Origin of the sequence: Cyclobacterium roseum, assembly GCF_010119225.1 — a bacterium.
Taxonomy (GTDB): Bacteria; Bacteroidota; Bacteroidia; order Cytophagales; family Cyclobacteriaceae; genus Cyclobacterium; species Cyclobacterium roseum.
This window is the reverse complement of sequence record NZ_WNKF01000019.1, coordinates 1-108,427: the sequence shown is the minus strand read 5'-3', so window position 1 is coordinate 108,427 and position 108,427 is coordinate 1. Positions and strand designations below refer to the sequence as shown.

Genomic DNA, 108,427 nt, shown 5'->3' with positions numbered 1-108,427 from the left:
GGGGGTTCGAATCCCTCAACTCCCACTACTTTGGCCCTTAATCAGGGCCTTTTTTGTTTATGCATTGCCATTTTTACATACTTTACTCCGAAATTAAAGACCGGTTTTATATTGGAGCTTCCTGTGACGATTTAGCCGAGCGCATTCGAAAACAGAACTCCAACCATAAAGGGTTTACCGGAACCGTTCCGGATTGAAAGCTGGTGTATACCGAGGAATTTGATACTAAAGAAGTGGCCTTCGCCAGGGAAACTCAAGTCAAAAAGTGGAAAAGCAGAATTAAAATACAGGAACTGATCCAAAAATCCGGCTAGTTGGTTCAGAGCATTCCGATTACCATCGGAAGGGTCGGGGGTTCGAATCCCTCAACTTACATTCTGAATCTATAAGTGAGGCTTTTTTGTTATGCTTTGTTACTTTTTCATCCTGTTTCCGTAAGTCAAAAAAAAGGCTGTTCAAATTTTAGAACAGCCTTTTTAATATTTATTGGATCAAAAATTATAAGTCCAAATCATAGTAGGACCGTTGACCATTGGGATATACGCCCAATATAGTTACTTCTTCTCCTTTGTAGTTTTTGAGTGCTTCCAGCACGTCTGCACCACTCATAATTTTGGTTCGGCCAATTTTGGTAATGATAAATCCTTCATTGACTCCGGCTTCCCGCCAGGTATCATTATCAATCACTGAAATAGATGCCCCTCCTTCCAGCTCAAGTCGTTCTTTAACATTAGCATTCAAATCTTCAAAAATCACTCCTTCAAACTCAGTTGTTTTGGGTAATTCTTTAATGACCACTTTCGTGTCACCAGATATATTTTTCAAGGTGGCCTTGGTAGTCATTTCCTCCCCATCTCTCAGAAAGGTTACTTCCACCTCGTCACCCGGACGTTTTCTGGCCACCCGTTCCTGCAGGGCAGAAGTAGTGTAGGTATCAAAACCATCTACGCCGATAATAATATCGCCCTTTTGCAACCCGGCTTCTTCACCCCCACTGCCTTCGTTGACTTCTCTTATATATACTCCTCTATTCACAGATACCTCTTCACCGATGAATTCCTCCAAATCGGCGCTAACATCCATGATGACTACTCCCAACAATCCTCTCTGTACCGTTCCAAACTCTAGCAAATCATCCATCACTTTCTTGGCAATCGCACTTGGAACTGCAAAGGAATAACCACTAAAACCACCCGTCCGGGAGGCAATGGCTGTATTGATGCCCACGATTTCGCCATTCAAATTCACCAAGGGTCCTCCAGAATTTCCTGGATTCACTGCTGCATCGGTTTGAATGAATGATTCTACCTGCAGGCCACTCTCGTCTCGGAGAATCCCAATATTTCTGGACTTGGCACTGATAATGCCGGCAGTAACCGTCGAATTAAGCTCATAAGGGTTTCCTACTGCCAACACCCATTGCCCAATCTTTGCCTGATCCGAGTCACCAAATGGAATAAAAGGCAAGTTATTTGCGTCGATCTTTAACAATGCCAAATCAGTCGTTGGATCCGTCCCAACCACTCTTGCGGTAAAACGCCTGTTGTCTTGGAGAGTGACATCTACTTTGGAAGCATTATCTATCACGTGGTTGTTGGTCACAATGTAACCATCTTTAGAGATGATGGCTCCAGACCCGGAACTTCTTCCTTGTCTCGGAGGCGCTTCTCCCCGGGGGGACCGAAACCCGAAGAATTCTTCCAGGGGATCCACTCCACTTTCTCTATTTCCCATGGTAACCGTACTTCGTACATGGACAACCGCCGGGGTTACCTGCTCTGCAGAAGCCACAAAGTTGATTCCTTCCGGAATCACAAATCGATCGTCTGCCAACCAATTAACTAAACTTGTGTCTTGTTTTTCTGTGAAATTGGTGGATGAGTCCTGGTTGTTTTGTAACAAACTGACCCCCAATATGGCTACCATACCACCAATCAGGGACGCCAGGATCATTCCTAGGAAAAACTGTTTTCTATTCATTGTATACCTTTCTTTTAAATTACCTCAATTATACACGTCTTTTCGTGCAATAAGTTGTTGCCAAAACAATGCCACTACACTAAAATCGAAGGATTTTAACAGCAATTAACAAACATTCTTCTCTTAGGCTTTTACTACCAATAAAACACAACTCGTTAAAGCCATTCAATCGCAACTCCCCTATAAACAAAAAACATATTAAATTAAATCTCCTGATCCGATATTTTTCTATTAAATTTAATTAAAATTCATCCGTTTCCTTTATGCTCAACCTTCAATTCATCAAATGAGCAGGCATACCTCGATCTTCACGACTACTTTAAAAAAAGTGGGTACGGTGTACTACAGTCTTTTTTATGGCCTCTTTTGTATAATAAGTTCGGTTTCCGCCTTTTCTCAAAGCGGTAGTCAGCTTCTTGATCTAGTCCCGCAAGTGAAAAATGACACTGTCAATCTGGCTGACTCACTGGCAAAAGAACCGTTGAGTATGGGGCAACGCATACAGCAGAACCAAAAATTCCTGAACATTTTGCAAGAAACTCAGGCAAGGCTGCGACAAGCTCAGGATACCTCCTTCCTTCAGGAAGAGCTTCCTGTCATAGAAATGGTGCTCAATCGGATTCGCGAACAATCTCTGACGGAGCAAAGCACGGTGAATTTACGGTTTTTAAATGAATTGGAAAACCTGATTATTGGGTATAACCAACAAGTAAACAAATGGCAAGAAGCCATCAATAAAAGATCTACCGACTTAATTGATGCGGAAGAAAAACTAAGCAGCATTAACCAAGTTCTACATGAAGATAAAGGCAAGGAAGAACCGCAACCTTTGCAGGGCTATTTACAGCAAAAGGAAGCACTAGAGAAAAGATTCCAAAACGTAGACAGCCTGTATCGGGTAAAGCGTTTTGCAGGGCTTCGGATTCAGACGCAACTTTCCGGAATAAAAATCCAATTGGACGAGCTGCTGGAGTCGGTGCGCTTGCGACAAGCAGAATTCAGGCGTGATCTTTTGAAAAGAGACAGTCCATACCTCTGGCAGGCTCATGCCACTACTTCTAAAAAACCATTTTCGGAGGTTATTCAGGAAACCTTGATTCTCAACCGGGTAATATTGAAACACTACCTGGAAACCAAGTATGGTTGGCTTATTTTTTTGATAGCTGCCTTTTTACTTATTTACTTCTGGATCCGAACGATGATTGAAAAAATCAGTCAAACCAAGGATTTTTCCAGCCTTATCCTACAACGCAGCAAATACCTGAGGTATTCACCCTTCTTGGGAACAGCCCTTATCCTTTTGACGGTTGGCCCGTACCTGTTTAGTTTCCCCCCATATTTATTGATCCTAAGCTTTTTGTTTGGAAGCGTTTTGGTGACTACTTTTCTTATTCGTATAGTCCTCGATCGCTCTTCCATGGTCCTGTGGTCGGTAATGGTGGGCTCCTTTTTGGTATTCGGGTCTAGTAATCTTATTACCCAATTGGCCCACCAGGAAAAATGGTACTTGCTGGGCTTCTCTATGGTGGGTATCGTTATGGGGATTCAGCTTTTGAAACTGATTAAAGAAAAACAGCATCTGTTTCCAATTAATTTACCCTACCTGATCTATTTTTTTCTTGCCATGCAACTCATGTCCATTGCGTTTCATATCGTAGGAAGATTCAGCCTGGGGAAAATTTTGGGGGTTGCTTCCACTCTCAGCACCATGCAGGGCATATCCCTTTATGTATTTGTCCTGGTGGTTATGGAAGGAATTTACCTGCAATCGGAATTAAGTAAGGAAAACCAAAAAGACTACGCCAATTTCCTTAACTACCAAGCCATTTACAGTCGCTTAAAGAAGATTTTCTCCTTTCTAGCCCTGCTGATGTGGCTTTATTTACTGTTGGTAAATATATCTCTTAACCAAACCCTGGGGGATCAGTTGATTACCTTCCTGCAGAAAGACAGAACATTTGGTAACACGAGTTTTACTTATGGGAGTATCTTAACCTTCTTTCTGTTGATTTGGGTATCTTCTGTGCTCGCAAAAAACATTGCCTATTTCGCATCCATTCGTGACAATCAAAACCTGGAGCAACGGGATAAACGCCTGGGGTCCTCCATATTGCTTATTCGGCTTGCCATTCTTACTATTGGTTTTTTCCTGGCAATAGCTGCTTCCGGTTTATCCCTGGATAAGCTAGCCATTGTATTGGGAGCTCTTAGTGTAGGAATAGGATTTGGGCTACAAACCATTGTCAACAACCTTGTCTCAGGAATCATCCTTGCCTTTGAGCGCCCCATCCAAGTAGGGGATGCCATTGAGGTGGGAAACCGGTCTGGAGTAGTGAAGGAGGTAGGAATACGGTCCAGTACCCTTCAGGCCTATGATGGTTCTGAAGTCATAATTCCAAACGGAGATCTCCTTTCACAGCATCTCGTAAATTGGACCTTATCCAACAAAAGCAAGCGTATAGAACTAATGATAGGAGTGGCCTATGGTACGGATCTAGAAAAGGTTCATAAAGTCATTGATAAAATTCTTGATCAAGACGGAATTCTTTCTTTCCCTAAATCAAATATTTTCGTCCATAATTTTGGCGACAGTGCTGTCGAATTCCGGATATTGTTTTGGGTGGCCAATTTTGATCAATGGCTACAGGTAAAAAATCAAGTTCTTCGTGAGATCTACCAGGCTTTTGCATCCGAAAAAATAGAAATCCCTTTTCCCCAGCGGGATTTGCATATTAAAACGGAACAGCTCCAAAAAAAGCCTCCCCATAATAAAAGGGAGGAGTAATGGATGAATAAAGCAGCTGCTATTTAGCCTCTCTTTTCAGCTCCTGCTTTTGTCTTTTTGAATTATCATTTTTTAACAATGGATTTAAAAGTGAACCCATCAGGTTGGCCGGTCCCTTTCGGAAAAAAAAGGCTGAAGACATAGCCAATAAGCACACAACTTAGAACGCCGATAGCGCCATACAAATAGCCGTTTACATCGGTATATCTGCTTATGGAAAAGGTAATCACCGCTCCGGAAATGGTACCGATAATCACCCCCGTGGCATTAGCTTTTTGGCTAAAAATGGCCAGCACAAAGACCCCGGCAAGGCTACCGCCTATCATTCCGAGCAGCTTTTGAAAAAGGTCAAAGATAAACCTATTGGGTCCCGGTTTTGAGCCTTTTATGGTAGTAGTAGGAAACAGGTTTAACATGTATGGTATCAGTCAATTAGTCAAATTTAAACAGGTTAGGTGTTTATTGACATTCTCGCGTTATTTGATTAATTCAAAAGCGATATTTCTAAAAGAAGCCTACTCATCATAGAGCCAATCCATGTCCACTTTGCTGACATTGGTTACAGATAGGCCGGTTCCAGCAGGACGGTTCCCGGCACAGTACCCCAGCAAAACATCCTCTCCAACAAAATCCATGGCAATATAACAATACCAACCGTCAGGGTCATCTTCCAGGGTTTTGGTCATTTCCCAGGTTTTTCCCTCGTCTTTTGAAATGGCCGCATTTAAAGGCGTTCTGAGCTTGGATATTTCCGGGTCATCGGATAAATTATTGTTCCATACGGCCAATAGGTCTCCGGTACTCGGAATTCTTTCAATAGTGGCCGGGGATACTGGAGACACTAAGGTACTTTTTTCTACCTCAGACCAGGTTTCGCCCCTATCCTGGGAATAAGAATAGCATTGTACCCCTGCATTGGAACGGATAAACATTAAAATGGATCCATCCTCCAACGCCACCAAGCCGGGCTCCTGAAGAACAATATCCTCTGGATTGGGCACTTCTTCACTGCTTTGCCAGGTTTGGCCATTATCATCCGAGTAATAGGAGAATATATCCCCTTTACCACTCCACTCCATGTCCGGACCAGCATGCCTGGCCACAGAAAGCATTAACCGGCCGTCCTCCAGTTGAATGACCCGGTCATTGTTCAACACAAAATAACCTTCCTTATCTGTAATACAGGGTATGGCCTCTGACCAGGTTTGGGTTTCATCCTTGGAAATCCGCATCATGGGGATACAGTCATCCGTATCATTTTTCCTTAAATAGAACATGGCAATATCCCCATTTTGTAAGCGAAGGAGGGAAACAGACATAACGTTCATTCCCCCTTCGTTAGGAAGGATCTCCACATCCTTATCTGTCCAGCTTTCCCCCTGATCGGAAGAGTACCTTCCAGCCAAATAGGCCGTGGCATGATCACTGGAAGACTCCCCATAGTAATGGGAGTAAACAAAAAGAATGCGGCCGTCATTTAGCTGAATAAAATCCCCTTCACTGTTTCGGGGATTATTATCTCCGGGATTGAGCACCAGATTTCGCTGAATACCATCATCCACTTTTTCAGTATTATTTTCCATAGCTGTCTGCTCTTTCACTTCCTTACTTCCACATCCATAGGCTACCAGAGCTGTGATAACCAGTATTCCGATGACTCCATTAAATTTGTCTTTTACCATATCCTTATCATTTAATCATAAAATTCCTTTAAGCTTATTTTTCGCAGTACCAGTGGTATTTTTTCTGTTAATCCCAATCTTTTTGTTTCCATGTAACCCGAGAAATACAAATTCAAGGTCTCTACGAAATTTCCGGCAACCAAACGCTGTTACGCTTTCAGAAAATGCTACACCCGATATTTAACTTAGTCCATAGCGGACAAATCATTGGGAAAACGGAAGTTAAGAATGCCGTCATACATCGGGATTTATTGAATGAGCTAAAAGAAGGGACTCCTTCGAGTTTCAGGGAAAAAATGAGCGTGCATTTAAAAGTATATTTCGATAACGTCGACGAATAAAATGTAAAAGAGAAGGCAATATGACATTACCTTCTCTCTTTATATGATTTGGTCTTCGGGAATTCTCCCTACAATGCCTCCACTCGCTGCCTGGAAACACCCAACCCTTCAATACCCAGCTCCACTTCATCGCCGGCTTTGAGGTATCTGGGTGGTTTTAAACCCATTCCCACTCCGGCGGGAGTTCCGGTACTGATAATGTCCCCCGGTAGCAGACTCATGTATTGGCTGATATAACTTACCAATTGAGGTACATTAAATACCAAATCAGAGGTGCTACTATCTTGCATCATTTCTCCGTTTACCTTCAGCCATAGCCGCAACTGATGAGGATCCTTGATTTCGTCCTTTGTGACCAGGTAAGGCCCTAATGGAGCAAAGGTATCACAACTCTTGCCTTTCACCCACTGCCCCCCATGCTGCAACTGAAACTCCCTTTCACTGACATCGTTGTGAAGCACGTACCCGAAAACATGGTCCATGGCTTCTTCTTCCGATACGTAACTTGCTTTTTTACCGATAACAATAGCCAATTCCACCTCCCAATCAGTAGCTTTCGAATTTTTTGGAATGACAATGGGATCGAAAGGACCCGACAGTGCCGAAGTGGCCTTCATAAATAATACCGGTTGCTTGGGCACTTCCATGCCACTTTCTTTGGCATGTAGGGAGTAGTTCAACCCAACGCACATGATTTTAGATGGATAGGGGACAGGCGAACCTAACCTTTCATCTGCACCTACCTCCGGACAAGAGTCGCTATTCGATGCCAACCATTTTTTAAAATCTTCCAAACGACTTGCCTCACCTAAAAAGGCCGCCGTCCAGTCGGCTCCATAGGCAGAACAATCTAGTATTTTCCCGGAGTCAGTGACAACACCTGGTTTTTCATTCCCTATTTTTCCAAAACGAATTAATCTCATGGGTTACTTCTATTTATAGTTGTTACATTTTTAATTTACAAAAACCACCATCTACCAGGTAATCTGCGCCTGTCAGAAAGGCTGCTTCATCCGAAGCCAGGAAAAAGGCCATGTTGGCCACCTCTTCCGGACTTCCCATCCTTCCCACCGGCTGCGTGGCTGCCAGCTGATCAAAAATTTCCTTTTCTTTTCCCGGATACGTTTTTGCCAGGTAATCGTCTACAAAGGGAGTATGAATCCGGGCAGGAGAAATGGCATTGCACCGAATGTTATCCTTTACGTAATCCCGAGCTATGGTCAGCGTCATATTAAGCACCGCCCCTTTCGTCATAGAATAGGCAAATCGATCGGGAATTCCCATGGTAGCCGAGACCGAGGCCATGTTGATAATAACGCCTCCTCCCTGGGATTTCATTCTTCCAATCACTGCTTTCGAACAGTGAAATACTCCTTTTATATTAACCGCATACAGTCGATCCAGGTCCGCCTCCTCCGTACTTTCCAGGTTGCCGATATGGGAGACCCCTGCATTGTTTACCAGCACATCAATGTTCCCTTCGATCCCATCCACCACTTCCTGAACTTCTTGTCGGACTGCGACATTCATTTTTCTAAATTCAACCCGAAAGCCTTCCTCCTTTAGCCTTGAGGTTACTATCTGACCATTTTCTTCATTAAAATCCAGTAGGTAAACCTTACCTCCGGCAGCAGCAAATTTTTTGACGATCGCTAGTCCAATACCACTGGCACCGCCAGTTACCAAAATATTCTTTCCCTTCATGTGTTTATAATTTTCTTTGATTGGTCACAACTTATCCCCTACCGAAGGTCGGGATAGCCTGTCCCGAAACTGATTTGGGATGATGTCGCACCTACCTACCGGCAGGCAGGTCCTTTATTAAATTCCCTCCGATTGGCATTCTCGTCAGGGTCGATTTCATTAAATTTACAACATTTAGAGTAAATCGATTCGGCTACTCATTAGCTGATTGCACCAAAAAACTCATTTTCCAAGCATGGGAAAAAGCCTTTTCAAATCTTCCTTTGAAGGTTGGGAGCCGTACTCACAAACTTCAAAGGCTTCTGCATATTGAACCTCCTCAGCCCTACCTGCTCCATACCATTTTTCGAGGCTTTTCCTTACGGCGGGGTTAATGCTGCCAAATCGTTTCCCTTTTAACCATTCCTTTCGTTCCTCTTTCCCTTCCGGAACTTCATCTGCATAGCCACCAATCCAGGGCAACCACTCGTAAAACTGAGATTCGTGAGCATCCATGCCGTTGATTTTTTTATCGATTACAGGAGTGATGTCCACAGCCACGTGTGGCTCAAAGGGATTGGGTTTTTGAAAATGGTCTTGAAAATACAGAAAGACTGGGTTTTTATTTAATGGCGGCGTATCCGGGGCCACATTAGGTACCCCAACCATGTAAGCAGCATCCTGCACCAGCACCCCGGTATATCGGTGATCGGGATGGTAATCGTTGGGACGGGGCGCAATGACCACGTCAGCGTTCCATTCGCGGATTTTCCGGATTATCTGAAGGCGGATTTCCAGCGTGGGCAACAATTCTCCATCGTGATTGTCAAGCACATCGTACTCCACCCCCATCCTTCTGGCTACTTCCTGGGTTTCGGCAATACGTCTTTTGGCCAGCATTCCTCCTCCCTCTTCCATGTGCCCCGCATCCCCGTTGGTCACCGAAACAAATTTCACCTTATGGCCCATGGCTACATATAAGGAGGCGGTTCCTCCACCTTTTATATCACAATCATCCGGATGCGCACCAATCATGATAATCCGTAAGGGGTCCTGCTGGGCCAGTACCGAATAAACGGAAATAAAACAAAATAAAACGGCAAAAACCTTGGCTTTCATATACTAAATTAAGGGTTGGTAAAAGATAAAGTTTGAAGATAGTCAATTCGCACAATTTTGCCAATCAGGGATTCCAAATTATCCATAAAATACCGATTGCCCGAAACTTATTCCTTATCTTTGCAAGCTAAATTTTGAACTGAAAAAGCCCCCAACCTATGCTTCAGGTAAATGAGATAAGAGAAAATTTCGAGCGTGCCTGCCAGGGTTTAGCAAAAAGAAACGTTCCAAATCCGGAAACCCTGCTTCGGCAGGTGCTGGATCTGGATGATAAAAGGAAGCAAACACAGGTAGAAAGAGACTCCCTACAGGCCGAATCCAATGCCCTGGCAAAACAAATCGGGCAATTGATGAAAAGTGGGAAAAAGGAGGAAGCCGAGGGCCTTAAAGAACAAACGGCTGCGAAAAAATCCCAAGTCAAAGCGTTAGAGGAGCAATACAGTAGCTGCGAAAACTCCCTGACGCAATTACTCTACTCCATACCCAATATACCGCACGAATCGGTGCCGGCAGGGAAATCTGCTGAAGACAATGAAGTCGTACTAGAAAACGGGCAAATCCCCGAATTAAACCCCGCACATAAATTCCCCCACTGGGACTTGATAAAAAAGTACGATATTGTTGATTTCGAACTGGGTGTTAAAATCACAGGAGCCGGGTTTCCGGTTTACAAAGGAAAAGGAGCTAAATTACAGCGGGCCCTTGTAAACTTTTTCCTAGATGAAGCGGAAAAAGCGGGGTACCATGAGGTCCAGCCCCCTATTATGATTAATGAGGAAAGCGGATACGCCACGGGGCAGTTGCCGGACAAGGAAGGCCAAATGTACCTGGCCGCCGAAGATGGACTCTACCTGATTCCCACCGCAGAGGTTCCAATCACCAATATGTATCGTAATGAGGTGCTGGCAGAAGCTGATCTACCGAAAAAAAATGCGGGATTTACCCCTTGTTTCAGAAGAGAAGCTGGTAATTGGGGCGCACATGTGCGAGGGCTTAACCGGCTTCACCAATTTGACAAAGTCGAGATCGTCCAAATAACGCATCCTGAACAATCTTACCCAACCCTGGAAGAAATGAGCCTTCACGTGCAGCAGCTTTTGCAAAAACTGGAGCTTCCCTACCGGGTTCTGCGGCTTTGCGGAGGAGATATGGGATTTACTTCTGCCCTGACCTACGACATGGAAGTTTTCTCCGCCGCCCAGGAACGGTGGCTGGAGGTAAGTTCGGTGAGTAACTTTGAAACTTATCAATCCAACCGGTTAAAACTACGTTTCAAAAATCACGACCGGAAAACCGTGTTGGCCCATACGCTTAATGGGAGTGCCCTGGCATTACCCCGGATAGTTGCTGCTTTACTCGAAAATAATCAGAGCGAAAAGGGAATAAAAATGCCTGAGGTCCTGGTTCCTTACCTGGGATTTGAGTGGATTTCCTAATTCAAAGTTTTAATATTCCTGCAAATTTAGGGCATCAAATCCCCAGCCGTTCTTTCCATTCCTGAACTTCACGGTGTCCCTGATCAATTTGGTCCTGCTCATCCCTACTCAGCGATGCGTTTGACCTTCTGCTTGTAATTTCGAGGTCCAAACCGGATTTATTCAGGTAGTAGCGGGACGATAACTGGTAATTGACTGTGATTCTGGACTCCATTTCGGTCAACTTATCCTGAAGCCAATCCACTTCCGCTTTTTTGGCAGGATCTTCGGCATGTTGACAAATCCAGGCAATTACTTCCGGGTAATAATTGCCGGCAATTGGGGATAACCCTGCTCCTCCTGCGCGCAGTGAGGCGACGGCGCTTCCCATATGGGCATTGTAAAGACCAAGGTCAGACCCCTCAGACAGGCGAAGCTTTTTACGGATATGTTCGATGTCTTCTGTGGTGTCTTTGTGGTAAACCAGCCGCCCGGTACCCAAAAGAAAATCCAGCACTTCCAGGGACAAAATCCGCTTGTAGGGGCTGGGACACTCGTAGGTCCCCAAAGCCAGGGAATTGGTTTGGTTCAGGTAAGCTTCCAGGTTGCGGATCATGGTTTTATCCGATTCCTCAGATGCTGCAAAATGAGAAGTAATCAAAATGACTGCATCCACTCCAGTATCCGCCAATTTTTTGGAAAACGTCGCCTTCTCGGAAGCATCTTTTCCAAAGGAACCCGTAGCGACCACCGGAAAGCGCCCGTTGACCCGATTGACTACCGTTTTCGTTACCTTCAGTCGTTCTTCGGGACTCAGGTCGTACATTTGGCTGCTGAGACAGTTGGCAAACAAACCCCTGGCACCGGCTGCCAGGTAATGATCTGTCAGGGATTCCAACCCTTTATAATCCACCGATTTGTCCTTATTGTAAGGTGTCAACATTACCGGTACAAAGGATTTTTCTCCCATTGATTCCTTCATTTTGTCCCAGGCTTGCAAACCATAAACGGGCATCATGCTGGCAGCCGTTCCCAATACCATTTTCTTCATGAAGTCTCTTCTTTGCTTCAGCTCGATCTCATTGGCTATTTTATTATCCATAAAAACAATAAAATTTGGTATGCTTATACAATTTCTCCAGATTTCGGTTATCTCACTAAATGAGAATCCCTATTATAGTTACCCGCCTTCCGTTGATTTAGGCTAATCCCCATACAAAATAACCCTATTATCGCTGACAATAATATCCCTCTGCCTATATTTGCCGCAGTATGTGGAAGGAAATCGTCCTATTAGTCAGAAAAGAAGCAGTCCTGGAGTGGCGACAAAAGTATGCCATCAACGGTATTCTTCTATATGTAATAAGTGCTGTTTTTATCACCTACCTCAGCATGGGTGCCGGTAAGGGGAATCTGGGAGTACCTGTATGGAATGCCCTTTACTGGATCATTATTTTGTTTTCTTCTGTAAATGCGGTGGCTAAAAGTTTTGTGCAAGAGCATCAGGGCAGGCAACTGTATTACTATATGATTGCCTCTCCGGAAGCGATCATCCTTTCCAAGACCATTTACAACACCCTGCTTACCCTAGTGTTGGCCTTACTGGGTTACCTGGTTTTTGGAGTGGTGTTTGGAAATCCGGTGGCTGACCAACCTCTTTTTCTGCTCAACTTATTTCTTGGAGCGCTGGGTTTTTCGGCTTCCCTGACCATGGTTTCGGCCATTGCTTCCAAAACCAGCAACAACGGCACCTTGATGGCTATTTTGAGTTTTCCCGTTTTGATCCCCATTCTGCTCATGGCCATCCAGGTTTCAAAAAATGCGATCGATGGTTTGGATAGGGAAATTAATGTCGAAAAAATAGTAACACTATTGGCCATTAATGCCATCGTAGCCGTCAGTTCCTATATTCTCTTCCCCTACCTTTGGCGGAGTTGAGACACCATTAGCCGCCGGTAATACCTGCTTTTTACCTGCTCTCGACCGGTGAGCAAATAAACCCGACAATTGTAAATAAATCACTTAGAAACACTTATTTTTGCCACTGAATTGACGGAAAGATTTCTACCTTTCTCCGGGCTTAATTTCCCAATCTGAAATTTCATTTCCGGCCGGAGAGGGGAGTTTAGTTGCTCCTGAGGAATTGGAAAGGAGTGATCTCTAAAAATAACTGTAAATGAAAACTTATTGGTGGAAAATCCTGGCCATTGTGCTGTTAGCCTATACGATAATTGCAGGTTTGTTAATCGATGTGCCCCGGTTGCCGATTTTAAATGAAACCATCCGAGCCTTGTTTTTCCACGTAACCATGTGGTTTGGCATGCTGTTAATGTTGATTGTTGCCGTATATTATGGGATTCTGCACCTTCGTTCAGGTGATTTAGTTCATGATGACATGTCCGTCGAATTCACCAACACGGCCATCCTTTTCGGCGTGGTGGGAATTAGCACCGGAATGATTTGGGCTAAATTTACCTGGGGAGATTACTGGACGAATGATCCCAAGCTCAATGCATCGGCAATAGGCTTGCTGATGTATTTTGCTTATCTGGTTTTACGAAACTCATTGACAGATGTGTATCAGCGGGCTAGAATAAGTGCCGTTTATAGTATTTTTGCTTTTGCAGCATTCATTCCCCTTATTTTTATCTTACCGAGGTTGACGGACAGCCTGCACCCCGGGAACGGCGGAAACCCGGGATTCAATGCATACGACATGGATAGCAATCTCCGTACGGTATTTTATCCTGCCATCATCGGCTGGACCCTTTTGGGCACCTGGATCAGTACGATCCGGGTCCGTTACAGGCGTTTGGAAAGAAAATTAGAAGACAAATTGATTAACCAATAACATGAAAAAATACATTTTCATTCTCCTTTTATTGATTAGTTTTACCGGCACAGCACAGGATAAAATTGACATTACGGCAGAAGATTATCAAAATTCCACCGTGCAAATGGCTGACGGCATGCGATCGGAAGGAAAAATCTACGTTTTAGTGACCATTATTGGAATTGTTTTGGGTGGTATTCTGGTTTATGTCATACAGACCGATCGTAGAATCAGCGGACTGGAGAAAAAATTTAACGATTAGATCATGAAAAGAGGACATATTATCGGCCTGGGAATCATTGGCGTGGCCATCATCATCATTATCACCTCTATTGGCGATGCGAGCACCTATGAAAGCTTTTCCACAGCCAAATCAATGGCTATCAATGGCAATACAGAAGCCATTCACGTGGTGGGTCAGTTGAAGAAAGATTCCGAAGGCGAAGTAGTAGGCATAGAAGTGGGACAAGATAAAACATCTTTCACATTCGTAATGGTGGACAATGACGGTATGGAGCAGCAGGTATATTACAATGAACCCGTTCCGGCAGATTTCATTCGATCTGAGCAGGTGGTGGTGATCGGTACATACAAAACCGAAGAAATGTTTGTTGCAGACAAGATCCTTATGAAATGCCCTTCCAAATATCAGGAGACTGATGTCAAGACTGCTTCATCCTGAAGCATCAGGAAGTAACACACTTTAAATTACAGTAAAATATGATGAATACCTTTATGGGTAATCTGGGCCATTTCATGGTAATTCTGGCTTTTGTCAGTGCATTGATTTCTGCCATTTCCTATTATTATTTTACCCGTGCCAGTGAACTGGAAAAACCTTCCTGGAGAAACTTTAGCCGGATCACGTTCTACATTCATGGGATTGCATCCGTTGCCATTGCATTTTCCTTGTTCGAAATTATCTACAACCATCGTTTTGAATATTTTTATGCCTATTCCCATTCCTCTATAGGCCTACCTGTTCATTACATGATATCCAGCTTCTGGGAAGGTCAGGAGGGAGCCTTCATCCTTTGGATTTTCTGGAATGTGGTATTAGGATTAGTGGTCATTCACACCAACCGGTTTTGGGAAGGCCCGGTGATGCTGGTATTTATGCTGGTGCAGGCATTTTTGGTTTCTATGATTTTAGGAGTAGTGATTGGCGACCTCAAAATCGGTAGTTCTCCTTTCATGTTGCTTCGGGATGTATCCGATGCCCCCATTTTCCAGATCAATCCCGAGTTTGTCCCCGAGGATGGTACCGGTTTGAATCCGCTCCTTCAAAATATTTGGATGGTCATTCATCCACCAACACTGTTTTTAGGCTATGCCTCCACACTCATCCCTTTTGCCTTTTTGATGGCAGGGCTTGGGTTAAAAAAGTATTCTGAATGGATTCGACCCGCTTTGCCCTGGGCCATCTTTTCTGCTATGATCCTTGGGATGGGTATCATTATGGGTGCCTATTGGGCATACGTGACGCTTAATTTTGGAGGCTATTGGAACTGGGATCCCGTGGAAAATGCGGTATATGTACCCTGGCTTATCATGGTAGCAGCGATCCATACCATGATTACCTTCAAAAAAAGCACCACCGCTTTGAAAACTTCCATGGTGTTGGTTATCGGCTCCTTTATATTGGTATTATACGCTACGTTTCTTGTAAGAAGTGGCGTATTGGGCGACTCATCGGTGCATTCTTTTACCGATCTCGGTCTCTCGGGACAGCTGTTGATTTACATGCTTTTCTTTCTGGTAGTAGCTGTTTTTCTGGCCGTCAGGGAATGGAAACATATTCCTACTTCCGAAAAAGAGGCCTCCGTTTATTCCAGAGAATTCTGGATATTTATTGGTGCCACTACCCTGGGTTTAATGGCCTTTCAGGTCATTATTCCAACCTCTATTCCAGTATACAATGCCTTGATCGAAAGTTTTGGAGGCCTTTCAAATTTGGCACCTCCTGCTGATCAAATTGGTTTTTACACCAAGTTTCAGGTCTGGTTTGCTGTGGCCCTGGCGTTACTGACTGGGATTGGGCAGTTTTTCTGGTGGAACAAGATGGATAAAAAGGATCTGAAAAATTCCCTGGTCACCCCTTACATCATCTCCATGGTGCTGGCTGCGTTGATCATCACCATCGGGAAGGTTTATGACATCACTTACATCGTGATCGTTCTGGCAGGTGCCTTTACCATCGTTGCCAATAGCACCATCCTTATCAAACTTATAAGAAAGAAGACCTTCAAGCTTTCAGGAGGTTCCCTGGCTCATATTGGATTGGGAATGATACTGATAGGAGTAATGTTTTCTTCCGGCTATTCCGACACCATCTCCATCAACATGTCCGGTTTGACGTATAAAAAAGACTGGGAGGATGATCTGAATAAAGAGAACGTACTACTTTGGATTAACAAGCCTTTGCAAATGAAAGAGTATGAGGTCATTTACAGGGGAAGGTATAAGAAAGTGACCGGGGTTCCCGGCTATGTGAAAGCCGATGCCCTGGAGGCTACAGGCGAAATAAACCAGGCAGTAGCACTGGAGGATATACAGTTCAATGACCAACTCTACCATTCCAAGGGGGATACGGTAAGCCTTGTTTTGCAGGAAAACTCTTACTTTAAAGTAGAGTATTTTCAGGATGACGAACTTAAGTTTACCCTTTACCCCATGTCGCAGCCCAATCCCACCATGGGATTGATTTCCTCTCCGGATTCGAAAAGATACCTGACCCGAGACCTTTATACACATGTCTCTGCCATAAATGATTACGAAGAACCCGAATGGAAAGAGGCGGAATCAGTGAATGCTGCCCCCGGTGATCAATTTTTCATAAACGATTTCGTTACCCAGTTTGAGGGTGCCGAAGTGGTCAATGAATTGGATGGGGTACCATTGGAGGAGGGAGATGTGGCCGTTAAAGCCAACCTTACCATATTGGATTACGATGTGGAGAAAAAGCTGGCACCTGTTTTTCTGATCCGTGGGAATCAGGTGGGCAAGATTGCAGACATTGACAATGATCTGGGAATTAAAGTAGAGGTTGAAAACATCGTACCGGAAGATAACAAGTTTGTCTTTAAAATAAGTACGTATCAAAAGGACTATGTGGTAATGAAAGCGGCTGTAAAGCCGATGATAAATGTCCTTTGGCTGGGTACCATCGTGATGCTAATTGGATTTAGCGTTGCCATTTTCAGGAGATTTGATGAGTTTCAGAAAATGAAGAAAAAAGGCCTTGAATAACGTGCCGCTACTCAGAATTTACTTAACCCCTGATGTGAATTAGGGGTTATTTTTTTACTTTTCAGGCATGAAGTTCACAATTGCAATTATTGGTACTGGAAATGTGGCCTATCACCTTTCTTCCGCACTGGAAAATGGCGGACACGTCATTTCAGAAATCTATGGGAGAGATTTAGCTGCTGCTGAAAAACTTTCATCCCGACTTTATGGCACGGAGGCATGCGATGTCTTGGATTTTACGGAAAGTTCAGCCAGGATCTATATACTCGCCGTGAGTGATCAAGCAGTAGCAGGCATTGCAGAGGCGATATTACTCCCTGAAAACAGTACCCTGCTGCATACAAGTGGCGTGCTGCCGCTGGATATTCTGGCCCAAAGTTCGGCTGATTTCACGGGTATTCTCTACCCACTTCAAAGCTTAACCAAAGGCCGGGAGATTGGGTTTGAGGAGGTGCCCTTTTTATTGGAAGCAGATGAATTCGAAACAATAAAAAAACTTAAAATCCTCTGCAAAAGCCTTTCTTCCCCCTATTATCTGGTTCCATCATCTGAGCGCCGTGCCATTCACGTGGCGGCTGTTTTTGCGTCCAATTTCACCAACCATATGCTATTGGTGGCCGAGGCATTGATGAGGCAGCAGGGACTGGATTTTGAGATGTTAAAACCGCTGATCATCGAGCAAATTAATAAATCCCTGCAGATGGGGGCCAAAGCTTCCCAAACAGGGCCTGCGGTGCGAGGGGATTTCGACACCCTGGAAAACCACCTCCGCTTTTTAGCAACCAACGAACAATGGGCAGAAATATACCAGATGGTATCCCAGGATATCCTTGATAATCAATAGGATGACCCATTGATTACCTCCCTTTTTGTAGTGCTGATGGTGGATTTTTTTTCCATGGAAATATTACCCTTATTGATACCATTGTCGTTATTTTGCATTATGAAAAACAAACAGGCTTCTCCGACTTTTACCTTCCGTGCGTTTGTGAAAATCATCCGTCCGGAGAACCTGCTCATGGTTGCTTTTGCGCAGTTAATGACTGCCTTTTTTCTGGTGGGCACTACTCGCTCCGGGGAATTTATTTTGTTGGATTACCATTTGTACCTGCTCATTACCTCCACGGTAATTCTCACGGCATCTGGGTATATGATCAATGACTATTACGACGTAAAAATAGACTACGTGAATCGACCCAAGGCGGTGATTATTGGAAAGGGAATGAAACGGCGGATGGTCATGATCCTGCACACGGCCATGAACCTGATTGGAATTGCTTTGGGCATGCTGGTCCACCCAAAAATTGGTGCCATAACCTTCCTGGCAGCCTTTCTACTTTGGCTCTACAGCAATTCACTCAAACGGTTGCCCTTTATTGGCAATCTCACCGTGGCCGCTCTAACCGGTTTGGCAATTTGGATTGTAGGCCTTTACTACCAAAAATCAGAGCTCTTGGTACTCACCTATGCCCTGTTTGCCTTTTTTATTAATTTAATCAGAGAAATACTGAAAGACATCGAAGACCGAAATGGGGATCGGAAGCACGGTTGCCGCACCCTACCCATCGTATTGGGTTTTAGAAAAACCAAGCAGGTGATCTTTTTCATCGCTTTCCTGTTTGTCAGTGCCATTCTCTTTGTCACATTTAAAATTAACGAACCCTTGTTATTTCTTTATTTCAGCGGATTGAGCGTGTTCTTCGGTCTGTTTATGGTGAAAATATACAAAGCCGACAGGAAAGTGCATTTCACCGAATTAAGTACGTTTTCCAAAATCCTGATGCTTACCGGGATTCTTAGCATGGGCTTTCTTTAATCTTTTCTATTAATTGCGTTATATTGAGGTATGAAAAACACGTTGATGCAGTTCCTGGCACTTTTGGTTTGTTCCCTGGTTGGAGCCTGCCAGTCTAATTCCACTACCGGAGAAAGTAGTGAAACTGACGGTAATTTACCTTATCCCAAAGAGATTATCGAATTTACTCCCCATCCCGGAAACCCTCTCTTCAGTGGTACCGGTGAAACTACCTGGGATCGCCGAATTAGGGAACGGGGTTTTATATTAAAAGAAGCTGACGGGTATCATCTGTGGTACACGGGATTTGAAGATTACGAGGAGAATACCATCCTGAAACTTGGCTACGCTCATTCCGAAGACGGTTTTCAATGGAACCGGCACGAAGGTAATCCCATTTTCAAGGAAAGCTGGGTGGAGGACATGATGGTGTGGAAACAGGACGGTAAGTACTATATGTTTGCCGAGGGGAAAAACGACATCGCGAAAATGCTGACATCTTCAGACAAAATACACTGGGAAAACCAGGGAAACCTGGATATTCGCCAGGTAGACGGATCCCCATTGAGTGAAGGCCCTTACGGCACCCCTACCGTATGGGTGGAAAACGGAACCTGGTACCTTTTTTACGAACGGAACGATCAGGGAATCTGGCTGGCCACTTCAGAGGATCTAACTACCTGGACCAATGTACAAGATGATCCTGTGATCCAAATGGGGCCTGAGTCCTACGATCAATATGGGGTAGCTGTAAATCAAGTAATTAAATACAAAGATCACTACTATGCCTATTACCACGGCACTTCCCTCGAAGACTGGAGTGACTGGACCATGAATGTAGCCGTCTCCAAAGACCTGGTTAAATGGACCAAATATCCTCAGAACCCCATCATGGGGGATAATAAGTCCAGCGGGATCCTGGTTCATGATGGTTCTCAATTTCGTTTTTACACCATGCATCCGGAAGTAGCCGTCCATTTTCCTGCTGAATAAATCCAGCTGGATTCCCTTGCGTATTAGAAATTCTTTTTTTCATATCATTTTATCACCTAACTAAATTTAGCAGATCTTGAAAAACCTTGCCATTCTCGCTTCAGGAAGCGGCACCAACGCCCAAAAAATCATGGAATACTTCCAGGCCTCTCAAAAAGGGAAAATTGTATTGGTCGCTTCCAATAAAAAAAATGCATGGGTACTGGAAAGAGCGAAAAAATTCAATGTTCCTACCCTAATTTTTTCGAAATCCGAGCTGGAAAATGGAGCAGTAGCTGCGGAGTTGGTTAAATATAAGGTTGACTTTGTGATACTTGCAGGGTTTTTGCTTCAAATCCCCGTGGACTTGATTCGGATGTTTCCGGACAAAATGGTCAACATACATCCTGCCTTACTTCCCAACTACGGGGGTAAAGGGATGTACGGTATGCGTGTTCACGAGGCTGTCAAAAATGCCGGAAATGAGGAAACCGGAATTACCATCCATTTGGTGAACGAAAATTATGATGAGGGAAAAATTATTTTTCAAGCGGCTGTTGCCATTGACAAAGAGGATAGTCCCGAACAGATCGCCGATAAAGTTCACGAACTGGAACACAAATACTATCCAAATGTGATCGAAAGCCTGATTTAATGCCCTGATTTTCCTACCTTTGCCTCCTTAAAAGAAATTTAAAATCAAAATCACCAACGATATTTCCGGTTTATTGGGATCCTGCAAATGCATCGACTACCAAAAACGGAAAACAAAAAAAATAACATACCTGATGGCTGAAAAAAAAATACAATCTGCGCTCATATCTGTTTATTATAAAGATAACCTTGAACCCATTATTGACCTTTTGAAGAAAAATGGTGTCAAGATTTACTCCACCGGAGGGACTCAAAAATTCATTCAGGATCAAGGTGCCGAAGTAATGCCCGTCGAAGAACTAACGGGATACCCCTCCATTTTTGGTGGCAGGGTTAAAACGCTTCATCCCAAAATTTTTGGAGGGATTTTGCACCGCAGAGCCAACGAAGATGATCTTGCGCAGGCTGAAGAATACGCTATTCCGGCCATTGACCTGGTCATTGTAGACCTTTACCCTTTTGAAGAAACCGTAGCCTCCGGAGCGTCTGAGGAAGCCATTATCGAAAAAATAGACATCGGAGGCATTGCATTGATACGGGCAGCAGCTAAAAACTTTCAAGATGTAACAATCATTGCCTCCCGTGATCAATATGGTGACCTGGAAGAAAAGCTAAGGACGCAGAACGGGTCGCTTTCAAGCAGTGATCGCAGGTATTTCGCTGCCCGGGCATTTAATGTTTCCTCCCACTATGACACCCAGATTTTTAATTACTTCAATCGGGAAGAAAGCATTCCTGCGCTGAAAATCAGTGAAGAAAAATCCAAGCAACTACGCTACGGGGAAAACCCACATCAAAGCGCTCATTTTTATGGGAATCTGGAAGATTTATTTGAGCAGTTAAATGGCAAGGAATTATCGTACAATAACCTGGTGGATGTGGATGCAGCGGTAGCTTTGATCGAAGAATTTCCGGGGGAAACTGCTTTTGCCATACTCAAGCATACCAATGCCTGCGGTGTGGCCCTCGGCCAAACAGTCAAAGAGGCGTACGAAAAGGCTTTTGCTGCAGACACCCTTTCCGCATTCGGTGGGGTTTTGATCACCAACCAACCCGTAGACCTGCCAGCGGCAGAAGCCATGCATGGTTTGTTTTTTGAAGTGCTGATTGCACCGGAATTTGACGAAGATGCCTTGAAGGTATTAAAGGGCAAAAAAAATCGTATTCTTTTAAAGCAGAAAATAAAACTGCAAGGAACCGATCAGGTAAAGACCTTATTAAATGGTTATGTGCAGCAGGACAAGGATTTGAAGACAGAAAGCAAAACCGAATTTCAACTGGCCACAAAAAAAGCTCCGACTGCCGATGAAATGGATGCCTTGGTGTTTTCTTTGAAAATTTGCAAACATACCAAATCCAATACCATTGTCTTGAGTAATAAAGACCAGCTATTTTCCAGCGGAGTAGGACAAACCAGCCGGGTGGATGCCTTGAAGCAGGCCATTGAAAAAGCCAGGGCTTTCGGGTTTGACCTGAAAGAAGCCGTGATGGCATCGGATGCCTTTTTCCCGTTCCCTGATTGCGTGGAGATAGCGGATCAAGCAGGTATTCGTGCGGTAGTGCAGCCCGGTGGGTCAATAAAAGACAAGGATAGTATTGCGTACTGTGATGCCCACGGCATGAGCATGGTCATGACAGGTATCAGGCACTTCAAACATTGATTTGGGGGTCTTCTCCGGTTAATTGCTTCTAATTAGGTAGAAATCGAAGAAAATTTCCGAAGCATGCGCACATGCTTACGGACTTTTTTTGGTTTTGCCGCTACTAAGAATAAATAGGGGAATGCATTAAGGAATAAATCCGAAATAAGATACTATTTTTGCAGGCACCCGTTCTTTTAAAGGACTGAAATATGCTACCTTTAAAGGAACAATAATCATTTAATTTAGAAAAGACCAAGATGGGATTATTTGACTTTTTTTCCAGTGACATTGCCATTGATTTGGGGACAGCCAATACACTTATTATTCATAAAGAAAAAATTGTGGTGGACGAACCGTCCATTATCGCCATAGACAAAACCAATAATAAGGTCTTGGCAGTGGGCAGAGAGGCCATGAACATGCATGAAAAAACGCATGAAAATATCAAAACCATTCGCCCGCTAAAAGACGGCGTAATTGCCGACTTTTATGCCGCCGAGCAGATGATCCGGGGACTAATTAAAATGATTCCCGGACATAACAAGGGTATGTTTCCCCAATCGCACCGAATGGTCATTTGCATTCCTTCCGGAATTACAGAGGTAGAGAAAAGAGCGGTACGGGATTCTGCCGAACATGCGGGGGGCAAGGAAGTCTACATGATTTACGAACCGATCGCTGCAGCCATAGGTATCGGAATAGATATAGAAAAGCCCATGGGATCCATGATCGTGGATATTGGAGGGGGAACCACCGAAATTGCCTTAATAGCATTGTCAGGAATTGTTGCTGACCAATCGATTCGGGTGGCAGGTGACACCTTCACCAAAGACATCTTGGATTACATGCGACGGCAGCATAACTTATTGATTGGAGAAAGGTCTGCGGAGAAGGTGAAAATTGCCATCGGTTCGGCATTGACGGAATTAGACGATGCGCCGGAAGATTATGAAATTCGTGGCAGGGACTTGATGACGGGAATCCCAAAGGTAATCAAGGTTTCTTATTCTGAAATAGCCTTTGCTTTGGATAAATCGGTTTCCAAAATTGAGGAAGCGGTACTTAAGGCACTGGAAATAGCCCCACCCGAACTATCCGCTGACATCTACGACAATGGCATTCACCTTACCGGTGGCGGCGCATTACTCAAAGGCCTGGACAGAAGGTTGCATCAAAAGACGAAATTGCCGATTCACATAGCCGAAGATCCGCTCAGAGCAGTGGTTAGAGGCACCGGAAATGCATTAAAAAACATCAATAATTTCAGAACAGTACTCATGACGTAAAAATAGAATGCAGCAAATATTTTTATTTTTATACAGACTAAGGGCACTCATTCTTTTTCTTGTCCTGGAGTTGTTGGCAGTAGGGATCGTTTTTACCCATAATTCACCTCAGGGAGCGGTTTTTTTTAACAGCAGCAATAAGCTGACCGGAAGTATACTGTCGGTTAAAACCAACTTTATGTCCTATTTTTCCTTGTATTCCGTAAATCGATCGCTAGCCGAAAAAAACGCTTCTCTACTCAATCGCCTGGATGAATTAACCCCGGTTAAGGATTCCACGGAATTAATAATGGATAGTACCCTGGCTAATTCTTTTGAATTCTGGTCGGCAAGGGTGATCAATAATTCCATTCATCAAAGTCAAAACTACCTGACTTTAAATAAGGGGTCCCTACATGGGATCAAAGAAGGAATGGGGGTTTTTAATGGGCAAGGAGTGATCGGCAGGGTGAAAGGTACCAGCAATCATTTTTCCTCGGTAATCTCGTTATTGCATACCGACCTGTTGATTTCCTCCAAGATTAAAGACACAGAAGTCATTGCGTCAACCAAATGGGATGGAAGAAAATCGGACGAAGCCAAACTATTGTATGTGCCACGCCATGTAGAAGTGGCTCCCGGCCAGGAGATCGTCACCTCGGGGTATAATGCTGTTTTTCCCGAAGGGATTTCCATCGGGAGGGTCAAAGAGGCCAATCCGGGAAGCGAAACCAACTACCTGGACATTACCATTAGCCTGAGTGCGGATTTCAGTACCTTGAATTTTGTCTACCTGGTAGAAAACGACCTTCGGGAGGAGTTGGATAGTTTGGAAACCGAACCTATGAACCCGCAACCATGAGCACAGGTAAGATTTTTAAATATAGCCTTAGTTTTATTTTATATTTTCTGGTTCAGATTTTCATCTTGAAGGATTTGGTATTGTTTGGATACGCCTTTTGTTTCCTCTACGCCTTTTTCATTTTAAGCCTTCCACACGAAATGCCTACGATTCCGTTGATGCTCATTGGATTTTGTATGGGGCTATTGATCGACTTATTCTACGATAGCCTAGGAATGCATGCGGCCAGTGCCGTTTTTTTAGGATTTATTCGGAACCCATGGATAAAGGTAAATACTCCGACGGGAGGATACGATGACAACGTCCCTCCTACCTTTTTGAACATGGGTATGGGATGGTTTATCTTTTACAGCCTGCCGCTTTTACTCTTACATCATCTATTATTTTTTTATATCGATAGTTTAGGAACAGAATTGTACATGCCAGTCGTTATAAGAGTACTAAGCAGCACGGCGTTTACTTTTATTGTCGGTGCCATCGTGCAGGCACTATTTTATAAAAAAGAAAGGGTAATTTAAATGTATACAGGCAGGTCGTTGGTAGTTGCGGTCACTATTGGGCTGATAGCGTTCGTACTTTTGGGGAAATTATTTTTGATTCAGGTCACCGATGACAGTTACCTGCGAAAGGCCGAACGAAATGCCATTCAACGGGTTGTGGATCATCCGTATCGGGGCTTGGTCTATGATCGAAACAATTCCCTTTTGGTTTTTAATGACCCGGTTTTTGACCTGATGGTCATTCCCAGGGAATTTCACCTGCAGGATACCGCCCGGTTTTGCGAGCTTTTCGGCATAGAAAAGCAGTCATTGGTTACCAATTTTAACGCCGCTAAAAATTATTCCTGGGTAAAACCCTCCCCTTTGATCAAGCAAATTTCAAATGAAGAGTTTGCACGGGTTCAAGATTTTCTAATTGATTATAAAGGGCTGTTTGTCATGACACGATCTGTGCGGGCCTATCCTCAATCTGCCGCATCCAATGCCCTGGGCTACATCGGAGAAATCAATGCTCCTCAGCTGGCGCGTGATAGTTCCGGGTATTACACCCAGGGGGACTACGTAGGCTTAAGTGGCATTGAATCTTATTACGAGCCGGACCTTCGGGGAAAAAAGGGGGCCAAATACAAATTGGTGAATGTCAGAGGGATCGATAAGGGTGCCTTTAAAAATGGGGATCTCGACACCCTATCCATCGCCGGGGAAAACCTCCAGGCAACGCTGGACCTGGAATTACAAGTATACGGAGAAAAACTCATGACCGGTAAGCGAGGTTCGGTAGTAGCCATTGAACCAAAATCGGGAGAAATCCTGACTATGATTTCTGCCCCGGTTTACGACCCCAATATTCTCACGGGAGCCAAGTTTGGAGAAAATTACCAAAAGCTAAATCTTGACCCTGAAAAACCGCTGTTTAACAGGCCTATCATGGCCATGTACCCTCCCGGGTCCATTTTCAAAATTGTACAATCCCTGATCGGATTGCAGGAAGGCATACTTACTCCCAACACCACCTTTGCCTGTAACCGATCTTTGGTGAATTGCCATAACCACCCGAGTCCGGTAAACCTTTTCGGTGCTATCCGCAACTCCTGCAACCCTTACTACCACCAGGCTTTTCGGCAAATTATCAATCGCGAAGTATCCCAAAATACCTATACGGACACACGGATAGGATTAGATAATTGGAGGGAGTCAGTCTTGAAATTTGGACTTGGGGATCGTCTGGGAATCGATTTGCATGGGGAAAAAGGTGGCTCTATTCCCTCCAGCCAGCTCTACGATCGGATATATGGTGAAAACCGCTGGAAATATTCCACCATCTATTCGCTTTCTATCGGACAAGGTGAGATGCTGGTCACTCCCCTTCAGATGGCAAATCTGGCCGCCATATTTGCCAATAAGGGATATTACTATACCCCTCATCTTATCAAAGCGATCAATGGTGACCCCTCCAGAATTCCGGATAGATTTAAAACAAAAAGATACACCGGCATCGATTCGGTGCACTTTGACATGGTTCAGGATGCCATGGCCGCCGCATTATCAGGAACTGCCGCAAGAGCCATCATGGATGACATCGCCATTGCCGGTAAAACGGGTACTGCCCAAAATCCCGCAGGAGAGGACCATTCCGTCTTCATCGCCTTCGCCCCCAAAGAAGACCCCCAAATTGCGATAGCCGTATACGTGGAAAATGCCGGATGGGGGGGACGGGCCGCGGCAAGTACCGCCAGCTTGCTTATAGAAAAATACCTGACCCGGGAAATTAACAGGCCCCTATTGGAGGAGTATGTGCTAGCCGGTGAATTCATTTATTAATTGAGACAGAAAGATACATATTTTCACAAAATAGACTGGATAACCATCGGTCTGTATTTCGCCCTGGTGTTGGTAGGTTGGCTGAATATCTACGCAGCAGTTTACGACGGGCAAAACAATACCTCTATTTTCGATTTTTCCATCAATTCAGGAAAACAATTAATTTGGATAGGGACTGCGGTGGTATTGATCACGTTGATAATGGTAGCAGATTACCGGCTATTTCAGAACTTAAGCCTGGTACTATACCTGGTCTTCATCGTCATTTTGTTTTTAACACCGTTCATAGGCAAGGAAATAAACGGTCAGCGGGCCTGGTTTGAACTGGGGATTTTTCGACTCCAACCCGCCGAATTCACAAAGTTTGCGACGGCATTGGCGCTTGCTAAACTTATGGAAAACCCGACCTTTGATCTTGGAAAATGGAGTCATCAGGCCAAGGCCATGGGCATCATTCTGCTTCCTGTTGCCTTAATCATGCTGCAACCCGATACCGGTACCGCGATGGTCTATAGCTCGTTTTTTATCATGCTGTACCGCGAGGGAATGCCTCAAAAATACTATGTTTTTTCGCTGGGCCTTATCGGCCTTTCCATTCTTACCCTAACGATCAACAATAACTGGTACCTTTTTGGAGGGTTGGCGGTGGTAGTAGTGCTAATGGTGCTGGCCAGTAAAAAATCCTGGAAAAACCTGCTCGGCATTTTCTTTCTAGGGGTTTTGATGGTGACCTACGCCTATAGTCTGGATCGGGTAGTGGAAAAATTACCGCCCCATCAGCAAAACCGAATCATGGTGCTCTTTGACCCGGATGTAGACCCCCTGGGAGTCGGCTGGAATGTTACCCAATCTAAAATCGCCATTGGTTCGGGAGGATTGTTAGGTAAAGGCTACCTGGAGGGCACCCAAACGAAATTCGATTTTGTACCCGAGCAACATACCGATTTCATTTTCTGTACACTCGGAGAAGAGTTTGGCTGGGTAGGGAGCCTGGTCATGATTTCCCTGTTCGTTGCCCTGCTACTCAGACTTGTATTCCTGGCCGAACGCCAGAAAACTCGCTTTTCCAGGATTTACGGGTACTGCGTGTTAAGCTTATTATTCTTCCATTTCTCCATCAACATAGCCATGACCATCGGCTTGTTTCCAGTGGTTGGTATTCCATTACCGTTTTTTAGTTATGGAGGTTCTTCGCTATGGTCCTTTACACTCCTTCTTTTTATATTCATTAAACTGGACTCTCACCGGATTCAAATATTGGGCAGAAGTTACTAAGTTCAAACCATTCCGCCCACTCCCAAAAGCAGGTAGATACCGGCTGCAAGGGCAGCACCCAGAATCGGTCCCGCTATCGGTACCCAACTGTAAGCCCAGTCGGAGCTTCCTTTCCCTTTAATGGGTAACAATTGATGCATAATCCTGGGCCCCAGGTCCCGGGCGGGGTTGATTGCATAGCCGGTAGTACCGCCCAGCGAGAGACCAATGACCCACACCAAAAATGCCACCGGCAGGGCACCCAATGAACCTAATCCAATAGGAGTACCTTTGCCATCCTGCAATACGGGACCGGTGGAATAAAGGATCACGATGATTAACACAGAAGTACCTACGATTTCCGATATCAGATTGGAGGGCAGATTGCGAATAGCCGGCACCGTACCAAAAGGCGCAAATTTCAATCCAGGATCTTCCGTGACATCAAAATGGTCTTTATATACCAGCCAGGCAATACCGGAACCAAACATGGCTCCGAGCACCTGCGCCAGTACGTATTTGGGTACCTGGTTCCACTCAAAATCGCCGGCTATTGCCAGGCCAATGCTTACTGCAGGATTTAAATGGGCCCCACTATAGGGGCCTGCCACCACTACTCCGATAAACACCCCCAGGGCCCAGGCGGTGGTGATGACAATCCATCCGGAATCAAATCCCTTGGTCTTATTTAACACTACGTTTGCCACCACTCCCGAGCCCATGGCTAGAAGAAGGGACGTTCCGACAAATTCAGCTGCAAATACGTTCATCGCTATCAGTTCGTTAACCAGTTAAGGGTTCTTCCTACCGCCTTGTGCCAGTATTCCAGGTTTTTATCCATGGAAGCCTTATCCTGTTGGGGGGTAAACGACTCGTCGGCCTTCCACAATGCGTTGATTTCGTCCATATCCTTCCAATATCCGACCGCCAAGCCGGCGAGATAGGCGGCTCCCAGGGCTGTGGTTTCAAGGATTTCAGGTCTTTTGATGGTACATTGGGTAAGGTCTGCCTGGAACTGCATCAAAAAATCATTGGCGGTAGCGCCGCCATCTACACGCATTTCTTTGGCATCTTCACCCGCATCTTTTTCCATCGCCTTTAACACATCGTACACCTGATAGGCTATGGCTTCCAATCCAGCCCGTACCATGTGCGCACGGGTGGTACCGCGGGTAATTCCAAAAAAGGAACCGCGCGCATCCTGGTCCCAGTAGGGAGCTCCCAATCCCGTAAGCGCAGGCACAAAGTAAACGCCTCCATTATCGGGAAGGCTCTTTGCCATTTTCTCGCTATCCTTTGCGTCGTTTAGAACAGATATACCATCTCTTAGCCACTGAATAGCCGCTCCACCAATAAACACACTGCCTTCCAGTGCGTACTGCACCTGGTCCCCCACCTGCCAGGCAACGGTCGTCAGCAATTGATTGTTGGATTTTACCGGTTTATCCCCGGTGTTCATTACCAAAAAACACCCCGTCCCATAAGTGGTTTTGGCCATGCCCGGTTCGGTGCATAATTGACCAAACAAAGCGGCCTGCTGATCACCGGCTATTCCGGCAATAGGAATCTTTGCCGACAATAGATCTCCGGAAGTGGTTCCGTACACTTCACTGCTGGACTTCACTTCAGGCAAAATGGCCTTTGGGATATCCAACAGCTCCAATAATTCATCATCCCAGGCTTTGTTGTGGATATTGAAAATCATGGTTCTGCTGGCATTGGTAATGTCCGTAATGTGTTCCTTCCCACCGGTCATTTTCCAAACCAGCCAGCTATCCACCGTACCAAAACAAATCGCTCCTTTTTTCGCTTTTTCCCGGGCCCCTTCCACATGGTCTAATATCCACTTGATTTTAGTTCCGGAAAAATAGGCATCAATGATCAATCCGGTTTTATCTCGTACCAAATCGGCATGGCCCTGTTCCTTTAGGGAATTGCAATACGCAGCCGTTCGCCTGTCTTGCCATACAATGGCATTAAAAATGGGCTCTCCGGTTTCCCTGTCCCATAAAATGGTGGTTTCTCGTTGGTTGGTAATACCGATACCGGCAATTTGATGCGCACTGATATTTGCCCGTGTGATGGCCTCCGTCGCTACCGATGCCTGAGAGGTCCATATCTCTCTGGGGTCATGCTCTACCCATCCCGATTGTGGAAATAGTTGCTCGAAATCCTTTTGCGCAGAGGCCACTACCTGCCCCTTTTTATTAAAAATGATGGCTCTGGAACTAGTCGTTCCCTGATCCATCGCCATCAAATACTGGTTATCCTGCTCCATTGGGTTTATTTATGAATTAAATATTTCTTGGCTAATCTATAAAAATCTTCGAGTTCTGACATGATCCAGGCCTCATCTTTTCCAAGCTCTGAAGCCATTAGTGCGGCTACTTTCGGTGCCATGTGCAATGCCGCCTTAGCATCCAACAACAAAATCCGACACCTTCTTGAAAGAAAATCTTCTACCTTTTGGGCCATTTCTTCGCGTACCGCCCAAATAACTTCCGCACCCGTATAAGGATAATCCTCGTGAATGGGTTTGGCCCAGTCAGGATTAGTATTCTGGAGATGTCGGATTTCTGCGGCTTCGGAGCCATATAGCTGGAGATGACCTTCCTCCAAGGTATCCGTATACCCATGCAAACGCTTATTGGCGGACTTGCTCTCTGCGACTTTCAATGAATGCACCTTGTAGTGGGCATCTACCGTGTCTTCTCCCATTTTCCGAAACGTAGTCCATTTACCTCCCGTAATGGTAATCAATTGGCTATCGGAAACGATCACTTTATGACTTCTGGAAATTTCCTTGGTCTTGGTACTGCCTTCCTTAGGTGCTGCCAGGGGCCGTAAACCGGCAAACACCGACAGCACATCGTCCCGGGTAGGGGCCTTTTCCAAATACTGTCCAGCCGTTTCCAAAATAAAAGCGATTTCGGAGGATAGTGGCTGAGGCTCCATTTTTGGCTTTTTTCGCAAGGTGTCCGTGGTGCCGACGACTAGCTTTCCCTGCCAAGGTACCGCAAAAAGAACCCTTCCGTCCGAGGTTTCCGGAATCATCAGCGCATTCGATGATCCTAAAAAAGAGCCGTCCAAAACCAAATGAACACCCTGGCTGGGCTGAATCATTTTTGGCGTTCCGGGCTGATCCAGCTGGAGTATTTTATCGGCAAAAACTCCCGTTGCATTGATCACAGTCCGAGCTTTTACCTGGTAATTTTTCTTTTCGATCACATCCCGGAAGGTCAACCCTTCGATTTTTCCGGTATCATCTTTACACAATTCGTTTACTTTGGCATAATTTACCATGCACCCTCCCATATCGTTGCAGGTGCGGGCTACCATCAAGGCTAGTCTGGCATCGTCAAACTGTCCGTCTTGGTAAACAATCCCCCCTCTCAGGCCCTTTTTGCGAATCCTGGGAAGTTTTTTTAACGTTTCTTCTTTTGATACAAAAGTAGACTTTCCCAATCGCAGGCTTCCAGCCATCCAGTCGTAAATTTTCAGGCCTATGGAATATTTCCAACGGTCGATGAACGTATATAAGGGAATCACAAACGATTGGTTAACGGTTAGATGAGGAGCATTTTTTAAAAGCCTTCCCCGTTCTTTCAAGGCTTCCAATACCAAGCCCAACTCACCTTGAGCCAAATACCTGACTCCTCCATGCACCAACTTAGTACTCCTACTGGAAGTCCCCTTGGCAAAATCCGATTTTTCCAATAACAAAACTTTTAGACCCCGGGACAAAGCATCCAATGCCACTCCTAAGCCCGAAGCTCCGCCTCCTATTATTACTAAATCCCATATTTCCGCTGCCTTAGCAGCGTTTTCTACCCTGGATAAATTATCTTTTCTTTTCATTACCTACCTTTTACCTTACTAAAGTAAGTCAAAAGGAAACAAAAAGAAACAAAAAGAAATATTTTTTTATATCTTTAATGTGAAATAGCTTCAATATGGTAATAGCGGAAAGACATAAGTACATCTTGGACAAGTTAGATCAGGTTGGATATGTGAGCGTAGCGGCCCTGAGCAAAGAAATGAATGTGACCATGGTAACGGTTCGGAAAGACCTGAAAATACTTGAGGACAAAGGGTTGCTATTCCGGTCTCATGGCAGTGCTACCCCGGTAGCACCTTATGTAAATGACAAACCTGTCTACGAAAAACAACTGGTACAAGTGGAGCAAAAGCGGGCCATTGCCAGAAAGGCAGCTGAACTGCTAAAAGAAAAAGATGCGATCATCATCGGATCGGGCACCACGGTACTCGCTTTTGCCCGTGCCCTTCCAAAAGACCTGCCCTTGACCGTACTTACGGGAGCTCTGAACGTCAGTATGACCTTATTAGACCATCCCCAGGTTGAAATTGTCCAGTTGGGCGGGGCAGTTCGAAAAAGCAGCAGCTCGGTGGTAGGTCATTTTGCCGCATCCATGATCAAGGATTTTGCCTGTAGCAAACTTTTCATCAGCGTTGACGGCATTGATTCTGAATTCGGCCTGACCACCTCCAACATGATGGAGGCCCACCTCAATCACATCATGATCGGATCGGTTCAAAAAACCATCGTTTTGGCAGACAGTAGTAAATTCGGAAAAAAGAGCTTTGGAAAGATCGCCAATATCGAGGACATTGATACCATCATTGTAGATCAGGACCTTCCCCTACACTACGTACAGGTGTTAGAAGATAAGGGCGTCGAAGTACTGATTGTCTAAGCCAAAATACTTTTATCAAGAAGGCTGTTCTCCGTTTATTTCCCCTTTAATAAACTGATCCAGTTTTCGTTGATATCCTTCCTTTTCACCTTGATAAATAGGAGTAAACCCTTTTTTTTCAGGGAAGGTTTCCATGTGTAACGTTTGAGTAGGAAAGGCGAAGCGCACTTCAAGTTTGTTAGCCAGGCGGATGGCAGCTAAAATTAAATCTTCCCTGGCCTTTAGCTCCTCGGGCCAACTTGGCACTTCAAAAAACACATAGAACATAATATCCAGGCTGTAGGCGGAAAGGTTGTTCAGATAAATATTATAAAAATCCTTTCTGGTTTTGGGATGATTCTGAACGATTTTTCGCAGCCCCTCCACAAATACTTCAACCAATTCCGGTGGCGTATCATAGGTTATCGTAATGGTGCTGTAAAATCGTCGGTAGTTACGAAGACCGTGATTATCAACCGTGGCATCTGCAATTTTGCCATTCGGAATATACATTAACGAATTTCTAAACGTCCGCACCCGGGTAGACCTAAACCCTACCTCCTCCACGGTGCCATCCACGTCACCGCTGGTGATCCAGTCTCCTACCTGAAATGGCTTGTCTACGAAAATCATAACCGATCCGAAAAAGTTCTTGATGGTATCCTGTGCTGCCAAGGCAAATGCCAGGCCTCCGATCGATAATCCGGTCAAAAATGGGACGATGTCAATTCGCAGGCCATACTTGAGTACAAACAGGGACCCAACCACAATGACAAATGCCTTCAGCGTCTTTCGTACCAATGGTACCAGCTGGTCATCCAATGTAGACCGGGTCTTCTCTGCCATCCGTTCCATGTAACCGGAAAAAACATCCACCAGCTTGTAAAAGATAACCGTCACAATAAACGGTTTTACCGCATTTAGTAAAATCGTCACCCAGGAAACGATCGAAATGGGTAGTTGGAGCACCCGAATAAAAATGGCAAGAAATAACACAATCAGGTAGATACTTACTATCCTTGCCACTGGCAACAGGTATTTCTTACCAAGCTTTCCGTAACCCGCCCTGACGAGCATAAAAAACAGTCCCCGGTCTACCAGAAAGGTAAACAGCTTATGGCTGATAAAGACCATTAGTAATAAAAAGAACAGGCCAAAGAGCTGCCAGAGATGAAGGCCAAAATAAACCTCACTGCCAAGCTTGGGTAATAAAGTCAGTAACTTATCGGTTCCATACGGATAGGTTTCCTTATGCAGCGATTTAATATTCTGAACGGTGACAGGTGAAAATAGCCAGCGATTTCCAACTTTTTCCAAATAAACAGCGGGTAGGATAATTTCGTCAAAAACGTAAATCTCCTTGCCATTTCGCACCGTATCCCGATAGTTAGGGGTATTGGGTACGTCGTTCATCTGTACGAAAACGCCATTTCCGTCAAAGACCTGTTTTAACATGACGGCCAGCGCTTCCGGATTTTGGCCTTCACTTCCTTCCATATTCAACGCCTCTGCGGAAATAGATGGATCAAAGTTTTGTTCATTCAGGTGATAAAAAAACGTGTAGGTAGTGTGATAGGGAGTGCCGAAATCATGGTTATCGGTGGTATCGGGCAGGTAGGAAATGTCGGCATCAAATACCTGCCCAAAGGAAGCAGAGGAACAAAAATAAAGCTGAGCACACAGGAAACTTAGAAGAAGTAAAAAACTTTTTTTCATAGTTGCAAAAGAAATACTTAGGGTTACAAAGGTACTATATATTCATTCATCTGGTTCATATAAACCGTCACAAGGGTATATTCGTTGCGGCTTCCGGAAAAGCGGATCCAAAGATCTCCACTTACATTAATCGGTTTCTGGTTTATAAGATCTCCCTGTTGATTATACAAATATGCAAATTCCTGCATCCTATCCAAAACCACAAAAATGGCGTTATCCGGACCAAAAGAAAAAAACCTGTAATCCAACCTATCGGAGAGGATGTCCATTTCAAAGAGTAATCTCTCCTGAGAATTCAGCACCCTAATTTTATTGTATTCCTTGATTACCCAGACAAAATTAGCCCCATTTTGATCGTTGACAAGCTCAAATTGGGTATCCCGGTCCGGTCGAAGCAGTTGATTTCGATACGTTAGTTCTCCTTTAAAATTGACTTTGACTACCTCTCCCGCATCGTTAATGGTTACCAATTTTACCTGCCCTTCTGAAATTCCTTCTTCTATCCCATAGGAAGTGGACAGGCTTTCTCCCAGTACGATTGGCCCACCCGTTTTCGATTCTCCCCTGCGATTGTACAAACCTAATCTGCCATTGGTATGCATGGACACCATAAAATCGCCCATGCCGGGAACTCTGTGGTGGGCTGGTGGAGCGGTCAACTCCCCTTGATTGGTTGTTTTGGGCTCCCATTCCGGTAATAACGCTCCCTTGCTTGAGTAAAGGAATAGGTTGCCCTCCTGATCGGACACAAAAAACCGATAATCCTTATTGTTGTCGTAGTCCAATACATTCAGGAAGTCGATATCCCTGCCCTCTTCAAAATGAATAGGAAAGCCAGGCAGCAGGTTTCCAAACCTGTCCAATGCATAAATCAAGTCTCGCGTGGCAAATACTAGCTGAAGCTTTCCATTTTTATAATAATCAATCTGAAAAACATCCGAAATAATTTCACCAGGCACTCGCTGAGAAAAAATGGTTTCCCCTTCGTTCGTAAGCAAATGAATGAAAAAGTTTTCGTCTTGAACCAAAAAATCGGTACTTCTATCATTATAATTCTGTAATCCGATAGGCCCAAAAATCAAGGGACTCTCGAAATCCGTACGCCTGCTTTCACTTAAAATAAGCCTTCTATCGCCACCCTTTTCTTCTAAATCTATTCCAAGGTTCGCCTCCATTCGTCCATCTTCAAAAATCGATATGTCCAGCCAGTCAAACGAACCAAAAACCCCGGAATACTTTTGAAATAAGACATTCCAGGAAGGATGGCTGCTACGGGTCAATATGGGGTAAAACCGATCATTGTTCAGAAAAAACTGGAAGGGAGCTGTACTTTCCCGCGCTTTCAGCATCTCATGATAGCGAATCGACTTTCCCCAGGTGTTGTCCTGATAGAGGTCTTCCAGTAAATTCCTCAGGGCCCGCAAACTATTGGAAAAAACCAGCTTGTCATCCACCACCGTAAGGTAACATTTCAAAAACCCGGTAAAATTACCGCCAAACACATGTGCTGGAAATTCTTCCATATCCAATAAAAACAGTTCTTTCCCCAGGTAGTAATCCAGGAATAATTTCGAGCTGTCGTTTTGAACCTGCGAAAGCGCAAATGATTTTAGATTATTAATGGCGCGATCCGGATTATCGGCCTGTACAATAAGCACTTGCTGGGAAAGCTCATCCAGAAGACCTTCCGAAACCAACGCCACTTTTCCAGTAATTGCCTGACGAAATTCCCGGATGACCTCATTATTCTCCAATGCTGCCTGCACGGTAGGTAAAGGCGAAAAATTATCATTGGAAATCAATTCAAAATCAGCCGGCTCGGATAATAAATAGCGTGAAACAGATACCGCCCGATTACTAATTAGCGAAGAAAAAAGCCGGGTATTACCTCCCTCTTCCTCCAAATCCACCTCGTACAAACGTCCTTTGGTGTATAACTCTCCCTTTAGAGAAATTGCTGCTCCGGAAATTTGGGGAACCAGATTTGCTGAAAAATCATTTCCAAGCAAATCGGAAGAAAACGTATCCGTACTTCCTGTAGTAAGGTCCTGAATAAAACCAGCCAATCCGTCACCAGAAACCCGCAACATACCACCTTCGGGTAGTGGGTTCTGAGGGTCAAATAAATGGGGATAGGTAGCCTTGAAATTGGCCACCCCCTCGGATTGAGCATAACGTATGGCATCTTCTACCAGAAAGGAGTGGTAGCTTCCGAGTAAAACATTATCAAAAGTGGCATAAGTAAAGCGATTATCGTCATCCCCCAGGCCGACCTCAGAAAGAGAAATGCCACTGTACGTTCTTTTTTTAACCGTCCCCCCCTGATTTTCAAATTGCTTCTCCAGATTTTTAGTAAAACGAATAAATTCCCGATTTTCGAAGGAAATCCCCACCAAAAACCCGTAAGCCTCTTTCCCAAGCGGATGTAAGGACAGCCTGAATCGCTGGTTTTTTAAGTATTGATGTAACTTTCCCTGCCTTCCGGAAACACTATCCAAAAAAATTAATTGGGATTCTAATTCCTCCAGTCCGGGCAATTGACTCAATTTTCCCCATATGGGCTTCTCCACCAGGGAATTCCAGAAGCCAACGGGATTTTCTGTTTCAAACAAAAATACAGCATTCGGCGATACCATTTCGATACCGTCCCATTGGTCTTCAAAATAGTCCGTTTTAAGGATCAAAAATACAGCGACCCCCAGGACCAGAATCACTACCACCACCAGCAGGTTTTTTAATTGGCTCACCACAGATAACGTTTATACAGAACCAAAACAACAAAAAAATCCCAACGGATGAAAGTTGGGATTTCGAAAACTGACAATGTTTATCAATTATTTTTCAGCTAATTTATCAAGGACGGACATGACTTCCTTGACATGCGTCCTGGAAACTTCCAGCAATGCTTTTTCTTCGTTATTCAGATCAAGTTCGATTACTTTTTCGACCCCATTTTTACCCAAAATCACCGGTACTCCCAGGTAACAATCGTCAATACCATATTCCCCGTCCAGTTTGATACAAACCGGGAATACCCTTTTCTGATTTTTAACGATAGATTCTACCATTTGGGCCGCTGCTGATCCAGGCGCATACCAGGCGGAAGTCCCCATCAATTTCACGAGCTCTCCGCCTCCAAATTTGGTGCGTTCAATGATGGCATCCAGTTTGTCTTTTGCAATGAGCTCGGTCACGGGAATACCCGCCACGGTAGTATACCTTGGAAGTGGAACCATGGTATCCCCATGTCCTCCCATCAAAATGGCTTGAATCTCTTTGGGAGAAATATCCAATTCCTCCGCTAAAAAGGCCCTGTACCTGGCAGTATCCAGTATTCCTGCCATTCCTATCACTTTTGTTTTGGGCTTTTTGGACGTTATGTGTGCCTGATAGGTCATGACATCCAGGGGATTGGAAACGATAATAATAACCGCTTCCGGTGAGTGCTTGATCACGTTTTCAGTAACCATTTTTACGATTCCCGCATTGGTCTCGATGAGATCGTCACGCGTCATTCCAGGTTTTCTCGGCAATCCAGAGGTAATGACAACTACATCGGACCCAGCCGTTTTGGAATAATCATTGGTACTTCCGATGGTTCTGCTGTCGTATGCGTTGATAGGAGCTTTTTGCCAGATATCCAACGCTTTTCCTTCTGCAACTCCCTCTTTGATATCCACTAAAACAATTTCCTCGGCAATCTCTCGGTAAGCTAGAACGTCTGCACAGGTTGCACCTACATTTCCAGCTCCAACTACGGTTACTTTTGTCATTATTTATAATCGGTTTAGATTGTGATTTTTCAAAATATGCGCTAAGATATTAAAGAATGCGCTTTTAATGAAGGAATATCCCGAATTATTCGAACATCTGCCCCAGGTTAAAGAACCCATAGGAATTTCGGTAAGAAGAGAATAATTGTTGATTGGTTTCGTTGTAAAAGTCAGCTAGCGCAGTCATCATCTTCGCTTCTATTTTTTGGTTATTTTTAAAAATTTCCAGGATGGCATAATTCGGTATCACCCATAAAATGGCCTCCTCGGTGCTTACGATGGCTGTGTAGATTCTTTTTGAGTCTGCCAGCATGGAATTTTCTCCAAAAGGTCTTCCTTCCTTTAGTTTGATGATGGTTTCAAAGTTGCCCCGAACGTCAATGTTTAGAGTAACCTCCCCTTTTTCCAGGATGTACAAAGCCTGACTCGGATCATTTCTGAAAAACACGACTTCATCCCTTTCGTATTTCCGTTGATGTATCGCCGGTAAAAAACGAGCTAATTCATCGAAACTGAGGTCTTGAAAAAACCTGGCTTTGCCTAAAAAATCGAATTGATTTAACTCAGAAGGACTGAATTTCTTTTTAAAAGGATTAAACATTATCATTTTTTTTTAAAATACACGACTTCTTTGGTGGCCTGAGTTATTTTAAACCGATCGTCTATTCGATGACCAATCACCCAAACAATCTCACCGGCAGAACAAAGTACCTTCACCCGGTCTTTCAAAATTAAGGGCACTTTTGTATCTATCAGAAAATCACTTACTTTTTTGAACTGCGCCATGCCCAGGGGTCTGAACTTATCTCCTTGCTCCCAGTTCCTTACCTGTAGGGGAAATTCCAGTAACTGCCTGTCTAATAGCGCATTATCGGTGGACCGGTCCAGCTGCCATCCTTCCCTAAGGTGGATAATTTCATAGCTTGTCTGATCATCGGTCCGGAATGATATCGCATGTGTCTCAACGGTCATGGATACCTCGCCGGACTGTTTTTTGCCTAAAATTAACCTTTCCCGGTCAATGTTTACCATCCAACTCCCGGAAAAAAAACATTTCCCGGAGACGGAATCGGCCATGGCTTGTACCATTTCCTTTACCTGCGCATACACAAATCCTTTTGACCGTAACCAGTAAAAGAGCAGGGAAGTCTTTCCCGGAACGCCCTCCAAACTTTTAAAATCCAGGTACTCATAGGATGAAACCTGAATTACGTGCTGCCTAAGCCATTGTTCAAAAAAATAAAAAAATGCTTTTCCGGTATCCTTGACCCTGTCAAAACTGTAATTCATGAGCTCCGGTCCTTTGGGATCAAATTTTTGCAGCAGCGGAAACAGTTCGTGCCGAATAAAATTTCTTTTGTAGATCGTTTTCAGGTTACTGCTGTCCTCTCTCCAGTGCAGCGATTTGTTTGTAAGATACGCTTGAATATCAGCTCTACTAAATGGTAAGAGGGGCCGAAGGACACAACCTCTCTTTTCGGACATACCATACAAGCCCTCTATTCCTGTCCCTCGCAATAAATTAAGCAGGATGGTTTCGAGCTGGTCATCGGCATGATGCGCCACCACCACCCCATCGGTCTGGTTATCCCGGTTCATTTGCTCAAACCAGCCGTACCTCAGTTCTCTCGCAGCCATTTGCAAGGATACGCCCTGGGCTTTCATGTAGGTCTCGGGCTCAAAAACCTTGACGTGAACCGCACAGTTCAGCTTTTGGGCCAGCTCACGGACAAAAACCTCGTCCGCATCGCTTTCTTTTCCTCTCAACTGAAAATTGCAATGAAGGAAACTAAACGTAAACCCCGCCCGATCCATCAGGTGTGCCAGTACCACACTGTCAATTCCCCCGCTAATCGCCAAAAGATATCGATTGTCGACATCTAAAATGTTATTTTCCCGTACATGTTGGATAAACCTCCTGAGCATATCCCAAAAATACCATTTTCTATTAATTTTGACCTGGAATTACAAACGAATGATACGAAACAAAATTCTTTTACTGGGGCTTTTCATCCTGATGGCATCGCTCCAGGCAAAAGGTCAGGAGGAAAAAAGCAGACTTGAAATCCTTCACGCCGAAAAACTTCAGGCAGGAAAAGGTTTTGATCGCTTACTGACAGATGTGATCATGAAGCATAAAAGCTCCCTGATCTATTGTGATTCCGCCCATTTTTACGCCCAGGATAACCTGGCCAAATTATTCGGCAGTGTCAAAATTGAAAATCAGGAAGATTCGGTAACCGTCACCAGCCTCTATGCAGAGTATGACGGAGACACCCAAATGGCCCGCCTGCGAAATGAGGTAGTCTTGGTGAATGAAGAAACAACCTTGTATACAGACTTTTTAGACTATAACAGGGAAACCGGAGTGGCCAATTATTTTAACTCAGGAATGGTCAAAGACAGTACCAATACGCTCACCAGCGTAGAAGGGATCTATGATACCCAGCAGGAAAAAATTACTTTTATGGAAAAGGTCGTTTTGGAAAATCCAGACTATACCATGAGGTCTAATATCCTCTTTTACTATACGCAGACAAAGATTGCCGAAACCGAAAAACTCACCAATATACTTTCGAAAGAAGGAAATAAATTAAATGCCCAAAGGGGTAGTTTTTACGATACCCAAAATAAAATTTTCAGGTTTTACGATGGGGATGTGGAGTCCGATAATAGCATCGTCTCCGGGGAAATCCTATACTTCGACGAAAGTGAGCAGTATTACGAGGCAAGGGAAAACGTGAGTATTTTTAACAAGGAAAGGAACGTGGAGGTATTCGGTGAAGAGGGTCGGTACTGGGAAGAACGCCAATATTCCAAAGTGTATGGAAAAGCACTGGTCCGCAAATATTTTGAAGCCGACACACTCTTTATGATCGCTGACACCTTGATCTCCCAGGACAGTGAAGCCCCTGAGGACAGATTCACGCTGGCTTTTCCCAATATGCGTATGATCAAGTCAGAACTTGCCGGACGGGCAGACTCGATGGCCTACCAATATGCGGACTCCACCGTTTATCTTTTCTCAGACCCGGTATTGTGGAGTAATAAGAGTCAAATCACAGCAGACAGTATCCGGTTTATTATAGCAAATCAGGAAATTGACCAGGCACTATTGGTAGACAATGCGTTTGCGATTACCCGGGATACGGTAGCTAATTTTAACCAAATAAAAGGGAGAAAAATGACAGGGTATTTTGTAGAGGGGGATATGGATTTATTGGACGTGGAAGGAAATGGCGAATCCTTGTATTTTGCGCTGGAAAACGATACCACTTTTAAGGGGCTGAATAAATTGCTTTGTGGCCGTATCATCATGGAGTTTCAGGAAGGAAACGTTTCCAGAATCAGTCATTCGATAAAACCTGAAGCCTCCTTTACGCCCCCCCACCTCATAGAAGAGGACCAGACCCAATTGAAGGGTTTTACCTGGCGATCCGAGGAAAGGCCTGATCGGAAGGCCATTGACGACTGGAGAACTCCCCGGAGAAGGGAAAAAAACAGGTATAGTTTTTTTGACGAGCCTAACGTGAGCATACCCCTACCTTCCGATGATGAAATACAAAAACGTATAGATAATTAATATTATTTATCTGTTAAGTGACATTTTTTTGAAAAGCCGGTACTTTAAAAACCATTTTCTAACGGTAGACAAGAATAAAAATTTTATCAAGGTTAACATTTTTTAACCGGAAAATGGGTGAAAAGTGGAACCAATTTGGTATTTTTATCCGTATATACTAGTAACGAAACAAAACCGCAGTCATTATTGAATTAAACTTTACATGAAAATTTTTCTCGCCCTTTTAATCACTTTTACCTTGTACGCTCAGCTACCTGCTGAGGCGAGACAAGTGCGTGTATTGAGTGAGAAAGTAGAGTTTAATGGTAAAGTAAATACAACACAGCGAAAATCCGTGATTATTCAAAATGAATCTGAGGAAACCGCTTCCTATTATTTAAGATATCTCCGCGGAAATATTGGCTCCTCTCAAAACATCCTGGTCTGTTTGGGAGAGACCTGTTTCGACCCCCGGGAAGATCTTTCTCAGATAAAACTCGACCTGGAACCCGGAGAAATCTACACAGACCTTTACATTGAATTTGAATTGGGGATTACACCTACCAAAGGTACATTTGATTTGCAATTTTTTAACCGTACCAATTCACGCGATGCTTTTGTAATCGAAAGCGTGTATAATGTGACTGGGGACAATCCTTCTGAGCAGGTTAGTCACAAGGACGTGGACATGGGAAGCATTTATCCAAACCCCAGTGTTCGGTCAGCCCAACTGGATTACAAAATAAAAAACCCCAACGCTAACGTAAGGGTCGTTATTAACAGTTTCATAGGAAATCCGATTTATGATTTCAGTCTGGATCCCGTTCAGGAAACCCTGGTAATACCCGTAACGGAATTGAATCCCGGCACCTATTTTTACACCCTGATCGTTGACAATAAAAATATTGTCACCAAAAAACTCTACGTCAAAAGGTAGGTTTATCCGGGATTGGATAAACGACCTTGATAACCAATTATTAATCCCTTATATTTGCAGGCTAGATGAAGAAAACAACCCTATTATATATTAATATTCTATTGCTATCCACGGTAGTATTGTCCGGGTGTGGCGAATTTTACAAATTAGAAAAAAGCACCAATTGGGACGAGCTGTACGAAGCAGCAAACCGCTACTACGATGAAGGGGAGTATAATAAGTCCATCATTCTCTATGACAGGGTGCTTCCGGTAATCAAGGGTAGTGGAAAAGCGGAATTGGCGGAATTTAATTATGCCTATGCGCATTTCAGGACCAAGCGATTCATTGAATCTGCGGGTTATTTTAAAACCTTTTTTGATACGTATAACCGGTCCCCTTTAGCGGAGGAAGCCCTCTTTATGCATGCCTATTCGTTGTACCTCGATTCTCCGGATTACAACCTGGACCAGAGGAGTTCAAGAGAAGCGGTAAATGCCATCCAATTATTCATGAATCGCTATCCGGATTCCGACTCGTACGAAAGAGCCATATCCATGATTGATGATCTCCAGAAAAGGTTTGAGGAAAAAGCCTACGAAGAATCCCGGATGTATTACCGGCTGACCGAGGGGCTCTTTCCCGGGGAATTTTACCGGGCGTGTATCATTAACTTTCAGAATTTTGCCAAGGATTATCCAGACAGCGAATACAATGAGGAATTGGCCTTCAAATTGGTCGAGGTGAGCAATGCCTATGCGGAAAGAAGTGTCTTCGATAAAAAGGAAGAACGTCTAAAACAATCCATAGAATTTGCACAGGATTTTGCGCAGAAGTACCCAGACAGCAGTTTTGACAGAAAAGTCAAAAACCTCATGAGTGAATCCGAAACTGAATTGGAGACGCACTACAGGTTAAAAGAGCAATATGAATCCCGTTCTGCAGAGGCCAGAAGGTTACGCGAAGAGGAAGAAAGGAATCAGAAGGCAACAGAGGCATTACGAAACACAGAAAATTAATCAAATAAACTATCATGGCAGTTAATCCGTCAATCGTTACCAGAGACCTGGATAAAGTAGCCGAAAAATCAGGCAATCTTTACGAATCCATATTTGTGATTTCACAAAGGGCAAAGCAAATTTCTTCCACAATGAAGGAGGAGTTAAACAACAAACTTTCCGAGTTTGCTTCCACTGTGGATAACCTGGAAGAGGTGTTTGAAAACAAGGAACAAATAGAAATTTCCAAGTTCTATGAAAGGATGCCCAAACCCAGTACCATGGCGATGGAAGAATTCATGGAAGACAAGGTTATGTTCAGGTATCCGGAAGAAGAAACAGAATCCTAAATGCCACTATCAGGCAAGCGAATTCTATTAGGGGTAACCGGGGGGATTGCGGCCTATAAATCGGCGCATCTGATTCGGTTATTGATCAAAGAAGGGGCAGAAGTCAAGGTCATTATGACGACTTCTGCCCTTTCTTTTATCGCTCCATTAACTTTGGCCACCCTATCGAAAGGACCGGTATATCATGCGTTTTTCGATAAAAATACGGGAGAATGGACCAACCACGTTGAACTGGGTAACTGGGCTGATTTGATGGTGATTGCTCCCTTGTCGGCCAATACCCTGGCAAAGATGGCCGTCGGTCAAAGCGATAATTTGCTTCTCTGCACCTATCTTTCCTGTACTTGCCCGGTATTGGTGGCACCGGCTATGGACCTGGACATGTACCGCCATCCAGCCGTTCTACAAAACCTTGCTACCCTACGACAGCAGGGCATTGAGGTAATGGAGGCGGCTACCGGGGAATTGGCCAGTGGCCTCAGTGGACAAGGACGTATGCCCGAGCCCGAAGACATTCTCTCAGCCGTTTCTACCTTTTTTCATCCAACCAGTAGTTCTTTAAAGGGGAAAAAAATAATGATCACCGCCGGACCAACCCGTGAAGCGATGGATCCGGTCCGCTACATTAGCAACCTTTCCAGCGGAAAAATGGGTATTTCTCTTGCAGAGAAAGCAGCCGAACGAGGCGCCCAGGTGACCCTTATTTTGGGACCAAGCTCCCTGAATGCCAAGCATCCGTCTATACAAACGATCCCAGTGTCCACTGCGATAGAAATGTATGAGGAAGCAAAAAAAAACCACCCACAATCAGAGATCGCCATTTTCACGGCAGCCGTGTCGGATTACCGCCCGGAAAGCCCTTCACCCGAAAAAATCAAAAAAAAGGACGATAAGCTACGCCTTACGCTGGTAAAAAACCCCGACATTGCCCGGAATCTGGGACAGGAAAAAAAATCCGGACAGATCCATGTGGGCTTTGCTTTGGAAACAGACGAAGGCTCCGAAAGTGCCAGCAATAAACTGCAAACCAAAAATTTCGATTTTATCGTATTGAACTCCCTACTGGATCCGGAAGCCGGGTTTCAGAAAGACACCAACCAGGTGACCTTCATCGATATAAAGGGGAAAAGCCAGAAATCTCCGATATTGAGAAAAGAGGAGTTGGCCTCCGTGATTCTCGACAAAATAGAAGTCTTTTATCAGGCAACAGATCCATCGGAAAACCGTTAGATAAGGTGTGCTTTAAAACGAAAAAAATGTTCCGTTACCTCGTTCTTTTTGGTCTATTGGTACTGGTTTCCCTGCCGCAAACTGGAATCTCTCAACAGTTGAATTTCACCGTTACAATTAACAGTGAGCGGGCCAGGACTCAGGATAGGGATATATTTGAGCAAATGAAATCTTCCTTTGAGCAATTTTTAAATGGTCGGAATTGGACGGACGATGAATTTAAGCAGGAAGAAAGGATCAAGGGAAATTTACTGATAACGATCAATGACATGCCCCAGGTAGGACTTTTTACGGCCACTGTGCAGATCCAAACCGTCCGTCCCGTCTATGGTTCCAACTACGAGAGCCTGATGTTGAATTTTGCCGATCGAAATTGGACCTTTGAATACGTAGATTCTCAGCCATTGGAGTTTAATCAATATTCATTTTTAAACAACATCACCTCCCTGTTGGCTTACTATGCTTACATTGCTATTGGGATGGACTATGACTCTTTTGCTCCCAGAGGTGGTGATCCCTATTTCGAAACAGCCAATAACATTGTATCCAATGCGCAGCAGTCTTCCAGGCCCGGCTGGAACCAAAACCCCTCGGACAAAAGAAACCGATACTGGCTTTCCAATGAATTGTATAGCTCACAGGTGATGGTTCCCGTACGTGATGCCTATTACCTGTATCACCGAAAAGGCTTGGATTTTTTGACCACAAAACCGGAAGAAGGTTTTGCAAACATCCTGGAGGCCATCAAATTGGTAGAAGAAGCGAATCAGGCGCAGCCCAATAGCATCCTCACAATCAGCTTTATGGATGCAAAGTCAGACGAGATAAGCAAACTCTTAAAGACTGCTCCTGATGCAATAAAACAAGAGGCGGTGGAGGTTTTGCTAAAAGTAGACCCGAACAACGCCCGAAAATACAACGACATTTTGAAAGGATAATCCTGTTTTTTTGGTTAATTTTGGTTTCCTGAACGAAACCAAAGCACCATGTTGACCAACCTAAGCATAACAAACTATGCTTTGATAGAGAAATTGGAAATGAATCCTTGCCCGGGATTGAATATGATTACCGGGGAAACGGGTGCTGGCAAGTCCATCATGCTGGGCGCTGTCGGTTTACTTTTAGGGAACAGGGCCGACACGAAATCACTTTTTGACGAAACCAAAAAATGCGTCATAGAAGGTGTCATAGCCATCCAGAATTACGGCCTGCAATCCTTTTTTGAAGAGGAAGCACTCGATTACGAGCAAGCTTGCATTATCAGAAGGGAAATCAGCCCATCCGGAAAATCCCGGGCTTTTGTCAATGACACGCCCGTAAAACTAGACACGCTTAAAGTCCTGGGGAAAATCCTGATGGACATTCACTCCCAGCATGAAAACCTACTTCTCGGTGCTTCTGCCTACCAATTGTCGCTAATAGATGCCTTTGCTGACAGCAAAAAGGAAAGACAACTTTTTAAAGAGAAGTTTGAAACGTTTCAGATCCTGAACCGACAAGTTCGGGAGCTGGAGCAAGAAAAAACAAACCTGCAACAAGAAGCCGATTATAATCAGTTTCAACTGGAGGAATTATCCTCCCTAAACCTGGAAAAGGGGGAACAGCGCCAATTGGAAGCTGAAGAGGAAATCCTGAACCACGCCGAGGAGATCAAAGCCAGAGCCATTGAAGCACTGGGCTTATTGGACAATGAAGAGTTGGGAGCCTTTCAACGGCTGGGGTCTGCTAAACAGCACTTTCAATACCTGAGCCGGTTTGGAAAGTCTTTCGAAGAATTGTCTCAACGATTTAATAGTATCCTGATCGAACTGAAAGATATCGTGGAAAGCCTTTCTGCAGAGGAGGAAAGTATGGAAGTGGATCTGGAAAAATCCGAGTGGATCCGGGATCGGCTGAGTAAAATCTATCAACTCCAAAAAAAACACGGTGTTCAAACTGATAGCGAGCTGCTCGAATTGGCTTCTGTGCTGGCAGACAAGGTATTTCGGGCGGATCATTTGGAAGAGGAGCTAATCCGGAAAAAGGCGGAATTAGAATTGGCAGAGAAAGAACTACAGTCAGCTGGCAGCCAACTTTCCAAAAAGAGAATCTCCATTTTCGGAAGTTTTAGTAAAGAAATTCAAGCACTTCTATCCCAGCTAGGTATGGAAAACGCAAAAATCGAAATCCAGCGAAATCAGATACCAGCTACTGCTTCGGGGATAGACGAGATTGACATTTTATTTTCCGCCAATAAAGGGATTGCAACCCAAGCCATAGGGCAGGTAGCTTCCGGTGGAGAATTTTCGCGGTTAATGTTCGCCATAAAATACGTTATGGCAGATAAAATGGCCTTGCCTACCTTGATTTTCGATGAAATAGACTCGGGTATCTCTGGGGAAGTGGCTTTGCAGATGGTGCGAATGATGCAAAAAATAGCTGAAAACCATCAGGTTATCTGCATCAGCCACCTCCCTCAGGTAGCAGCCAAAGGCGAAAAACACTATTTTGTGTTTAAGGATAACAGTGCCAAAAAGACCGTCAGCAAGATTAAGCTGCTAACTGAAGAGGAACGGCTCCTGGAAATCGCCAAAATGATATCCGGATCTAACCCTTCTGCCTCCGCTTATGAGAGTGCCAGAGAATTATTGGCTAATTAGCAGCTATTATTCGCTGTATTGATTAAAAACACAAAAAGTTTCAACTATATTTAATTAATTTTATAAAATAATATTTAATTTAAGTCAGAAAATCAAAAGTAAAATATGCCTGAGAATCTATTAAAAGGAAAGAAAGGAATAATTACAGGTGCCCTTGATGAAAATTCCATTGCCTGGCAAACGGCTTTAAAGGCAAAGGAACAAGGGGCAACGTTTGTACTTACAAACGCTCCCATAGCCATGAGAATGGGTGCTATCAAGGAACTGGCAAAAGCCTGCGATACGATTGTCATTCCTGCGGATGCCACCTCCGTAGAAGATATAGAAAAACTTTACGATGAAGCCAAAGAGTACCTGGGAGGAAACTTTGATTTTCTTTTGCACTCCATCGGAATGTCACCCAACGTTCGAAAAGGAAAGGCCTATGGAGATCTGAACTATGAATGGGTTCAAAAATCCTACGACGTTTCGGCGGTTTCTTTCCATAAAATGCTTCAAATAGCAGAGAAAAAAGATATTTTAAATGAATGGGCCTCTGTGGTGGGCTTAAGTTACATTGCGGCTCAGCGGGCCTTCCCGTTCTATTCCGACATGTCCGAAGCAAAAGCCATACTTGAAAGTATTGCCAGAAACTATGGATTGCGATACGGGAAACTAAAGAAAGTGAGGGTCAATACCATCTCCCAATCGCCCACCAAAACCACGGCTGGTTCCGGAATTGGCGGATTCGATGATTTTTACGATTTTGCGGACATTGCTTCTCCCCTTGGAAATGCGTCCGCTGAATCCTGTGCCGAATACATCGTGACCTTATTTTCTGATTTCACCCGGATGGTCACCATGCAAAATCTCTTCCACGACGGAGGCTATTCTTCCTGTGGCATTACACAGGAATTAATTGATGTCTTCGTAAAAAAGAAGTAATAGTTAGGTACCCTTAAAAAAACCGCCCTGGAAAATACTCCAAGGCGGTTTTTTTTTTAAACTAGCTGTTCGAAAATCAAGCCTTTCCGATCTGTTCTGCTACCCAGTCTCCAACTTCAGAGGTCTTATAGGAGGTTCCACCATCTGCCAGGTCTTCCGTCACCATTCCTTTATCCAGGGAGAGGTTCACGGCATCCGATATGGCTTTTGCTTCATCCATCAAACCAAAAGCATACTCAAACATCATGGAGGCAGACAAAATGGTAGCCAGTGGATTGGCAATGTCTTTACCTGCTGCCTGAGGATAGGAACCATGAATGGGTTCAAAGAGCTTGGTTTTAACGCCAATCGAAGCCGAAGGCATCAACCCCATAGATCCACTGATCACGGAAGCCTCGTCTGTAAGGATATCTCCAAAAAGGTTTTCGGTAATCAAGACATCGTAGGCTTTGGGCCATTGAATTAATCGCATGGCTACCGCATCTACGAACTCATATTCTACTTTCACGTCAGGATATTCAGGAGCCAATCGCTGCACTGTTTCTCTCCATAACCTGGACGTTGCCAAAACATTGGCCTTATCCACACAAGTAAGTAACTTTCTGCGCTTTTGGGCAAACTCAAATCCCATGCGGGCTAGTCGCTCGATTTCTTCCACCGAATACACGCAGGTGTCAAAGGCCTTGGTTCCCTGTTCATTTCTTCCCCTGGGCTCTCCGAAGTAAATCCCGCCCGTAAGCTCCCGGAGGAAAACCAGATCCGTTCCTTCTATTCGGTCTCGCTTAAGGGGAGATTTATGTACCAGCGAAGGAAAGGTAAACGTAGGGCGAACGTTGGAAAAAAGCCCTAACCTTTTTCGCATTTCCAGCAGGCCTTGCTCCGGGCGAACTTTTGCGCTGGGATCATTATCAAACCGAGGATCACCTATGGCTCCAAAAAGTACGGCATCGGATTCCACACATACCTGGTGCGTTTCCTCAGGGTACGGGTGACCGACTGCGTCTATCGCTGCAGCCCCCGTAATGGCCTCCTTAAAGGAAATCTGATGTCCAAATTTTTTCCCGACTGCATGAACCACTTTTACTGCCTGCGCAATGACTTCGGGACCAATACCATCACCAGGCAATAGGGCTATATTCATTTCCATATGGATTCTTTTTTTCTGTTTTGTTATTGTTTTTAATTTGTTCGATGATATTTAACATTTTTTCAGTAGCCTTCATGGCCGCAATGGTTTGATCACTGTCCAGGCCCTTGGTTTTAAAGATCCTTCCCGAAAGGTCCCAGGTGACCACGCATTCCACAAAGGCATCTGTTTTTCCTCCCGGCGGGATGCTGATTTGAAAATCAGTAAGTTTTGGTAGTTCTTTATCCAGAGATTTGTAAATCTTCTTCAGGGCTTTCATGAACGAGTCGTATTGACCATCGCCGGAAGCATTCTGCTCATAAAATTCATGGAAAATTTTCACCCGCAACTGGACCGACGGTTTTAATCCTTTTGAATGCACCATGTGGTACCCATCGATCACAATATCCTTGTGAATAGAGTTGTTTTGCAAGACATCGGAAATGATATAGGGCAAATCCTCTGTGGTTACCCTTTCCTTTTTATCACCTAGCTCGATGATTTTCTGAGTTACTTTTGCCAATTCATCCGGTTCCAGAGATATCCCCAATTCCACCAGATTTTTCAATATATTGGCCTTGCCCGAAGTTTTTCCCAGGGCATATTTCCTCGTTCTTCCAAAACGCTCCGGCAACAGATCACTGAAATAAAGATTCTTCTTATTATCCCCATCTGCATGAACACCCGCCGTTTGGGTGAAAACATTTTCTCCAACCACTGGCTTATTGGCTGGAATTCGCAATCCCGCAAATTGCTCAATCAATTTACTGATCCGGTAAATTTTGTTTTCCTGGATATTTAACTCAAAGTCAGTAAAATCCTGAATGACTGCCACGACTGACTCCAAGGGCGCATTTCCTGCCCGCTCTCCTAATCCATTCACCGTAGTATGCAATCCGAGCGCACCCGCCTTTACAGCGGTCAGCACATTGGCGACGGATAGGTCATAATCGTTGTGCGCATGGAAATCAAAATGAACATTGGGAAATTCCCGGCAGATTGCATCCATAAACACCTGCACTTCTTCCGGGCATAAAAGTCCCAGGGTATCCGGAAGCATGATGCGCTTTACAGGTAAATTTGACAGAAACCGGATCATGGACATGGCGTACTCTCTGGAATTCCTCATTCCATTGCTCCAATCCTCCAGGTATACGTTCACTTCAATTCCATTTTCCTGGGCATAGCGGATGGCCTCAGCTATTTCTTCAAAATGAGCTTCCGGCGATTTCTTCAGTTGATGGGTTAGGTGGTTGAGCGAGCCTTTCGTGAGCAGATTCATGACTTTAGCACCGGCATCTACGATCCAATCCACGGATTTTGGCGTATCGACGAAGCCCAGAACCTCCACTTTGTCCAAAAAACCCTTCTCAAAAGCCCAATGGGTAATCTTTTTAACGCCTTCTAACTCTCCTTCCGAAACCCTGGCAGATGCCACTTCGATCCGATCTACCCGCAATTCCTCCAACAAAAGTTTGGCAATCTGTAACTTTTCCGAAGGAAGGAAAGATACACCTGAGGTTTGTTCACCATCCCTCAGGGTGGTGTCCATGATTTCTATTTTCGTTTCTCTACTCATTCCCTTTCCATTAATCAGTCCTTCGGTGTTTCACAACTGAACACGCTTACATTACCTATTGGCCTCAAAGGCTTGGATCTCATCATTCAGATTTAATAAATAATCAATATCATCAAATCCATTTTTCATGTTTTGCTTCTTGTATGAATTAATATCGAAACCCTCTGATTTACCCGTTGATAGCAGTGTGATCGTTTGCTTGTTGATATCCACTTCCACCTCTGTAGCAGGATCCGCCTCCACAGCTTCAAATAGTTCATCCGCAAATTCCGGGGATACGGTTACGGGTAACACCCCAATGTTCAGACAGTTGTTTTTAAAGATATCCGCAAAAAAGCTGGATACCACGCATCGAAATCCGTAATCGTAAATCGCCCAAACGGCATGTTCCCTACTGGATCCCGAGCCGAAGTTTTTACCCGCCAAAAGGATCTTTCCCTCGTAAGTAGGATCGTTTAATACAAAATCCGGCTTTGGATTACCTTCGCTATCGTATCTCCAATCCCTGAATAAATTATCTCCAAAACCTTTCCGTTCCGTTGCTTTTAAAAACCGGGCCGGAATGATCTGATCCGTGTCTACATTTTCAGACGAAAGGGGTACTACCCTGCTGGTCAATATATCAAATTTATCGTATGCCATGGTCTTATTTTTCTAAAGCTAATTCCTCAATCAAATCCCTGGGATCCGTTATTTCTCCCGTAATTGCTACCGCCGCGACTGTTAAGGGTGAGGCCAGAAGTGTTCGGCTCCCCGGTCCCTGCCTTCCTTCAAAATTTCGGTTAGAGGTGGATACGGCATACTTACCCGATGGTATCTTATCATCGTTCATGGCCAGACAGGCCGAACAGCCCGGCTGCCTTAATTTAAAGCCTGCCTCTTCCAGAATTTGAACCAATCCCTCAGCCATGGCTTGCTTCTCTACCTCTCTGGAACCCGGTACGATCCAGGCAGTAATGTTGTCCGCTTTCTTTTTGCCTTTGACGAAATTGGCTACGGTCCGTAGGTCTTCTATTCGGCCATTTGTACAGCTTCCAACAAATACATAATCAATCTTTTTACCCTTCATTGGCTCACCGGGCTTGAATCCCATGTAATCCAGTGATTTGATATAGGATTTCTTTACGCTCTCTTTCATGCCCTCAGTGGTAGGGATATGATCCTTTACCTTTACCCCCATACCCGGATTGGTTCCGTAAGTAATCATGGGTTCAATATCCACTGCGTTATAGTGATATTCCAGATCAAATGTGGCCCCTTCATCTGTTTTCAGGGTTTTCCAATACGCCACTGCCTCATCCCAGGCTGCTCCTTTCGGCGCAAAATCCTTTCCTTTGAGGTAATCAAAGGTGGTTTCATCCGGGGCGATCAATCCTCCCCGTGCACCCATCTCAATGCTCATATTACAAATGGTCATCCTCGCCTCCATACTTAAGGACCGGATGGCACTTCCAGCGTATTCGATGAAGTAACCGGTACCTCCGCTGGCAGAAATCTGAGAAATGATGTATAAGATTATATCTTTGGAGGAAACACCCGGACCTAACTCGCCATCTACCGTAATGCGCATCTTCTTGGCCTTGGCCTGCATGATGCACTGGGTGGCAAAAACCATCTCTACTTCAGAGGTACCAATCCCAAATGCTATGGTTCCAAAGGCTCCATGGGTAGAAGTATGGCTATCTCCACATACAATGGTCATTCCGGGTTGCGTGATTCCTAATTCCGGCCCGATTACATGAACGATCCCATGATGATCTGTTCCCAAATCGTGCAGCTCAATGCCATGTTTGGCGCAATTCTGCCGGAGCTTTTCCACCTGCATCCTGGAAAGCTGGTCTTTAATCGTCTTGTCCTGATCGATGGTAGGCACATTGTGATCGGGGGTGGCTACCGTTCTTTCTGGAAACATGACTTTGTTACCTCGTTTCTCGAGGTTAAGAAATGCTACCGGGCTGGTCACTTCATGGATAAAATGCTTATCTATGAAAAAAACGTCCGGACCATTTGGGATAGATTTGATCACATGAGCGTCCCAAATCTTATCAAATAATGTTTTATTCTCCATCTATAGTATGTTTTTGTCAAGTTGCCTTGACCGGTAATTTATTTAACGCATCTAAAAAGGCTTTTGCGGAGGCCAGGACAATGTCTGTTTCGGAACCAAATCCGTGGTACGGCTTCCCTTCATGCATCAGGCGCATGTGTACCTTGCATGTATCGTCGCTGCCTTTAGTCATGGCCTGAATCAGAAATTCATCCAGAATTACTTCATGTGGTATCAACTGCTTGATGGACTTAATCACCGCATCCACAGGTCCATTACCGATGGAAGACCCCTTCTTTACTTCCTCCCCAATATTCAAGGCAACTTCAGCATACGCTTCTTCCCCTTCTTTTCCCTGATAGGAAATTTCTTCGAGCGCAATAAAAGGAGAATGCTCCAGGTGCTCCCCTAATAAAGAAAGTAAATCTTTCCTTCCTATGTCTCGTTTAGAATCCGCAAGTACCAAAAAGTCTTCGTAGATTTCGTCCAGCTTTTCTTTTTCGAACTCATACCCAAGCAATTTTAGGTGGTGTTTTAGCGCTGCCCTGCCACTCCGGGCGGTAAGCACAATGGAAGACTCTTCTACCCCCACCTCTTTGGGATCGATTATTTCATAATTCTCTCTGTTTTTTAGCACCCCGTCCTGATGGATTCCACTGGAGTGAGCAAAAGCATTCCTGCCCACAATCGCTTTATTTGGCTGAATGGGCATGTTCATCAACTTGGAGATAATCCTGCTGGTTTCGTAAATCTTTTTGGTATTGATATCAGTATACACAGGTATCTCCTTATGGCTTTTGATAGCCATCACCACTTCTTCCAGGGAGGTATTCCCCGCTCGCTCTCCAATACCATTCATGGTAACTTCCACTTGTCTGGCCCCATTCATAACACCTGCCAGGCTATTGGCGGTAGCCAGCCCCAGGTCGTTGTGACAATGGGTGGCAATGATGGCTTGGTCGATATTGGAAACATTTTCTTTGAGGTGACGGATGATTTCTCCATACTGCTCAGGCAGACAATAACCGGTAGTATCCGGAATGTTTACCACCCGGGCACCCGCCTTGATCACAGCCTCCAAAACCTGCACCAGAAATTCCGGTGATGCCCGTCCCGCATCTTCTGCATAAAACTCCACTTCCTCCACCAGGTTCCGGGCAAACTTTACCGCCCGGACGGCTTTTTCCAAAACAGCTTCCGGAGTACTTCTCAACTTATGCTGAATATGATACCCCGACACACCAATGCCGGTGTGAATCCTGCTTCTCTTGGCAAAACGCAAGGCCTCTGCAGCCACTTCAATATCTTTCTCCACCGCCCTGGATAAGGCACAGATAATCGGATGCTCTACTGCCTTGGATATTTCTACAACAGAATTGAAATCCCCGGGGCTGGATACTGGAAATCCAGCCTCGAGAACATCAACTCCCAATGCCTCCAAAGCCTTGGCTACTACAATCTTTTCCCTGGTATCGAGCTGACATCCCGGTACCTGTTCACCATCCCGAAGGGTGGTATCAAATATCCAAAGCTTTTCTGACATAAAATTGATTAATTATTTTCTGGTCTTAATTTACGGACGGTAGATCCTGCCTGCCACATTTCTGATTCTCGCAGTTCTTTCAACTCTTCCTCCAGTTTCACCCGGTAATCAGACTTGCTGTTCGATTCAATAGATTTAGCAGCTTCCTTTCCGGTTTTCACACTATTGTACAATTCTTCGAAAACAGGCTTGGTCGCATCTCTAAAAGGCTTCCACCAATCAAGGGCTCCCCGCTGAGCGGTAGTAGAACAATTGGCATACATCCAATCCATTCCATTTTCTGCGACCAAAGGCATCAGGCTTTGTGTCAATTCTTCCACCGTTTCATTAAATGCTTCTGAAGGGGAATGACCATTGGCTCTTAACACCTCGTATTGGGCAGCAAAGATCCCCTGAATGGCACCCATCAAAGTTCCTCTTTCCCCCGTGAGGTCGGAAGTTACTTCCTTGTAAAAATCCGTTTCGAATAAGTATCCGGAACCTACTCCAATTCCCAAAGCCACAACCCTGTCTCTGGCTTTTCCTGTAGCATCCTGATAAATGGCAAACGAAGAATTCAATCCTCTTCCTTCAACAAACATTCTCCTCAAGGAAGTTCCTGACCCTTTGGGGGCCACTAAGATTACATCCACGTCTTTTGATGGGATGATTCCTGTCTGATCCTTGTAAGTGATCCCGAAACCATGGGAGAAATACAAGGCTTTACCAGGTGTCAGGTGTTTCTTCACCGTTGGCCATAGGGCAATCTGACCGGCATCGGAAAGCAAAAACTGAAGGATGGTACCTCTTTCGCAGGCCTCTTCCAACTCAAAAAGGGTTTCTCCGGGAACCCAGCCATCTGCAATAGCCTTATCCCAGGTTTTGGACCCCTTTCGCTGTCCGACGATGACATTGAAGCCATTATCTTTGAGGTTAAGCGCCTGTCCCGGCCCCTGTACCCCGTACCCCAGTACGGCTATTACTTCATCTTTTAGTACTTCTTTGGCTTTTTCAAGTGGAAATTCTTCCCTTGTTACGACATTTTCTTCAACTGTACCGAACTTCAGTTTCATAATTATATATTAAAATTTAATGTAAATAGGTTACAAATATTTATCGATCGTTTCCATGGGTTTGGCCACCGCCACTCTCCCTGAGCGTACAAATTCCAAGACATTAAAATCCTTTAAAACTTCTAACAGCTCCTGGGTCTCTTCTTTATGCCCCGTCATTTCGATGACCACAAAATCTTTCTCCGCAGAAATGATCCGGGCATTGTGCTGACGGATCACTTTTTCGAGCCCGGAATCAATGGAGTCAATGGGGATTTTGTACAGGGCAATCTCCTGAAAAACCATTTCATCATCCAGATAATAAAAGGCTTTGATCACATCTATGATTTTTTCTATCTGCTTGGATAGCTGTATGATCTGCTCCTCGCTCGTGGTCACCACAATGCTAATTCGATAGATGCCTTCTTCCCGGCTTTCCGATGCCGTAAACCCATCAATATTGATGCCTCTTCGGGTAAATATCAGCGTAATCCTGCTGAGTATACCAATGAAATTTTCTGTGAAAACAGAAATTGTATATCTCTTATTCATTTGAATCAACTAAGTCTTACTTCTTCTACTGAACTTCCCGTGGCAATCATCGGAAACACGTTGTCTTCTTTTTCTACGACTACTTCTAGAAAATAAGGTCCTTCGTGTACAAACATCTCGGCAACTGCTTGCCGCAGATCTGTCCGCTCATCTACTTTCTGGACTTTGAAATTGTACGCTTCCGCAATTTTAATAAAATCCGGGTTGTCTAATTCGGTAAAGGAATAACGCTTATCAAAGAACAATTGCTGCCATTGCCTTACCATTCCCAGAAAGTTATTATTCAACAACACCACTTTTACCGGTGCCTTAGTCTGCATGATGGTCCCCAATTCCTGAATGGTCATTTGGATGCCGCCATCACCTACTACACAGATAACCTGCCGGTTGTAATCGTGCAGCTGAGCACCCAAAGCCGCCGGAAGGGCAAAACCCATGGTTCCCAGCCCTCCGGAAGTGACCTGCGTACGGGTGGTTTTGTATTCAAAGTACCTCCAGGCGACCATTTGGTGTTGGCCTACATCGGTAACCAGAATGGCATCATCTGCCTTGAATTCGTTGATGTGCCGGATTACTTCTCCCATGGTCAAACCTACTTTGGTCGGCGAAAGGTCGTTTCCGACTACTACGCGCTTTTCCTCGGCTTCGAGCTCTCTGAATTTCATGATCCACTCAGGATGGTTGCCCTTCGCTACCTTTTCGGTGAGCTTTTCCAAACTAACCTTGCAATCTCCCAAAACTGCTAGCTCGCATTTTACATTCTTATCTATTTCTGCCGGATCCAGTTCCAGGTGGATTACTTTTGCCTGCTTGGCATAGCGCTTTACATCCCCGGTTACCCGGTCGTCAAAGCGCATCCCAATGGCAATAAGCACATCGCACTGATTGGTAAGCAAATTGGGGCCATAGTTGCCATGCATTCCCAGCTTTCCGACAAAGTTCGGGTGGCTCTCCGGAAGTGCCCCTGTTCCCAGTAAGGTACAGGCTGCCGGAATGCCGGTTTTGTCCAAGAAGGCACGCAACGCTTTTTCTGCTTTTCCCAAAACAACGCCCTGTCCAAAGAGCACATAAGGTCTTTCGGCCTGGTTAATCAGTGCGGCCGCTTTTTCAATGATATGATCCTCAACTTTTGGATAGGGCCGGTATGACCGGATATTCAGGCAAGGAACGTAATTGAATTCCCCAAGCGCAATTTGCGCATCTTTGGTAATATCTATCAAGACCGGCCCCGGCCGACCCGATCTGGCAATATGAAAGCCCTTGGCAATAGCCGGAGCGATGTCCTCCACTTTTCTGACTTGAATGTTCCACTTGGTACCGGGCATGGAAATACCCACCACATCCGTTTCCTGAAAGGCATCTGTACCCAAAAGCGGAGAGACCACCTGCCCCGTGATACAGACCAACGGAGTACTGTCTATCAGCGCATCCGCAATCCCTGTTATCAAGTTGGTAGCCCCTGGACCGGAGGTAGCCATGCATACACCAACCTGGCCGGAAACGCGCGCATAACCCTGGGCTGCGTGAATAGCGCCCTGCTCGTGTCGGGTAAGGATATGCTGGATTTGATCCATGTAGTCATAGAGGGCATCGTAAACGGGCATGATAGCACCTCCGGGATAGCCAAAAATATACCTGGCATTTTCTGCCACCAATGACTTGATGACAATTTCGGCCCCTCTTATTTGTGAATCATTCATAATCGTTAACTTTTATCGGTCACGCATCCTTCGGATGCCGTAGAAACTAACTGAGAATATTTTTTTAGCGTTCCAATTAAATGGCTTAAATCTTTGTTTACCCAGGATTTTTTTCGCTCTGCAAAGATTTCCTCTGACACATTGCAGCTGATTTCCAGGGTCTCCGCATTGATGGTGACCACATCTCCGTTTTGCAACAGCCCAATCGGTCCTCCTGAATACGCCTCAGGGGTTACATGGCCTACCACAAAGCCGTGGGTACCTCCAGAGAAGCGACCATCAGTGATCAAGGCCACATCGGATCCCAAACCGGATCCAATGATAATGGAGGTCGGTTTCAGCATTTCCGGCATACCGGGGCCTCCTTTAGGCCCTACATACCGGATTACCACCACATCTCCCTTTTGAACTTCCTGGTTTTTCATCGCCTCATTGGCCTCCTGCTCGGAGTTGTATACCTTCGCCGGACCGGTAAAGGAGACCCCTTCTTTCCCCGAAATCTTCGCAACGGCACCCTCTGGTGCCAGGTTACCATTCAAAATACACAGGTGACCTGTTGCTTTGATGGGATCTTCCAACGGGTGGATGACATTGCCTTTTGCAGCCTTCACCGGAGTCACATCGGCCAGGTTTTCAGCCAGCGTCTTACCGGTTACCGTCATACAATCTCCATGAAGCAAGCCGTTATCCAACAAATACTTCATAAAAGCAGGCAACCCACCCTGGTCATGCAAGTCCTCCATTAGGAATTTTCCGCTGGGTTTGAAATCGCCCAACACCGGCGTGGTGGCATTAATCTTTTTGAAGTCCTCCAAACCGAAGTCAATATTGGCTGTTTTTGCAATCGCCAATAAGTGCAACACCGCATTGGTACTCCCCGCTAATGCTACCACTACTCTGACAGCATTCTCCAGACTCTTTCGGGTCAGGATATCCTTTGGCTTCAGGTCCATGGCCAATAAATTAGCGATAAACTCCCCAGCTGCTTCACATTCTGCCGCCTTTTCCTTGGAATTGGCGGGATTGGAAGCACTGTAAGGAAGCGACAATCCCATGGCCTCAATGGCTGATGACATGGTATTTGCAGTGTACATGCCACCACAGGCACCCGCACCCGGACAGGCGTTTTTTATTACTCCCATATAATCCTCATCGTTTATCTCATTTTTGAGGCGCTTTCCATAGGCTTCAAAAGCGGACACGATATTAAGCTTTTCTCCTTTGTACTTTCCGGATCGGATTGTTCCTCCATAGACCATGATGCTGGGGCGATTGACCCGCAGCATGCCCATGATGGCTCCTGGCATGTTTTTGTCACATCCTGCTACCGCAACGATCCCATCAAACGAATGACCTAATATAAATGACTCAATGGAATCGGCAATGATCTCTCTGGATGGCAGGCTATACCGCATACCGGCTGTTCCCATGGAGATGCCATCACTAATTCCAATGGTGTTGAAAACCATGCCTGTGAGTTTCGATTCCACGGCTGAGGCCTTAATGGCCCTCGCAAAATCATTGAGATGCATGTTACAAGGGTTACTTTCATAACCACAACTTGCCACGCCCACAAACGGTTGTTTCATCTTTTCATCTGAAAGACCGGTGGCGTACAACATGGCCATGGAAGCAGGATTTTCCTGGTTATCACTTACCTCCCAACTGTGTTTCTTCGAATTACTCATTATTTTGTATCGGTTTTTTTAAGGACTGGCTTATAAAAAAAAGTGCTTCACTCAAATGAAGCACTTTATTGATTCTTTCTATCGGTAATAGATCAGCGCTTCATCACTTACTAAATGATAATGACAATTAGGACGACGAGGCTGACTAAAACGAACATTTTAAATACCTTTTGATGGGTTTCGTTAATTTTTTCATCTATTTATAATGCAATATTAAAACCCATATTCCACACTTACAATATTTTATTTCTTTTTTTAATTTAATGAAATCAAGAAAATTATGTAATTGAATTTAATTTAGAAATTATAGTTTATTATTACAATTATAGAGAAATTTAATTTTTTAAATTTTATTAATGTAAAAATTTTCAAAATATTATTCTGAGGCAGTTATTTGCTATTTTTTTTGCTTTAAACCACCTTTTATCCCCGGCAGACCCGACATTGCCAGCCCGACAATCCATTTCCAAATCCCCGTATTTACCAGCGGTTTGATACTTTTCCAACACTTTCTTTTACTTTTGAATTCAAATTCGATCTCGCTATGATTTCCTTTCCAAATGCCAAAATTAATCTGGGACTGCATATTCTTAGTAAAAGGAGTGACGGATTTCACGAAATCCAAAGCTGCCTCTACCCCGTTCCCATCAGCGATGCCCTGGAAATTATTCCCGGAACTACCACGGAATTTAGCTGTAGCGGAATCCCCATCCCTGGCGAAAGTACAGGCAACCTGATTCTGAAAGCATACCAATTAATAGCTGCTGATTTCCCCGGTATCTCACCCATTACGGCTCATTTGCACAAGTGCATCCCCATCGGTGCTGGTCTGGGAGGGGGCTCTTCAGATGCCGCATTTGCATTAAAAATGCTTAATGAAATGTTCAAATTAGATCTGAATGATGAGAAATTAAGCGACTATGCCGGGAAATTAGGAAGCGACTGCCCCTTTTTCATCCGGAATGAACCCCAATTGGCGAGCGGTAGAGGGGAACTCCTTGAAAAAATACAAGTCGACCTCGCCGGGAACTGGTTGATCCTCATACATCCGGGTATTCACATAAGTACCCAGGAAGCCTATGCAGGCGTGACACCAGGACCGGCAACAAAAAATATGGCTGAGGTATTGTCCGATCCCTTATCCTGGAAATCTGATCTACTCAATGATTTTGAAAAAAGCATTTTCGCTAACCATCCCGAAATCGCAGCTGTCAAAAGTCATCTTTATCAGGCAGGTGCCTGGTATGCGGCCATGTCTGGTTCTGGATCAGCCGTATTTGGTCTTTTTGAACAAGAACCAAAAAACCTGATTTTTCCCAAAAACTATGTTCGCTTTTCGAAACCACTCTCCTGACCTACTGAATGCGTCGTAATTGACGGACTCTTTTCTGACGAAGAACAAACTGGATGACAGGATACATGCAGACGGAGGCCAAAATGATTCCGGTTCCCCAATAAAATTCCGGACTCATTTTTTCTTCATTCCCAAAGACCAATACCGCTAGTAATATCCCATATACCGGTTCCATATTTATGGTCAGATTGATGGAAAATGCCGTTAGCCGTTTCATCAATTCTACCGACACGGTAAAGGCAAATACGGTACATACCTGAGAAAGGACTAGCAACCAAAACCAATCCCAACCACTGGGAAACCCGGAAAATACACTGTCAGAAAAAAAGAAATAATAAATTGGTAAAAAACACAAAGACAATAAAAACGCACCCCCCATTTCGTAAAAGGAAATGATAAATGGGCTGTGCCTGCGGGTTAGTTTCCCGTTAATGACGGTAAACACGGCGCCAATCATGGCTGAAAATACCGCCATTCCCAACCCCAGCCAATAGCCTGACTCAAACTTAAAAATAACCATCAATCCAATAATGGCCACCAGCCCCAATACCACCTCATACCATTTAATAGGTTGCCGGTTAGCCAGCGGTTCAATCAAAGCGGTCCAAAGCGAACAGGTAGCCATGCCTGCCAGGCAGACCGATGCCGTCGAAAGCTGGGCAGACCAGAAAAACAGCGTCCAGTGAAGGCCGATCAATGCTCCTGTTCCCAGGAACTTTCCCGCATCTTTCAGCAGAACCTGTAGCCTCCTTCCTTTTAACCAAATGAGAATGGCCAGCCCTGCACTGGCAAGCAAGGTGCGGTATAGCACAATCTCTACCGGCGAAATACGGATAAGCAATCCCAAAACAGCGGTAAATCCCCAGATGAGTACGACCAAATGGAGCCAGAGATAATCTTTTATCAGCCCTTGATGCATATCAACGGGGAACGGTCTTGTACAAAACCAGTCCCGTAAGTCCAAAAACGATATTGGGTATCCAGACAGCTAATACGGGATAGGCAGTCCCTGCTTCCGCAAATGTTCGGGAAAGTAAAAAAAGTATGATATACACAAAGGCCAATAGGAACCCCAGGGCAATCTTAAATCCGGACCCACCCCTTGTTTTTTTTGCCGATACGATCACCCCTATAAAGGTGAGTAGGATAGCCGCAAAAGGAGACATAAAGCGCACGTATTTTTCAATCCGGTAATAGCTGATATTATCCGCACCCCGCTCTTCCAGAATTTGAATTTGATCGGTCAACTCGGGAAGGGTAAGGGTCTCATGGTGATTTAGCGGAAGATCGAAATCATCGGGTGTGATCGACAGCGTAGTATCCATCTCGTCTCCGGTAGACCAGTTTTCCTTCATTTCTTCCAATTCACGCAACTTCCAATTTCGGGCACTCCAGACATTTTTAGCGGTATCCCATACGATGCGGTCCGCCGAAAACTTGGATACCAATCTCCCGGAATCTATGTGCTCTAACGTGAAATCACGGCCCGTATTGACGGAAGTATAGTACCTGGAAATGTAGGCATAGACCTCCGGATCCGAAGCTACTTTAATATGAATGTTTTGTTGATTGGATTGGTATTGCTTATCCAGATATTCTTCCTTAAACTCCGAAACTCCGGCCGTTGCTACGGGCAGCACCCAGCCATTGAGAAAAAAACTGACGACAGCTATCAATAAGGCAGAAAATAAAAATGGAACCATCATCCGTAAAAAACTTACCCCGCTACTCAAAATGGCAATGATCTCTGTTCTGCCAGCCATCTTTGAGGTAATAAAAACGACCGAAATGAAAACGGTTATCGGAGTAAGCAAATTATTAAGATACAATCCGTAATTCATCATGTACTGAAGCACTTCACTGGTAGGGACGTTATTACGGATGTAAGTGTCGTTTTTTTCCGTAAAGTCCAGCACCAGCACAATCAGGATCAACATCAAAACCACGAAAAGGTAGGTTTTGAGAAAATCTCTAATGATAAGTTTGTCCAGTAACTTCATTCCAAAGGTTCTTTTATATCGTTTTGAAAAACGGATAAATCCCAGCTAAGTTTATAATCGCCTGTTTACTTTTTCTACCATCTCCGTTTTCCACGATAAGAAGTCTCCGGACTGAATGTGTTCCCGCGCCTGCTCGGTGAGCCAAAGGTAAAAGGATAAATTATGAATGCTTGCAACCTGAGCTGCGAGCATTTCTTTGCTAATGGTCAGGTGCCGCAGGTAGCTTTTGGTGTAAAAGTTACTCACATACGATTGAAATCCTGTATCCAGCGGCGCAAAATCCAATTTCCATTTTTCATTACGAATATTGATAATTCCTTCCGTCGTGAACAACATGCCGTTTCTTGCATTTCGGGTAGGCATGACACAGTCAAACATATCGATGCCCAGCGCAATCCCTTCCAATATGTTGGCTGGCGTACCCACACCCATCAAGTACCGGGGTTTTTCTTCTGGCAAAAGGTCCGTTACCAGATCCGTCATTTCATACATCAACTCGGCCGGTTCCCCTACCGAAAGTCCCCCGATCGCATTCCCCTCCCGGTCCTGATCGGCTACAAAACGGGCGGCATCTTTTCTCAGGTCTTTGTAAGTACTCCCCTGTACGATGGGAAAGAGGGCTTGTTGATACCCATATTTCCCCGCGGTCGTATCAAATCGTTCCATGCATCGCTTCAACCAGCGATGGGTCAGGTCCATGGAAGTTTTGGCATAACTTCGTTCACAAGGGTAAGGCGTGCATTCATCAAAGGCCATGACGATATCAGCACCGATGGTACGTTGGACGTCCATGACTGATTCAGGTGTAAAATGGTGCCTGGATCCGTCGATATGGGATTGGAACAAGACGCCTTCTTCGGATATTTTACGACTTCCTGCCAGCGAAAACACCTGATACCCGCCACTATCAGTAAGGATCGGAGCGGACCAGCCCATAAATTTATGCAAGCCGCCAGCAGTTTCCAGGACCTCCAGCCCGGGCCGAAGGTATAGGTGATAGGTGTTGCCTAATATGATCTGAGCCTTCACATCATAAGTCAACTCCCGCTGGTGTACTGCTTTGACAGACCCGGCCGTACCCACGGGCATAAAGATGGGGGTTTTGATTTCCCCATGGTCGGTTAGGATTTTGCCAGCTCTGGCTTTGGTAGCCGGATCCTTTTGTAGAAGTTTAAATTTCATTCCTGCCTTTCATTGAAAAATCCCCCATTTACTCCGTATATTTGGGCACAAAAATAGGGGCATTTCTGCAAAAGAAACGAAATTTTTGATTTAATCTTACCCTACCTACTGAGCGGAATACTATGGAAATGATAATTTGGGGGCTGTTTTTTTTGGCTGCGGGAATTCAGTTTACCTATTTACTCTTTGTTTTCGGCAGGTTTGCCTTATTCTACAAAGATAAAGGGGAACAAGACCTGGATTTGAATACGAGTGGGGTATCCGTTATCATTGCAGCAAAGAATGAAGCCGCACATCTAAAGGACCTCCTTCCACTGCTAATGCAGCAGGATTACCCGGATTTTGAAGTAATCATCGTTAACGACCGTTCTACCGACGGATCAGAGGAGTTACTAGCAGCCTTCGCAAAGGAATATGCCAATCTGCGATCCGTAACCATCCGTTACACACCGGCACACCTGACTTCTAAAAAATATGCCCTTACGCTGGGGATCAAAGTTTCCACATACGATACCGTGTTGCTGACAGATGCCGATTGCAGGCCCGTTTCCTTGAATTGGATCAAAAGAATGTCGGCTCCCATAAGAAATGATCAAAAGACCTTTGTGCTGGGACACGGATCCTACCTGGCCTTGCCGGGCTTGCTCAATAAAATTATTCAGTTTGAAACCCTGATGACGGCGATTTATTATTTTTCATTCGGATATTGGAAATCCCCATTTATGGGCGTGGGCAGGAATCTTTGTTACCGTAAGGATTTTTTTATGGAGAAAAAGGCCTTTAAATCCCTCTGGCATATTGAAGGAGGAGATGATGATTTGTTTGTAAACCGATATGCAAATTCAAAAAATACGGCCATCGTCGCTCATCCGGAAAGCATCACCGTGTCAGAACCCAAAACCAGTTTCAAGGAATATTTTGTGCAAAAAAAGCGGCATTTTCATGCGGGAAAATATTACCAGGCGAAAGACAAACTAAAATTGGGGCTGTATACGTTAAGTCATTTGGTGTTTTGGTTTGCAGGCCTCGGGATTGTTATTCTTGACAGCTCCTGGGAACCAATTGCCTTGGTATTGGGGTTAGTTTTGGCAAGAGCCATGCTTCAATATTATATCATTGGCGAAGCCAGAAAAAAATTGGAAGGCAAAGGAAAAGTGATATGGACCTTGTTTTTCGATTTGATGTACATGATGAATTATTGGGTTCTGGGTGTGCAAGGCTACCTTTCAAAAACGGTTAAATGGAAATAAACGAACGAGGATTTTCAGAAAAGGCATTGGAGGATTTTGAACTGATCGATAAGGCGGTCAGGGAAAAAGATCAGCAGGCCTATGCCTCGCTGATGAAGCGTTATAAAAAAGCCGTTTATTTCATGATCCTGAAAATGATCCGGGACGCAGATGATGCCGAAGACCTGACCATGGAAGCATTTGCCAAGGCATTCCGAAACCTGCATAAGTTCAAAAAAGACTATACCTTCAGCACCTGGCTTTTCCGGATTGCCACGAATAATGCCATCGATTTTATCCGCAAAAAGAAGCTCAAAACCATGAGCCTGAACAATACCATGACGGATGATGGTGGCAATTCCGTTACCATCGATATTGAAGACGATGACAACAATCCTCAAGATGAATATATCAAATCCCAGCGAAAAGAAATGGTGCGTCTTTTCGTATCCAAACTTCCCGCCAAATACCGAAAATTGGTAAAATTGAGGTATTTTAACGAGCTTTCCTATGATGAAATTGCAGCGGAACTGGGGAAACCTCTTGGTACGGTAAAGGCCCAGTTACACCGCTCCAGGGAATTACTTTTTGAAATCGCCCAGGGTAAAAACAAGCATATCTAAACCATGAATCCAGACCATTCGCTGATTCAGTCCTATTTCCAAAACCTAAGTCACCGTCAGTTGGAGCAGATGGAGCAATTGGCGGCCCTTTATCAGGACTGGAATTCTAAAATCAATGTGATCAGCAGAAAGGACATGGATCATTTCTATATCCACCACGTCTTGCATTCGCTGGGCATTGCTAAAGTCATCGCATTTTCACCGGGTACCAAGGTTCTCGACATTGGCACCGGAGGAGGATTTCCAGGCATCCCACTGGCCATTTTGTTTCCCGACGCGCACTTCCATTTGGTAGATTCTATCGGGAAAAAGGTTGCGGTGGTCAAAGATGTAGCCCGGCAGTTGGGATTAAAAAACGTGGAAGCACAACAGGCAAGGGCAGAAAGCTTAAACCGAACCTATCATTTTGTCGTCAGTAGGGCCGTTACCCAAATGGAAAAATTCTACCCCTGGGTGCAGCGCAAATTCCGGAAAGAAGACATACACAAAGACTTTCCCAATGGGGTTTTTTACCTGAAAGGAGGAGAAGTAGATGAAGAATTGGAGGCACTGGACCTGAATTACGTTCCTTATTTTTTGGAAGATTATTTTAAAGAGCCCTTTTTTGAAACCAAAAAAGTAATTTACATTCCCTATGAGGGAAAACGATAAGCTTCCTTTTTGTGTGGAAGCCTACTCTAAATCAAATTCTTACTGTTAGCGTTGAAAAAGATTGCCTACCCCCCTAGTCCTGGCGTGGATCATCTAATACGAAGTGCCCGATTACCTGACCAACAGAAATTCCGCCGTTGCTTCTTCTACGGTAAGCCCATCTATTTCAAATTGTTCGAAATCTGAAACATCAGGAGTGGTAGCTACCCGCAGCCGATTGGATGTAAATTCGAGTATATCCATTGCAAAGGTATCGTCCTGATCTTCCATTAGCAGTTGTCCGTCTTTAAGCTCCCAGGTGCCGGCAAAGTTTTGATCTCCGCTGATTGGAAAGCGCTCCTCTGCTAACGGCAAGCCGATCGCACTTACTTCCACAAGAAACACAAAGCCTCCCGCTGCTTGTACAGTTTGAGGGTTTTCCCCAAAATCCACGGTCATTTGGTAGTCCTCACCGGTACCGGTAATGGAGACCGGGACCGAATTTTGTGTACCGGGAATTATCGCCCTGCCAGAAGCCTGTACGCTGGCTTCCTGAAGGGTCCAAACCCCAGCCGATAATTGACCCTGCTCCGGCGTTTCCTCTGTAGATTCGCACCCAAACAACAGCATCAATCCGAAAAACAATAATGAAAGCAGTCTCTTCATAATTTATTTCTTTTTGTAGGTAATTTTGATGGGTACCCCTTCAAAATCAAAATTCTCCCGCAATCTGTTCTCCAGGAATCGGGTGTAGGGAGACTTGATGTATTGAGGTAAGTTACAGAAAAAGGCAAACACCGGATTCTTGGTTGGCAACTGCGTGATGTATTTGATTTTGATGTATTTCCCCTTGTTTGCCGGTGGGGGGTATTTTTCTATTTCCGGCAGTAACAGCTCGTTCAACTTGGAAGTGGGGACTTTCCGGTGTTTATTTTCATATACCCTCATGGCCAGTTCCATGGCCTGAAAAATTCGCTGCTTGGTCAATGCGGAGATAAAGATGATCGGAATCCACTTGTTTTCCCCTAACTTATTGGTCATGTCTTCCTTAAAGGTTTGCATGGTCTTGTGATCTTTTTCAATCAAATCCCATTTATTTACCATGATCATGATCCCTTTATTATTTTTGATAGCCAGGGAAATAAGGTTGACATCCTGGGCTTCCAGCCCACGGGAAGCGTCCACCATAACGATGACCACATCTGAGTCTTCCAGCGTTCGCAAGGAACGCATGACGGAATAAAACTCAATATCCTCTTTAACCTTCGCTTTTTTACGGATTCCTGCCGTGTCGGTAAGGATGTAATCCTTCCCATACAATTGATAACGGGTATGGATCGCATCCCGGGTAGTACCAGCTTCATCGGTGACAATGGATCGTTCTTTTCCAATCAGCGCATTAAGAAAAGATGATTTACCCACATTAGGCCTCCCTAAAATGGATAGTTTGGGAACTCCCTCGTCGGGGTCTTCTTCTCCTTCATCCGGAAATTTTTGGATCACCTCATCCAGCAGGTCCCCAATTCCACTGCCGCTGGAAGATGAAATGGGAAAAATGGTTTCCTCTCCAATGCCCAGGGCATAAAATTCATTGGCCGTCAGCATTTTATCCAGGTTATCTGCCTTATTGGCCACCATAAACAGCGGTTTGTCCGTGCCCCTGAGTTCTTTGGCAAATTCAGTATCCAAATCGGTCAGGCCATCCAGGCAATCGACCACAAATAGAATCACCGAGGCTTCATCAATGGCCAGGCGTACCTGTTTCCGGATTTCTTTTTCAAAAATATCATCCGAACCCGTGACATACCCTCCGGTATCGATAACAGAAAAGAACTTTCCTCCCCACTGTGCATGGCCGTAATGCCGGTCCCTGGTCACTCCACTAAGATTATCTTCGATGGCTTTCCGCTCTTCAACGAGTCGGTTAAAAAGCGTGGATTTTCCCACGTTAGGTCTCCCTACAATTGCTACTATATTAGCCATATACTGCTGTTTTATTGGTCGTAACCAAATTTTCTAAGTTTGTTTTTATTTTTTCGCCAGTTTTCCTCCACCTTGACATAGGTTTCCAGAAAAACTTTCTTTCCAAAAAATAGCTCCATTTCCTGCCGGGCTTTTGTTCCCACCTTTTTCAGTGCATTACCCTTATCCCCGATGATGATGCCTTTTTGGCTCTGTCGCTCCACGTAAATAATGGCCCGCATGCGGATGAGTTTATCCGTTTCTTCAAATTCCTCCACCCGCACCTCTGTGCTGTACGGTATTTCCTTTTTGTATTGAGTAAAGATTTTTTCACGGATAATTTCCGAAGCAAAAAAACGTTCCGGACGATCACTTAGTTCTTCCTTGTCATAAAACGGCGGGTGTACCGGCATCCGATCCAGGATTTCCTGCATGATTTTTTGCAGATTAAAGTTTTCAAGTGCCGATACCGGGATGGTCTCCACGGCTTGAATTCTTTCCTGCCAGTAAGCGGTCACTTCCTGCAGCTTCTCCTCTTTATTGAGATCTATCTTATTGATTATCAAGAGTACCGGCACTCCGGCAGCATTGATTTTCTGAATGATTTCTTCAATATCCGTATCGTCTTCAAACAAATCCGTCACGAACACAATCAGGTCTGCATCTTCTAGTGAAAGGTTCACGAAGCTCATCATGCTTTTGTGCAATTCGTACTTCGGTTTCAACATACCGGGCGTATCTGAAAAGACAATCTGGTATTCGGGTTCGTTCATAATTCCCAAAATCCGGTGGCGAGTTGTCTGCGCTTTTGAGGAAATGATAGAGAGCTTTTCACCCAAGAGGGCATTCATCAAGGTAGACTTCCCCACATTGGGTTTTCCTATGATATTGACAAAGCCTGCTTTATGGTTACTTTCGGACATGGACTCATTTTTTTTACAAAGGTACTTGATTTTTGAGAATATGTCCTTACCTTTGTACCACAATAAAGCAAAGGGCAACAAAAAACGTTTGCTGCCGTATAAAATACTGAAAAGCGATTATAACTATTTTAAAAATATATCGCGGGATGGAGCAGTTGGTAGCTCGTTGGGCTCATAACCCAAAGGTCACAGGTTCGAGTCCTGTTCCCGCTACACAAAACCCCTTATACGTCCAGTATTTGGGGTTTTTCTTTTTTGGGGAGCTGTTTGCAAGGATTCAATAAAGTTTTTTGTCTTTTCAACACCTTTTTATTATGTCGAAAAACTCAACTTAATTTTACCAACCCTTTATATAGACTCTAAAAATTCAGACTTGACTTAGTTAGCTAAATCTATCGGGAGGTTCGCCAAGTAACTAAGTTGAAGTGTTTTCCGGTCCTCGTTTAATAAGTCGATTGAAACTTTCAGTTCACCTGTCACATTTTTTAGCTTTATGCTTTAGGCTCTACTTATTAGTCCAAACCTATTCTAGGTTCAGGTATTTTTATAAGAACATAAAATATTTTTTTGATCATTCTTTGGTACATACCAGGCTTTTGCCTAGTTTGGTAATCGGCTAAGTTTTTCTCAAACACCCTTTTTGGACCGTTAACACTATTTAGATGTCCTTTTAAAATACTAATGATGATTTTAATCGGGTTTTTGGAGGCCTTTTTTAAACCTTTTTATTATCTAGTTTTAAATTATGGAAAAAAAATCTAAACCTTGGTACAAAAAATGGTGGGCAATTACTTTGTTTGTCTTTCTTATCCTAATCATAATCGGATCATTATCAGATAGTGACGATTCAAGAAATGAGTCAACAGACTCAACTGAAGTTGAGACAATAAATCGTTGTGAAGATGCTCCAGACTTCATCGTACGACGGCTAACGGATGGTTTAAACACTGACGGCATTACACTGCGAAATGTGAAAGTTGTTAAATCGAAAGATTTTGAAAGCGTTTATTTTGTTAGCGCAGACCTTCAAGGTCCTGGATTAGAGGGGGAAAGTGATATTGCGACATTCGCTACTAATAAATTGGATAGTAATGGTTTGACGTTTTCAGTTAATTCAATTGCCGAAGAATTCTCTGATTGGCCCCCCGGTAGTAGAACTGGTTTTAATTTAAGTATGAATGATGACGGCGCAAAAGAGTCAAGAGATTGTGTGAACTAATAAATACAATTAAAATCGAAATAAACCTTCCCGCAAAATTGATAAACGGAACGTTGTGCATTTATATCGATATTTAAATAACGACCAAATCCAAAATAAATATAGGTAGCCACATTGATTGGGTGTTTTCACTGGTGGAAAAGTTAAAAATATGATTATATGTAAAACTAACCGTTCTGTGAATTTTTTCACTGACTGAAAATTATATTCCTACCCATTCAATCCCAGGAAAGAATGACCAAAAACCCTGCTTATCAGTTCTCTCTTTTGTTCCTGCTTTCTTTTTTCATCCTCATTCGAATAAACCCATTCGGCAGGTGCTATGTATTTGCCATTTGCTAGTAAAAATTCCATATCATCTTTTGAAATAGTCCTTTCAAAATAGGCTTGCAATATTTGGGCTTTGTCGCTCCTGGAAACTGGCATATTATCGAAATAAAGGTGGAATGATACCCGTATTTTTACCGTAATTTACGAAAAACCAAATGAATTGGCCATCTGCTAAAAAACCGGATTTTTTTCAGCCATTAATATGAATTTCTTTGTCCTGTCATCAATATACTTTGTCCCGTCGATGCTGTCCCAGGATGCAGGATAGCTGTTTGATGTTAATAGGATTTGGTTTTCAAAGTGAAGCCCCTGGATATATTCATCAAAGGGGATAAATTTAGTCGGGTATATTTCAGTTTTTACAGGTTGGCCTATGGTTCCTGAAAATGGGGCAGGTCTTTTCCGGTAAGTAAATATTCCGCTCGGGGTGATGCATGGCAGTTGTGCTTTTATTTCATCCCGTTTTGGTTTTTCATCCAGTGACCGGATTAGGTCTACTTCCTTTTTGTATTTAGTGTTAGTCAACCAAGTCAGCAAACTGATAGTGACGGGATTCCCAGGGGAGTTGTAATTTTTGAAACAACTTATTTGCCTGGCTGTTGCCATTCCTGCCCGCTATGTACACCGGCATCACCTGTCCCGTCCCGGGATTGGCGATTGAGGCGATCCCGGGCTGATAGCCGTAAGTCTTTTTGTAGGTTTTTTCGGAATCGTATTTTTCGGTGGGCTGGACCTGGTTGTCATCATCAAGATCATGGCGTTTGCTTTTTTTGAGCTGCCCGGTCTTTTTTAAAGCTTTCACCATCAGATCATTGAGTTTTGGGTATATAAATTTGAAATTGCCTCACAATCAGGGTATATTTGCATCAATAGTATGAATATTGAAACATTTAAAAGGTCTGGATAATGGCAACGATCAGGAAAACAATTACACTTACAGACAAGCAAGATGAATGGATTAAAACTCAAATTAAAAATGGCGGTTTTACCAATGAAAGCGAATATATCCGCGATCTTGTGAGGCGGGATCAAAGCCAGAACGCAGAATTTTTGGCGACCAAAGCCGCTATCGAATACGGATTTAAAAGCGGGATCAGTGATATGAACGTTCCTGAAATCATAAAAGAGGTGGAAGATAGGATGCGCAAGGATGGCCGTTTATAAATTATCAAAGGCCGCAAAAAATGACCTTGCCAGCATTTATGAATTTGGCATTGAGACTTTCGGCTATAATCAAGCCCAGCTTTATTTAACGCAACTTCATAAGCATTTTTTAACCATGGCGGAAAATCCCAGCATAGGCCGTGACGCTTCGGAGTTCTCGGAGGGCTTAAGACGTTTTGTTTTTGAATCCCATACGATTTTTTATCAGCCGATGGATACAGGGGTATTTATAGTCCGCGTATTAGGGCAGCCCATGGATTACCAAAAGCACCTATAACTCACACATTATCGGTCGCTTAATTTCATTATTTTCTTGAATTAATCTTTTTCTTGGATTGGACAAGAATTTCTTCCCTCTTCATCTTAGTAAATCCGCTTTTTTCAGCCCTTATAAGTTTTGAGCGTATTGCTTCTATTTCGGATTTGGGGAGCTTTTGTCGGGGAATGGTCTGGACTTATTGATGGTGCATTTTTCATCTCCTGGTTGTTTTTGGCGATCTTAACCGGGAATTGGACCGGAGAAAAGAAACAATTTGGGAAAAAGAGAAGCAGTTTGATACTTGGATTGTTTGCTTTTTTCACCGTCTTAGGTCTGGAGAGCTTAGGTTTTGGATTATTAAAAAGCCTACTAGATTTTCTTATGCCCTGGCTAAAATGGAGCATTCAAAACGAAAGTAATGGCTCAGATCCTTTTGATTTTCCAAATTTGTCATTTCGTCTAATTATCATAGGTGAGGGCATTGATCAGGTAAGGATTGATATAATAATTGGGCCGGCCTTCCCGCTTGATCAAAACCCCATCTGTGGAGAGCTGATTGAGATAGGTAGCGGCGGTTTGTCGGGATTTGAGCATCAGCGCCTGCTGTACATACTCGATTCGGGTATAAGGATGGTTGAAAAGGTGATTAAGCAGGTCCTGACTGTAGAACTTATAGTTTTGCCTCAGCACATTTTTGAGTGCCAACATGGCCGATTTGATCTGGGCTACCTTTTGCTGTGTATACAGGGCCGTACTTTCTACACCTTGTATCATATAAAGCAGCCACCCTTCCCAATCGCCTTGATCCCTAACGGACTGTAAATGCTGATAATAGGCACTTTTGTTTTGGATAATATAGCGGCTCAGGTAGAGTATAGGCAGGTCCATCAAATCCTGCAATACCAAATAAAGAATATTAATGATGCGACCGGTACGGCCATTGCCATCATAAAAGGGATGAATGCTCTCAAATTGAAAGTGGATCACAGCCATCTTGACGATGGGGTCCAAGTCGCTCATTTCCGGATCGTTGATAAACTGCTCCAGGTTCTGCATCAGTGCAAGAATGGTTTCTGCATCCTGTGGTGGCAAGTAGACTACTTCACCCGTGCGGTCATTTTTGAGGGTGGTGCCAGGAAGTCTCCTGAATCCGGCATTGTTTTCTTCCAAGATTGCCTGGATCTCCAGAATTTGATTGCAGGTAAGTAATTGGTTTTTCTTTACCAGGTCAAAACCTCGTTTAAGTGCAGCCACATAGTTTCTAACCTCCTTGGTTTCAGGGCTCATGTCCCGGTCCAGTTCCAAGGTAGATTTATAAAGCTCGTCGTGTGTGGTGACGATATTTTCTATTTCTGAACTGTCTTTGGCCTCTTGAAAAACCAGGGAGTTGATCAGAATATCCTGCCTGGGGATACTTTTTGCCAAACCTTTGAGCTGTCCCAATGCTTGATGAGCCGTAGTCAATGCCTTAAGCACCACACGGGATTCCAGGTCATTTGCGTAAGGAAGGTTTGTCGGTTGCCAACTCATAAAACCAATTTTAGTGTTAATGTAAGGAAATAATTTTAACACTATTTGAAACAATGTTAAAAAAAATCGATTTTTTTAACATTAACCGCTGCCAATGTAAAACATTTCTCATTTCTTTAACATTAGCTCCAATGTTTCCAAGTCCTTCCGGTTTTCCTCCACCAGTTTCTTCAAGCCTTTTGCATCTTCTTTCCCATGGATGATTTCTTCGGGCGTATCATATTCCACCGCTTTACAACCGAAGAAATGATAAAACAACCAAAAACCCAACTTATTTTTTGTGCTAAAAAATGTGTCCTACCTAAGAATGACAGCACTTGCACGCGTTCAAAAATGATATTTGCAAGTGATCTTCTAAAATAGAAGTTAGCTCCAAAAATCCCTTCCTAAACTAAACCACCTTTCAACTTTTTTTCACTCCCAATGCTTCCCATCAATACAGATACGGGTGGTAATCTGTTGCGGGTGCAGTCACCTGATACTCCGATTGAAGAAAAGCAACCAAATCAATCAGTTCCTGTACGGTCATAACCTCGTTGTAATTCTTCATCTTGGAAAGACCTTCTTCGGTACGGGCATTTTCTTTGTATATCCACGCAATTTTATGGGAAGGGTTGATGACCGAAGTGACTAATTCTCCATAGGATTTTTGAGTGCTTACTTCACCGCCGAGCGGTATTCTAAGACCGTCATTTTCTCCCTGCCACTCAATCCCTGAAATACTATGGCATGCATTACAAGCCAATCTCGTATAGGTCGCTTTCCCTAATTCAATATCACCTTCAGGTAGCGCAAAACCACGCTCCTGCGTGTTACAACTACTCACAAATAGTCCCCCACATACTGCGATAAACAGCACTAAACTACTTGATGCGGTGCTAACGGTTTTCTTTTTCTTTATACGAAACATACACGATTGTTTTAATGAAAGATCTAATACACTCTACTGTCTAATAAGAATGAAGGTAGCATCTTAAGCTACAGAACAACAATGATTTACGTCAGATCTGTCATTGATTTTACTCAGTAAGTTACTTCACAGATGGCAAACCACTACCAGCGGTAGCGATCTTCACCAGTTTCTGGAAATAGGAGATGCGTATTTTTTCTAGCTCATAACTGAAATTGACCGTATGGTTTTTTTCATTTCCTAAATTGATATTGGTGACAAAGTGCCTTTGTACGGAAGGAACCGTTTGACGTAGTAAATTAAAAGCATCCGGCTTTCCACCTACTTCCCTTCCAGCTATCGCGTCTGTTTCGAAGGAGAACTCTTCGAAAGACCAAACTCGCTTCTTATCCCAACTCCTTAATTCTCACCTAATTTGACAGTGAAGTTTTTTGTCCTACTCGTGTTGACTGCCGCATGGCTGCTGATGACCTCCCCTTCGAGCTCGCTTGCGCAATCGAAGGAGATCGAGGTTGCATTTCTTTCCGACATCCATTTACAGGATGTTTATGCTAAATTGCAATCAGCGGATTTCAAGGGGGTATTCCATCCCAAAACGGGTAAGTATGCGACCATTCGCAGCATGAAAACTTAAATACCTTTGTCTTGAAGATCTAAAGAAGTAAACGCATAGGGAGGGGAATTCCTTTCAGATAGGCTTTACTACGCATTATGGGAAGGCATATTGGGGAATAGGAGATGTCATCTTTCATCACCACTGGAAATCACGATTCAATAAAGCTCCTTGGGGGATTTGCGGGTAATAGACCAGCGCTCCATGGCGTTTGGTTTGCGTCCATTCCCCGGAAGAAATTAGGGATCTGAGTTATCCTAAGCTTTGGGCATGGAGCCAAACATGAAAAAAGCCGGTAGGGAACTCCTCACCGGCTTTTGTATTCTATCAAACCGAAATGCGATCAATACCCCGGGTTTTGAACCAGGAAACCTTCTTCATTGGAGGCCCCATCTATGGCTCGTTGCGGGATGGGAAACAGTCGTTTGTTTGGGTCGCTGTCGGTTTTTCCCGTCCAGTTGTCCTCGTATTTTCCGTACCTGATCTGATACACCCTTCGTAGCCCTTCCCAATAGAGTTCAAAGCCTGACTCCCTAAAGAGAATATCCATATCGATGGCATTCAGCGGAGCAGGTGTCTGAGCAGGGCGGGCATTTCTGGAGGTTCTCAGGGTATTCACATCGGCGAGTGCACCGGCATTGTCTCCCTTGCGCAATTGGGCCTCTGCTCGCATCAGATAGATCTCGCCCAATCGGATCAACACGATGTCCACGCTACTGTTGGTACAGCAATTGGGTGCTGTTCGGCTGAATTGGTATTTGGAGAAGCGATGCCCTGTGTTGTGAAGGCTTCCTTCACTGCTGAAATCTACCTGGAAGGTATGGTCCACGTAGCGGATGTCCGCTCCACTGCTTCTTCGGTTGATCACCGGATAGATTCGTATCTTTCCATCCTCACAGGTTAGTATATTTCCACTGTCATCCTTTCTGGGACCCCAAATGATACCTCTCAGAAACCCGCGATTAATTTCAAATGCTTCTGCGTCCACACAATAGTAGTGGTCAGCGTCATTCGTCGGGTTTACATCGCTCAAATCCCTGAGATTTTCTGGAATAAGGGTGTTTTCCTGAAAAAACCGTGCATCTGCTTCTGCAGGATCAACCTCCCCATAGGCATCATACCAGGTTTGAATAAAGTCAGGAGTGGCTGCAACGGCATCGGTACCTCGGCTATTTGGAAATTCCGGCCTGGGCGTGAGATCTCCCGAGATGGACCAATATTGCCATCTGCTGTGTTCTGTTTGGAGTACCCCGCGCTGATCCAGGGAAAAAATAATTTCCGGATTGGTATCGTTATCGTCATTAAACAAGTCAAAGTACTCAGGCGACAGGGAGTAAGGTCCGTTGATGATATTCGTGGTATATTGGATGACTTTATCCAGGTCTTCCGATCTGAAGTCCGGCGTTCCATATGGATCGCGATAAACCGCTGCATTCAAATACAAGCGAGCCAACAATGCTTCTACGGCAAACTTATTCATGCGTCCGGGACCATTATTGCTACCGATGACATCGGCTACCGAAAGCAGCTCTGACTCTAAATAATCAAAGGCCTCTTATCTTCTTAGAATTTCAGATTGCTGGTCAGAATTATCCTTTTTGAATACAAGCCCCCAATTATCCATGGCGAGCATATTGAGATAAGCCTTCATGGCAATCATCTCGTACAAGGGGTTTTGGGCATTGGTATTCCCGTTTTCCACTTCCAACCGCAATAGCTCCTCTGCGGCTACAGCTCTGGATAAAGTCAAGGTAATAAAGGTCCAGGAATCTCCCACCAAGCTATTGCCGGGAGTCATCAGGTGCTGGTGTATTGCGATGAATTTTCCGCCATCAAACCAGTCTGTCCCGCCCCGGTAGGGGAGAATTCCCTCATCCGAGGCAACTTCCTGAAGGCCAAAATTTACGGTGTGCAACCATACTTGACGTAGCATGCCATAAACCGGGGCTATGGACCCACTGACGACCTCAGCCTGGCCCGTTCCTGTCAGCGATTCATCGAGAATTTCTTCATCCAATGTCGTACAACTGAGGAAAGCCAGAATGAAAGCGAGCGTTGGCAATAATTTATGATATCTGATAGTTTTCATACGATTTTTATGTTCTGGTAGATTGAATTTTATCTACTGGTTTATTTAAAATGTTGCGTTCAGGTTGACCATAAAAGTCCTCGCCCGAGGGTAAGTATATCGGTCAATACCGAATGTTTGGATTCCGCCTGAGGTAGCTCCTGTATTGACCTCCGGATCAAAGCCCGAATAGTTTGTAATGACAAACAGGTTTTGGCCAGTCACCGAAAGGCGGATCGCTTGAAACGCATTGCCCAGTCCCAGACGATTTGGACGTACATTGTATCCCAGCGTAGCATTATTTAGCCTGAAGAAGGCACCGCTTTCCAGGAAACGGGTTGATACCGTATTGGAGTTGTTGAATGACTCTTCTGGAAATTGTACTGCAAAATCAGTCGTATTATTGGACCTTGAAAGCTGGGCCTTGGTAAAGAGGGACATGGTCGTGTGGTTGTAGATTTTATTTCCCGCTGTCCCATTAAAGTTCAAACCCATATCAAAGCTCCTATATCTAAAATTGGTGTTGATTCCGTAGATGACCTTTGGAATGGCACTTCCGACTACAGCCCGGTCATTGTCCAGGATTTCTCCATCTCCGTTGGTATCTACGAATCGGTTTAGTCCGTCTTCACCGATCCCGTCAAACTGCAGCATGTAAAATGCGCCAATAGGCTGATTATTGATGTAGCCATTGATGGTAGCGCCTGTCTGTCCGGCGCCTTGAGCCGCTCCTGTGGTCAAAACCGAGTAAGGGGAATCCCGAACTTCATTTTGGATCAAGGTGATGTTTCCTCCGATGTCATAGGAAAAGTCTCGTTGGGCCATACTGCTGAAATTCAAGGCAAGTTCAACGCCACTGTTGAATATTTTCATGTTGTCAATATTGTCCCAGAAAGTAGAGGTAGGCTGTACCGGGTCAGCGGGAACTACCTCCAGCAGTATATTGGATGACACCTTGTTAAAATAATCCAATGTACCGGTCAATCGATTGTCGAGCAACGCAAAGTCAACGCCTACGTCAAATTGAGTCGATACCTCCCACTGTAGATTTGGGTTGGCCAATCGCGTGAAGACAATTCCATACGGATAGCTATCCAGGGTATTGCCATCGGTATCGATTGGGTAGGTACTAAGGCTACCCGCGCCGGTAGCCAGTCGATCCTCCGAGAAACTTGCTTTGGTGATTTTGGAAGGAATCTCCTGATTGCCTGTTTGACCCCAACTTGTGCGGAGTTTCAGGTTGTCGAAACCCGAGTTGGCCATAAAATCTTCCTTGCTCAAATTCCATCCCAGGGCGAAGGAAGGGAAATAGCCGTATTTGTTGTTATCCCCAAACTTGGAGGAACCGTCTGCTCGGAAAGTAGCCGTAAACAAGTATTTTTCGGAAAAGGTATAATTCAAGCGGCCAAAGAAGGATTGCAGTTCATTGCGGGTAGCAGAGGAGTTGACCGTCGTCGGAAATTCACTGGTACTGTTATGATCCTGATAGCGCGGGTCAATGTTGTTTGCAGCAAAGCCCCTGGAAGCAGTCCTTCTGAATTCATCCAGAAAGGTCTGGTAGGAATGTCCGGCCAAGACCGTGAAATGGTGCTGGTAGTTGTTCCAGTTGTAGGTCAGGGTATTCTCTACCAGGCTGTTGGTATTGGCCGTGGTCAATTCATCCAAGGTGCCGTCTGAGACATTGGATTCGTTTACTACTTCTGTGAAAGGTCGGTATTGGATGTATCGGGCAGTATTGGAATAATCCACTCCCAGATTCAACTTATAGGTAAGTCCGTCCAAAATTTCGAAAGAGGGAGCAATGGTCCCTAAAATTCGATTGTTTGCCGCGTCATCACTATAGAGCTCATTTCGCTTCAGAGGATTGAGGGCATTGGTATTGAGCAGCGTGGGTTCCCCATTCGTGTAGGCGGGGATGGTCGGATTCAAATACAGCATGTCACTGGTGATGGAACCAATCGCTGGCCTTAGGTTTTCGGTAAAGGAGGCCGTCAGATTGTAGTCTACGATCAACCTTCCCTCAAAAGCCTTCTGATTCATATTCAGCTTTCCCGAATAGCGTTTCAATTTACTGTTTTTCAAAATTCCTTCCTGCTCTTGATAGCCCAATGAGGCGAAATAAGAGAAGCTCCCTTTATTGGCACCACTCATGGAAAGGTTGTAATCCTGAGAGCGCCCAACCTGGGTCAATTCATCCTGCCAATGGGTGTTTCCTCCAAAATCTTCCAGGGCACCGCCCACGGCTTGCACCTGTCGACGAAATTCATCCGCATCGTAGACCTCTATCTGGCTGGCCATGGACGACCAGGCAGTGGAAGCGGAAAGGTTCACCTGAGAGGCTCCTGATTTCCCCTTCTTGGTAGTGATTACCACTACCCCATTCGAAGCTCTGGAACCGTACAGTGCCGTGGCACTCGCATCCTTCAACACATCGATGCTTTCAATGTCATTGGGATTTAAAAAATTAAGCGGGTTAGAGGCAATGCCGGTATCGGAATTATCCAGCAGAAATCCGTCCAACACATACAGGGGTTGCGTGCCGGACCGCAAACTCCCGATTCCCCGGATGATTACATTTTGATTGGCTCCCGGTTCGCCACTGGTCGAGGTGATATTTACTCCGGCGATTTTTCCCTGTAGCAGATCCACCGGGTTGGTGATGACTCCCCGGTTAAAGTCTTCGCTTTTTACGGAACCAATGGCTCCGGTCACATCCGACCGCTTCTGGGTACCATAGCCTACCACGACCATTTCTTCTAACTGGGTAGCGTCCGGTTCCAATTGAATTTCAAAGATAGATTGCCCGTTGACTTCAATTTCCCTGCCCATGTACCCCACGTAGGAAACCTGAAGAATGGCACCTTCGGGCACATCCAGGGAAAATTTTCCATCCAGGTCGGTGACTGTTCCGGTGGTAGCACCTTTTACCAAAATGGTAGCCCCCGGTAGAGGCATGCCGGTTTCATCGGTTACGGTTCCGCTAATTGGCTGGAGCAGGGTTTCCTGGTCAACTTTGGAACTCTTTGCTCCAATTTCGGTCCCTAAAGCTGCTGCTTTGAGTGGGACAGGGCTGGTAGCTAAACCCGCCCAGAGGATAGAACATGCGGCGGCATAGCGGAGTTTTGATACGTGTATTCGTAATTCCATAAAACGTTGGTATTGTTTGATTAATAGACTGTTACCTACCTGAATTAAAAGGTAATGGGGACAAGTACTTTTGTAACCCAGCGGCAAAAGTAGGCCAAACAATGATGCGGTGTGGCATGGGTTAGCTTCCAGAAATACGAATTAAAAAAAACTTAATAGTCGGCTGAAAAGTATAATCGAAACGTAAAAAATCGATCAATTTACCTTTATAATAGGATCGTATTATATCAAGCTTTCTACTTTCGGGCAGCCGTATTTGAAGGGAGTTGGTAAAGCCCATGGATGCGTACTGCGTCCGGACATTTATCCCTTCGGGCTGTGCGCAATAAACCCTCGATCCATCTAGCTGTGTAGGCTTTCCGAACCAGAGAAAACGCTGGCCATTCCCCTCCCAGGAGGAGAGTGTCGGTACCCTTCTACTCAGGGATGTGGCGTTTTTTTACCGATTTGCGAAAGGTTCATGAATCACTATGAAAAGCACAGCGAGGTGAAGCCACCCGTTACTATTTCTTTTGGATTTCAAGCATATCAATCAATTTTCCATCTGCTGTATATATGCGGAGTTCGAGTCTGTCGTAGGTAATGGCTATCGTGCCGTAATGAAATCCGCGGAAGGTTTCGGCGGAAAACGGGACCCGATTCGGTGCAAATTCTTCCAGATTTCCCAGGTACTTTCCTGAGCCGTTGCATTCGGGCAAATAAGCAGAAGGAATGCTAAATAGAAGATATTTTTCATCGGCTTTATATTTTACCACATGTTAGCTAATTCAGGTTCCCTGAAAGTAAAGAAAAAATGACGGAATTGTAAAATTTCAGGATTCGGTGGATACAAACAAGCGAATACCAAAACCAAAAAAGGCTGCCCAAGTCAAGTGGACAGCCCTTTTTGGTTGCTAAGGTTCGTTTTCTCAATCAAATAGATCGAACTTCAGCCCGAAATTAAACCGGGCGTTGTAGTATTCCATTTGCATCGTGCGTGATCGGATTCCCTGGTAGTAGCGCAAAGGCTGGTTGGTGAGGTTGTTCCCCTCGGCAAAGAGTCGCCATTTTGGTGTGATGGCATAGGAAGCGTTTGCATCCAGAAAAACCTGTCGATCGTAATACCGGTCTTCAAAGCCTTCCCCGCCCAATTCATCCAGGTAATCGGAAGCGTAGTTGAGCGCCAGTCGCAGTACCAATTTGTCCGTTTCGTAGGATAGCGAAGCGTTGACCATGTTCTCAGCCGTACCTGGCAACACCAGGTCATCGTTGTCTCTTCCCTCTATTCCTGTGGTGGACGACCGGGTATAGGTATAGTTTAGGTAAATCCCCAGCCCTCTCCATATTTGGCGCTGAAAGGATGCTTCAAGTCCGTATACACTGGCCGTCCCGCCGTTTTCTGGTCTGGAGTATTCTAGATTTGAGCCAAAAACAGGATCATTAAATCCCTGGGTAGTAATCGTGTAAATAAAATCATCAATGTCCTTATAAAAGGCACCGGCAGATAGGATACCGACGCTGGAATAATAGTGCTCCGCCATAAAATCAAAATTCATAGACGTGGTTGCCCGTAAGTTTGGGTTTCCCCGGGCCAATTCCTCATCATCCGGGCTAAACTCTGCATAGGGCACCAGGTCAAAATAATTAGGCCGGGCAATCGTATTGGTCCAGGCAAACCGGAGAACGGTGTTGGCATCGGCATCGTATTTCAAATGAAGGCCTGGCAGCAGGTTGGTGTAATTCTGTTCGCCAGCGGTGGGGCTTATAGTTTCTTCATCGATATTAAAGCTATTTCCCCGGTAGTCAATGGCTGTATTTTCTACGCGAAGACCTGCAATAGCCGAAAACCTATCCGAAAACTGATGGTCAGCCATCGCATAGGCCGCCGTGATGTTTTCATTAGCGGTGTAGTTTCCGGGTGCATACTCCTCTGGCAAGTCGGTACCCTCAAAAAGGCTGGAATTTCCCAGATTTAATCCTCCGAGGAATTCAGGTGTCGCAAAGTATCCTGCCTGATACTGGGATCCAGCCAGGTAGTTGGCATCGGTGTAGTCTCTGTTTGGGACGGATCCGACGCTTGCTCCAAAGCTGTCTTCATCCATTGGCTCAAATTCAAAGAAGTCATTCTGACGTTCTTTTCGCTTGCCTCTGTAGCGCAAACCAAATTGCAAAATTCCTTTGTCGGTGTAGGGCAATTTAAAATCCAATCTGGCATTCAAATCCCGGTCAAAAGTAAACTGGTTTTCCTCCGAAATCTCATGAAATCCAATCCCGAAATTATCCTGAGGATTGGACAAATTGACGTTCGGGAATTCGGGATTGGTTAAATCTACAAATACGTCCTGATTGGAGGACCTGTAAGAAATGTAGCGCTCATTCGGACGCTCTTCGGATGCGCGTGCATAAGTGGCGCTCCAATCCATTTTTAGTCGGTTAAATAAATGGTTTCCTCCCAGGCTCATGTTATAAACCCGCTGATCTTCGAGTCTTCGGTTCCCGACTCTACCACCGTCTATTCCTCCTTTGGTCTGGTATTGCACCCTCCCTCTGGTCTGGAATACATTGGGACTGCTCTCGGTAAAGTCTCCGTCATCAAAAGAATCATCCAGGTTGCCTACCCGCATTCGGAATCGGTTTTCCCAATCATCTCGGTGGTTATACATCCCGGATAGGAACAGTTGGTTATTGTCATTGATTCTAAAATCGGTTGCGAGGTTTACGGATCTTCGGACACGCTGCACCAGGTATTTCCGGATGTCAAATTCTTCCAGTGCCACGCCATTATCTGAATTGTACCAAACAGCCTCCACATTGTCTGAGCCAAAGTTGTGGTTGTTGTAGGAGCCCGATAGGATCAGGCCCAATTTGTCATCCAGGAAGCGGTCACCCAAAACCAATCCCCCGGTCCAAATGGGCTTATTGGAAAGCAAGTTGATTCCGCTTGCAGCGGTACCAGATATTCTCAAATTATTCGGTGCCTGACGGGTTACCAAATTGACCGAACCTCCGATGGCATCGGCATCCATGCTGGGCAATACTGCCTTATTTACTTCGATCGTTTGGATCATATCCGAGGGAATCAGGTCCATTTGAATATTTCGGTTGTCACCTTCAGCGGACGGAATTCGTTCCCCGTTTATTGTCACGGAGTTTAGCTGCGGAGCCATTCCACGAATGATGATATCGCGCGCCTCTCCCTGATCATTTTGCATGGTAATGCCCGGAATACGCTTCAGTGCATCGCCGACGTTGGCATCGGGAAAGCGCCCGATCTGGTCAGAAGAGACGATATTGGTGATGTTGGCATTGTTCTTTTGCTGATTCAGTGCCTTGGCCTGCCCCTTCAGACGGTTACCAAATACAATAAACTCTGCTGCATCCAGTGCCGTTTGGTCCATTCTGAAGTTCAGCGTGGTTGTAAGCCCCGCTTGAATTTCCACATTTTGGGAAAGCTGTCCGTACCCCAGGTAGAATACACTGACTTCATACGAACCTTCCGGCAGGTTGGAGATGGAAAAGTCCCCTTTCTGATCGGAAATGGTCCCGTAATTGGTACCGGTCAATACCACATTGGCACCTGGAAGTGAAAGATTCTCAGCATCGATCACTCGTCCTTTCAAGACTCCTTGTGCCCATGCATTTCCTGCCAGCAGGAAAAAGAGCAACAGGGAAGAAAATAAACGTAGATGTTTTTTCATGATTACTTATTGTTGTTGGTTGATGTACGTTTCGAGTTGTTCCCAGGAATAAATCTGAAAGGTCTTGTCATCCGACATGGCGACAAACAGTCCTTTTGAAAAATCTCCTCCCAGGTTTACCGCCGTGACTTCGTTGCCATCGCTGGAAAGGGTACTCAAAGGGATTTTAACCAGGAGGGGATGATCGTGCGGCCCCTTATCACTTCCTTCTCGTGGGAATGTGTGAAAGAGATTGGCTCCCTGGTCGGACACCAGCAGGTAGCCTTCCGTAGCGGAGGATTTGTAAATGGAAATTCCCTCGTGATCATCGGTAAATCCTTCGGTAGCAAAAAGGGCCAACTCCTCGTTTCCCATCTCCGGCTCCGCATGGTACTTTCTTACTCCTGCACCCTCATCGGAATAATAGATATAGCCCAGCTCCTGATCCACGGCAATGGCTTCGATTTCTTTCTTTCCGGAAAAATTTCCGAATTTTCGCACCAGCTCAAGCGATACCTCGCCCTCCGCTCCCCGCACTTCGTACTGCCAGAGGTACGTACCATCGGTCGGTCCGTTTTTTCGGCCTGCGATGACATAGGTTTTGCCGGATTTAGGGCTTTGGTACACAGCAATCCCCATCAGGTCGCGGTATTCTTCGCCAGTTTCTCCCGCATATACCTCCAGTCCTCCGGGGTTGATTTCCTGCATGTCGGGAAGCGCGTAAAAGCGAATACGTGAGGTCAAGCGTTCGCCCGTGACGGCAAAATCCACGGTATCCCTATCCAGGGGCAACCCGTAACCCACATCCACATTGTTGGGGCGTTGAATACCCCGCCTGACCAGACTGTCGATGACTTTTCCCCTTAGATCAAACACGTACAGGGCGCCGATGGAATCTTTGTCTGTCCCGATGATGAGACTTTGATCTGGATTTGATGAATTGATCCATATAGCGGGATCGTCGGTATCATGGATGACCGGGTCACTCACGTAAAGCGGTTGGATGACTTCGGTAGTAGTTTCCGCTGATTCATTGCCTTTTTGGGTAGTCCCGTTACAAGCAATGAGTCCCGACAAAACAAAAAATGAGAAATAATACGTTCGTTTTTTGAGCATAATTTACTTTTTTTATCTTGCAAGATTCGGAAAAGCTGCGGATAAAAAAGGAAACAAACGGTTAAGAATGCAGCCCCACTGGCCAGTAAAAACCGTTAACAAAACCGAAACAGTTTTCAAAAAAATGATGATAATATATTGATTTTTAGGTTATTAAAAAGTGTTAACCTAAGATTAAGAAATCTTGAATCATAAACAGTGGAGGTAATGCTGCAGGTCCCTGCCCTCCGAAAGTTTCAAACGCTTTCGGAGTCTGTACCTGGAAATCCGCAGGCTTTCCATGGAGATTCCCAGGGTTGCGGCGATTTCCCTGCTGCTCAAATTCATCTTCATCAGGCAGGCAAGTTTGACATCTCCCGTCGTGAGCGATGGGTTTCGACTGTTGAGGTTTTTTAAGAAATCCTGATGCACGTTTTCGAAGGTCTGCTTGAAGCTTTCCCAGTCGCTGTCTTGTCCCAGGTTCGCGTCGATTTGCTTCATGAGGTTTCGAAGTTTCTTTCGTTGTTCCTTGGGATCTTGCTCCAGGGCAGCCTTCAATTTCGATTGGATTTCTTTGAGTATTTCATTTTTCTCGAGCACGTGCAGGGTTTGGGCAGACAGCGCCTTCTGCTGGGCTCCCACCTCGGCAGCCATTCTTGCTTCCAGGAGATTGATATTTTCCTTCTCGGTCTGAATCAAGCGTTCGTTGATTTCCAGGAGTTCCTCTTGCTTTTTTAAAGTACTTTTTGTGGTGCGCATTTTCAACCGCTGCTGGGAGATCAGGCCCCATCCAAGTCCCAATAGCGTCAAAATTAGAATCAATAAAAGCCAACGAATTCGGGTTTCGAAAACATGAATACCTTCCAAATGGGCTATTTCCTGCTGTTTTTCTTTGATTTCATAGTGAAACTCCTGTGTGGCCAGTTGCCGTGCAGCTTCTTCGGAAAAAATCGTTTCACTCAATTTGCGGGCTTTGGCCAACTGTTCATAAGCCTTCTCAAAATCTCCCAATGCCGCATACGCCTTACCCAGGTCCACCGTAGCACTTCGTTCCAAATAGTTGTTTCCAAGCTCCTGACTTATCCGGATTGCTTCTTCGTAGTACGAAAGTGATTCCCCGGCTCGATTGGTTTTTCTCCGCATATCCCCCAGATTATTGATATTCCCAGGCATATTCAACTTGTTTCCCATGGCGATATTTAGCGCATAGGCCAACTGGAAATAGCGCTCGGCTGAATCGTATTTTTCCAGATCCTCGTAGATGCTGCCAACGTTTTCGAAAAGAATGCTCAAGTCAGTCGAATCACCGCTACCTCGAATCAACTCAATGGCATCGTTCTGATAAACCAGTGCCTGCGTGTAATCGCCCAACTTCTCATACATCGATCCAATCAGCCCTTTTGACCGGGCTATTCCCTGGATATCCTGCACCTCCTCGTATAAATGAAGCGCAGCTTTGTGCCGTTGTAGCGCCGCTGAAAGGCTTTTCGTTTTGTAATACAGCTTCCCAATTTGGTTGTAGACGTTTGCCAGACAAGCGGTGCAGGCCATCATTTTAAAAAGTCCTTCCGCTTCATAAAACTTCGTCGTTGCTTCGTTGTACAAGCCAAATTCCATCAAGAGTTGCCCCTCCAAAAAGGTAGCATCGGCTTGTTCGGCTAAGCTAAGGGGCGGATTTTGCTCAAGGAAATCCGAAAGCTGCTGATAGGCTTTTTTGGGGTTGGTCTCGGAAATACGCTGTAATCGATCCAAAACATCGACCGAATTTTGCCCAAACGCTCTTCCCAATGGTATGAAGCAAGCGATGAGGCAACAAACGTTCACAAAACGAAACATCGTACAAGATACTTCGGTCATGTAACGTTAATGTGATGGGAGTTTTGTCTTTTTGTAAAGTGAAGTTCTAAATCGGTCAGACGGTTCAAAACCGTCAGACCGATAGACCGATCAAAACAATGTTTCTGACACATCAGGCGGAATTACCCGATAGGACTCTTGATAAAATAACTCCTTTGATATATCAAGCAGCTCGATCGCAGTCTGCTGATCACATAGCGAACCATTTCTCATACCCAAATAATCGGTAAAAGAACTGAACTCCCAATCTTCCAATTTACCAACTAAACCCGACCGTAAGGGATTTTGGTGGATATAATGGAAACATATAAGCGGATAATGCTCATCCCCGTCTTCCAATAATTTTGCTTTTGTTTTTTGACGAAAAAGCGAACCCGATCGCCCTTCTTGTTTATTGATGGCCTGTGCGTAGGAACTGAGCAACTGTCTGAATCCATTGTTTAAAGCAGGAACCATCAAACTTCCCACTTGCATCTCGACAATTGAGTCTTTGATGGTATTGATCAGAAAATGAAAGTGATTTGGCATAAGGCAATAAGCAAGTACCTGACAGTGAGGCGAAACATATTTTCTAAACTTTTCGAGAAAGTATAAATGGTTATCTCTTGAGAAGAAAATCCTTTGCCGATTATTACCCTGATTGTAGAAATGGTACAGTTTGTTTTCTTGCAGGCTCATACGGTTCGAAATTTATTGCAGTTACTATACCTTACCTTACCTGTCAGACGGTTCAAAACCGTCAGACAGGTAAGGTACAAATAAACCCCTCATTTCTTTACCATTAGCCCAAGTACGTCCAGGTCTTTACAGTTTTCCACCACCAGGTTTTTTAAACCCTATTTCCCATGGATGATCTTTTCGGCTTTATCGTATTCCACCGCTTCATAAACAATTTCCTTGTAAAGGTCTATACTCAGGCTCCTTTCGTTGGCCTGGATTTCGAAAACGGGAACAACGAATGATTTGTTCATGGGAAAAATAAAAAAGCAGATGACAGATAGCGTATAAATTTCCCTCTATCAAAAAACATATTGCACCCCTCCAATCATTCCAATATGCAGGGCAAATAAACCCCTGCTGTTGTATTTTTCGGTAATCTTCCAGCCGGAAACCGGCCAGTTCCAGGCCTGATCCAATATACTAAAAGCCATGGTAGGCCCGGCGAAATAGTTGATGCGGCCCCTTTGATATCCCTGCAGGAATCGTAAAGAATTAGAATGATTCGTCATTCCACCAAAATCACTGCTCCATCGGTTGACCAGCTCAATATCCATAAAATAAGACTTTTTTCGGAAAGCATGCCAGCCAAATCCCAGGTCCAGGCCAAACATGGTGATCGGATGCAGCCTTATCCCCGTACCCAACAACCCGTAAAGTTTCTTTCCTCCGGTTCTCAGGCTGAGCTGCACAAAGGAAGATTCATCCATACCAACAGAAATACTTTTTTTCCCATCCCCAATGATATTGATCAAACCCAGGGAATAATCACTGGAGGCTGCTATATTCACCAATCCCGCCAGCTGAAACCCTGAAACAGTATCTGCCTTATTGATCAGGCCGCTAAGTTGATAGGCTACATTGCCTCCGGAATGATTGGATATTCCGGCGATTTGAGCACTGCCTGCCTCCCCTTCCGTGTGGTTATACAGGCCTGCCAGCTGGAACTCATCGGTGCTCCGGCTAAGGTTAGCCCAGCCAGCTATTTGGATCCGGGCCTTGCCGTCCACCTGGTTGACCAATCCAGCCACCTGGGCACCATCCAAATCACTCCCTGTCTTGTTTAGCAATCCGGCCACTTGAAATCCGGTCAGGTCACCATACACATTATTGAAAATTCCGGCTGCCTGAAAACCGGAAACATTTCCACCTACCATGTTGAAAAGCCCCGCAGTCTGCATGCCGGTGACCATCCTTTGATTCATATTGAAAAGACCAGCCACCTCCAGGCCTTCCACTCCTGCCGAGTAGCCCCCCAGCAGGTTAAGGGAAAAATTATTGATCATCTGGCTACTGAATACTCCCTGTGTACTCAGGCCCGGTGTCAAAGACATTTGAACCGGACTCTCTGCAAAGAAACCAGCCAGGTTTAGCCTTTGCATTCGTTGCCGAAACCCAATAAACATCCCGCCCCAAAAACTATCTTCCAGGTTTTCGGAAGACCCATTTTGTGGAAAGAATCGAAATTTTCTTTCTTCCTGGCTGCGGCTCCCCACATACACGGGAGGAAGTAAGACAAAGGAAGTATCCCTGTATTCCTCCTTGCGCAGGCTCAACCAAACGGAGGAAGGAGCAGTGGATTTCAACTTCAGCTCAAACTCTCCCTCAGCATCAGACAAGGTAAAGTCCGATCCATTTTTTTCAAAAATACTGACAGTGGAAAGGGCTACCCCACTGTGAAGGTCCTTGACCTTACCTTTAACCAGCAGCATCTTTCCTTCCTGCTCCATTTCAAGTTCCGCATCCAGTTTTCCTGGGGCATGGCGGATGATCACATAGCCATCGTGCTCCCTGAATTCGTAGGAATCACCAAAAACTTTTTGAAGAAATCCGGCTAAATTACCCTGATAGGATTGAAAAGGCAGCCCTGCATCCAAATCTATCAAAGAGCTTTGGTAGGAAAAATAAAATCCCTGATTGGCAGCAATTTCTTCCATAACCAGGCCCAATTTATTTTCAGCCGGGTTAGAGACATCCAACTCCCTTAAAAGATAATCCTGGGCCTGAACTGCCCCTTGAAAAGCAGGCCCGATTGCTAAAAGCAATAAAAACAAAAAACGAATAAAACGCATCGACAAATCATCATCCCTACATGAATGTAAGGAATTATTCCACAACTATTCCATTCTCCTTTTGGATAATGCTCAAGCCAAGGGTTTCCCTGATCACTTCCAGGTTCTTTTCCAGCGAACCATATTCCAAAGTGGTAGTAATAAGCATGTTTTGAGCCCTTTCCGAACCAATTGCTATTTTGCTTCCGTAGGCCTTGTTCAGGGCCTCCACCAATTCCGGTAAGGCCGTAGACTCGGCCACAAACTTCCCTTCCACGTAGTAGCGGAATAGCTTATCCCTGTTCATCTCTTTCTCCATACCACCTGAAGCCGTATCGATGGTTACTTTCTCATCCTTTTGCAGAAAAATTACCTGGTCCTGATAGGCCACCTTTACCTCCCCAGCATCCACTATGACCTCAATCATTTCAGGTGATTGGTTGACATGAAAGGAAGTCCCCAAAACCGTTAAGATCATTTCCTCAGCGGTGACTACAAAAGGCTTTGCCTCATTTTTTACTACCTCAAAATAGACTTCACCTCCCGCCAGGTCTACCAGCCGCCTATTTCCCAAAAGCTTTTGAGAATACCTTAAACTGGAATTTTTATTCAGGGTCAACACCGAACCATCTAATAGGATCTCTTTCATGGTAGCTTCCCGGGACTCAAATATTACACTTGTATAAAGCGCACTGACAGGCCCGGGTAAATAGGATCCTACCAGCCATCCGCCCAATATGACCAGGGTGATCACAGCGGCTACCCTGAGCCAATCAGGGAAAAATATCCGTTTCGGAGTGAATTGACTTTTTTCTTCCATCCTGTCCCTGCGATCCTTAAATTGACTCCAGGCCACGTTATTATCCACCTCTTGCTTTTCAAGCAGATGGGCGGATTTGTCCCAAACCCAACTCATCTGCTCAAAATAGGCACGGTTCCGGAGATCAGCTGCAATCCATTGTTTGACCTGATCCGTTTCCCTGGGATTTGTTTCTCCGAGCAGGTAATTTATAAGTAGTTGATCATCCATAATTTAAACTATAAGCTTCCACATCATGATAAGGAGAGGTAGAAACTCCGCCAGCTCTATCCTCAGTGTCTTCAGGGCCTTACCCATATGGGCCTCCACTGTTTTGACTGAAAGCCCCAAACGCAAAGCAATTTCCTTATATTTTAGCTCTTCGATTCTGCTAAGAAGAAAGACCCTCCTGCATTTTTCAGGCAAATTGTCCAAGGCATGGTTTAATTTCGATTGCATCTCCTGGTCCTCAACTGAAAATGAAGCATCCACACTCTTGGTATTGGCCATCTCATACCGGTTTAATTCCAAATGTTTCATTTTTACTTTTTCATGCTTGATATAATTCAGGCAGTCATAATAAACGCACTTGTACAGGTAAGCTTTCAGGGAGATGGAAATTTCCAAATCCTCACGTTTTTCCCAAAGCTTCAGAAAAACGGTTTGAACAATTTCATTGGCCGCCTCACCATCCTTCAACAAGGCCTGTGCATAGGCATGCAGCGGACCGAAGTAGTTTTTGAATTGTGCTTCAAAAACGGCTTCATCCAGTAATTCTGGCAAATCTTCACTTTCTTCAGGAACCTTTCTCACTCCTTACGCAGGTTAAATCGGGCATCCATACTCGCTTTACATCTAATTTATTCATGTTACTTCTCCTGAAATCCGAACCAGGGTTAACCTTTTGACTGCTGGAAAGGCGCTATTAATATAATTCCTTTTCATTTTAACTTAATCTATTCAAGCAGGCAACACCTTTATTCACTTTTCCCCGTCATAACTGGTTTACTTCATTGCCTCCAACAAAACGGTACTGAAACTTGCTTTAAAGGTAGCCTTTTCATTTTTACTGAATACGTATTTGAAGCCCAGCATTGAATCCCCAGTGGATAGCTTTAAAGGTATTCATTTGGTTCTTGTCCCACATTTTAAACTTTGCCAGATCCCGACCTTTAGGATTTTGGGTATTCATGTAATTCAAACTGGGACCGGCATACAATTGTAAATTTCTGGAAAGTTTCAATACCGGAAGGAGGCGAATTCCAGTTCTGGAATATCCTCCCCATTTCTTAAAATTAGTCCCCCATACATTGCTTGCTTCCATGTCCAGCCTGAATAGTTTACTATCCGATAGTTTGATACCTATACCCGTTTCCATGGCGTATGGCAGATCACCATGGGTAAAATTAGAGCCCAACCCAATGATTCCATACATGCGACTGCCTCCAGAACGAAAACTAATCAACTGGGTGAGATTTTCATCCACCGAAATGCCCAGCCTTTTTTCTCCATCAGTGATCAGGTTAAGGATGCCTATGGGGTAATCACTACTGTCGGCAATATTGATCAAGCCGGCCAATTGGACGCCTTTTACGGTTTTGGCTTTGTTTATCAAACCTGAAACCTGAATACCATTAACTTCTTCGGCCAGATTCAGGATTCCGGAAAGTTGAATTCCCTTTGCCTGGTGAGAAAAATTGGCAATCCCCGTTAACTGAGCCCCCTTGAAGGAGGCTGCGGCATTGACAATTCCTGACAGCTGAATGCCTGATGCTTCCTTTGACCTATTCACCAAGCCAGCCACCTGAATGCTCTTACCTGCCTGCCGGGCTTGATTGACAAGCCCGGAAACCTGCAAGCCCCTGACTTCACCGGAAACGGAAAGCCATAATCCCGCCGATTGAAAGCCTGTAGCATTTCCTTTGATAAATCCCCCAAGTCCATAGATCGCCAGGCCTCGTTCACCCCCTGAAAGCCCGGTAAGGGCATGGATACTTACATCATTAGAGTAGTCTGCAGCGCGCACACCATTTGTACTGAGGGGATAAAGAAAACCCAGGTGGGCAGGCCGCTTTTCCTGAGCCGTAGCACCAACTGCAAACAAGGTGGCAAACAGGCTGCTAATAGCAATCAAATAATAGTTTTTTTTCATGGTTTTGGACATTTCAATTTGTGATATAGTCCTGTGACAACCAAACCAAAGTTTACCCTTACTCAAAATAAAATATTTATGACATAGGGTAAATTAAAACTTGCTTGTCATACCAGCAAGAGCTAAAATCTATCGAAAATGAAAAAAATTGGAAAATTGGACAAACCGGACAATCAGGCAACTGCTGAAATTTTCAAACATCCCATTTTAGAAAAACTAACCAAAACTCATATAGGGATACCCATCGTACTTTTCCTCCTGCTTGCAGGCTTCTTGCTGTACCGGGCTTGGTTTTATAGCCATTTACCTGTAGGTTTAGGAATACTATATTTTCTGGCTGGCTACCTTGCTTTTACCCTGATGGAGTACCTGATGCATCGCTATTTTTATCACATGAATCCTATTCAAAAATGGAAGAAGAACATCCAATATTCGGTTCATGGCATACACCACGACTATCCAAAAGATAAAAAAAGGCTGGCCATGCCACCCATGCTATCAGTAGGATACGCTGTTGCGTTATACTACCTATTTAATTTTTTGATGGCGGAGCAGGTATATTATTTTTTGCCTGGATTTTTATCCGGATATGCTAGCTATCTGGGTATACACTATATCATCCATGCTTTTCCACCACCTAAGGGGCTTTTTAAAGTCCTTTGGGTCAATCATGCCATTCATCATTATAAGGATCCGGATGTAGCATTTGGGGTCAGTACGCCCCTTTGGGATCATGTTTTTGGGACCAGCCCTAAAAAATAAAAAACCATCCGGAAATTCCGGATGGTCAGTTTCGTCCTATATCAATTGACTATTCCCTAACGAAGGGATAATCATCTTCGGCATATACGTCTTTGAAGGCATCCTCCCCTTTTGGCCAGGGAGACTCTTCTGCAAATTTCACCGCATCGGCAACCTGCTTTTTAACCTTGGCTTCGATTTTTTTAATCTCCTCTTCCGTAAGAATTTTGTTATCAAGGATGGTAGCTTTCACCTGCTCCACCGGATCACGCTGCTTGTACTCTTCCACCTCTTCTTTCGTCCGGTATTTTTGAGGATCTGACATGGAATGCCCCTTGTACCGGTAAGTTCTGAATTCCAAAAGGGTGGGGCCATCTCCTTTTCGGGCTCTGTCAGCGGCTTCTTTTACTGCTTCATGAACCTCTTCCACGTTCATGGCATCCACAGGGAAAGAAGGAATATCATAAGCCTCCCCCAGGGTGTACAACTCATCCACATTGGAGGAACGCTTCACAGAGGTACCCATGGCATATCCGTTATTTTCGATAACAAATATGACTGGCGTTTTATAAAGCATGGCCAGGTTTAGTGCTTCATGAAAAGCTCCCTGTCTCACTGCCCCGTCGCCCAAATAACAAATACATAAATTTTTTGTGCCTTTGTACTTTTCGGCAAAGCCAATTCCAAGTCCCATGGGAATCTGGGCACCCACAATGGCATGTCCGCCCGCAAAATTCTTGGATTTATCAAAAATATGCATGGAGCCCCCTTTTCCCTTAGTGGTTCCTGTTTCTTTTCCAAAAAGCTCTGCCATGACAGCTCCCGGATCTGTTCCGAGGCCCAATGGGGTAGCGTGGCACCTGTAAGCAGTGATCCATTTATCGTCTTTTTCCAGGGCAGTGATAGCTCCCGAGGCGCAGGCTTCCTGCCCGATGTAAAGGTGACAAAATCCACGGATTTTTTGCTGTCCGTAAAGCTGCCCGGCTTTCTCTTCAAAACGCCTCATGAGCAACATGCTTTCAAACCAATAAGTGTAGGTTTCTTTGGAATATTTTGTTTTAGATTTACTCGTACTAGTACTCTTCTTTGCCATACCGTATTGTATAAAATATGCTAACTTTGGTCTCAAATATAGTGAAAACGCAGCAATTTTGAGTCCTTTTGCGAAAATACTAAAAAACATCGATTGATAGGCCCATGTACCTGAAAAACTTAGAGCTGATCCAATTTAAAAATTACGAACGGCAACAGTTGGAGTTCAACTCAGAGGTCAATTGCTTTTTGGGAGAAAACGGGGCCGGTAAAACCAATCTCCTGGATGCCATCCATTACCTATGCCTGACCAAAAGTGCCTTCCTGCCGGTAGATAGTCAACATATCCGACATGGCCAAACCTTCTTTACGCTGAAAGGAACGTTTGAGTTAGCGCAGAAAACGCTTTCCTTATCTTGCGTATTTGAGAGCCATAAAAAAAAACGATTTGAAGTAAATGGCAACCCCTATCACCGACTGAGTGAGCACATTGGTTTGTTGCCACTGGTCATGATTGCTCCAGACGACACCTTGATTATTACTGGCGGCAGCGAAGAAAGAAGGAAATTTTTCGATGGCATGATCAGCCAAACGGACAGCCATTACCTGCAATTGCTAATTCGATACCAGCACTATTTGAAACAGCGGAATGCCTTACTTAAACGCCTTTCGGAAGAAGGGAAAAAGGACCTTCTTCAGCTTAGCCCTTACGATCAGAAACTTATTCAGCTCTCAGTAGAAATTCACAATATCCGCAGCCGTTTCCTGGCGGACTTCATGCCCTATTTTCTAGACCATTATGCCGCCATTTCCGGCCAGAAAGAAAACGTAAGCATCGATTACAAAAGCCAGGTAAGCCAACCTGATTTTGCCAAAAATTTTGCTGCTTCCCTGGACAATGACTTATTCCGGAAACGAACCGGCCTTGGGATCCACAAAGATGATTTTGATTTTCAATTGGATGGATACCCGATAAAAAAATTCGGATCTCAAGGACAGAAAAAATCCTTTTTAATCAGTCTCAAGCTGGCCCAATTTTTCATCTTCAAAACGCTTAAAGGAACCACCCCACTACTACTGCTGGACGATATATTCGATAAATTAGATGATCAACGTATCTTCCATCTATTGTCTCAGGTGGCAAAAAAAGAATTTGGCCAGCTTTTTATTACCGATGCCAGGCCGGAAAGATCAAAGGAAATTTTAAAAACCATTAAGGCCAGGATCAGCTTTTTCTCCATTAATAAAGGTACCCTATCAGAGGAGAACGTTGATTAATACCTTCGCCTTTTCAGAATTTGACCATCCAAGGACAACTTTCCCGGCCCAGTAAATAATAACACAACAAAAACCAGCAAATACATCAGGGAAAGTTCCTGCCGATTGAAGGGATCGTCACCGTGTACTACAAAAACAATCACTGCCATATTGATAATTAGAGGAATCAAAAAAACCCTGCTCATAAAGCCTAGCATAAGAAATATGGTGCAAAAAAACTCTGCAAAGATGACCAATTGCAACGAAACTGCCGGTCCCAGACCAATGGGGTCGGCAAAATTATTCAACCGTTCACTGAAATTGGTGATTTTTGCCCAGCCATGGGTCAGTAGCATCAGGGAAGTTCCTACTCTTAAAAAAAATATCGCCAGGTCTGCGGCAACAGGAAAGTGCGAAAAAACAAGTCGTTTCATTCTGTGTCGATTTTTTTAGAAAATATACAAAAATAAAGTTATATAAATTTCAATGGGAATAACAGCATTTAAACCACTTTGAGCTTTTTACATTAAACCAACGATGGAATTCTCTCAAAAAAAGTAGTTGTGGGCAGTTATACGAGTTAATGGTTCTTTACCACAATCTTTCCGGATAAGCACCCGCTGCATGCAAATTTCGAAGGGCCTTTACCACATGTTCCCGGTCTTGGGAATAAGTAACGCCGAACCATATTTTCCCTCCTTCCAGGATTTTGACTTGGGCAATATCCTCCTGAATGAGTGAATTAACAACTTTTGGAATGTAAAATTCAGACTTAAGATTTTCCTGGTTTTCTGCTAAAAAAGGAATCCATAATTTCTCTGTTTGTTCGAAAACAGCCGGATGAAACCCCCAGCAATTCATAGACACCGGATTTTCCGGAGAAATTTCTATTTTATCGGAGCCTTCCTCGTGAAAAATCCCTCCTTCTTTTCTGGAAATAGCCGTACGCTCAATCATTCCTGTGAGGAAACCCTCAGGAGAATATTCGCAAACGCCTCTGCTCACAGTACCATAATCGGACAAAACATTTTCTAAGGCATAACCTACCATGCAGTGAAGTTGGGGGCTTACCTCTTTGCTTAAAAATGCAGCAAGGATCTGAAACGCCTCCACACCATAAAAATCATCCGCATTTATTACAGCAAATGGCTCTTTGATGGCATCCTTCGCACACAACAGCGCATGTGCCGTGCCGTAAGGTTTTTTTCTTTCCGGTTGCCGGTAGGCCTCCGGCACCATGCTTTCAAGTGATTGAATAACGAATTCAACCTGAATCTTATCTCCAAACTTTGGAACAAAAATAGCCTTGGCTTCTTCTAAAATTTCCTTCCGGACAATAAAGACAATTTTGCCAAATCCGGACCGTATGGCATCAAAAACGGAATACTCGAGAATGGTTTCCTTATTGGGCCCAAACCCGTCTATTTGCTTGTCTCCCCCGTACCGGCTGCCCATGCCTGCCGCCAAAATCAAAAGTGTTGGTTTTTGCATAACTGAATTAAAATAGGTATTAAATTCCTTACCCAGGAAAAATTTATCAGCGACAAAGGTACTTTTTTTACCCTTTCAATGGATTTAATTTGCTGCTTTTTTTGTCCGAGGCAGACCAAAAATAAAATATGTGTTTCGGTTCACAAAAAACCCCTATTCACTCTTCAGTAATAACCTATTCAAAAAATTAGGGGTATATTTAAGTTAAAAACACCTAATAACACGTACATCTTGTCTTATCTAGTATATTTTTACTCCATTTTTCATATTTTCTTCACTTTTTAGCCAGAATTAATTGTTAAATCGGTTTTGATTTTTAATTTTGAAAAAAATAAAATTTTTAATGATAGAATTAGCAACGAATTACTAACCCTGTTAAGAAAATGAAAAAAATTGAAGCATTAATTAGAACTTCAAAATTTGATGAAATTCACCAATGCCTGTCCAGCCTGGGTGTAAAATTTCTGACCTTTTATGAAGTAAAAGGAATGGGACTGCAGCATGCCCGCATGCAGACCTACCGTGGCGTGGCTTACGAGCCAACGTTCATTCCCAGGACTAAACTGGAAATCGTCGTACCTGATGAGTTAGAAGATGATGTGGTCCAATGCATCCTGAAAGAAGGAAGAACCGGCGAAGTAGGTGATGGAAAAATATTCGTCTACGAGGTGGGCAAAGCTTTTAGAATACGCAATGATGACTCCGGAGAAGCGGCGCTTTAACCGTACTCCTGGCAATTTATCATCTAACTAATATTCCAACTTATACTAAATATCAACAAAATGAATCAGGAATTATTTACTGTAAACAATCTTTGGATCATGGTGGCCACCATTTTGGTGTTTATCATGCACCTGGGATTTGCTGCGCTCGAAGCCGGACTTACCCGGGCAAAAAATACCGTCAATATTCTTTTTAAAAATACCATCATCCCCGCCTTGGGTCTAATAACCTATGCGTTTGTGGGTTTTAACCTGATGTATCCGGGAGAGGCGTTCTCAGGTGGTGTTTTTGGATTGAGTGGTTTTGGACTTAGCCTTCCGGAGGGATGGGATACCGCTGCTTATTCCGAAGGATACACCTTTTTTACTGATTTTATCTTTCAGGCCATGTTTGCGGCCACGGCTGCCACGATCGTTTCAGGGGCCGTTGCGGAGCGCATAAAATTAGGCCCGTTTATTTTCTTTTCATTACTCTATGTGGGGATTTGTTATCCCATAGCCGGAATGTGGAAATGGGGTGGTGGATTTCTGGATACACTCGCAATACCATTTTATGATTTTGCCGGCTCCACCATCGTTCATTCCGTCGGCGGTTGGGGTGCTGTAATTGGTGCCTATTTACTAGGACCAAGAATCGGCAAATACAAAGATGGTAAAATGAACGCCATCCCGGGCCACAACATTCCCCTGGCTACCTTTGGGGTGTTTTTGCTTTGGTTTGGCTGGTTTGGTTTCAACGGTGGCTCGGTTCTCTCCGCTGATCCCGGGGCCGTTTCCCTGGTTTTTGTCACGACCGCACTGGCAGCCGCCGCTGGAGCCTTTGGAGCCTTGCTCGCATCCTATCTCAAATTTAAAGCTTATGACATCACCATGGTCCTGAATGGCATCCTGGCTGGGTTAGTCAGTATTACTGCCGGTGCAGATTTGATGTCTCCCACAGAAGCAGTGATCATTGGCTTTATAGGAGGGACTTTGGTAGTATTCGGGGTGGTCTTTTTTGATAAAATTAAAATTGATGATCCGGTAGGTGCTATTTCCGTTCACCTGGTTTGCGGTATTTGGGGAACATTGGCTGTCGGCATCTTTGGAGACCTTGCCGGTGGTGGACAACTTTTATCTCAATTGGTAGGGATCGGTGCCATTGGAGCCCTTTGTGTGTTGTTCAGTTTTCTGGTATTCTTTACGCTGAAAAAAACCATTGGTATCCGCGTAGACGAACAAGAAGAAATAGAAGGACTCGATATCAACGAGCATGGCATGCATGCCTATCCGGATTTCGCTACAAAAGAATAAGCATTTCTGACTACAGCTATATCGTAAAAAAGAGGCAGGGTTTTCCTGCCTCTTTTTTTATTTGATCAGGAAACCCCAAAGGTCAACAATTTCTATAACCTTTGAGGTCTTCGAGACCTCGAAGGTTTTATTCGTGCACGTTTTGCGGAAAGACCCTCGGGGTTGGGAAAACCCCAAGGGTCAATGTCACTATAACCGTTGAGGTCTTCGGGACCTCAACGGTTTTAAACGTAAGCAATGATGATCAAGTGTTGCGTTTATTTACTTTTCCTTTTTCATCGGGTTAGGGCCGGAAGAAGTGCCCCTGGCAGGTGCCCGCTGCTTGAATAATTCGAATTTTGAAGGCTGAAATTGTCTGGGCCAGTAGTTATTGTTTTCATCTATATCCGCCGTCTCCCGGTAAGGGTCAAGCACAATCTGGACTACTTCCTTCTCTTTAGCAAAAACTTTGCTCACCTGGTATTCATCCATTCGCCAAATCTGAGCTGGGATCCGTTCAATCTCCGAACTCCCGTCCTTATATTGAAATTCCAGAATAATGGGCATTACCAGCCCACCGACATTTTCGAATTGGATTTCATAGAAATTCAATCCGCTTTCGAGCATGGTCCTTTCCTCGGCACTTAGACCGGAAAGGAAATCCTGGTAGGCCTTTTCATCCTCGGGACCTACACGGAATCGATCGTAACGGTTATAGAAATCCGCGGCCTCCGGATCTTTCTCCACTACTGTTTCCGGAATATCCCGGGCATTTCTTATCCTGGAGATATAGTTTTCTTCCCTTTCGTAGGCCTCCCGCTCATCGGCTTTTACTTCGGCTGGCTTTTTACTGTCGATTTTATACCAGGTGACATCCTGTATGGCAATGTCCACGGGTTCGGTGCCATAAAACCATCCCCTCCAAAACCAATCCAGGTCTACCGCAGACGCATCCTCCATCGTCCTGAATAAATCCGCCGGAGTGGGGTGTTTAAACATCCAACGTTGGGCGTATTTTTTAAAAGAGTAGTCAAAGAGCTCTCTACCCATCACCGTTTCCCGAAGAATGTTCAGGGCAGTGGCCGGTTTTGCATAGGCATTGGGCCCAAATTGGATGATGTTTTCGGAATTGGTCATGATCGGTTCCAGCAGGTGCTTTTCGCTTCTCATATACGGAGCGATCTTGTGTGCAGGACCTCTGCGGGAGGGATATTCCCGTTCCCATTCCTGCTCCGCCAAAAACTGCATAAAGGTGTTCAAGCCTTCATCCATCCAGGTCCACTGCCGCTCATCGGAATTTACAATCATGGGGAAAAAATTATGCCCTACTTCGTGAATAATAACGGATATCATGCCGTATTTGATGGCCTCGGAGTAGGTACCGTCTGTATCGGGCCTTCCATAGTTAAAACATATCATCGGATATTCCATTCCGTTTGTCGCTTCTACCGATATGGCCACCGGATAGGGATAGTCAAAGGTACGGGCGGAATAGGATTTCAGGGTATGCGCTACCACCCGGGTGGAGTATTGTTCCCAAAGAGGGTTGGCCTCCTTGGCATAATAGGACATGGCCATGACTTCCTTCCCTCCAAGGGATACGGCCATGGCATCCCAAATGAATTTTCGGGAAGATGTCCAGGCAAAATCCCGAACGTTCTCTGCATGGAATATCCAGGTTTTCTTTTCCGTGGACTTTCCTTTTTCAAGTTTCTCTGCTTCGGCTTGCGTTCGGATGATAACCGGTGCGTCAAAGGTGGTTTTAGCCAATTCCCAACGCTCCAATTCCTTGGCATTAAGAACATCTCCAGGGTTCTGTAAAACACCCGTTGCTCCAACCATGTGGTCGGCAGGTACGGTTATGGAAACCTCGTAATCACCAAAAACCAATGCAAATTCCCCTCTGCCTACAAATTGCTTGTTTTGCCAACCTTCAAAATCGGAGTACACCGCCATACGTGGAAACCACTCAGCCATGGTGTATAAATAATTTCCGTCCCCCTCGAAATATTCGTATCCGGGCCTACCCCCAATAAAACTCATCCGGTCATGAATGGAGAAACTCCATTCGATATGAAACTCAAAACTTTCTCCCGGTAGAAGCGGTTCGTCCAGATCCAGTCGCATCATCGTACGGTTTACCGTGGCAGGAATCTCATTTCCGCGGGAATCCGTTACGGAGTAAATTTTCAATCCCAACTCCATATCGTGCCATAAGATCCGTTGAAGCTGCCCCAAGCTCATTTTGGGCTGAATGCTGTTGCTGCTCATTTTCGGAGTTTCGGAATCCCTATCTCGCTCATTTTGATCTAGTTGAACCCATAAATAATCGAGAGGGTCGGGTGATTCGTTGTAGTAGGTAACTTTCTCCTTTCCCTGAATGGATTGGTTTTCATCATTCAACTCCACCTCAATTTCGTAATCGGCTTTTTGCTGCCAATATTGGTGACCCGGTGCTCCGGAGGCCGTGCGGTAGACATTGGGTGAGCGAAGCAGGTTACCTAATTGCTCAAAGCGATTGCCATGACGTTGCTCATCCACCTGAGCCAAGGCAGACAGGTGGATGAGCATCCCTACGAATAAGAAGACAAGAATATTTTTCATAAAACTAGAATAGATTATTACAAGGCGTAGGATAACCCAAGCCCTCAAAATGGAATTAAAGTGGAATTTAACAAATTAACCGTATTATTATACCCTATGTTGGTTAAAATTCTTCCTTTTCTACCAATAGCTGCTATCGATCATCATCATGGTGGCCATTCCCAGGACGATGGATGAAACGACCAACACCCACTCTTTTCGATTCACCCCGAAAATCCCTACGATCAGGGAAGATATCACCAGAAATCCGATCACAATTACCAATTGCCCCACTTCCAGGCCCAGGTTAAATGCGAGCAGCGGCTGAAATATCGATTGTTCCCTGCCCAGCAGGGATCTCAGGTAATTGGAAAATCCCAACCCGTGGATCAACCCAAAAAACAAAGCAAACAGGTAATTGAGCTGTACTCCTCTCCCTCCGGAAGGTCTGGGCTTGAGGATATTGGCAGTGGCGGTGATCGCAATGGTTACCGGGATCAAAAATTCTACCAGGTCAGTATTGATTCGAACCAATTGAAGGGTAGCCAGTGCCAACGTCAGGGAATGCCCTATGGTAAAGGCAGTAACCAAAATGACAATTCTACCCCAGTCCCGCATCATGTAAACAACCGCAAGTGCAATGACAAAAAGAATATGATCAAACCCTTTCAGGTCAAGAATGTGTTGGATTCCAAGGTTAAAATACAACTGAAATTGGTTCATACAACAGGTGATTTAATACTTTTGCTTTGAAAATTTTGTTGTAATATTAATGCATATTTCAGACATAAAACAAAATTCATTACTATAAATGCCTCTAATGAACCCAATCACCATCGTCCTCTCCGTTTGGTGGCTAGCGCACCCCTTTTATATAAGCCTGACAGACATGGTATACAATGAAGAGAATCAGACCATTGAAATCGCACAAAAAATTTTTTGGGATGATCTGGAAGTGGCCCTATCCAATGCAAGCGGGACTGCGGTAGATTTCCTGTCGCCAAACCAACCAGAAAAACTGGACAGTTTGATAGCCCGGTATCTGCTTGCCCATAACCAAATCCTTATTCAGACTGATACCGTCCGGCTTCATTACCTCGGACACGAGGTAGAAGGAGAGGCCGCCTGGTTTTACATGGAATCGGAGAAAATTCCCTCTCCGGCGCAAGTCACTATTTACAATGCCGTTTTGATCGATGACTTCCCGGAACAACAAAACATTATCAATTTCTATAAAAACCGGAAACCAAAAAGCCTGCTTACCCGAAAGGACAAGAAAGGGGGGATATTAAACCTGGAAGATTAGTGACCTTTAACCTCCCTTACCCTCCCAACTAAAAAAAAGCCACCCTATAGTTACAGGATGGCTTTTTGTATACAATAGATTAGGTAGGTTTAATTGTAGCCTTCGTTTTGAACCAATTCAGGATTAATGTCCAACTCCCTTTGAGGGATTGGCAAAATGGTTTTATTCTGTCCAGCCTGGGATGCTTCGTATTGCTCATCTCCCTGAGGACGTAACGCCCTTCCATACCGCAGCAGATCCATCCTTCGATGCCCTTCAAACGCCAATTCCTTTCTTCGTTCCTCCAGGATGAAGTCAACAAAATCTTCTTTTCCGGAAAAATCGCTTGCCGCCATTGGGTCCAATCCAGCCCTTTCTCTCAACTCGTTTACTAAATCAAGAGATTCCTGGTTCACACCATCCATTTGCGCCAGGGCCTCTGCCCGGTTAAGTACCACTTCAGTGGTTCTAATGATGGGTGAATTGTCGGAATGATTTACAGGATCCGGAAATTTAGTTGTGTACATCCGTTCGTTGTCTCCCTCTTTAGAAAGCTCTGTATACCGTTGATCATTGGCATCGTAGGCCGCCAGTAAATACTCGGAAAAGGGAGCATCCCCTCTGGCTCCGTCTTCAGCAGGATTATAATAGGATGCCCAGCCTCCAGAGCCGGTTCTTCCATTATCAATCTCGGAGTTCTGAATAGAAAAAACATATTCAGAATTATTTTCACCCCAAAAATTGTAATTGGAAGCCAGCTCGTACAGGGATTCGTTTTCCAAAACGTCTTCTGCCCTTTCAGCAGCCAGTTGCCACTGTCCCCGGTAAAGGTATACTCTGGAAAGTAAGGCATTCGCCGCCCCCTGTGTCGCCCTTCCGCGGGTAAAGTTAGCCGCATCATACGAAACGGGCAGATCATCCACTGCATCGATCAGGTCATTCAAAATGAATGTGTGAACTTCTCCTACTGTACTTCTGGGATATCCAACGATTTCACCGGTAAACGGCTCGGTCACAATGGGAATACCCGGAGTACTCTCGCCCCCCACTTGTAAGGGATGCGCAAACAGGTTCACCATTTGAAACATCAGAAGTGCCCGCATGAATTTAGCTTCTGCCACAAATTGAGCCCTTTCTTCCTGAGTCAGGGATTCATCGGGAGATTCAGGCGTAAATTGGATGACCGCATTCGCAGCCAATATCGCCCGGTAATGACGTCTCCAAAGATCTCGGATCGTGGCATTGTCGGATTGGGTGGCATACAGGCGAACATCCTGTAAGGTTGGAAACGAACCAATAAAGTCTACATTGTCGGATTGGAAATCGGCAATTACCTGGGGTAAAGAGCCAAAAACTTCAAACTCCTGTGAAAGAGAGTAGACACCCAAAAGGGAGCCCTCCACGGCCTGCTTATCGGCAAAGGCCAGCTCGGTCGAAAGGGACTGTTGCGGATCGATTTCCAGATCCTCACAGGAAGACAAACTTCCTGCCAGCAAGCCCATACTAATTAATATTTTTAAATTTTTCATGTCCATGTTATTTTAAAATCCTAAAGACACACCCAGCGTTACGGATTTCGCCTGGGCAGGAGTAAAAAAGGACTCTCCCTGTCGCTGGTTATTTCCTCCACCATCGTTGACTTCGGGTTCCAGGCCATCTTCAAGGCTGGAAAAAGTCAGGAAGTTTTGCAACATTCCATAGATCCTCGCGCTTCTGATAATCTTCGTGTTTGCTAATACAGCGGTAGGAATGGTGTAGCTAAGGGACAAGTTCCGCAACCGGATATGATCTCCTTTTCTTAATTGCTGTGTAGAACGCTGCGCAAAGGTAGACTGTGTATCACCGTTTAATTTGGGTGCAAAACTGTTTCTGTTGTCTTCTGTCCAGTAATCCAGCAACTGAGGGTCCAGGTTGAACGAGTTCAGGTTGTTTGGATTGTTTAGGAATCTCAAATCGTCATACATAATGTAGTTTCCTTCGACAAACGTAATCAAAGCCGAAAGCACCAGCCCTTTGTACGTAAAGCTATTGGTCAATCCACCTGAAATTCTAGGGATAGCAGATCCCACGATTACCCGATCATTTGCACTATAGGTATTGGTCGTTTCACCATCCTTGGTTAGCCATTCTGCTTCACCCGTTTCCGGATTGATTCCATGGTACCTCACCAGATAGAAGGTGTTTACCGGATGCCCCTCAATGGCTCGCTGACTGGCAGATCCCTCGACAAACCGCCTGCCCTCACTATCCTCGGAAGCTCCGGGCAGTTCCAGCACCTCATTTTTAAGGAATCCGGCATTTAGGATTGTTTTCCATTCAAAATCCGGTGTCTGAATATTCGTGGACTGTACCATTAAGTCTATTCCCCTATTCCTCATGGAGCCCGCATTTTGAGTAAGGCTGGCATATCCTGTTGTATAAGGGATGGGCACATCTAGCAAAAGTCCCTCTGTATCTTTATTCCAAACAGAAGCTTCAATATCCAAGCGGTTATCCAAAAGACTGGCATTAACCGTAAAGTCAAACTGAGCAGACTCCTCCCAGCCTAGCAGTGGGTTGGCTGGCTGGCTGGGATAAATACCCGGGCTACCTGCATAGTCTCCTAAGGTCCCTGCCTGATAGAGCCCCAGGGATTCAAAGTTACTGATCCGGTCATTTCCTGCGGTACCATAACTTACATTTAACTTAAGGTAATTCAGCAGGCTATTACCCTGCAAAAACCCTTCTTCTGATACCACCCATCCTCCGGACAATGCCCAGAAATTACCGTACCTGTTGTCGGCACCGAATCGGGAAGACCCATCTCTTCTGGCACTTCCTTCAAACAGGTATTTGTCATCATATCGGTAATTTACCCTGGCAAAATAAGAGGCAAGCCTCCAGTTGGTACCGGTAGCACTTGTGATCGTGGGTGTAGCGGCTGAGGCGACATTGGGAAGCTGGTCACTGACGAAGCCTGATCCCTCTACCGTAATGCTGGAAAAGTCGGCCTGCTCATAGGAATACCCCAGTAAACCTCCTACGTAGTGGTCTCCAAAATATTTCTCGTAATTCAGGGTGTTGGTGGACAACCACTTGTAGTCCTGAATGATTCGCTTGTACCCGCTACCGGTTGGCTCTACGATATCCGGAAACCTAAACGTCTCTTCTGTCTGAATCTGATCGATACCCCAGTCGGTTTTAAACGTCAGGTCGGGAAGAATGTCTACTTCAAAGAAGGTATTCGCGGTAGTCCGTCTCGTGATGTATTCCGTGGTAGCCAAATCCTCAATGGCGAGCAGGTTAGGCACAAATCCCAGTCGGGTATAATTGCCGTTGTCGTCAAAAGGCCTGTTGTAAGGCAAGTGTAAGAAGGCAGAAGTCAAGGGCGCGTAGGTGCTATTGTCCGAATAAATCCGGTCGTTGTTCGTTTTAGCCAACCCTATATTCGCTCCGAAACGAGCCTTTTCAGAGAATTTGTGCGTCATGTTCAGACGACCATTAAATCGGTCCAACTCGTTACCAAGGGCATAGGTGTCTTGGTTGAAATACGTTCCGGAGATAAAATAAGTCGTACTTTCACTCCCTCCGGAGGCACTGACGTTCAAGTTCGAAATGGACCCTTGCTGGATCACCGCCTCCGGCCAATCAAATCCTTGTTGCGGAAATTCGGATACCGGCGTTTCAGTCCGTAAAGATCGGTATTGGTTGTACTGCTGAAGGGACATGTAAGGCCGCTGGGTAGTTGGATTCTGGATGCCCTGATAATAGTCTACGTTGATCCTGGACTGTCCGCTTTTTCCTTTCTTAGTCTCGATGAGGATGACTCCATTTGCGCCTCGAGACCCATAGATCGCAACCGCAGAAGCATCTTTCAGCACCGAGATCGATTCGATCTCATTCGGGTTAATTTCCATCAGCGGATTAAGTGCTACAGCTCCGGAAGAATTGGAGTAATCATCACTACTACCATCATTTAAAGGAACTCCGTCCACTACAAACAGCGGTGAGCCACCGGCTGTCAGGGAGGCTACTCCACGAATCCGGATATTTTGCTGGGCTCCGCCGACACCGGAGGTACCGGTAAGCTGGACTCCTGCCGCCTGCCCTTGCAAGGCTTCCTGGGCTGTAAATATGGGCATTCCTTCAATTTGGGAATTGTCCAGGGTGGAAATACTCTGAACGGATAATTTGGAAGACTGCGTTCCATAGCCGACCACCACCACTTCTCCCAATGTTTTCACATCAGGCTCCATAAACACATCAATACGGCTTTGATTTCCTACCGTCTTTTCTTGGGGAATAAACCCCACGAAACTAAACACTAGTACGTTGGATCCTTCCGGAACTGTTAAGGAATAGGACCCATCAATATCGGTGATGGTCCCTGCCATAGTTCCTTTGATACTTACATTCACGCCCGGTATCCCCCCTGGCTCGTCTTCAGAGGTAACCTTTCCGGTCACAGTCCTGCTTTGAGCCTGTAAGGAGATTACCGCCAATAGCATCAATGCGAGGCTAAGTAAAACTCGTTTCATTTTAGTAAATAGATTAAGGTTTTTTAACAATAGTTATAATGCAAAATTCCATTAATTTATTTATAATAAAAAATAAACGTTACTAGTGTTAAGTTAACTATGATATGACGTAATAATTGCATACCTTTAAAAAAAA

At 44.6% G+C, this 108,427-nt stretch carries 93 protein-coding genes and 2 tRNA genes; 41 read left to right on the top strand and 54 right to left on the bottom strand.

The features are described from left to right. Nucleotides 1–59 precede the first annotated feature (59 nt). Nucleotides 60–197: a GIY-YIG nuclease family protein gene (locus GJQ68_RS23715; protein WP_394351331.1), complete on the top strand. Its 138-nt coding sequence runs from the start codon at nt 60–62 to the stop codon at nt 195–197. Between the two features lie 111 nt (nt 198–308). Further along, a tRNA-Val gene (locus tag GJQ68_RS20160) sits at nt 309–368 on the top strand. A gap of 130 nt (nt 369–498) precedes the next feature. Here GJQ68_RS20160 and GJQ68_RS20155 read toward each other — a convergent pair. After that, nucleotides 499–1,980, bottom strand: a complete 1,482-nt coding sequence (locus GJQ68_RS20155; protein ID WP_162419074.1) for a Do family serine endopeptidase — start codon at nt 1,978–1,980, stop codon at nt 499–501. Between the two features lie 433 nt (nt 1,981–2,413). On the opposite strand from GJQ68_RS20155, the gene GJQ68_RS20150 reads away from it, so the two are divergent. Next, nucleotides 2,414–4,765, top strand: coding sequence for a mechanosensitive ion channel family protein (locus tag GJQ68_RS20150; RefSeq protein ID WP_162419073.1), 2,352 nt, complete (start codon nt 2,414–2,416; stop codon nt 4,763–4,765). A 65-nt stretch (nt 4,766–4,830) separates the two neighbouring features. Here the strand turns inward: GJQ68_RS20150 and GJQ68_RS20145 are convergent, their stop codons facing one another. The 5 genes from GJQ68_RS20145 to GJQ68_RS20125 all read right to left on the bottom strand — a co-directional run bounded on the left by GJQ68_RS20145 (nt 4,831) and on the right by GJQ68_RS20125 (nt 9,590). After that, nucleotides 4,831–5,181 (bottom strand): hypothetical protein, encoded by a 351-nt coding sequence (locus GJQ68_RS20145; protein WP_202927983.1) that lies wholly within the window; start codon nt 5,179–5,181, stop codon nt 4,831–4,833. Nucleotides 5,182–5,280: 99 nt separating this feature from the next. Beyond that, on the bottom strand, nt 5,281–6,447 hold the full coding sequence (locus GJQ68_RS20140) for a sialidase family protein (RefSeq protein WP_162419072.1): 1,167 nt from the start codon (nt 6,445–6,447) through the stop codon (nt 5,281–5,283). 409 nt (nt 6,448–6,856) lie between these two features. Next, nucleotides 6,857–7,711 carry a fumarylacetoacetate hydrolase family protein gene (locus GJQ68_RS20135; RefSeq protein ID WP_162419071.1) on the bottom strand — a complete coding sequence of 285 codons (855 nt, stop codon included), beginning with the start codon at nt 7,709–7,711 and terminating at the stop codon, nt 6,857–6,859. Between the two features lie 22 nt (nt 7,712–7,733). Continuing rightward, nucleotides 7,734–8,492, bottom strand: a complete 759-nt coding sequence (locus tag GJQ68_RS20130) for an SDR family NAD(P)-dependent oxidoreductase (protein WP_162419070.1) — start codon at nt 8,490–8,492, stop codon at nt 7,734–7,736. A gap of 222 nt (nt 8,493–8,714) precedes the next feature. Continuing rightward, on the bottom strand, nt 8,715–9,590 hold the full coding sequence (locus tag GJQ68_RS20125; RefSeq protein ID WP_162419069.1) for a PIG-L deacetylase family protein: 876 nt from the start codon (nt 9,588–9,590) through the stop codon (nt 8,715–8,717). A gap of 158 nt (nt 9,591–9,748) precedes the next feature. Here GJQ68_RS20125 and serS point away from each other — a divergent pair, with 158 nt between their 5' ends. Continuing rightward, complete coding sequence (gene serS, locus GJQ68_RS20120) at nt 9,749–11,026, top strand: serine--tRNA ligase (protein WP_162419068.1); 1,278 nt, start codon at nt 9,749–9,751, stop codon at nt 11,024–11,026. A gap of 34 nt (nt 11,027–11,060) precedes the next feature. On the opposite strand, the gene GJQ68_RS20115 is transcribed toward serS, so the two are convergent. Further along, a complete protein-coding gene (locus GJQ68_RS20115; RefSeq protein ID WP_235941817.1) occupies nt 11,061–12,107 on the bottom strand; it encodes a dihydrodipicolinate synthase family protein in 1,047 nt (348 codons plus the stop codon). 170 nt (nt 12,108–12,277) lie between these two features. Here GJQ68_RS20115 and GJQ68_RS20110 point away from each other — a divergent pair, with 170 nt between their 5' ends. From GJQ68_RS20110 to rodA, 15 genes are all read left to right on the top strand, one after another. Further along, on the top strand, nt 12,278–12,943 hold the full coding sequence (locus tag GJQ68_RS20110) for a heme exporter protein CcmB (protein WP_162419067.1): 666 nt from the start codon (nt 12,278–12,280) through the stop codon (nt 12,941–12,943). A gap of 238 nt (nt 12,944–13,181) precedes the next feature. Next, nucleotides 13,182–13,856: a cytochrome c biogenesis protein CcsA gene (ccsA, locus tag GJQ68_RS20105; RefSeq protein ID WP_162419066.1), complete on the top strand. Its 675-nt coding sequence runs from the start codon at nt 13,182–13,184 to the stop codon at nt 13,854–13,856. 1 nt (nt 13,857) lies between these two features. Beyond that, nucleotides 13,858–14,100, top strand: a complete 243-nt coding sequence (locus GJQ68_RS20100; RefSeq protein WP_162419065.1) for a CcmD family protein — start codon at nt 13,858–13,860, stop codon at nt 14,098–14,100. Nucleotides 14,101–14,103: 3 nt separating this feature from the next. Then, nucleotides 14,104–14,520: a cytochrome c maturation protein CcmE domain-containing protein gene (locus tag GJQ68_RS20095; protein ID WP_162419064.1), complete on the top strand. Its 417-nt coding sequence runs from the start codon at nt 14,104–14,106 to the stop codon at nt 14,518–14,520. A gap of 38 nt (nt 14,521–14,558) precedes the next feature. Next, nucleotides 14,559–17,087 carry a cytochrome c biogenesis protein CcsA gene (ccsA, locus tag GJQ68_RS20090; RefSeq protein ID WP_162419063.1) on the top strand — a complete coding sequence of 843 codons (2,529 nt, stop codon included), beginning with the start codon at nt 14,559–14,561 and terminating at the stop codon, nt 17,085–17,087. Between the two features lie 67 nt (nt 17,088–17,154). Then, a complete protein-coding gene (locus GJQ68_RS20085; RefSeq protein WP_162419062.1) occupies nt 17,155–17,931 on the top strand; it encodes a Rossmann-like and DUF2520 domain-containing protein in 777 nt (258 codons plus the stop codon). A 99-nt stretch (nt 17,932–18,030) separates the two neighbouring features. Beyond that, nucleotides 18,031–18,903: a geranylgeranylglycerol-phosphate geranylgeranyltransferase gene (locus GJQ68_RS20080; RefSeq protein ID WP_162419061.1), complete on the top strand. Its 873-nt coding sequence runs from the start codon at nt 18,031–18,033 to the stop codon at nt 18,901–18,903. 30 nt (nt 18,904–18,933) lie between these two features. Further along, nucleotides 18,934–19,875: a glycoside hydrolase family protein gene (locus tag GJQ68_RS20075; protein WP_235941816.1), complete on the top strand. Its 942-nt coding sequence runs from the start codon at nt 18,934–18,936 to the stop codon at nt 19,873–19,875. A 76-nt stretch (nt 19,876–19,951) separates the two neighbouring features. Continuing rightward, entirely contained in the window at nt 19,952–20,509 is a 558-nt protein-coding gene (purN, locus tag GJQ68_RS20070; RefSeq protein ID WP_162419060.1) for a phosphoribosylglycinamide formyltransferase, read from the top strand. Between the two features lie 133 nt (nt 20,510–20,642). Continuing rightward, the gene (gene purH, locus GJQ68_RS20065) at nt 20,643–22,169 is read left to right on the top strand and encodes a bifunctional phosphoribosylaminoimidazolecarboxamide formyltransferase/IMP cyclohydrolase (protein WP_162419059.1); all 1,527 of its coding nucleotides are present in this window, start codon (nt 20,643–20,645) and stop codon (nt 22,167–22,169) included. 239 nt (nt 22,170–22,408) lie between these two features. Next, nucleotides 22,409–23,437 (top strand): rod shape-determining protein, encoded by a 1,029-nt coding sequence (locus GJQ68_RS20060; RefSeq protein ID WP_092172517.1) that lies wholly within the window; start codon nt 22,409–22,411, stop codon nt 23,435–23,437. 7 nt (nt 23,438–23,444) lie between these two features. After that, nucleotides 23,445–24,278 (top strand): rod shape-determining protein MreC, encoded by an 834-nt coding sequence (mreC, locus tag GJQ68_RS20055; protein ID WP_162419058.1) that lies wholly within the window; start codon nt 23,445–23,447, stop codon nt 24,276–24,278. 140 nt (nt 24,279–24,418) lie between these two features. Next, nucleotides 24,419–24,796 (top strand): rod shape-determining protein MreD, encoded by a 378-nt coding sequence (locus GJQ68_RS20050; protein ID WP_317174463.1) that lies wholly within the window; start codon nt 24,419–24,421, stop codon nt 24,794–24,796. Then, a complete protein-coding gene (gene mrdA / locus GJQ68_RS20045) occupies nt 24,797–26,599 on the top strand; it encodes a penicillin-binding protein 2 (protein ID WP_162419056.1) in 1,803 nt (600 codons plus the stop codon). Then, nucleotides 26,600–27,874 carry a rod shape-determining protein RodA gene (rodA, locus tag GJQ68_RS20040; RefSeq protein WP_162419055.1) on the top strand — a complete coding sequence of 425 codons (1,275 nt, stop codon included), beginning with the start codon at nt 26,600–26,602 and terminating at the stop codon, nt 27,872–27,874. Between the two features lie 2 nt (nt 27,875–27,876). On the opposite strand, the gene GJQ68_RS20035 is transcribed toward rodA, so the two are convergent. From GJQ68_RS20035 to GJQ68_RS20025, 3 genes are read right to left on the bottom strand one after another with little or no spacing between them, the layout of a single operon-like run. Continuing rightward, nucleotides 27,877–28,623 (bottom strand): MIP/aquaporin family protein, encoded by a 747-nt coding sequence (locus GJQ68_RS20035; protein ID WP_162419054.1) that lies wholly within the window; start codon nt 28,621–28,623, stop codon nt 27,877–27,879. A 5-nt stretch (nt 28,624–28,628) separates the two neighbouring features. Beyond that, nucleotides 28,629–30,131 (bottom strand): glycerol kinase GlpK, encoded by a 1,503-nt coding sequence (gene glpK, locus GJQ68_RS20030; protein ID WP_162419053.1) that lies wholly within the window; start codon nt 30,129–30,131, stop codon nt 28,629–28,631. A gap of 5 nt (nt 30,132–30,136) precedes the next feature. Continuing rightward, entirely contained in the window at nt 30,137–31,711 is a 1,575-nt protein-coding gene (locus tag GJQ68_RS20025) for a glycerol-3-phosphate dehydrogenase/oxidase (protein WP_162419052.1), read from the bottom strand. Between the two features lie 95 nt (nt 31,712–31,806). Here GJQ68_RS20025 and GJQ68_RS20020 point away from each other — a divergent pair, with 95 nt between their 5' ends. Then, the gene (locus tag GJQ68_RS20020) at nt 31,807–32,568 is read left to right on the top strand and encodes a DeoR/GlpR family DNA-binding transcription regulator (RefSeq protein WP_162419051.1); all 762 of its coding nucleotides are present in this window, start codon (nt 31,807–31,809) and stop codon (nt 32,566–32,568) included. A 15-nt stretch (nt 32,569–32,583) separates the two neighbouring features. On the opposite strand, the gene GJQ68_RS20015 is transcribed toward GJQ68_RS20020, so the two are convergent. The 5 genes from GJQ68_RS20015 to tilS all read right to left on the bottom strand — a co-directional run bounded on the left by GJQ68_RS20015 (nt 32,584) and on the right by tilS (nt 39,962). After that, complete coding sequence (locus GJQ68_RS20015) at nt 32,584–34,263, bottom strand: mechanosensitive ion channel family protein (RefSeq protein WP_162419050.1); 1,680 nt, start codon at nt 34,261–34,263, stop codon at nt 32,584–32,586. Nucleotides 34,264–34,286: 23 nt separating this feature from the next. Then, entirely contained in the window at nt 34,287–37,010 is a 2,724-nt protein-coding gene (locus tag GJQ68_RS20010; protein ID WP_162419049.1) for a hypothetical protein, read from the bottom strand. An 87-nt stretch (nt 37,011–37,097) separates the two neighbouring features. Then, nucleotides 37,098–38,036 (bottom strand): malate dehydrogenase, encoded by a 939-nt coding sequence (mdh, locus tag GJQ68_RS20005; RefSeq protein WP_162419048.1) that lies wholly within the window; start codon nt 38,034–38,036, stop codon nt 37,098–37,100. A gap of 85 nt (nt 38,037–38,121) precedes the next feature. Further along, nucleotides 38,122–38,637 carry a Crp/Fnr family transcriptional regulator gene (locus GJQ68_RS20000; RefSeq protein WP_162419047.1) on the bottom strand — a complete coding sequence of 172 codons (516 nt, stop codon included), beginning with the start codon at nt 38,635–38,637 and terminating at the stop codon, nt 38,122–38,124. 2 nt (nt 38,638–38,639) lie between these two features. After that, a complete protein-coding gene (gene tilS / locus GJQ68_RS19995) occupies nt 38,640–39,962 on the bottom strand; it encodes a tRNA lysidine(34) synthetase TilS (protein WP_162419046.1) in 1,323 nt (440 codons plus the stop codon). Between the two features lie 49 nt (nt 39,963–40,011). On the opposite strand from tilS, the gene GJQ68_RS19990 reads away from it, so the two are divergent. From GJQ68_RS19990 to GJQ68_RS19955, 8 genes are all read left to right on the top strand, one after another. Further along, entirely contained in the window at nt 40,012–41,619 is a 1,608-nt protein-coding gene (locus GJQ68_RS19990) for an OstA-like protein (protein ID WP_162419045.1), read from the top strand. Nucleotides 41,620–41,821: 202 nt separating this feature from the next. After that, nucleotides 41,822–42,535 carry a T9SS type A sorting domain-containing protein gene (locus GJQ68_RS19985; RefSeq protein ID WP_162419044.1) on the top strand — a complete coding sequence of 238 codons (714 nt, stop codon included), beginning with the start codon at nt 41,822–41,824 and terminating at the stop codon, nt 42,533–42,535. A gap of 65 nt (nt 42,536–42,600) precedes the next feature. Then, entirely contained in the window at nt 42,601–43,533 is a 933-nt protein-coding gene (locus GJQ68_RS19980) for an outer membrane protein assembly factor BamD (protein ID WP_162419043.1), read from the top strand. A gap of 14 nt (nt 43,534–43,547) precedes the next feature. Then, nucleotides 43,548–43,862, top strand: a complete 315-nt coding sequence (locus tag GJQ68_RS19975) for a DNA-directed RNA polymerase subunit omega (protein ID WP_162419042.1) — start codon at nt 43,548–43,550, stop codon at nt 43,860–43,862. Then, nucleotides 43,863–45,092: a bifunctional phosphopantothenoylcysteine decarboxylase/phosphopantothenate--cysteine ligase CoaBC gene (coaBC, locus tag GJQ68_RS19970; RefSeq protein WP_162419041.1), complete on the top strand. Its 1,230-nt coding sequence runs from the start codon at nt 43,863–43,865 to the stop codon at nt 45,090–45,092. It begins immediately after the preceding gene. 26 nt (nt 45,093–45,118) lie between these two features. Then, nucleotides 45,119–46,030, top strand: coding sequence for a type IX secretion system protein PorD (gene porD / locus GJQ68_RS19965; RefSeq protein ID WP_162419040.1), 912 nt, complete (start codon nt 45,119–45,121; stop codon nt 46,028–46,030). A gap of 48 nt (nt 46,031–46,078) precedes the next feature. Beyond that, complete coding sequence (recN, locus tag GJQ68_RS19960) at nt 46,079–47,731, top strand: DNA repair protein RecN (protein WP_162419039.1); 1,653 nt, start codon at nt 46,079–46,081, stop codon at nt 47,729–47,731. A 105-nt stretch (nt 47,732–47,836) separates the two neighbouring features. After that, the gene (locus GJQ68_RS19955; RefSeq protein ID WP_162419038.1) at nt 47,837–48,655 is read left to right on the top strand and encodes an enoyl-ACP reductase FabI; all 819 of its coding nucleotides are present in this window, start codon (nt 47,837–47,839) and stop codon (nt 48,653–48,655) included. 76 nt (nt 48,656–48,731) lie between these two features. On the opposite strand, the gene leuB is transcribed toward GJQ68_RS19955, so the two are convergent. Genes leuB through ilvD form a run of 9 tightly spaced genes read right to left on the bottom strand, consistent with a single transcriptional unit; the run spans nt 48,732 to nt 59,921 of the window. Further along, nucleotides 48,732–49,802, bottom strand: coding sequence for a 3-isopropylmalate dehydrogenase (gene leuB, locus GJQ68_RS19950; RefSeq protein ID WP_162419037.1), 1,071 nt, complete (start codon nt 49,800–49,802; stop codon nt 48,732–48,734). Then, on the bottom strand, nt 49,771–51,360 hold the full coding sequence (locus GJQ68_RS19945) for an alpha-isopropylmalate synthase regulatory domain-containing protein (protein ID WP_162419036.1): 1,590 nt from the start codon (nt 51,358–51,360) through the stop codon (nt 49,771–49,773). The genes leuB and GJQ68_RS19945 overlap by 32 nt, the downstream gene beginning before the upstream one ends. A gap of 51 nt (nt 51,361–51,411) precedes the next feature. Beyond that, nucleotides 51,412–52,002 (bottom strand): 3-isopropylmalate dehydratase small subunit, encoded by a 591-nt coding sequence (leuD, locus tag GJQ68_RS19940; RefSeq protein WP_162419035.1) that lies wholly within the window; start codon nt 52,000–52,002, stop codon nt 51,412–51,414. 4 nt (nt 52,003–52,006) lie between these two features. Beyond that, nucleotides 52,007–53,428, bottom strand: coding sequence for a 3-isopropylmalate dehydratase large subunit (gene leuC / locus GJQ68_RS19935; RefSeq protein ID WP_162419034.1), 1,422 nt, complete (start codon nt 53,426–53,428; stop codon nt 52,007–52,009). Nucleotides 53,429–53,444: 16 nt separating this feature from the next. Further along, entirely contained in the window at nt 53,445–54,950 is a 1,506-nt protein-coding gene (locus GJQ68_RS19930) for a 2-isopropylmalate synthase (protein WP_162419033.1), read from the bottom strand. A gap of 8 nt (nt 54,951–54,958) precedes the next feature. Continuing rightward, on the bottom strand, nt 54,959–56,002 hold the full coding sequence (ilvC, locus tag GJQ68_RS19925; RefSeq protein ID WP_162419032.1) for a ketol-acid reductoisomerase: 1,044 nt from the start codon (nt 56,000–56,002) through the stop codon (nt 54,959–54,961). A gap of 30 nt (nt 56,003–56,032) precedes the next feature. Then, nucleotides 56,033–56,533 carry an acetolactate synthase small subunit gene (gene ilvN, locus GJQ68_RS19920; RefSeq protein ID WP_162341432.1) on the bottom strand — a complete coding sequence of 167 codons (501 nt, stop codon included), beginning with the start codon at nt 56,531–56,533 and terminating at the stop codon, nt 56,033–56,035. Nucleotides 56,534–56,538: 5 nt separating this feature from the next. After that, on the bottom strand, nt 56,539–58,233 hold the full coding sequence (ilvB, locus tag GJQ68_RS19915) for a biosynthetic-type acetolactate synthase large subunit (RefSeq protein WP_162419031.1): 1,695 nt from the start codon (nt 58,231–58,233) through the stop codon (nt 56,539–56,541). A 5-nt stretch (nt 58,234–58,238) separates the two neighbouring features. Beyond that, nucleotides 58,239–59,921: a dihydroxy-acid dehydratase gene (gene ilvD, locus GJQ68_RS19910; protein ID WP_162419030.1), complete on the bottom strand. Its 1,683-nt coding sequence runs from the start codon at nt 59,919–59,921 to the stop codon at nt 58,239–58,241. A 544-nt stretch (nt 59,922–60,465) separates the two neighbouring features. Here ilvD and ispE point away from each other — a divergent pair. Beyond that, on the top strand, nt 60,466–61,275 hold the full coding sequence (gene ispE, locus GJQ68_RS19905; protein WP_162419029.1) for a 4-(cytidine 5'-diphospho)-2-C-methyl-D-erythritol kinase: 810 nt from the start codon (nt 60,466–60,468) through the stop codon (nt 61,273–61,275). A 1-nt stretch (nt 61,276) separates the two neighbouring features. Here the strand turns inward: ispE and GJQ68_RS19900 are convergent, their stop codons facing one another. The 3 genes from GJQ68_RS19900 to tgt are packed head-to-tail and all read right to left on the bottom strand — an operon-like array spanning nt 61,277 to nt 64,457. Next, nucleotides 61,277–62,194: a DMT family transporter gene (locus GJQ68_RS19900; protein ID WP_162419028.1), complete on the bottom strand. Its 918-nt coding sequence runs from the start codon at nt 62,192–62,194 to the stop codon at nt 61,277–61,279. Nucleotide 62,195: 1 nt separating this feature from the next. Then, nucleotides 62,196–63,275: an LptF/LptG family permease gene (locus GJQ68_RS19895; protein ID WP_162419027.1), complete on the bottom strand. Its 1,080-nt coding sequence runs from the start codon at nt 63,273–63,275 to the stop codon at nt 62,196–62,198. Nucleotides 63,276–63,326: 51 nt separating this feature from the next. Next, a complete protein-coding gene (gene tgt, locus GJQ68_RS19890; RefSeq protein ID WP_162419026.1) occupies nt 63,327–64,457 on the bottom strand; it encodes a tRNA guanosine(34) transglycosylase Tgt in 1,131 nt (376 codons plus the stop codon). A gap of 122 nt (nt 64,458–64,579) precedes the next feature. Here tgt and GJQ68_RS19885 point away from each other — a divergent pair, with 122 nt between their 5' ends. The 3 genes from GJQ68_RS19885 to rsmG are packed head-to-tail and all read left to right on the top strand — an operon-like array spanning nt 64,580 to nt 66,960. Further along, entirely contained in the window at nt 64,580–65,707 is a 1,128-nt protein-coding gene (locus GJQ68_RS19885) for a glycosyltransferase (RefSeq protein WP_162419025.1), read from the top strand. After that, nucleotides 65,698–66,309 carry an RNA polymerase sigma factor gene (locus GJQ68_RS19880; protein ID WP_162419024.1) on the top strand — a complete coding sequence of 204 codons (612 nt, stop codon included), beginning with the start codon at nt 65,698–65,700 and terminating at the stop codon, nt 66,307–66,309. The genes GJQ68_RS19885 and GJQ68_RS19880 overlap by 10 nt, the downstream gene beginning before the upstream one ends. A gap of 3 nt (nt 66,310–66,312) precedes the next feature. Next, complete coding sequence (gene rsmG / locus GJQ68_RS19875) at nt 66,313–66,960, top strand: 16S rRNA (guanine(527)-N(7))-methyltransferase RsmG (RefSeq protein WP_162419023.1); 648 nt, start codon at nt 66,313–66,315, stop codon at nt 66,958–66,960. A gap of 111 nt (nt 66,961–67,071) precedes the next feature. Here rsmG and GJQ68_RS19870 read toward each other — a convergent pair whose 3' ends face one another. Genes GJQ68_RS19870 through era form a run of 3 tightly spaced genes read right to left on the bottom strand, consistent with a single transcriptional unit; the run spans nt 67,072 to nt 69,824 of the window. Next, complete coding sequence (locus GJQ68_RS19870) at nt 67,072–67,605, bottom strand: hypothetical protein (protein ID WP_162419022.1); 534 nt, start codon at nt 67,603–67,605, stop codon at nt 67,072–67,074. A gap of 3 nt (nt 67,606–67,608) precedes the next feature. Continuing rightward, complete coding sequence (der, locus tag GJQ68_RS19865; protein WP_162419021.1) at nt 67,609–68,922, bottom strand: ribosome biogenesis GTPase Der; 1,314 nt, start codon at nt 68,920–68,922, stop codon at nt 67,609–67,611. Between the two features lie 11 nt (nt 68,923–68,933). Further along, nucleotides 68,934–69,824 carry a GTPase Era gene (gene era, locus GJQ68_RS19860; protein WP_162419020.1) on the bottom strand — a complete coding sequence of 297 codons (891 nt, stop codon included), beginning with the start codon at nt 69,822–69,824 and terminating at the stop codon, nt 68,934–68,936. 140 nt (nt 69,825–69,964) lie between these two features. Between era and GJQ68_RS19855 the strand changes: the two genes are divergently transcribed. Together GJQ68_RS19855 and GJQ68_RS19850 are read left to right on the top strand one after the other, a co-directional pair. After that, a tRNA-Met gene (locus GJQ68_RS19855) sits at nt 69,965–70,037 on the top strand. Between the two features lie 532 nt (nt 70,038–70,569). Next, a complete protein-coding gene (locus GJQ68_RS19850; protein WP_162419019.1) occupies nt 70,570–71,043 on the top strand; it encodes a hypothetical protein in 474 nt (157 codons plus the stop codon). A 210-nt stretch (nt 71,044–71,253) separates the two neighbouring features. On the opposite strand, the gene GJQ68_RS19845 is transcribed toward GJQ68_RS19850, so the two are convergent. Both GJQ68_RS19845 and GJQ68_RS19840 read right to left on the bottom strand, forming a co-directional pair. Further along, a complete protein-coding gene (locus tag GJQ68_RS19845) occupies nt 71,254–71,397 on the bottom strand; it encodes a hypothetical protein (protein ID WP_162419018.1) in 144 nt (47 codons plus the stop codon). Nucleotides 71,398–71,890: 493 nt separating this feature from the next. Next, nucleotides 71,891–72,178, bottom strand: coding sequence for a hypothetical protein (locus GJQ68_RS19840; protein ID WP_162419017.1), 288 nt, complete (start codon nt 72,176–72,178; stop codon nt 71,891–71,893). A gap of 101 nt (nt 72,179–72,279) precedes the next feature. On the opposite strand from GJQ68_RS19840, the gene GJQ68_RS19835 reads away from it, so the two are divergent. Both GJQ68_RS19835 and GJQ68_RS19830 read left to right on the top strand, forming a co-directional pair. After that, nucleotides 72,280–72,537 carry a type II toxin-antitoxin system ParD family antitoxin gene (locus tag GJQ68_RS19835; RefSeq protein ID WP_162419016.1) on the top strand — a complete coding sequence of 86 codons (258 nt, stop codon included), beginning with the start codon at nt 72,280–72,282 and terminating at the stop codon, nt 72,535–72,537. Then, nucleotides 72,524–72,814, top strand: coding sequence for a type II toxin-antitoxin system RelE/ParE family toxin (locus tag GJQ68_RS19830; protein ID WP_162419015.1), 291 nt, complete (start codon nt 72,524–72,526; stop codon nt 72,812–72,814). Before GJQ68_RS19835 ends, GJQ68_RS19830 begins: the two co-directional genes overlap by 14 nt. 441 nt (nt 72,815–73,255) lie before the next feature. Here GJQ68_RS19830 and GJQ68_RS19825 read toward each other — a convergent pair whose 3' ends face one another. The 15 genes from GJQ68_RS19825 to GJQ68_RS19765 all read right to left on the bottom strand — a co-directional run bounded on the left by GJQ68_RS19825 (nt 73,256) and on the right by GJQ68_RS19765 (nt 93,391). Next, nucleotides 73,256–74,326 carry a Fic family protein gene (locus GJQ68_RS19825; RefSeq protein ID WP_162419014.1) on the bottom strand — a complete coding sequence of 357 codons (1,071 nt, stop codon included), beginning with the start codon at nt 74,324–74,326 and terminating at the stop codon, nt 73,256–73,258. A 433-nt stretch (nt 74,327–74,759) separates the two neighbouring features. Further along, nucleotides 74,760–75,236: a c-type cytochrome gene (locus tag GJQ68_RS19820; protein ID WP_162419013.1), complete on the bottom strand. Its 477-nt coding sequence runs from the start codon at nt 75,234–75,236 to the stop codon at nt 74,760–74,762. Between the two features lie 956 nt (nt 75,237–76,192). After that, nucleotides 76,193–77,329: a RagB/SusD family nutrient uptake outer membrane protein gene (locus tag GJQ68_RS19815; RefSeq protein ID WP_235941815.1), complete on the bottom strand. Its 1,137-nt coding sequence runs from the start codon at nt 77,327–77,329 to the stop codon at nt 76,193–76,195. Nucleotides 77,330–77,404: 75 nt separating this feature from the next. Then, the gene (locus GJQ68_RS23435) at nt 77,405–77,938 is read right to left on the bottom strand and encodes a hypothetical protein (RefSeq protein ID WP_235941814.1); all 534 of its coding nucleotides are present in this window, start codon (nt 77,936–77,938) and stop codon (nt 77,405–77,407) included. Nucleotides 77,939–77,983: 45 nt separating this feature from the next. Then, on the bottom strand, nt 77,984–81,064 hold the full coding sequence (locus GJQ68_RS19810) for a SusC/RagA family TonB-linked outer membrane protein (RefSeq protein ID WP_162419012.1): 3,081 nt from the start codon (nt 81,062–81,064) through the stop codon (nt 77,984–77,986). A gap of 503 nt (nt 81,065–81,567) precedes the next feature. Further along, nucleotides 81,568–81,819, bottom strand: coding sequence for a hypothetical protein (locus tag GJQ68_RS19805; protein WP_162419011.1), 252 nt, complete (start codon nt 81,817–81,819; stop codon nt 81,568–81,570). Between the two features lie 153 nt (nt 81,820–81,972). After that, nucleotides 81,973–84,741, bottom strand: coding sequence for a TonB-dependent receptor (locus GJQ68_RS19800; protein ID WP_162419010.1), 2,769 nt, complete (start codon nt 84,739–84,741; stop codon nt 81,973–81,975). Nucleotides 84,742–84,747: 6 nt separating this feature from the next. Next, nucleotides 84,748–85,836: a phytase gene (locus tag GJQ68_RS19795; RefSeq protein ID WP_162419009.1), complete on the bottom strand. Its 1,089-nt coding sequence runs from the start codon at nt 85,834–85,836 to the stop codon at nt 84,748–84,750. A 189-nt stretch (nt 85,837–86,025) separates the two neighbouring features. Further along, complete coding sequence (locus GJQ68_RS19790) at nt 86,026–87,567, bottom strand: tetratricopeptide repeat protein (RefSeq protein WP_162419008.1); 1,542 nt, start codon at nt 87,565–87,567, stop codon at nt 86,026–86,028. 195 nt (nt 87,568–87,762) lie between these two features. After that, nucleotides 87,763–88,350: a transposase gene (locus tag GJQ68_RS19785; RefSeq protein WP_162419007.1), complete on the bottom strand. Its 588-nt coding sequence runs from the start codon at nt 88,348–88,350 to the stop codon at nt 87,763–87,765. Nucleotides 88,351–88,508: 158 nt separating this feature from the next. After that, nucleotides 88,509–88,643, bottom strand: a complete 135-nt coding sequence (locus GJQ68_RS23575; RefSeq protein ID WP_262888128.1) for a hypothetical protein — start codon at nt 88,641–88,643, stop codon at nt 88,509–88,511. A gap of 48 nt (nt 88,644–88,691) precedes the next feature. Beyond that, on the bottom strand, nt 88,692–90,326 hold the full coding sequence (locus GJQ68_RS19780; protein ID WP_162419006.1) for a carboxypeptidase-like regulatory domain-containing protein: 1,635 nt from the start codon (nt 90,324–90,326) through the stop codon (nt 88,692–88,694). A gap of 169 nt (nt 90,327–90,495) precedes the next feature. Beyond that, nucleotides 90,496–91,470, bottom strand: a complete 975-nt coding sequence (locus tag GJQ68_RS19775) for a FecR domain-containing protein (RefSeq protein WP_162419005.1) — start codon at nt 91,468–91,470, stop codon at nt 90,496–90,498. Between the two features lie 3 nt (nt 91,471–91,473). Continuing rightward, nucleotides 91,474–92,052, bottom strand: coding sequence for an RNA polymerase sigma-70 factor (locus tag GJQ68_RS19770; RefSeq protein ID WP_162419004.1), 579 nt, complete (start codon nt 92,050–92,052; stop codon nt 91,474–91,476). A gap of 253 nt (nt 92,053–92,305) precedes the next feature. Then, complete coding sequence (locus GJQ68_RS19765; RefSeq protein WP_162419003.1) at nt 92,306–93,391, bottom strand: hypothetical protein; 1,086 nt, start codon at nt 93,389–93,391, stop codon at nt 92,306–92,308. Between the two features lie 138 nt (nt 93,392–93,529). On the opposite strand from GJQ68_RS19765, the gene GJQ68_RS19760 reads away from it, so the two are divergent. After that, a complete protein-coding gene (locus GJQ68_RS19760; RefSeq protein WP_162419002.1) occupies nt 93,530–94,153 on the top strand; it encodes a sterol desaturase family protein in 624 nt (207 codons plus the stop codon). A gap of 49 nt (nt 94,154–94,202) precedes the next feature. Here GJQ68_RS19760 and pdhA read toward each other — a convergent pair whose 3' ends face one another. After that, entirely contained in the window at nt 94,203–95,225 is a 1,023-nt protein-coding gene (gene pdhA, locus GJQ68_RS19755) for a pyruvate dehydrogenase (acetyl-transferring) E1 component subunit alpha (protein WP_162419001.1), read from the bottom strand. Nucleotides 95,226–95,329: 104 nt separating this feature from the next. On the opposite strand from pdhA, the gene recF reads away from it, so the two are divergent. Further along, nucleotides 95,330–96,442 carry a DNA replication/repair protein RecF gene (gene recF / locus GJQ68_RS19750; RefSeq protein ID WP_162419000.1) on the top strand — a complete coding sequence of 371 codons (1,113 nt, stop codon included), beginning with the start codon at nt 95,330–95,332 and terminating at the stop codon, nt 96,440–96,442. Here the strand turns inward: recF and GJQ68_RS19745 are convergent. Together GJQ68_RS19745 and GJQ68_RS19740 are read right to left on the bottom strand one after the other, a co-directional pair. Continuing rightward, nucleotides 96,439–96,855: a DoxX family protein gene (locus GJQ68_RS19745; protein WP_162418999.1), complete on the bottom strand. Its 417-nt coding sequence runs from the start codon at nt 96,853–96,855 to the stop codon at nt 96,439–96,441. The two genes, recF and GJQ68_RS19745, sit on opposite strands and share 4 nt — an antisense overlap. 157 nt (nt 96,856–97,012) lie before the next feature. Beyond that, nucleotides 97,013–97,912 carry a nucleotidyltransferase family protein gene (locus GJQ68_RS19740; RefSeq protein WP_162418998.1) on the bottom strand — a complete coding sequence of 300 codons (900 nt, stop codon included), beginning with the start codon at nt 97,910–97,912 and terminating at the stop codon, nt 97,013–97,015. Nucleotides 97,913–98,295: 383 nt separating this feature from the next. Between GJQ68_RS19740 and GJQ68_RS19735 the strand changes: the two genes are divergently transcribed. After that, nucleotides 98,296–98,634, top strand: a complete 339-nt coding sequence (locus GJQ68_RS19735) for a P-II family nitrogen regulator (RefSeq protein WP_162418997.1) — start codon at nt 98,296–98,298, stop codon at nt 98,632–98,634. A 60-nt stretch (nt 98,635–98,694) separates the two neighbouring features. Next, a complete protein-coding gene (locus GJQ68_RS19730; RefSeq protein WP_162418996.1) occupies nt 98,695–99,927 on the top strand; it encodes an ammonium transporter in 1,233 nt (410 codons plus the stop codon). A gap of 261 nt (nt 99,928–100,188) precedes the next feature. On the opposite strand, the gene GJQ68_RS19725 is transcribed toward GJQ68_RS19730, so the two are convergent. Further along, on the bottom strand, nt 100,189–102,510 hold the full coding sequence (locus GJQ68_RS19725) for a M1 family metallopeptidase (RefSeq protein WP_162418995.1): 2,322 nt from the start codon (nt 102,508–102,510) through the stop codon (nt 100,189–100,191). A 120-nt stretch (nt 102,511–102,630) separates the two neighbouring features. Continuing rightward, nucleotides 102,631–103,212 (bottom strand): HupE/UreJ family protein, encoded by a 582-nt coding sequence (locus GJQ68_RS19720; protein ID WP_162418994.1) that lies wholly within the window; start codon nt 103,210–103,212, stop codon nt 102,631–102,633. A gap of 97 nt (nt 103,213–103,309) precedes the next feature. On the opposite strand from GJQ68_RS19720, the gene GJQ68_RS19715 reads away from it, so the two are divergent. Next, nucleotides 103,310–103,795 (top strand): DUF6702 family protein, encoded by a 486-nt coding sequence (locus GJQ68_RS19715; protein ID WP_235941813.1) that lies wholly within the window; start codon nt 103,310–103,312, stop codon nt 103,793–103,795. A gap of 89 nt (nt 103,796–103,884) precedes the next feature. Here GJQ68_RS19715 and GJQ68_RS19710 read toward each other — a convergent pair whose 3' ends face one another. Together GJQ68_RS19710 and GJQ68_RS19705 are read right to left on the bottom strand one after the other, a co-directional pair. Then, the gene (locus GJQ68_RS19710; RefSeq protein WP_162418992.1) at nt 103,885–105,303 is read right to left on the bottom strand and encodes a RagB/SusD family nutrient uptake outer membrane protein; all 1,419 of its coding nucleotides are present in this window, start codon (nt 105,301–105,303) and stop codon (nt 103,885–103,887) included. Nucleotides 105,304–105,315: 12 nt separating this feature from the next. After that, on the bottom strand, nt 105,316–108,291 hold the full coding sequence (locus GJQ68_RS19705; protein WP_235941812.1) for a SusC/RagA family TonB-linked outer membrane protein: 2,976 nt from the start codon (nt 108,289–108,291) through the stop codon (nt 105,316–105,318). Nucleotides 108,292–108,427: the final 136 nt, after the last annotated feature.

Bases quoted from the DNA above. Each gene is read 5' to 3' on its own strand.
- GJQ68_RS23715 (WP_394351331.1), top strand. From the start codon at position 60: ATGCATTGCCATTTTTACATACTTTACTCCGAAATTAAAGACCGGTTT.
- GJQ68_RS20155 (WP_162419074.1), bottom strand. From the start codon at position 1,980: ATGAATAGAAAACAGTTTTTCCTAGGAATGATCCTGGCGTCCCTGATT.
- GJQ68_RS20145 (WP_202927983.1), bottom strand. From the start codon at position 5,181: ATGTTAAACCTGTTTCCTACTACTACCATAAAAGGCTCAAAACCGGGA.
- GJQ68_RS20140 (WP_162419072.1), bottom strand. From the start codon at position 6,447: ATGGTAAAAGACAAATTTAATGGAGTCATCGGAATACTGGTTATCACA.
- GJQ68_RS20135 (WP_162419071.1), bottom strand. From the start codon at position 7,711: ATGAGATTAATTCGTTTTGGAAAAATAGGGAATGAAAAACCAGGTGTT.
- GJQ68_RS20130 (WP_162419070.1), bottom strand. From the start codon at position 8,492: ATGAAGGGAAAGAATATTTTGGTAACTGGCGGTGCCAGTGGTATTGGA.
- GJQ68_RS20125 (WP_162419069.1), bottom strand. From the start codon at position 9,590: ATGAAAGCCAAGGTTTTTGCCGTTTTATTTTGTTTTATTTCCGTTTAT.
- serS (WP_162419068.1), top strand. From the start codon at position 9,749: ATGCTTCAGGTAAATGAGATAAGAGAAAATTTCGAGCGTGCCTGCCAG.
- GJQ68_RS20115 (WP_235941817.1), bottom strand. From the start codon at position 12,107: ATGGATAATAAAATAGCCAATGAGATCGAGCTGAAGCAAAGAAGAGAC.
- GJQ68_RS20110 (WP_162419067.1), top strand. From the start codon at position 12,278: ATGTGGAAGGAAATCGTCCTATTAGTCAGAAAAGAAGCAGTCCTGGAG.
- ccsA (WP_162419066.1), top strand. From the start codon at position 13,182: ATGAAAACTTATTGGTGGAAAATCCTGGCCATTGTGCTGTTAGCCTAT.
- GJQ68_RS20100 (WP_162419065.1), top strand. From the start codon at position 13,858: ATGAAAAAATACATTTTCATTCTCCTTTTATTGATTAGTTTTACCGGC.
- GJQ68_RS20095 (WP_162419064.1), top strand. From the start codon at position 14,104: ATGAAAAGAGGACATATTATCGGCCTGGGAATCATTGGCGTGGCCATC.
- ccsA (WP_162419063.1), top strand. From the start codon at position 14,559: ATGATGAATACCTTTATGGGTAATCTGGGCCATTTCATGGTAATTCTG.
- GJQ68_RS20085 (WP_162419062.1), top strand. From the start codon at position 17,155: ATGAAGTTCACAATTGCAATTATTGGTACTGGAAATGTGGCCTATCAC.
- GJQ68_RS20080 (WP_162419061.1), top strand. From the start codon at position 18,031: ATGAAAAACAAACAGGCTTCTCCGACTTTTACCTTCCGTGCGTTTGTG.
- GJQ68_RS20075 (WP_235941816.1), top strand. From the start codon at position 18,934: ATGAAAAACACGTTGATGCAGTTCCTGGCACTTTTGGTTTGTTCCCTG.
- purH (WP_162419059.1), top strand. From the start codon at position 20,643: ATGGCTGAAAAAAAAATACAATCTGCGCTCATATCTGTTTATTATAAA.
- GJQ68_RS20060 (WP_092172517.1), top strand. From the start codon at position 22,409: ATGGGATTATTTGACTTTTTTTCCAGTGACATTGCCATTGATTTGGGG.
- mreC (WP_162419058.1), top strand. From the start codon at position 23,445: ATGCAGCAAATATTTTTATTTTTATACAGACTAAGGGCACTCATTCTT.
- GJQ68_RS20050 (WP_317174463.1), top strand. From the start codon at position 24,419: ATGCCTACGATTCCGTTGATGCTCATTGGATTTTGTATGGGGCTATTG.
- mrdA (WP_162419056.1), top strand. From the start codon at position 24,797: ATGTATACAGGCAGGTCGTTGGTAGTTGCGGTCACTATTGGGCTGATA.
- GJQ68_RS20035 (WP_162419054.1), bottom strand. From the start codon at position 28,623: ATGAACGTATTTGCAGCTGAATTTGTCGGAACGTCCCTTCTTCTAGCC.
- glpK (WP_162419053.1), bottom strand. From the start codon at position 30,131: ATGGAGCAGGATAACCAGTATTTGATGGCGATGGATCAGGGAACGACT.
- GJQ68_RS20025 (WP_162419052.1), bottom strand. From the start codon at position 31,711: ATGAAAAGAAAAGATAATTTATCCAGGGTAGAAAACGCTGCTAAGGCA.
- GJQ68_RS20020 (WP_162419051.1), top strand. From the start codon at position 31,807: ATGGTAATAGCGGAAAGACATAAGTACATCTTGGACAAGTTAGATCAG.
- GJQ68_RS20015 (WP_162419050.1), bottom strand. From the start codon at position 34,263: ATGAAAAAAAGTTTTTTACTTCTTCTAAGTTTCCTGTGTGCTCAGCTT.
- mdh (WP_162419048.1), bottom strand. From the start codon at position 38,036: ATGACAAAAGTAACCGTAGTTGGAGCTGGAAATGTAGGTGCAACCTGT.
- GJQ68_RS20000 (WP_162419047.1), bottom strand. From the start codon at position 38,637: ATGTTTAATCCTTTTAAAAAGAAATTCAGTCCTTCTGAGTTAAATCAA.
- tilS (WP_162419046.1), bottom strand. From the start codon at position 39,962: ATGCTCAGGAGGTTTATCCAACATGTACGGGAAAATAACATTTTAGAT.
- GJQ68_RS19990 (WP_162419045.1), top strand. From the start codon at position 40,012: ATGATACGAAACAAAATTCTTTTACTGGGGCTTTTCATCCTGATGGCA.
- GJQ68_RS19985 (WP_162419044.1), top strand. From the start codon at position 41,822: ATGAAAATTTTTCTCGCCCTTTTAATCACTTTTACCTTGTACGCTCAG.
- GJQ68_RS19980 (WP_162419043.1), top strand. From the start codon at position 42,601: ATGAAGAAAACAACCCTATTATATATTAATATTCTATTGCTATCCACG.
- GJQ68_RS19975 (WP_162419042.1), top strand. From the start codon at position 43,548: ATGGCAGTTAATCCGTCAATCGTTACCAGAGACCTGGATAAAGTAGCC.
- coaBC (WP_162419041.1), top strand. From the start codon at position 43,863: ATGCCACTATCAGGCAAGCGAATTCTATTAGGGGTAACCGGGGGGATT.
- porD (WP_162419040.1), top strand. From the start codon at position 45,119: ATGTTCCGTTACCTCGTTCTTTTTGGTCTATTGGTACTGGTTTCCCTG.
- recN (WP_162419039.1), top strand. From the start codon at position 46,079: ATGTTGACCAACCTAAGCATAACAAACTATGCTTTGATAGAGAAATTG.
- GJQ68_RS19955 (WP_162419038.1), top strand. From the start codon at position 47,837: ATGCCTGAGAATCTATTAAAAGGAAAGAAAGGAATAATTACAGGTGCC.
- leuB (WP_162419037.1), bottom strand. From the start codon at position 49,802: ATGGAAATGAATATAGCCCTATTGCCTGGTGATGGTATTGGTCCCGAA.
- GJQ68_RS19945 (WP_162419036.1), bottom strand. From the start codon at position 51,360: ATGAGTAGAGAAACGAAAATAGAAATCATGGACACCACCCTGAGGGAT.
- leuD (WP_162419035.1), bottom strand. From the start codon at position 52,002: ATGGCATACGATAAATTTGATATATTGACCAGCAGGGTAGTACCCCTT.
- leuC (WP_162419034.1), bottom strand. From the start codon at position 53,428: ATGGAGAATAAAACATTATTTGATAAGATTTGGGACGCTCATGTGATC.
- GJQ68_RS19930 (WP_162419033.1), bottom strand. From the start codon at position 54,950: ATGTCAGAAAAGCTTTGGATATTTGATACCACCCTTCGGGATGGTGAA.
- ilvC (WP_162419032.1), bottom strand. From the start codon at position 56,002: ATGAAACTGAAGTTCGGTACAGTTGAAGAAAATGTCGTAACAAGGGAA.
- ilvN (WP_162341432.1), bottom strand. From the start codon at position 56,533: ATGAATAAGAGATATACAATTTCTGTTTTCACAGAAAATTTCATTGGT.
- ilvB (WP_162419031.1), bottom strand. From the start codon at position 58,233: ATGAATGATTCACAAATAAGAGGGGCCGAAATTGTCATCAAGTCATTG.
- ilvD (WP_162419030.1), bottom strand. From the start codon at position 59,921: ATGAGTAATTCGAAGAAACACAGTTGGGAGGTAAGTGATAACCAGGAA.
- ispE (WP_162419029.1), top strand. From the start codon at position 60,466: ATGATTTCCTTTCCAAATGCCAAAATTAATCTGGGACTGCATATTCTT.
- GJQ68_RS19900 (WP_162419028.1), bottom strand. From the start codon at position 62,194: ATGCATCAAGGGCTGATAAAAGATTATCTCTGGCTCCATTTGGTCGTA.
- GJQ68_RS19895 (WP_162419027.1), bottom strand. From the start codon at position 63,275: ATGAAGTTACTGGACAAACTTATCATTAGAGATTTTCTCAAAACCTAC.
- tgt (WP_162419026.1), bottom strand. From the start codon at position 64,457: ATGAAATTTAAACTTCTACAAAAGGATCCGGCTACCAAAGCCAGAGCT.
- GJQ68_RS19885 (WP_162419025.1), top strand. From the start codon at position 64,580: ATGGAAATGATAATTTGGGGGCTGTTTTTTTTGGCTGCGGGAATTCAG.
- GJQ68_RS19880 (WP_162419024.1), top strand. From the start codon at position 65,698: ATGGAAATAAACGAACGAGGATTTTCAGAAAAGGCATTGGAGGATTTT.
- rsmG (WP_162419023.1), top strand. From the start codon at position 66,313: ATGAATCCAGACCATTCGCTGATTCAGTCCTATTTCCAAAACCTAAGT.
- GJQ68_RS19870 (WP_162419022.1), bottom strand. From the start codon at position 67,605: ATGAAGAGACTGCTTTCATTATTGTTTTTCGGATTGATGCTGTTGTTT.
- der (WP_162419021.1), bottom strand. From the start codon at position 68,922: ATGGCTAATATAGTAGCAATTGTAGGGAGACCTAACGTGGGAAAATCC.
- era (WP_162419020.1), bottom strand. From the start codon at position 69,824: ATGTCCGAAAGTAACCATAAAGCAGGCTTTGTCAATATCATAGGAAAA.
- GJQ68_RS19850 (WP_162419019.1), top strand. From the start codon at position 70,570: ATGGAAAAAAAATCTAAACCTTGGTACAAAAAATGGTGGGCAATTACT.
- GJQ68_RS19845 (WP_162419018.1), bottom strand. From the start codon at position 71,397: ATGGAATTTTTACTAGCAAATGGCAAATACATAGCACCTGCCGAATGG.
- GJQ68_RS19840 (WP_162419017.1), bottom strand. From the start codon at position 72,178: ATGGTGAAAGCTTTAAAAAAGACCGGGCAGCTCAAAAAAAGCAAACGC.
- GJQ68_RS19835 (WP_162419016.1), top strand. From the start codon at position 72,280: ATGGCAACGATCAGGAAAACAATTACACTTACAGACAAGCAAGATGAA.
- GJQ68_RS19830 (WP_162419015.1), top strand. From the start codon at position 72,524: ATGGCCGTTTATAAATTATCAAAGGCCGCAAAAAATGACCTTGCCAGC.
- GJQ68_RS19825 (WP_162419014.1), bottom strand. From the start codon at position 74,326: ATGAGTTGGCAACCGACAAACCTTCCTTACGCAAATGACCTGGAATCC.
- GJQ68_RS19820 (WP_162419013.1), bottom strand. From the start codon at position 75,236: ATGTTTCGTATAAAGAAAAAGAAAACCGTTAGCACCGCATCAAGTAGT.
- GJQ68_RS19815 (WP_235941815.1), bottom strand. From the start codon at position 77,329: ATGAATAAGTTTGCCGTAGAAGCATTGTTGGCTCGCTTGTATTTGAAT.
- GJQ68_RS23435 (WP_235941814.1), bottom strand. From the start codon at position 77,938: ATGAAAACTATCAGATATCATAAATTATTGCCAACGCTCGCTTTCATT.
- GJQ68_RS19810 (WP_162419012.1), bottom strand. From the start codon at position 81,064: ATGGAATTACGAATACACGTATCAAAACTCCGCTATGCCGCCGCATGT.
- GJQ68_RS19800 (WP_162419010.1), bottom strand. From the start codon at position 84,741: ATGAAAAAACATCTACGTTTATTTTCTTCCCTGTTGCTCTTTTTCCTG.
- GJQ68_RS19795 (WP_162419009.1), bottom strand. From the start codon at position 85,836: ATGCTCAAAAAACGAACGTATTATTTCTCATTTTTTGTTTTGTCGGGA.
- GJQ68_RS19785 (WP_162419007.1), bottom strand. From the start codon at position 88,350: ATGAGCCTGCAAGAAAACAAACTGTACCATTTCTACAATCAGGGTAAT.
- GJQ68_RS23575 (WP_262888128.1), bottom strand. From the start codon at position 88,643: ATGAACAAATCATTCGTTGTTCCCGTTTTCGAAATCCAGGCCAACGAA.
- GJQ68_RS19780 (WP_162419006.1), bottom strand. From the start codon at position 90,326: ATGGAAGAAATTGCTGCCAATCAGGGATTTTATTTTTCCTACCAAAGC.
- GJQ68_RS19775 (WP_162419005.1), bottom strand. From the start codon at position 91,470: ATGGATGATCAACTACTTATAAATTACCTGCTCGGAGAAACAAATCCC.
- GJQ68_RS19765 (WP_162419003.1), bottom strand. From the start codon at position 93,391: ATGAAAAAAAACTATTATTTGATTGCTATTAGCAGCCTGTTTGCCACC.
- GJQ68_RS19760 (WP_162419002.1), top strand. From the start codon at position 93,530: ATGAAAAAAATTGGAAAATTGGACAAACCGGACAATCAGGCAACTGCT.
- pdhA (WP_162419001.1), bottom strand. From the start codon at position 95,225: ATGGCAAAGAAGAGTACTAGTACGAGTAAATCTAAAACAAAATATTCC.
- recF (WP_162419000.1), top strand. From the start codon at position 95,330: ATGTACCTGAAAAACTTAGAGCTGATCCAATTTAAAAATTACGAACGG.
- GJQ68_RS19745 (WP_162418999.1), bottom strand. From the start codon at position 96,855: ATGAAACGACTTGTTTTTTCGCACTTTCCTGTTGCCGCAGACCTGGCG.
- GJQ68_RS19740 (WP_162418998.1), bottom strand. From the start codon at position 97,912: ATGCAAAAACCAACACTTTTGATTTTGGCGGCAGGCATGGGCAGCCGG.
- GJQ68_RS19735 (WP_162418997.1), top strand. From the start codon at position 98,296: ATGAAAAAAATTGAAGCATTAATTAGAACTTCAAAATTTGATGAAATT.
- GJQ68_RS19730 (WP_162418996.1), top strand. From the start codon at position 98,695: ATGAATCAGGAATTATTTACTGTAAACAATCTTTGGATCATGGTGGCC.
- GJQ68_RS19725 (WP_162418995.1), bottom strand. From the start codon at position 102,510: ATGAAAAATATTCTTGTCTTCTTATTCGTAGGGATGCTCATCCACCTG.
- GJQ68_RS19720 (WP_162418994.1), bottom strand. From the start codon at position 103,212: ATGAACCAATTTCAGTTGTATTTTAACCTTGGAATCCAACACATTCTT.
- GJQ68_RS19715 (WP_235941813.1), top strand. From the start codon at position 103,310: ATGAACCCAATCACCATCGTCCTCTCCGTTTGGTGGCTAGCGCACCCC.
- GJQ68_RS19710 (WP_162418992.1), bottom strand. From the start codon at position 105,303: ATGAAAAATTTAAAAATATTAATTAGTATGGGCTTGCTGGCAGGAAGT.
- GJQ68_RS19705 (WP_235941812.1), bottom strand. From the start codon at position 108,291: ATGAAACGAGTTTTACTTAGCCTCGCATTGATGCTATTGGCGGTAATC.